Here is a 115,343-nt window from a genome sequence, read left to right on the forward strand (position 1 = left end):
TTAGGGTGTATAACTCAAATAAAAATAAAAATACTGGGTGTATAACCAGATTGAAATTAATTCATTAACCTGTATAGCTATAAACGGATAAGACATGTCTATTCCTAAAATCTGTCTTGCTTCGGCCTGCTGCGTATTTTGCTCGTAGCTTGCGCACACCTGGCCCATAAAAAGGGTGCTTTTTACGAACAAGGTACAACCAAGGTATTGAGCAACTGATAGCAAGGTAGCAGGCAAACCCTTTATTTAGAATAATTAAAAATAATTTGCATTGTAATGTTCCTTTTACATAGATTTGCTGCTGTTTAGAATCAGTCCAAACAATGTAATATGAAAAGAACTCTACACCTCTTAAATTTTTGCGCGCTCTTTTTGCTTTGTTCACTTACAGCCGATGCCCAGCAGACAGCTACAATTAAAGGAAAGATAGTAACTGCTGAAGGAAAACCGGCCGAAGGGATTTCTGTTAAGCTGAAAGGCAGAAAGCTTGGAGATGCCACCAATGGAAAAGGTGAATATAAAATCAGTAATGTGGCACCTGGTGATTACACCATACAAGTGTCGGCAATCGGGCTTTCCTATCAGGAAAAAAGGATCAGTATAGGAGCCGGGGAAGAACTGCAACAGAATTTTTCGCTGAATGAAACCAATGCCCGCCTTAATGAAGTAAACATTTCTGAAGGGCGTAAAAATAAATTTGCAGCCAGAAAAAGTGAAACGGTAGCTAAAATGCCTTTAAGAAACCTGGAGAACCCGCAGGTGTATACCAGTATTTCAAAGGAACTGCTTGCCGATCAGCTGGTGACCAATTTTAACGATGCTTTGAAGAATTCGCCCGGGCTGGATAAATTATGGACCTCAACCGGTCGTGGTGGTGATGGGGCTGCTTATTATTCCTTACGTGGTTTTACCATACAGCCAACTATGGTTAACGGGGTGGCCGGTTTAACCAATGGTGACCTGGACCCTGCTGGTATTGAAAAAATTGAAGTGATCAAAGGTCCTTCGGGGGCACTGTTTGGGGGTACTTTAACCAGTTTTGGTGGTTTGATCAATATCATTACCAAAAAGCCACTCGATACTTTAGGCGGATCAATAAGTTATACAGCTGGTAATTTTGGCCTGAGCCGTCTTACGGCTGATGTATACGGCCCTGTAAATAAAGACAAAACCCTGCTTGCCCGTTTTAATACCGCTTATCATACGCAAAACAGTTTTCAGGATGCAGGTTTCAGAAAGTCGTTTTACTTTGCTCCGGCAATTGAATACCATGCTACAGATAAGCTGACCTTAAACCTGGATGCTGAGTTTTACAGCTATGAAGGCACCAACCCCTTAATGGTGTTTTTGAACAGGGGCAGGCAATTGATTGCACGTACACCGGAGGAGTTGAACTTCGATTGGAACCGCTCTTTTACGGCTAATGACATTACGGTTAAAACACCTGCCGTGAATATCCGTGGAAAGGCAAGCTATAAAATAAATGACCAATGGGTTTCGGAAACGAATTTATCGCGCAGTTACCGCCAGTCTGATGGCTATTATCAATATGTGATGTTTCTGGGTGCTACAGATACTGACCTGAGCAGGCTGGCCGCTTATCAGAACTCAACCAGTACGGCCATTGCCGCACAGCAGAATTTTATCGGTGACTTTAAAATCGGTAACTTAAGGAACCGCCTGGTAATTGGTTTAGACTTTTTGAGCCAGCACAACATCAATAACAATTCTCCTTATGTGACTTATGATGTGCTGCAGACGAATGACCTTACCTCGCTCAATGCCAATTATTCCAAGTTCAACCGTTCGGGGCTGATTACCAAAATAGCAGCCAGTACCGGAGCATCTTCAAAAAGCAGCAATGTGATGAATGTATATAGTGTATATGCATCCGATGTATTGAATATAACCGAACAGTTACTGGCAATGGCCAGCTTAAGGGTAGACCGTTTCCATAACCAGGGGACAGACAATTACGTTGCCGCTACAAATACTGGTGCTTACCTGCAAACAGCGTTTTCACCTAAATTTGGCCTGGTTTACCAGGTTGTGCCTGATCAGGTGTCTGTTTTTGCGAATTATATGAACGGGTTTAAAAATTCCGGGAATGCCATAGTACTGAGGAATGGTGTTTTCGAAGATAGTGCCCTTAAACCGCAACAAGCGAACCAGATTGAGGCTGGTGTAAAATTAGATGTATTCAGCAACAGGTTAAGCCTTACGGCCACCTATTATGATATTGCTGTCGACAATATGCCACTTAGTTTAACTGCTTCAGATAATGGCACATCACGTAATTATACCGTACAGGATGGTACCCAAAAAAGCAAAGGCTATGAATTTGACCTGACCGCCAATCCTGCCGAAGGCTTTAATGTAGTGCTGGGCTATAGCCATAACGATAGTAAAATGACCAAAGCCAGTCCAACTATTGAAGGGAGAAGACCGGTAAGTGCGGGGCCGGAAGACCTGGTTAACTTTTGGTTGAGTTATACAGTGCCTTATGGCGTGCTGAATGGTTTTGGTGCAGGTTTTGGTGGTAACTACGCCGGCAAAAATATAATTACCAGTACCACAACCACAGGCGATTTTACATTGCCTGCCTATACGGTATTGAATGCTTCCTTATTTTATAACATGCAGAAATTCCGTATTGGCTTAAAAATGGACAACCTGACCGATAAGCAATATTTTAAAGGCTGGACAACGGTAGAGGTGCAGCAACCAAGAAGCTTTCTTGCCAATATTTCCTTCAAATTTTAATTGGTGTGCTTGCTGAAAAAAAAAATAAAAAACCAAAAAGCCGGACCAGAAAGGTAGCCGGCTTTTTGCACCTCTGGCTCGGACTGGCTTCGGGGCTTGTGGTTTTTATTCTGGGGGTTACGGGCTGTCTCTATGTTTTTCAGAAAGAGATCTCTGATGTCATATACAGCGATCAGTTGTATGTAAAGCCACCCAAAAATGCCGTTGCCCTGCCGCTTACCCAATTGAAACAGATTGCAGAAAAAGCATTGAATAGTCCGAATGTAACTGCAACCACTTATGCCGACCCCGAAAAAGCTTGGGAGTTTATGTATTATAAAGCAGGGGACGATAAGGCCTTAACTTTTTTTGGTACAGTAGAAGCCTATAAATCAGCTTTCATCAATCCCTATACAGGTCAGGTAACGGGTATCATGGATTATGAGAAGAATTTTTTTGTCATTGTCAAATATCTGCACTGGAGCCTGTTGTTGAATACCCAATACGGACAGCCTGTAGTAGGCTACAGCACCCTTGTTTTTGTAATAATGCTGATTACAGGAATGATTTTATGGTGGCCTAAAAACCTGAAGAGGAACAATCTCAATAAGAGTTTTAAAGTTAAGTGGAAGGCTAAGTTTAAACGACTCAATTACGACCTGCATAATGTGCCTGGTTTTTATGCCATGCTGATTACACTGGTGCTGGCACTTACCGGAATGGTATGGGCCATGAAATGGTTCCAGACCCTAGTCTATGTAGTGGCTTCACAATCTATAACACCTCCAAAACCAAACCGTTTAAGTTCTGATTCTACAGCTGTGGCCATAAAGGAACCTTTAAATATTGCTTTTGAAACCGCAAGGAAACAATTTCCGGATGCAAAAAGAATTGCCCTGTCTGCCCCAGACGGGAAAAGTAAAGCCGCTGTGATCCGTGCTTTTGGCTACCGCGGCAAAGAAAACTATTACGATGTGGATGCCCTGCAGTTTGACCAGTTTACCGGGAAACTGCTTGGCCGTGAAAACTTTAAGGACAAGAACAATGGCGAAAAGCTCATCCGCATGAACTATGACATCCATGTAGGGGTGGTATTGGGCCTGCCAGGGAAAATACTGGCCTTTTTTGCCAGCTTAATTGCCGCCAGTTTACCCATTACCGGCTTTATCATCTGGTGGGGGCGTGGTAAAAAGAAAAAAGCCGCTATTTAGTATTCTTGCGCCAAACCTCGTAAATCTTAGCCCCTTTACTGCTCAGACCGCTATGGTGCCAGTCGCCATTTTCCAGCTTTCCATCAAATACCAGTGCTGCGCCTACACGACTGTTGTCGCGAGAAAAGAATTCAATGTTTTCGGTGTATTTGCCATCCTTAAAGGTATAGGAGCCACCACCGGTACCCGAGAACTGCTTCTTTGCAGGATCAATAGCCACCCATTGAAACTTAGTGCCAGTCAGCATTTTATAGGTCTGCCTGGTGCCTGTTTGGTGGAGAGGGGTAATTTTTCCGTCATCAGCCATGCGGCCCGTAATGCGCCAAAGTCCGGCAAGCGGAGCCTTGCTGTCGTCTACACGGTCAAAACTCACCTGGCCTTCCGGAACATCCAGCGACAGCTCGTTTGCTGTAAGGTTAAAGGGGATATCGGTTATTTTACCCACCTTAGTAGAATCGGCACTGTTAAATAAGGAAGTGCAGACCAGCTTGCTGCCCTTTGTTTCATAGTTGCCGCCCTGGGTCATGATAAACTGTTTTCCCTGGTATACAGTGTGAAAATAAAAGCCGTCGCTAAACAGCAGCTGGTGTGTTTTATTGCCTTCGCTCAGTTGCCAGGCCCCATTAACAGCTGTGGTTTGCGCGTTTAATTTGGAAAATGCAGTGCTACAGATCAGTACAGTAAACAACAATAATTTCATGGTCTTTGGGCCATCGCTTTTAATACTGGGGCAAAAGGCATTATAAATATAACAATTAAGCATCAGGAGCGTGTTAAAATTTGTTAAATTAAGGACTTATGTGTATCTGCTTCTTTATTTTTGATGAATAGTAAATGAAAAAAAGGAGCCTTTGGCTAATTACCGGACTCATGACCGTAGCATTGCTCGGTGTGTTTGTAATGCAATTGTATTACATCAGGCAGGCTTATAACCTAAATTCCCAGCTATTTGAACAGGATGTGAACCAGGCATTAAATGCGGTGGTTACCAAAGTACAAAAACGCAATGCAGCCTTGCACATCAGCAGGAAGGACAGGCAAATGGAGCTGGAAAGGAAGGCCGAGGTGCAGGACCAGGCCAAACAGCTGGTAGAATATAAGGACCGCTTTAAAGAAGAAGCGCAAAAGCGCGTACTGGAACGGCAGCGGCTCATTGTTGCCGACCTGAACCAGACCGATCTTGAGATCAGAAAGTCATACGCCAATCCCATCCTGATCTCTGAAGATGAATTTCGTGCTGCCTCCGATCTGGGTAATCCCAATAAATCGCCGGTGCATGTAGACGTAAATGTTGGGCTTGATGCTTTTGGAAATGTAGTTGCCGGACAGATCAAATCGACCTTTGTACAGGAAAGGCCAAAGCTTTTTAATGTAGCGCAAACTAAACTGCCAGATAGTATCCATTACCTGGCAGTTGATCCCGGTACCGGGAAAAATGTGCTGATCAGTGTAAGAACAGTGAGTGCTGAACTGGAAAGGAAATTTATCCTGGAAGATAACCTGGCCAAAAGGAAGTACGATGAAGGCTTGAAAAGGTTGATGTCCGATACCATTCCAATGAAGCCGGGGGCCGATATCCTGTTGCAGGACGTGGCCAAGGAGATGCGCGATGCCAATGTGCCGCTGAGTAAAATGATTGCTAAAGATGTGCTGGATACCCTCATCAAGAAGGAGCTGCTGAACAGGAACATTACACTCAAATATGATTTCTGGGTTGGTCTGGCACAAAAGGATTCCCTGGTGTATCGGAAAGCGGCCAACACGACCGGAGAATTATTACCTAAAAATACCTATAAAGCAACACTTTTTAATTCTGTAATCCGCGATCCGGGTATGTTATACCTGTATTTTCCAAATAAAAACTCACTCATATTTGCTAATCTAAGTGTAACGATGGCCTCTTCTGCGGGATTGTTGCTGGTGCTGATCTTCATTTTTGCCTATACCATTTACACCATTCTGAGGCAGAAAAAGATTTCTGAAATGAAGACGGACTTTATCAACAACATGACCCATGAATTTAAAACACCCGTAGCCACCATTATGATTGCCAGTGAGGCCCTTAAGGATCCGGAGGTTGTAGCGGATAAAAGCCGCATCAGCAGGCTCGCCGGAATTATCTATGATGAGAATGTACGTTTGGGTAACCATATAGAAAGGGTGCTGAGCATTGCACGACTGGAAAAGAAAGAGTTAAAACTGGAGCATAAGGAAGTGAATATCCACGACCTGATCACGGCGGTGGTAGACAGCATGAACCTGCAGCTGCAAAAGAAAAATGCCCGGGTAACCTTAAACCTGGAAGCCCTTCAGCCAGTTATTTTGGGTGATGAGCTGCACCTGTCCAATGTATTTTATAACCTAGTAGACAATGCCAATAAATACAGTTCGGAAAATCCTAAAATTACCATCACCACCAGGAATACTGACAAAGCATTGCACATTGAAATTGCCGATGAAGGTATTGGCATGACCAAAGAACACAGCAAACGTATTTTTGACCAGTTTTATAGGGTGCCAACCGGTAACCTGCACGATGTAAAAGGTTTTGGCCTTGGGCTTAACTATGTGCAGGACATCATCGAGCAAATGAACGGCTCTATAAAAGTACAGAGTGAAAAAGATAAAGGAACTACCTTTGAAATCAATTTACCGCTAAACCATAACCACAGCAAATGAAAAGAATACTATTGGTAGAAGATGACCCCAATCTTGGATTGCTCTTACAGGATTACCTTCAATTAAAGGGCAAGTTTGATGTGGTGCTATGTGCAGATGGGGAAGAAGGCCTCAAAGCATTTAGCAAACAGGAATTCGACCTTTGCATCCTGGATGTCATGATGCCCAAAAAGGATGGTTTTACCCTGGGCAAAGAAATCAGGAAGATCAATCAGGAGGTGCCCATTATTTTTGCTACGGCCAAGGCCATGATGGAAGATAAGGCATCGGCCTATGATCTGGGCGGTGATGATTACATCACCAAGCCCTTCAGGATTGAGGAGCTGCTGCTGCGGATCAATGCATTGTTAAAAAGGGTAGCTGTAAAAGAACACACTGATCCGGGACCGGCACAAACACAATTTCAGATCGGAGATTATACTTTCGATTATACCACACAGCTGATCCATTATGATGGGCTGCAGCAAAAATTATCTACCAAAGAGGCCGAGCTGCTGCGACTGCTTTGCCTTAAGAAGAATGCAGTGCTTACCCGTGAAGAAGCATTGCTGAGCATTTGGCACGATGACAATTATTTTAACGGGCGCAGCATGGACGTGTTTTTAAGCAAACTGAGGAAATACCTTAGAGAAGATCCCAAAGTCGAGATCTTAAACGTCCACGGCAAAGGCTACAAGCTGTTGGTAAATTAAAGGATCAACGTTTTTAATGCATACCTTCCCCAATTGCCCGATCTTGCTGCAAAAGTGCTTACCGCCTCCTGAAGACCTTTCCGATCTTTGGGCTTCCCTTTAACAGGGGGCTTAAGCTCATTGTCGGTAACCGGCCGGTCTGTTACTTTTGTGGCAAACCAGGTTACATGTTCATGGGGTATAGCCAGGCCAAGTATCATCCCCGGTAAACCGTTAAAAGACTCCGGGCCACCTGAAACCGGGATTTTATCGGTATAAAAAGCAACGATATAGATAGAGTCGGCAACAATTGCATTTGCCCGGCGGCATTCGTAACCTGCAATGTTGCGCATTTCTCCGGTTAATTTCCAGTTGATCTTTCTGACCGTATCTTTCAACAGAAAGGTTTCTTCAAAAATTTTTTTTTGTGAGGTAAACAAACCCGTTGTCAGATCGGTATAGGTAATGTTGTCTTGTGTACCAAAAGGGATCTGGATAAAGTTGCTCCCGGCAGTTTCGTTGGCAATGGGGCTAAAAAGTGTTTGATTCCCGGCGAAATATAAGGTGCTGTTTAGTTTTTTAAACTGTGGCTGGGTTCTTTTGTAATTTTCATAAGCATCGGAAAGGTAGCTGTTGCTTTGGTTTCCTACCATCTTTTTTAAAATGGCATGGGTATTTACAGAACGCTCAAATTCGATTACGCCCTGGTTGGTAAACCTTACGTTTTGTGCCTGTATGGGTCCTATGGCCAGTAACAGGTAAATAATTAGTGCAGGTATGTGTTTCATAATGCTTATTTGTTAACTGATCCGCCCATTTTATTAAAATCCCAGATTACAGAGAACATAAAGTACCGCCGTATAGTGGTATAACTGTTCTGGATGATCCTGTTGCTCCAGGCACTTCTGCTCTGGCCGGTATTCTGGTTCAGCAAATCGTTGCCTTTAATTTCCAGTGTCAGGTTCTCTTCCTTAAAGAATTTTTTGCGGATGGACGCGTTCCAGATGGTGCGTTCAAAATTGTTGTCAAATGAGGCCGTTGCTGCTGTAAACTGATAATCGGCATCGGTGTTCAGCTGAAATTTAGCCGGCAGGAACAGGGTAAACCCGGCCCTGGAGTTTAAGTTCCAGCCATTGTTGTTCACCTGTTGCTGTAAAGAGGACTGGCTGGTATTGTAACCCGGCTCGATCCGGATGTTGAAGCTGTATTTTTTTGCGTCCCATCTGGATACAGAAAAGCTGCCCGAAAAGTTATAGGATTCGGCCTCGTTCAGGGCCTTGTTGATGTAATTATAAGCTGTATTGCCATAGGCGTTTAAACCAAGGCCTATCCTGAGGTCCAGCGATTTGATTTTCCGGTCGCCACCAAAATAAAAATTGAAGTTCTTGGGCGTCTTGCTACTCAGGTTGATGGATTGATAAGTGTTTTTACCAGCCGCATCAGTGGTCATATTGCTTACAATGGCATTGCCGGTAAAACCAAAAGAAGCACCGATATAAAGGCCTTGTTCGCTGAGCACTTTATAAGAATTGTAATTCAGGTTAAAGCGGTTTGAAAATGATGGGTTCAGGTCTTTGTTACCTATGGTAATGTTTAAGGGGTCGGTGTTTACGCGTATGGGCTGTATATCGCTTAGCTGGGGCTGGGTATTGTTGCCGTTGTAGGCGAAACGAAATGTTGCCTGCTGCGAAATCTTGAGCAGGTAGGATGCCTGTGGACTCCAGTTGATGAAATTCCGGTCAAAGTTCCGGTCATGATAAACATCATATTGGTTAAACCGTACTGCAGTTGCCTTTGTGCCAAAGTTGATGGTGGTCTTGTTCTTTTTGTAGTTAAAAACTGCGCCCAGCTGATTGGTAAGCTGGTTAAGCTCGTAATCGTTGCTGTATAAGGTATCCAGGAGGTCATACCTTCCACTGCCTGCCTGGTTAAAAGACTTCCTGTCGGATGTCCCATTATTAAAGCCCAGGCCGTAATTAAACACCAGGGCAAGGCTTTTAGAAAGCGGTTCGGTATAAGTGAGGTTGGTATTTAATACCGAGTTTATCCCATCATTGGTCTTGTACTGGTTGATGTGGCTGACACTGTCCTGCCCGCCTGTTTCATTAAAAAAGGTATTTACAGAATTTAAAAAGCCGGCACTGGAGTTTTTGGTGAGGGAATAGCTCATGTTTGCCGAAAAAGTACGGCGGGGTTTTTTAAATTTTAAGGTATATAAAGCACTCATATTAAAGAGCTGATCTTTCCCATCATTGCTCAGGTTCCTTTCGCTGGTGTTGAGCAGGCCTATGCCTGCTTTTGTGCTGCTGGAATTAAATTCGGAGTTTGTTTCAGAATTTTTGAGTGTGCCATCTACGGATATTTTTAAGGTAGATACAGAATCAAGGTTGGCAAAATAACTGAGGTCCAGCTTTTGCCTGAAAATGTAATTGTCAAAGTTCTGATCGGAATTGCTGTTTAAGATCCCATCAGGCAGGTTGTTCTGGGTAAGCGTATTTTTGGTGCCCTTTACCCCCAGCGATCCTATTTTATAATTGGTGTTGAGGCTTTGTTTGTCCTTATTCCATTTGGTGTCATAATGCAGTCCACCAGTGCGTGCCAGAGGGATACCTTCATTGTTGTAACGTCCGTCATAAGATTCCAGCTCATCACCACGGCCCCCCATTGTAATCATCATGCCGCCATCATCACTAAACTCTACTGTTGTACCCGAATTGTATTTTCTGCTGTCCTGCCAGCTAAGTCCGGTTTTTCCGGTATTGGCCAGCGTACTGTAGACCGAGAATTTTTGTTTGGCCTTAAAAACATTGAACATGCCCTGCAAACCGTAAAAATCATCCGTTCCTGCGCCGGCATCTATTTTTCCAAAGTATCCTTTTTTCTTGTCTTCCTTTAGCTTCAGGTTAATGGTCTTTTCGGTTTTGTCGTCATCTATACCAGTAAATACGGCCTGGTCGCTTTTTTTATCGTAAAGCTGTACTTTATCTACCATATCGGCCCGCAGGTTCTTTGTTACCAGGGTCGGGTCATCCCCAAAAAATTCATCCCCATCCACCAAAACTTTAGTCACCGTTTGTCCCTGGGCCGTAATTTTCCCGTCTTTGTCTACCTGTATGCCGGGCAGTTGCTGTAAAAGGTCTTCTACCCTTGCATTGGGCCGTACGGTAAAACTACCTGCATTAAATTCGGTCGTGTCCCCCTTCATTTTGATGGCGGCTATTTTTCCTTTGATGATCACATCATTCAGCAATGTTGATTTCAGGATCATGTTCAGGCTGCCAAAGTCTTTAACTGCATGCGCGGTATCCAAGGTAAAATCTTCGGCATAGTCGGCATATCCGGGGTAGGTAACCAGTAAAATAAATTTACCGGGACGCAGCGTTGCTAAGGAAAAATTACCTTCAGCATCGGCCCTGCCAAACTTTACCAGGGTAGAATCTTGTTGGTTTAATACCGTAATAGTGGTGTTCACCAGCTTATAGGTGGCCATACTATCTGTAACAGAACCTTTAACAGCATAACCTTGCTGGGCAGAAACTTTCAGAACAAGGCATAAGAATAGGGCAATCAGAGCAATTAATTTCATTTGGCTAGGTGTGGTTTAATCTAAAGTTATAACTAAAACTTTAGTAATAGAAATTTTTATTGTTAATTTTTGTTAATTTTTTTGTAATCCTGTCCTTAGCTTAAATATTGCTACTTTTATAAAGACAATAGTTAACCGCTTTTATCTATTTATCCTCATGAAACTCAAATTGCCTTCTGTACATTCCTTATGGTTAAGTTTCCTTAGGGTCATCTCCCGGTTTCCTTTACAGGTGTTACTTTCTATAACGGCTACACTGGCCTGGTGCATTGTGGTAAACCCTACCGGGGCCGTTAAACCTATAGAAGAGCAGCTGATAGAGTTTATTGCCATGTGCAACCTGGGCCTGACCTTATTGCTGGCTGCCGATCTGTATGCCGAGGTAAACCATTATAGCCGGGCAAAGCAATGGGGATTGCGTTTGCTGATGGTCCTGATTTGTACCGGCCTGTACTTTTTACTGAACCCGTATTTTTACCTGGCCGATACTTACCGTATTGCCCTGCTGGCTTTTGCCTTTCACCTGCTGGTCGCTTTTGCCCCTTTTATCAGGCATGGCAATTTAAATGGTTTCTGGCAGTATAATAAATCACTTTTCCTGAGGTTTCTTACCGCTGCCCTGTATGCAGCCGTACTTTTTGCAGGGCTGGCCATTGCGCTGGTGGCTATCGACGGCCTGTTTAGTGTAAAGATTGGCTGGCAAACTTATATGCGGTTGTTTGCTGTGGTAACCGCCGGATTTATGACCATTTTTTTCCTGGCTGGTGTGCCTGAAAGTTTTGAAGGGCCCGATACTGAAGAAACCTATCCTAAAGGCCTTAAAATATTTACCCAATATGTGCTAATTCCATTAATGACCATTTATCTGGCCATTTTACTGGTATACGAGATCAAGATCATTTTTTTGTGGGAATTGCCTAAAGGCCTGGTCTCTACGCTGATCCTCGGTTATGCCGTATTTGGCATTTTATCATTGCTGCTCATTTATCCCATTAAGGAAAAGGAGGGCAACGGCTGGATGAAATTATTTTCCAGGTTCTTTTACGTGATGATGTTGCCCCTGGTGGTATTGCTTTTACTGGCAGTGTGGAAAAGGGTAGGCAATTATGGCATTACCGAATCCAGGTATATCCTGATCATCCTGGCGGTATGGCTTACTTTTATTACGGCTTATTTCCTGGTCAGCAAAAAGCAGAACATCAAAATTATTCCGGTAAGCCTTTGTATCCTGGCACTGCTAACTACTTACGGGCCACAGAGTGCTTTTTCGGTCTCTGAATATTCTCAGCTGGCCCGCTTAAAAAAGCTGATGGCCTCTAAGGTTAAAAAAGATACAGACCAGCGTGCATCGGTTGTGCGTTACCTGGTAGAGCGGCATGGCCTGAGTGCTTTACAGCCTTTTACCCGGGTAGACTTAAGGGCACTGGAAAGTAAAATGGAACTGAAAGCGGGAAGCCAATCGCGCTATACTTTAAAAAGTGATAAAACGGATACCGCATTTGCACTGCTGAAGATTACAGACAATAGCTACAGCACAAACATAGACAACCGGCATTTTGCACCCGAAACAGAAAACCTGGTACAGGTTAAAGGTTATGATTATGTAATTGCAGTTGAAAATTATACCGACAAACAGACCTTTAAAATAAACAACATCAATCTGGAGCTTGAAAAGGTGAGGCAGTATGGTAACCTGAGGTTGAAGGTAGGGACAGCACCTGCAGTTGAATTTGATGTCAGAAAAATGGCCAAAGCTGCGGTGGCCCAATATAAGGCCGGTAAATTAAAAGGCAAACCCGACGATACGGGCTATGCTTACCTGCCGCAGGACAGCCTTTCTTTAACGCATCAGCTGGGCAATATGGAAATTAAACTTTGCATCACTTCCCTCAACAGTACCCTCAATACAGGTGATGAGGAAGACTTTACAAGATGGCTAAATTACAATGGTTACCTGCTGATTGGGTTAAAGTAGTCAATTCTTGTTAGCTTTGCAGTATGCTGAATTCAGAAAATGCCAACCCTGCGGAGCTTGCGGCCAGATTTGTAAACTATACTTCCAAACACATTTTCCTGACCGGAAAAGCGGGCACAGGTAAAACTACTTTTTTGAGGCGTTTAATTGAACTTACCCATAAAAAAGCGGTAATAGCTGCACCCACAGGTATTGCGGCCATCAATGCAAGCGGGGTAACCATCCATTCTTTATTCCAGCTTCCCTTTGGGGCTTATTTGCCCAAACAACCGGCAGCAGAGGGCAACCATTACAACCAGCAGTACAATACGCCGAAATCTATTGTCAGACATTTAAATATGACAGCTGCCAAGCGTAAGGTGCTGGTAGATATGGAATTGCTCATCATTGATGAGGTGAGCATGCTAAGGGCCGATCTGCTGGATGCGATAGACATGGTGTTGCGCTACATCAGAAGGAACAACAGCGCCAGCTTTGGCGGGGTACAGGTCTTGTTTATTGGCGACCTGCATCAGCTACCACCCGTGGTAAAATCGAGCGAGTGGACCCTGCTTGGGCAGTTTTACAACAGTGCCTATTTTTTTGATGCACATGCCCTGCAGCAGCAGCCACCTGTTTATATAGAGCTGGAAAAGATTTACAGGCAGGCCGACGATGTATTTATCCGTTTGCTGAACAACTTACGTAACAATGAAGTCAGCCCCCAGGATGTTGCCTTACTGGAAAAATATTATAAAGCTGATTTTAAGCCAGCCATTGCCGATAAATACATTACGCTCACCACCCATAACCATAAAGCCGATACCTTAAATAAACAAAGCCTGGAAGAACTGGATAGTCCGTCCTATCTTTATATGGCCAGGGTTGATGATGAATTTAGCGAATATGCTTACCCCGCAGAGCATATCCTGGAACTAAAAAAGGGTGCACAGGTGATGTTCATCAAAAACGACCCTACAGGTGAGCAGCGTTTTTTTAACGGTAAGATAGCTACGGTAATTTCCCTGACGCCTGACAGGATTGAGGTGCAGACGGAAGGTAACAACGAAAAGATTGTAGTTGAAAAATATAAATGGGAGAACATCAGGTATACTACTGATAAGGTGAGCGGCGAGATCAAAGAAGAATTGATCGGTACCTTTACCCAATATCCGCTTAAACTGGCCTGGGCAATTACGGTGCACAAAAGTCAGGGCCTTACTTTCGACAAGGCCATTATCGACATAGGCAATGCCTTTGCACCTGGTCAGATCTATGTGGCCCTGTCGCGGTTACGTTCGCTGAACGGGCTGGTGCTCACTTCCCAGATCTCGGGTTCAGGCATCCGGCAGGACCAGAATGTTTCTTTTTTCTCCAGGCATAAACAGGAGCATTCGGTACTGGAAAACCAGATTGTACAGGAAAGTGAAAACTTTTTAAGATCATATCTGCTGTCTTGCTTTGACCTGACTCCTCTGGATAATTATGTATATGAGCATGTACATTCCTATACCAAAGACATCAACAAATCGGCCAAGCAAAAGCATGTAAAATGGGCTGCACAATTGCTAAAGGACCTGTCTGAAGTAAAGGTACATTCCAGTAAGTTTTTGGCACAGATCCAAAGGCTGTACCAGGATAAATCGGAAAGGGGGCTACAAACCCTGCTGGAAAGGACTACCGCTGCCGAAAATTATTTTAAACCCCTGCTTGCGGCGTTTTCAAAAAGAATATTTGAACGCATGGAACTGGTAAAACAGGACAAGCAGGTGGTGGCTTATTTAACTGAACTGCTTGAAATGGAAGCCCTGTTTTACGAACAGCTCAAAAAGATCCGTAAAGCTACCGCTCTATTGAACGCCACCATTAGCGGTAAAGAATTTACGAAACAGGATGTAAATGCCCTGCTGAGTCAGGCTGAAAGAGCAGCCCAGATGGAAACGGTTTTTGCTATGCCCGGCAAGCTGGACTTTACCGATAAAAAAACAAAGGCTAAATCGGCCGCCAAATCGAAAGCCCCTAAAAAGGAAAAAGAGCCCAAAACAGATACCAAAGAACTGTCGCTCGCGCTGCTAAAGGAGGGAAAGACCATTGCCGAAATTGCCGAAGAACGCAAAATGGTTGCCGGTACCATAGAGGGCCACCTGGCCCATTATGTAGCTAAACAGGAAATATCGGCAAAAGAAATTATAGGGGCCAGAAAGTTGGAAGAGATCCTCGCCGCAATAAAAAAACTGCAAACCATACAGATGAACCCGATTAGGGAGCTGCTGGGCAGGGATTATTCTTTTGGCGAGATCAAGATCGGGATTGCTGCGCACCTGGCTGAAAGGGAATAGCGGGACTGCCTTAAAAGGTCTTACCAGTTCAGCTCGCCTTCAAACACTTTTTCGGCAGGGCCACATAAAAACACATTTGTAAACTGCCGGCCATTGTGATCAAATTCTACACTTAAATCGCCGCCCAGCACCTTAACAGGTGTTTTGAGGTGCCCGCTCTGCTGTTTGTGCAGGGCCATAGATAAAGCTACTGCTGTAACTCCTGTACCGCAGGCATAGGTTTCATCCTCTACACCACGTTCAAAGGTGCGTACAAACAAATGGTCGCCTTTGTCTTCTACAAAGTTTACATTGATGCCCTCTTTTTTATAGGTCTCATTGTTGCGTATAGCCTTGCCTTCATGGTAAACATCATAAGTGGCCAGGTTTTCCATGCGGGCAACATAATGTGGCGATCCGGTGTTCAGCACATAAGCTTCTCCATCCCTGCTGATGGTGTCAATATCTATCATCTGCAGCTCTACCCAGTTGCCTTCAGCTGAAATTTTGGCATAGTGCGGGCCATCTACTGCCAAAAAGTTAGTTTCTTTGTCAATGATACCCAGGTGTTTGGCAAAAGCTACAATGCACCTGCCCCCGTTGCCACACATGCTGCCTGGCCTGCCGTCTGAGTTAAAATAAAGCATCTCAAAATCATAATCAGGATGGCTGGTCAGAAACATCAGCCCGTCTCCGCCGACACCAAAACGTCTGTCGCATATTTTTTTAACCCATTCATAATCAATATCTTTGACTGGACTTGCACTGTGGTCAATCAGAATAAAATCGTTTCCTGCGCCCTGGTATTTGAAGAAATGGATGTTCATTGGAGTGATATACTGGTATTTAACATTTTTTAACAGTATTCATGACTGTTTGCAGATGCAAATATCGGTGATATGGTATTAAATTTGAATAAATCATTGAAAAAAGAATATTAACGATTTTTTAACAGATAAATTTAAACTGATATATAAATGAAAAGGATAGGATTAATAGCGTTGGCTGCATTTATAGGTGGTGCGGCTGCAATTGGTAGCTATAAATTATTAGAGACCAAAAATAGTGAGATGTTATCTTTTGCGGACCAGCAAAAGGTGCTTTTTGCAAATAACCCCAAAATTTCTTCAGCAGGTGCTGTTGATTTTGTAGAAGCTGCAGCAACAGTTTCTCCGGCGGTAGTTCACATTAAAACTTCGTACGGTAGTAATTCTTCCGAAGGGCAGGCACGTTCCTCTTCTCCTTTTGATATGTTTGACGATCTGTTTGGTGGTGGCGGTGGCCGCCGGATGCAGCGTATGCCAAGGGCAGCTTCTGGTTCGGGAGTTATTTTAACCCCTGATGGTTATATTGTAACCAACAACCACGTGGTAGACAATGCAGATAAAATTGAAGTGATCTTGTCCAACAAACGGAAAGTAAGTGCCAAAGTGATCGGTAAAGACCCGAATACGGACCTTGCCCTGATTAAAGTTGAGGCCAATGACCTGCCGGTAGTAAAAATGGGTAACTCTGATAATGTTCAGATCGGTGAATGGGTACTTGCAGTAGGTTTCCCGCTTGATCTGCAAACTACAGTCACTGCAGGTATTGTAAGTGCAAAAGCAAGAAGTATTGGCATTTTGGGCAGACAACAACAAGGCCTGACAGAAGAAGAGTATGAAGAATACCGCAGAACCGGTAAAGCACCGGAAAGGGCAAATACCAGTATAGAATCTTATATCCAGACCGATGCGGCCATTAACCCTGGAAACAGTGGTGGTGCTTTGGTAAATACCAACGGAGAGCTGATCGGGATCAATGCAGCAATTGCTTCGCAAACAGGTACCAATGAAGGATATGGCTTCGCTATTCCAATTAACCTGGCTAAAAAGATCCTTGATGATTTTAGAAAATATGGTAGCGTGAAACGTGGTTATATAGGTGTTTCTTTTGTTCCACTTGATGCAGACAATGCCGACAAACTGAAAGTGAACGATATCAATGGACTTTATGTAAGTGAAGTCCTGCCAAATGGTGGTGGTGCTGCTGCGGGGATTAAAAAAGGAGACATCATTAAAAAAGTTGAGGGCGTGGAAGTTTTTGACTCTCCGGACCTTCAGGAAAGAATAGGCCGTTTGAGTCCTGGCGATAAAGTTCAGTTGACCTTGTTAAGAGACGGTGCCCTAAAAGATGTTAAGGTTACTTTAAAAGGTGATAACAGTGTAGGCCTGAATACTTCAAAACTGGCTGAAAAATCAACCGGTACAAGCCTGAGTAAGTTAGGGGCTTCTTTTGAACCTGCCTCTGCACAACTTAAAGCACGTTATGGGGTAAAAAATGGAGTTGTAGTGAGCGATATCGAAGCAGGTAAACTGTTCGATTCATGGGAAATCCCTAAAGGCGTACTGATCACCGCTGTGAACGGTACACCGGTAAACAGTGCCAAAGATGTAGAAAGCGCCCTGCCAAGATCAAGAAACGGTATGACTACCATTTCAGGGGTTGGTCCTCAGGGTAGGTTTACCTATTCACTGACGAACGGAAGATAATTTAAATTCATTTTTTTGAAGAGCTGCATCGTACATAACGGTGCAGCTCTTTTTTGTATTTAGCTGTATGACAGTTGCCATTATCCAGACTTTTTCTGTAGTTTTTCCTGCCCGAGCAAGAGAATAGCAAGACAATAGCAAGAGGAAAGCAAGACAATTTTATAATGGTGTCTTACTTCAGGAAGGTTTAGGCAGCTCAAAAGACAACAGGAGATTTGCCTGATTTTCAATTATCATTGAATTGTAAAGTTAGAATGTTTCTAAATAGCTGATTTGTGCTTGGAATTAACCGATTAATTCTTTTATTAAATACTTTTGCACATAACAGAAATAAAATAAACAATCTAATGGCAAGTTTCGGAAACGCTTTTTCCTCATCAATAGGAAAAAAATTAATAATGGGCATAACGGGCCTGTTTCTCATTTCATTTCTTTTAGTGCATTGTTTTCTCAATTCGCTGATTTTTGTTAATGATGGTGGCTTAACCTTTAATATGGGTGCACATTTTATGGGCACGAACTGGTTAATCCGGTCGATGGAAGTGGTGTTGTTTGCCGGTTTGCTGGCGCACATTTTCCAGGGATTCAGACTTACTTTTCAAAACCAGGCCGCAAGGCCGGTTAAGTATGCGGTAAACAATGGTGCAGCAAACAGCAAGTGGTATTCCCGTTCTATGGGTTTACTGGGTACTTTATTGCTGATCTTCCTGATCGTCCACATTTCTAAGTTTTGGGTGATGTCCCGTTTTACAGGCATCCCAACTGTAGATGCAAATGGTAACCATGATCTGTTCGCAGTAATGGTAGAGACCTTTAAAAACCCATTGTTGGTGCTGCTTTATGTACTGGCTATGGTTTCACTGGCTTACCACTTGTTACATGGTTTTGCTTCGGCTTTCCAGACACTGGGATGGAACCATAAGAAGTATACCCCAATTATCAAATCATTGGGTGTTTGGTATTCGATTATCATTTCCCTGCTTTTTGCTGCCATGCCGGTAGCAATGTACCTGGGCCTTATTAAATAATTTTAGCATAAAAGACATGTCAGATTTGAATTCAAACATACCAGAGGGAGAATTAACCACAAAGTGGACTAAGTATAAGTCTTCTGTGCCTTTGGTTAACCCGTCAAATAAAAGAACGATAGAGGTGATCATTGTTGGCTCAGGTTTAGCAGGTGCTTCGGCAGCGGCAACACTGGCTGAAATGGGTTATAAAGTGAAGTGTTTCTGCTTCCAGGATTCACCACGCAGAGCACATTCCATTGCAGCACAGGGTGGTATCAATGCAGCAAAGAACTACCAGAACGACGGCGACAGTGTATACCGTTTGTTTTATGATACCATTAAAGGCGGCGATTACCGTGCACGCGAAGCCAACGTACACCGTTTGGCAGAAGTAAGTGCAAACATTATAGATCAGTGTGTGGCACAAGGTGTTCCGTTGGCCAGGGAGTACGGTGGTTTGCTGGACAACCGCTCTTTTGGGGGTACACAGGTGCAAAGAACATTTTATGCAGCCGGACAAACCGGTCAGCAATTGCTGTTGGGTGCATATTCTGCTTTGGAGCGCCAGATCGGTATGGGTAAGGTAGAAATGTTTACCCGTCATGAAATGCTGGAAGTAGTAAAAATTGATGGTAAAGCACGTGGTATCATTGCCAGGAACCTGATCACAGGTGAAATTGAGCGTCATTTCGGCCACGCTGTAGTATTGGGAACGGGTGGTTACGGAAACGTTTTTTACCTGTCTACAAATGCTATGGGCAGTAATGTAACCGCAGCCTGGAAAGCACATAAACAGGGGGCTTATTTTGCCAATCCCTGCTACACACAAATCCACCCTACCTGTATCCCGGTTTCGGGCGACCATCAGAGTAAGCTTACGCTGATGTCTGAATCACTGCGGAATGATGGCAGGATTTGGGTGCCGAAGAAAAAAGATGATCTGCGCAAGGCTTCTGAAATCCCTGAAGATGAAAGGGATTATTACCTGGAGCGCAGATACCCTGCTTTTGGTAACCTGGTACCGCGCGATGTAGCTTCAAGAGCGGCAAAAGAACGCTGCGATGCGGGTTATGGTGTGGGCGCGTCTAAACTGGCTGTATACCTCGATTTTAAAGCCAATACAGAACGTTATGGTCGTATTGAGGCTGCTAAGGCCGGAAACCACAATCCTGATAAGGAAACCTGTATGCGTCTGGGTACTGAGGTGATCAAGGCAAAATATGGTAACCTGTTTGATATGTATGCACAGATCACAGGCGAAAATCCTTACGAAACACCGATGCGGATCTATCCTGCAGTGCATTATACCATGGGCGGACTTTGGGTAGATTATAACCTGATGACCAATGTACCGGGGCTGTATTGCACAGGTGAGGCTAATTTCTCTGACCATGGTGCCAACCGCTTGGGGGCCTCGGCATTGATGCAGGGACTGGCAGATGGTTATTTTGTATTGCCTTATACCATTGGGGCATATTTATCGAAAGAGATCTCTGTGAAGGCCATTCCTACAGATCACCCGGCTTTTGTCGAAGCCGAGGCAAGGGCAAAAGGTATTCTGGATACGCTGATCAACATCAAAGGAACAAAATCGGTAGATCATTTCCATAAACGCCTGGGTCACATCATGTGGGAAAAATGCGGTATGGCCCGTAACGAAAAGGGATTGAAGGAAGCGATTGAAGAGATCAGGGCATTGCGTGCCGAGTTCTGGAGAGATGTTCGCGTGCCGGGATCGGTTGATGAGCTGAATACGGAACTGGAAAAGGCAGGCCGTGTAGCCGATTTTATAGAACTGGGTGAGTTGATGTGCATAGATGCATTAAACCGCAACGAAAGCTGCGGCGGCCATTTCCGCGAAGAATATCAAACGGAAGAAGGCGAGGCACTGCGTGACGATGAGCATTATGCTTACGTTGCCGCCTGGGAATTTAAGGAAGGAGTAAACTTTGAACTGCATAAAGAAGAGTTGAAGTTTGAAAATATTAAAGTAGCACAAAGAAGTTATAAATAGTACAATATCATGAGTACAGGAAATATGAACTTAACGCTGAAAGTTTGGCGTCAGAAAAATAACAAGACCAAAGGTGCTTTGGTGGATTATAAGGTGTCTGATATTTCGCCTGATATGTCTTTTTTAGAGATGTTCGATGTGCTGAACGAGCAGCTGATCAATAAAGGCGAGGAGCCTATTGTATTTGATCACGATTGCCGTGAAGGTATCTGCGGAATGTGTTCGATGTTCATTAACGGCAGGCCGCATGGACCAAAGGACCTGGTAACAACCTGCCAGTTGCACATGCGTTCGTTTAAGGATGGCGATACAATTGTGGTTGAGCCATGGAGGGCGAAGGCTTTCCCGGTAATCAAAGACTTAACGGTAGACAGAACGGCATTTGACAGGGTAATTGCTGCAGGTGGTTTCATCTCGGTAAATACCGGTAATGCACAGGATGCGAATAACCTGCCAATCCCTAAAATTCAGGCTGATGCTGCTTTTGAGGCTGCGGCCTGCATTGGCTGTGGTGCCTGTGTGGCGACCTGCAAAAATGCTTCGGCCATGTTGTTTGTTTCTGCAAAGGTTTCTCAGCTGGCACAATTGCCTCAGGGACAACCGGAACGTTACCGCAGGGTACAAAGTATGGTTGCGCAGATGGATGCCGAAGGTTTTGGTAACTGTACCAATACAGGAGCTTGTGAGGCAGAATGTCCTAAAGGCATATCTTTAGAGAACATTGCGCGTATGAATAGAGATTTTTATTCGGCAAAATTTGTATCTGAGGAAGATATTTAATAGTTTTATACAACGAGACAAGGTATTACACAAAGAAACCCGGCCACATTATGGCCGGGTTTCTTTGTGTAATAGCGCGCTTTTTATTCGCCTGTCTTTTTATTCGTTGCAGGGGTTTTGGTGGCTTTGCCTGCTTTTGTGGTAATGCTAATGACACCGTTTGCAGCTCTGGCACCATATAGTGCTGTTCCTTTTGCATCTTTAAAAACACTGATGGATTCAATATCATCTGGATTCATGTAAGAAAGATCTGATTTGTCCTGTATTTTACCATCTATTACAACAAGTGGTGAATTTGCGGCATTGTCACCAAATTTCATCTGGCCGCCATTGGCATCTTTGAAGATAATGCCGCTATTGTTCCCGATTAAATTGACTGCCGGGACCTGGGTAGCTCCATTGTTTAGCGTGAAGCTGATGGGGATATTGTATTTAACACGTACTGCTTTGCCGTTCTTCATCCCTGGTGTCCATTTCGGCGATTCTTTCAATACCCTTATGGCTTCTTCATCTGTGCCGCTTCCCAGTTTTCTTTCCACTTTAAAGTCACTTAGGGTGCCATCCCTTTCTACAATAAAGGATAAAAACACTTTGCCCTGAATGTTGTTCTTTTGTGCTTCTGCAGGATAGCGGATCGCTTTTTTAAGGTAGGCATAGAAATTCTGCATACCACCCTCGAATCCCGGTTGTTTGTCGATGGACACGAAATCATAGACCTTGTCTTCATTCTCTGTTTCAGAACCGCCATAAGCTACCACCATGATGTCATTTAATGGGGTATAGTCCTTTGGAGCTGCTGTATTTTCATTTATTTTAGGGGTATTGGTATCACTGAGGATATACTTGATCTTTATACTGTAATTTCCATCCATTGTGCTTTTATACATCGGAAACGCGGTGATGGTTCTCATGGCCTCGAGATCACAGCCTCCGCCTAATTTTGCTGCGATACCTATATTTTCGAGCTGGCCATCTGCTATGGTAAATTTAATGATGGTGCTGCCCTGTATTTTTTGTTGCTGGGCAATTGAGGGATAGCGTATAATTGTTTTAATGAACTTGTAAAAATTGTTCCAGTCGGGCGCCGCTGCTGTTTGCACAGGTTTTTCGGCAGCTGGCACAAGGGCAATTTCCTGAGGTGTTTTTTTAGCGGTTTTCACCCTTTCAGTTACAGCCTGTTGCAGTACGGGGGTTACCACTTCTTTAACCACCTCAACCGGATTGTTTAGGGGGATCTCGTTTGCAATTTGCTGGATCTGGACATTGTTGCGGATGGTGGCCGACGACATGATGAGTGCGAGGGCTAGAAGCGGTACAAACATACCATATTTTAAAATGGCTGTTTTTCTGGATCTTTGTTTATGGAGCATAAATATTCTCTTTTTGATCAATGATTTACTAAAAAAACTATTGGTTAGTTTGCTGGCAGGTACGCCGAAGGCACTGCTGAGCAATAACAGGGCATAAGCTTTTTTATCGCCCTGAAAGGTAGCTGCTGCTTCATCGGCCAGGTACTCGTGGATATTCTTTAAGGAACGTTTGTAAAAATAGACGACCGGATTGAACCAGGTAAATATGCCCAGCAGCTCGAAAAACAATACATCGGCACTGTGCAGCTGGCGGATATGTACTTCTTCGTGTTTGTGGATGGTTTGCAGCTGGGGCAAATTGTTATCGATCCTTTTCTGGCCAAAAAAAGAAAATGCTGTACCCGGGCCTGTTTTTTTCAGAAGTTTCCCTACGGTAAGCAATTGCCAGATCAGTTTACCCGTAAAAAACAGGATGCCTGCCAGGTAAAGGATCACGATAAGGTTGCCGGGGCTATAGCTTTCAGGCTTTTGGGGCGCCACAATTACCTGGGTCATCAGACTGTTCAGCTGGTCTACCCCAACGTAGAGCGGTTGGGCAACAGGCTGCGTGGCAAACCATTCGAACCTTAAAAAGGGAATGGCCAGGGAAAGCAAACCGGCAGCGAGCAGGTAAATCCTGTTGAGCAGGAAATAAGTTTCTCTGTCTAACAAAACCTTATAGCAGCCATAAAATACAATTAAGTAGATGTTGACCTGCAGGATGTAATGTGCTGTGCTCATCGTGGTCTGTTTTTAATTTTATTGATCATTTTAAGGATCTCGTCCACATCGCTCAGGTCGAGCTTTTCTTCTTTTACAAAGAAGGAGAACATGCTTTCTACAGAATTTTCGAAATAATTATCGAGCAGCTTTTCAGTAGCGTGGCGTTTGTAATCTTCTCTGCTGATGAGGGGGTAATACTGGTGCGACTTGCCGAAGGCTTCATGCCCGATGAAACCTTTGGTTTCCAGGATCCGGATAATGGTAGATACGGTGTTATAGGCAGGTTTTGGTTCGGGTAAATAATCCATTACATCTTTAACGAAGCCTTTTTCTATTTGCCAGATGATCTGCATGAGCTGTTCTTCGGCTTTGGTGAGGTCCTTGATTTCCATATTAAGTTTTGTTTACACGTTTGTAACCATTAGTTGTTCCGGGTAACGCGTAATTTCCCGTATAACTAAGGATTTAGTATAAACGTATAACTAATATTTTAGTTTTCAAAATTTTTTACAAAAAAAGAATTGGGCGCTGCTTTAACCGCGCAGATCTGCCAGAGAAATTTAAGGGCATAAAAAATGGCGGCATCCGCCGCCAGATTTTATTATTAACTAAACTAAATTGCGATTTTTGGGGTTTGCTTTGAACAGGCAAACAAGTGGAGCGTGAAGGTATACTTTTTCTTATTTAGAGAAAGGGTTCAATATTTTAATAAATGCACCTTTTATAGCCGGCGCCTTAGCTGCCAGGTCTTCATGCTGGCTTTCTGTACTGCCTGCGGCAAATGTCAGTAACATCATGATAAAGACCGGCACAAGCAGGAGTAAGAATGGCGATGTATTTGCTAACTTTTTCATAGTTGTATATTTATTCTTTAAGCCTTTGTTTTAAGCCGGCTTTAATGGCTGTTTGTAATGATGAAACAAATAGAATGATTTTTAAAATGCTGTTAAAATGTTTTAGACCAATTGTATTTTATCTTAGATAAACGGTTAAAATGAATAGTTTTGTGGATGATTGGCTTGTTTGGCCAGTTGGTAGAAGAAAAATGCCCGTTGGTCGAAAGCGAATGTTTTAAAACAATTAGATTGATGTAATTTGAAAGCCGGGTTTGGACGGTGGAAGGTTAAAATGAAATAGAAAAGCGCGTATTAAATGAAAAGCAGGGGCCCCTTAGTTGTACATCTTTTTTTCTGGTTAATTATACTATCCATATTGCTTTGGGATACTTTTAGCGGTCACCAAACACCGTCGAGGTATGAAGTTGCGGTTAAACTGGGGTATTTTGCCATTATCAACCTTTCTATATTTTACATCAACTATACACTGCTTATCCCCATTCTTGTTGAACAGAAAAAGAAGTATGGCCTGTATATCCTTTCTATCTTTTTGCTGATTGCGGTAATGGTGATCATCAAAACGGTGGTGGCCAGTTTAAACAGTGATTTCTTTTTAACCTATTTTAGCCAGGATTCGGGTAAGATCGAATACTACGAGATCACGAAGTATGTCGTGTTCGCTATTTTTGTATCCGGCTTTTTTGTGGTGGTGAGTGCTTTACTGAAGTTTGCGGTCGACTGGTTTGGGAGCGAACGGGTGCAGCGCGACCTGCTTAGCGAAAAACGGGATATGGAACTGCAGTTTTTGAAGTCGCAGTTGAACCCGCACTTTCTGTTCAACTCTTTAAACAACATTTATTCGCTGGCTTATCAGAAATCGGATAAAACAGCAGATGCAATATTGAAACTTTCGGAGATCATGCGCTACATGATCTATGAGAGTAATGACAGCTGGGTATCCTTAAGTAAGGAAATTGCTTATGTGCAAAGTTTTATTGAACTGCAGAAACTGAGGTTTAAAGATGGTGCCGCGGTAGAGTTTACCATAAACGGTGAGATTGATGACCAGCCGGTGGTGCCCCTCATCCTGATCTCTTTTGTGGAGAATGCATTTAAACATGGGGTTGCCAACGACCCCAGCGATCCCATCCGCATCAATATTATCGCCAATCAGAAAATATTGCATTTCAGCATTACCAATAAAAAGAACAAACACAACAAAGACCAGATGGGTGGGGTTGGCCTGAACAATGTTGAGCGACGGTTACAGTTGCTCTATCCTGAACGATATAAATTAAATATCGTAAATTCGGCTACTCATTATACCAGTGAATTAATGTTAGATATATGACAAAGTTAAAGTGTATTGCAGTTGATGACGAGCCTTTGGCATTAGACATTATAGAAGACTACGTTTCTAAAGTGCCTTTTCTGGAGCTGATCAAACGCACGGAAAATGCGATAGAGGCCTTACAGATGGTGCAGGCAGGTGGGGTTGACCTGGTGTTTCTGGATATACAGATGCCGGAGCTGACAGGGATCCAGTTTTTGAAGATCGCAAATGGCAAGTCCAATTATATTTTTACAACGGCTTATTCCCAGTATGCCCTGGAAAGCTACGACCTGAATGTTTCTGATTACCTGTTGAAGCCCATTGCATTCGACCGTTTTTATAAGGCGGTAGAGAAAGTGCACAACCAGCTGAAGGTAGGACAACCAGCTGAAAACACTATTCAGCCACTTTTAACACCTGCAACAGCAGTGGCCCCTGCCAATCCCATACAGGATTTTATTTTTGTAAAAACGGAGCATAAAATCCAAAAGATTGAGCTGGACAATATCCTGTACATAGAAGGGTTGAAAGATTACATTTCTATTTTTACCAAGACGGAGCGCGTAATCACTTTACAGAACATGAAAAAGATGGACGAGACCCTGCCTAAGGGCCAATTTATCAGGGTGCATAAATCGTATATCATTGCCCTGGATAAAATTGAGAGCATTGAACGCAGCAGGATTTCTATAGGTGAAAAGGTAATTCCTATCGGGGATACCTACAGGGATGAGTTTTTCCGGCACATCGACAATAAAAATATCTAAGTAGCTATTCAGCAGGTTTTAACTGGTTCAGATTTGATCTGATCGCGTTTTCAGCTTCCAGCACAATTTCTTCAGGATTTTTATCGGTGATGTCCAGCGGTTTCAATACCGTCCATCGTAGTTTCTCGCCAAAGCTTAGGGGATAGGCGCCATATTGTACCAGTTTCCAGGAGTTTTCGATGGCAACAGGTACGATGATTGCATGGGGCACAACTTTTAAGAGTGTGGCAATGCCGCCAACCTGAAAGTTTTTCATTTGTCCGTCTTTTGCGCGGGTACCCTCGGCAAAGATCATGGCCGACCAGTTATGTTCTTTCATCCTGCGGCCAAGTTTGATCAGTTCCGAAACAGCCTGTTTACTGTCTTTACGGTCGATATTGGCCCCGCCACCATATTTCAGGTTGTAAGAAATGGAGGGGATACCCTTCGTAAGTTCAATTTTTGAGATGAACTTGACATGGTATTTCCTGAGGAACCAGATGAGCCCGGGGATGTCGTACATGCTCTGATGGTTGGCTACAAAGATAATGGGCTGATCTGTGGGCAGCTGCTGTTGGTTTAGGAAGGTAATTGATGAACCCAGCAGCAGATCGCTGTAGGTAAGAAAAAAGTTAAGCAGGTCTACTGCCGCCTTGTGTGCCCTATACCCAAAAAAACGGTAACAGATCCATTGTATGGGATGAAAGATGACCAGCACCAGTCCAAAAAAGATATAAAACAGCGGGCTGAAAATATAGCCTAAAAACTTATTCATAATTATAAATGACCTTCCTGAATCAATATTTTAGTTTTTAAAATAGCGGCTACACTGATACTGTCGGTAATTTCTCCGCTTAGCACCATTTGGTAAGCCTCATCAAAAGGGAGTTTGCGGATGCTCAGCTGTTCAGTCTCTTCTGGGGCCGACTCGCCCTGACTTAGGCCCCTTGCTATGTAAATAATGGCAAGTTCATTGCTTACAGAATTGGAGAGGTGCATGCGCTGGACCTCTATCCAATCGCTGGCCCGCAGGCCGGTTTCCTCTATCAGTTCGCGCTGTGCACTTTCCAGCGGATCTGATTCCAGTGGTCCCCCACCTTCTGGGATTTCCCAGCTGTAAGCTTTCAGTGGAAAACGGTACTGGCCTACCAGCCAGGTATTGTGGTCTTCATCGAGCACCATAATACCGATGGCATAATTTTTAAAATGGACCTCGCCATATATGCCTTTGCCGCCTGAAGGGTTGATCACGTTGTGCTCTGTTAAGCCGATCCAGTTGTTCTCGTAAATCTTGTGGCTGTCTATCGTTACCCAGGGATTGCTGTTTTCCATGGCTGCAATATACAAAATTCTGATTTTAGTGGCCTAATCTGCTTTAGGCGGAGTAGGCACTTTTTTAATTTTTGTAAAGCGGTAATTCAGACTGATGGTAACGTTGCTGGTATTGCTTTCGGAAAAGCTTTGTAACCTGAAATTACTGCCTTCACTAAATAAGGTGTAGTTACGTTTTCCAAAAGGATCGCTAAGGCTGATGCGGGTGCTGAGCCTGTTTTTAAGGAACGTTTTTCGGGCAGCCATGGCAGAGCTTACCGAACCTTTGGCCCGACCCTGGGCGTTTACATTGTTGGCATAGTTTACATTGGCTTCGAAAGCGGTTTTTAGGGGCAGTTGCATAGACAAGCCTACAGCACTGCGTACACTTAAACCCTTCCGGTTTAAGGCCGAATTTAAAGTGGAGGTATAACTGCTTTGTGTAAGTGTTAAATTGGCATTGGCCGAGAGTTTTTTGTTTGGCCGGTAGTTTCCGATCAGGAATAGGCCGAAAATGTTATTGGAGCCTACGTTGTAAAAGGTGGTTTCTGATTTGGCTACCCCATTTACAACACTTACTGCGCGGTAACGTTCGATGACGCCGTTGCTGGTAGAATAAGACAGGCGGGGGGTAAATGACCATTTTTCGCCAAAAGCCCCAAAGCTGATGTCCATCTGGTGGGTATAAGCAGGGATAAGATCAGGGTTGCCATAAGAGACATTTAAGGTGTCGTTGTCGTTGATCTGCGGGTTTAAGGTATTCTCTCTAGGCCGGTTGATCCTGACGCTGTAAGTAGCCCCGATATTGTATCTTTTTTTAAAAAAATGGTTAACAGAAATGGTTGGGAACAGGCTAAGGTAAGGATTGATGTGGTAGCTGCTGCCGGTAGAAAGATCGAAGTTGACATCTGTTAGTTCGGCTCTCAGACCTGTTTTAACGCCAATACCCTTTCCCCTGTAATTGTATGAGGCGTATCCGGCAAGAATACCTTCATTGTATAAAAACTCATTGGTCAGCTTCTCGGCAACCACATATTGCTGCGCATTAAAATCAAAATCCCGGACCAGCATGTCGTTGTTGTTTTTCCTGTAACTGTACATGATCCCGGCTTCCAGCTGATCACGTTTTTTAAAAACAGGGCGGTCGTAATCGAGGTTAATGGTAAGGCCATTATTGCCGATACCAGTGGTATTTTCGCGTAGCGAAGGCTTGGCGGTTACGGGCAGGGTGTAATGCTGGTCCAGCAAACGCAGGTTGTCGTTATCATTGTTGTTAAAGGTTAAGCCCAGGGTCAGCTTTTCACCACTTTCTGTTGCTTTGAGGCTATAATCGGCATTAAAAACAAAATTATGACTGGTTCCGTCACCTGTACTTAGCTGGTTACGTACACGTCTCAGGTCGAGTTCTTCACTTAAAAAATTGAAATCTGTACCGGCCCTGCTGCTGCTGCTGTTGGTATTGAAATTGGTATTTACACGAAGGTTTTGCTGCGGACTAATGTCCCAGTCGAGTGCCGCCCTGAAATTACCGCCATTGCTGTTACTTTTGCTATTGCTATAATTGTCGTAATAAAAAGTAGTGTCTTTAACCAGGTCAAAGTTTTCGCGGTAGCTGTGCGAACTGCTTCGGCCTATATTGCTTCTGTAGGCCGCACCTCCGCTTAAAGAATAGTTTTTACTGCGGTAGGAAGCGTTCGAGTTCATATTGGTATTGCCTTGCAGGCCAGCTGTTATACCGGCATTGCCATTAAAACCAATGGCAAAACCCTTTTTCATCACAATATTGATGATGCCTTCCCCATCGCCTGAGTACCTGGCCGGTGGGTTGGTCATGACTTCTATTTTTTCAATCGCATCAGAAGGCAGCACGTTTAACAGGTCGGCAATATTGGAAGTCATGTAATCCGAAGGTTTGCCATCGATGAAGATGCGGGTAGCGCGTTTTCCGGAAATGCTGGCATTGCCGTCAATATCGACCTGCACCATAGGGACATTTTTGAGGATATCGGTAGCGGTGCTTCCTTCGGCGAGGATAGATTTATCTACGTTATAGGTGATCTGATCTGCCGAAAACTCTATCACCGGCTTTTCGGCGGTAATGGTAACCTCGCTTAAGTTGTTCTGGTCGCTGCCCAGTTTTAAGGTGCCCAGGTTACGTTCAAAATCTTTTTCGGTAAGGATAACCTCGTTTACGGTTAGGCTGGCGAAGCCAACAAAGCTTACCTTTACCTTATAGGTACCGTATTTTAGGGCATTAAATTTAAAAATACCATTTTCGTCTGTTGCGGTGGTTACCAAAGGGTGTTCAGAACCGGTTTCATAAACGGCTATTACGGCCGAAGGTATGGGCAGACCACCCACTTCTTCCACCACCTTTCCGGTAATTACCCCCTTTTCGGTAAAGGCATATCCATTCAGAGAAACAAGGCCGAGAAGGAGGCTGAAAATTAAAAATGCGTATTTTTTCAATGTCTGGTCTGGCTATTGGTGGTTAAAAGGACTCTTCATCCGAACGCATTTCCTGCTGGTCAGATTTTTTGGTCTTTTTAAAGTTAAAATCATTTTTACCAAAACGGTAAGCATAAGTTAAACTGGCCATAGTGCCCTGCATGTAGCGCCTGAAATCGGTAATGGCATTGTTGGCACCTGTGGTCATGCTCCACCGGCGGGTGTTAAATACGTCCCTCACATTCAGGCTTAAAGAGGATTTTTTGTTTTTAAAGTCGTACCGTGCTCCTGCATCTACTGCATACATGGCATTTCTTCTGCCCTGGGCCATGATCTCCCTTGAACGATAATCGCCTTTTACCTGCATGGTGATGTTGTATGGAAGGATAAAATTATTGGTCAGGTTGGCATTCCAGCTAAAACCAGAGTTGTCTACAATCCCAAACTGGGGTACGCCATCAAGCTTGCGCTGGTATAGATTTACGTTTCCGGTAAAGTTCCAGGCTTTGGCAGCATCAACCCTGGCAATAAGTTCCAGGCCGCTCGACAATTCCCGGGTTAAGTTCCGGGGGGTGACGATGGTAATCCCGTTTTCATCAGCCTCTGTCCGTATGCGTTGGATTACATCGTTGGTCTGGCGCATATAGGCAGTAGAAATAAAGGTGATCTTTTTCCAGTATTTACTGTAGCTCAATTCATAAGCATGTACATCTTCAGGTTTCAGGTTGGGATTACCCTGGCGCCAGATCAATGGGTCTGAGACATCCAGAAAAGGATTGGTATCCCATCCCCGGGGCCTGTTTACCCTGCGGCTGTAACTGAGCTGGAGCTGCTGATCGGCATTGAATTTCTGAGTAAGGAAAATACTTGGGTACAGCCTTTTATAAGCTACCTTTCCCGGAACATAACTCAAATTCCCTGCATTGTCGTACCTGCCCAAACGGGTGTCGAGTGTGGCATCTTCGCCCCTTAAACCTATCTGGTAGCCGAAGTTTTTTACCTGGTTCTGGAAATTGACATACAGGGCATGCACCTGGTCTTTGCTGTTAAATTCGTTGGTCAGTGCAAAATTGATGTCATATTCATCGTTAAGGTGGTTAAAGTTAGTAGAAAAGGTATTGTTGTCGGCATATCGGATCTGGCTGCGATAGCCGGCCTCAATTTTTCCTGCTTTACCAACAGGTAGGGTATAATCGGTCTGGATGTTATAACTCCTGTTTGTCCCCTTTCCATCATTGATCTGGATAGCGGGCAGCAAATTGACGTCAGAACCATTGATATTGTAAACATCGGTCTGGTAATTCTGGTAATTGTCGTTGGTCCCGTCCGAAAAGCTGAAGTTAAAGGTAAGCTCTTCCTTGGGTTTCTTAAATTTCTGAACAAAATCCAGGCTAAGGTCGTAGCTCCCACCTGATCCCGAATTGGAATTGTTTCTTCTGCTCAGTTCAAGCGGGTTTTTTGAAGCGTTTAATTTATCGATGTTTAAAAACTCATTCCTGTCGTTGTCACGGATGTTAAACCCGCCGGTAAAGCTGAGGATACTTTTTGGGGCAAGGTAATAATCCAGCCCGGCCTTAAAATTATGGCCTTTATCCAATGATTTTGAATCGGTACTTTGATTGGCAAAAGCAGTGGGAAAGCTTGGGTTTAAATACTGGATATTGCTGTAGCCACCACCCAGGCGGTTTCCGTAACGATAGCTGTAGTTGCCATAAATGTTAACCTTATTGTTCTGAAAGCTGAGACTGGTATTTGCATTGTAATTGTCGCGGTTGCCTGCAGTGAGTGCCACAGAGCCGTTTAGTCCAAGCTTTTTATTTTTCTTTAAAACGATATTGATGATGCCCGATTGTCCTTCTGCATCGTATTTTGCGGAAGGGTTGGTAATCAGCTCTACACTTTCAATGGAACTGGCAGGTATAGATTGCAGGATCTGTGCAACGTTGCCACCGGCAATCATGGAAGGTTTGCCATCTATTAAAACTTTAACGCCCGTTGAACCCCTGAGGCTCACATTTCCATCAATATCCGATTGAACAGAAGGTACGTTCTGCAATAGGTCTGAAGCCGACCCGCCCTCACTTACTAAGCTCTGGTCAACAGAAAAAACCTTTTTATCAATACCCAGCTGCATGGTACTTTTCTGTGCTGTAATGGCCACTTCCTTTAGTGCTGTGCCTTTGGCCGTTTTCATTTTTATGGTGCCCAGGTTAATTTCCCTGTGTGCGTCGGTTATGGCAACAGAATCTCTTACCATGGTCTGATAACCCACATAGCTTACCTTAAATGTGAAAGCGCCTTTAGGCAGTGCGGTCATGTTCAGGTTCCCGTTGGCATCGGTCTGCATGCCCTTTACTACTGCTTTGGTTTTACGGTTGATGATCATTGCCGAGGCAAAAGGGATGGTTTCACCGGTTTGGGCGTCCACAACTTTGGCGGTTATTTTACCATCACTGGCAGACTGGGCATTAAGGGTTATGGTGGCAGAACAAAAGGCAAGCGTTAAAAGCAGAACTTTGTAAAAGTAATTGGTCATTAATTGGTGTTTATTTGTTTGTGTGTTTAGGTAGGACAAATAAACGACTACGAAGTTTAAAAAACGCGGCGTAACTATTTTATTACAGGTCTTTCTGTCTTGTGTTACTGCCAAATGCGCGCGAGGTTAGTCGACCGTTACGGTAAGTCCTTCCTGCTGTAATATTTTCCGGTAAACTTCCATTTCAGTAAAGGAGCCTTCCAGTACCGCACATTTTCCTTTGTTGTGTACTTCCCAGGCAATTTTTTCTGCCTGATGCTCAGAGTAGTCGAGGTATTTCATCATACAGTGGATGACATGATCAAAAGTATTTACGTCATCATTCCAAAGGATTAAACGATGAATGGTTTTTAACGAAGTGAGTATTTCTTCTAACGTAAATGTTTCTTCTTTTGTTTCTGTCGACATCCTGCAAAAATAAGCTAATTTCAAAATAATGTTGCAGTTAAAGTTATTTTTGCTTAAAATTATTCGTAAAGCTAAGGATTATGCAGCGTTCAAAGATTGCGGGGATAGGTTATTATGTACCCAAAAATGTTTATACCAATAAAGATCTATCGCGTTTTATGGATACCAGCGATGAATGGATACAGGAACGTACCGGAATCAAAGAACGCAGGTTTGCCGACCGGCTGGAAGAGACGACCACGACCATGGGTGTGGAAGCCGCCAAAATTGCGATTGATAGGGCAGGTATTACAGCTCAGGATATCGATTTTATCCTGTTTGCCACGCTTACTCCAGATTATTATTTTCCGGGATGCGGCGTATTGCTGCAGCGGGAAATGAAAATGAAAGAAGTTGGGGCGCTGGATATCCGGAACCAGTGTTCGGGCTTTCTGTATGCGCTTTCTGTTGCCGATCAGTTCATTAAAACGGGTATGTACAAAAACATATTGGTGGTAGGCAGCGAAAAGCATTCTTTTGCGATGGATTTTGAAACACGCAGTCGTAATGTGTCAGTGATATTTGGAGATGGCGCAGGTGCAGTGGTTTTGCAGCCCACACAAGAAGAAGGACAGGGTATTTTGAGTACACATTTGCATAGTGATGGTGAAGATGCAGAACTGCTGGCCATGTTTTATCCCGGGGCGAGCGCTAATAAATGGCTGAAGGATAAACCCGGTTATCCAGATCAGGAGCTTGGGGGACTTTTTTTAACCAGGGAACAATTGGAAGGCGGTGCCGCACTGCCTTATATGGACGGGCCGGCGGTATTTAAAAAAGCCGTGGTCAAATTTCCGGAAGTGATCAATGAAGCATTAACTGCAAATCATTTAACAGCGGGGGATATTGACCTGCTGGTGCCGCATCAGGCCAATTTACGCATCAGTCAATATGTACAGCAGCTATTGGGACTGCCGGATGATAAGGTTTTCAATAACATCCAGAAGTATGGCAATACTACTGCGGCATCGGTTCCTATTGCTTTATGTGAAGCCTGGGAAGCCGGAAAAATTAAAGATGGCGACCTGGTTTGTCTGGCTGCATTTGGCTCTGGCTTTACCTGGGCCAGTGCTTTGATCAGGTGGTGAGGATCAGCTCCCTTTAGCCGATCGTGTCATTTGTTCAAAAGCGTCCCACATTTCATTGGGTACTGCCTCCAGACCATTAAACTGACCCGCGCCCTGCAGCCATTCGCCTCCGTCTATGCTGATCACTTCACCATTGATATAGCCGGCAAAGTCGCTGATCAGAAAGGCAGCAAGGTTGGCCAGTTCCTGGTGTTCACCAACCCGTTTCAGGGGCACCCGGTTTTTGAAATCAAACTTTTTGGCCAGATCGCCGGGCAGTAAACGCTCCCAGGCACCTTTTGTAGGGAAGGGGCCTGGTGCTATGGCATTGGTACGGATGCCATATTTACCCCATTCAACAGCCAGCGAACGGGTCATGGCCAGTACGCCCCCTTTTGCACAGGCCGAAGGCACTACGTAAGCCGATCCGGTAAAGGCATAAGTGGTTACAATATTCAGTACACTTGCGGCTTGTTTCTCTTTTATCCAATGTTTGCCAAAAGCAAGGGTACAGTTTACAGAACCTTTAAGTACAATATCGATGATGCTGGAAAAGGCATTTGCCGATAGCCGTTCTGTAGGGGAAATGAAGTTGCCGGCTGCATTATTTAAAAGGCTGTTTACACTGCCAAAAGTTTTAAGTGTTTCTGACAGCACGTTTTCTACCTGGTCGTAATCGCGTACATCACAGGCTACCGCCAGCACTTTGCCCCCGGTTTCCTGTTCCATTTCTGCAGCTGTTTTTTGCAGCACTTCCTGTTTGCGGCTGGTGATGACCAGGTTGGCCCCCAGTTTCAGGAAATAAGTGCCCATGGCCCTGCCTAGGCCTGTGCCGCCGCCCGTGATCACTATGGTTTTACCTTTTAAGGCATCATCTCTTAACATCGGTTCGTTAAACATGCGCTTATTTTTTTTGCAGGTTATCAATAATTGTTTTCAGGATATTTCTTGTAGTAGGTGCCCACCATTGCTTCAGCATCTTTTGCAGGGCTTCCGACTGGTCGGCACCGGTTGATGCAATTAGCCCCTGTCTGATGTTGAGCTTACTCTGTTCCCAGGTATTGCGCTCCATGGCCATATACTTCCTGATCTTCCGCTCTGCCGCGGTTAAAATACCGGCAGGATTGACCAGCTCATCTACCAGGCCAATCTGCAAAGCTTCATCCGGACTAAAGAGTTTCCCCTCCAGTAAGCTCCGCGACGCATTGGCCTGGCCCAGCCAGAACGCGTACAGGTTAAAAATGCTGTTGGGTACAATAATGCCTACAGGCACTTCATTCAGGCCAATGATATAGTTACCCTCTGCCATGATCCTGTAATCACAAGCCAGGGCAATTACACAGCCACCGGCAGGGCTATGGCCGTTAACTGCAGCTACCAAAGGTTTTTTAAAGGCCGTAATGGCTGCAGTGAAATTCAAAAACAAGTGCCAGAAAGATTCGGCCTCTGCTTCATTATAGTTGTAAAGTTCAATCAGGTCCAGGCCTGCAGAAAAGAAATTCTCTTTTCCGGTGATGATTACACCTGCAATATTGGGGTCTCCGGCTATATTGTGCAGCATGTCGCTCAGTTCGGTGATCATTTCCCGGTTAAGGGCATTGGATTTACCTCTGTCTAACGTAATGATGCTTAAATGGTCTTTTATCGTAACTTTTATGGTGTTCATGCGCTTGTTTATTTTACTTCGTAGGTATACACTGCCCTTGCCAGGTGTCCCATCATATCTATTCCCTCTATCACAACGCGGTATGTTCCGGCTTCGTCTGTATTGAAGTAATTAAATGTTGCTTTTCCGTTAACATCTGTTACCACATGAGGGTTCCAGTATACGGTGCTCCTCAGGTCGGGCCTGTTGTCGGGCGTAGCTGCATCATATTTAGGAGAGTAAAATTCCCTGATGAGGTGATAACCCCTGGGTGAATAGGTAATGATACCGGGCGTAAAGGTAGATCCGGTGAAGCCTCCCCCTCTTTTGGTAGTGATGATGAGCACACCACCGCCGCCGCGGGAGCCATATATGGCCGTGTTGCCAATCGATTTTAAAACCTCTACACTTTCCACATCACTTGGCACAATGTTGTCCAGGAAATCGGCCTCTACATTCATGCCATCTAATATAATCTGCATCGGGGCCCTTCCCCCACTTCTGGTGAGGTAAGGAACGCCCATTTCAAAGATCAGTCCGGCTACACGTCCCTGCAGGCACTGGGAAAGTGTGGCACAGTTCTCCAGCATTTTGGCAGTGAACACAAAATCTGCCCTGCCCGAACCGTTCAGGTTGGATGAATTTGGTGCGGGGTTCTTTTTTTCCACAATATTGACCTCATTGAGCATAATGCTTCGTTCCAGTACCCCACGTTTGGTAAGCTCATCAAAGTAACTGTTACTTTTTTGAAGGTAGCCTTGCAGGGCCTCATTTACATTTACTTCAATATCGCCGGTATTTTTATTTTTGGTAACGATCTGTCCGGGAAGAATATCCAGCTTAATGTCTACATCCTTTTTGTTTTTAGCAGTCCGGGCCTGTACAATAAACTTGGTGCTGTCGGTAAAGATCAGCTTGTCAAAGTTGAACCTACCCTGGGCATCTGTTAAAGTATCGATGGCAAAAAAACCTCCGGAAGAAGAGAACAGTGATACCTTACTGTTTGGAATGGGCTTACCCCCATAGCTGGTAATGACCCCACTGATGGCCAGTGATTTTTCGGGATGATAACGGATGATGGGTGGGGTATTGGCGATGATATTTTTCCACAGGATCCTTCGCCAGCCTTGTGTAAGCATTAGGTTGTCCAGGGCCTGTGCGGTTTTTTCGTCACTATTGAGGAAATAATAATTGGGATCTTCAATGTACCCGATCAGGTCGGAAGTAAGTAGTAAACTGCTCAGGATGTTGGTCTCATTTTCAGGGTCAGGTTTTACCGAGGCTGTATTGGTAACGGCAACAGAGAAACTTCCCTGCAAGGGTTTGTCGCTAAATTTACCCAGCAGGTTCAGCGCTACTTTTTCTCTTTTGGCATAAGTTGGTTTTAAATTTTGAAGGGTAGCATTGATCCGGTCTTCTATGTTGTTTACAAACGCAAGTCTTTCGCATACCGGGTTATTGGCCCCATTAAACAGGGTAAACTGCACGATGCCGGAAGGGAGTTCTTTTTTAGGGATGCTGGCCGTAATGATCTGTTTTTGTGTAGGGGTCCTGGTCACAAAATATACATTGCCACTATTCTGGGCCACCAGTTTTAACTCATTTGTACCTACCAGATCAGCTGTCATCAATATTTTTACAGCAATTTTTTCGGGGTTGCTGTTGTTTATAGTCAACACATATCCGCTGGGCAGGGCTTTAGGCAGGTTAAAAATTTGTTCTGAACCGTCTTTGAACTTTACTTTGGCCGTGTATGTTTTGCCAGGCTGCGGATTGACCACAAAGCTGCCCATGCCGAGGTGCAGGCTTTCAAAATGGTTTACTTCAGTACCGTCATTATCAACAATAGCCCCGCTAACCTCTTCTCCAAGGCCGGCAGCATTTACAGCTTTTAGGGCCACCTTATTGGGCAAAGATTCGATCAGGTTGCCTCCTTCAGGGAAAAACTGTACGTCTACAGCATTTGAAGTGGCTTTTATAGGGATACTTTTTGTTATTTTCTGTTTGCCTGGCAGGGTGATGGTTGCCAGGATCTTGCCCGATTTGTACAATGCCGGCTGCGTGTTTAAATAGCTGATGCTTATTTCGCCCTGGTTGTCTGTAGTGGCTTTCCCTTTGGCCAGGTTCCTGAAGTTGAGCTGGATTTCATAGCTTACATCACTGTTGGCATAAGGGAGCCCTTTCTTGTCTGTAAATTTGATGCTGGCACTTACTTTTTCTGCGGTGTTCTCTTTACTGTAAGTATACTGGGTATTGGTAAAAACCCTGTTTGCCCAGGAGTTTCCTATTTTTATGGTTTTGTCAAAGAAGAACTCCGGGCCTGCATTTCTCATCCACTGGGTATAGGCCCTTATCCTGTAATTGCCTTCGGTAAGGGTGTCCGGCAGTTTAAAATCCCCCCAGGTGATTCCGCCGTCCATAGGCAGTTTTAGCTGGCTCTTTATGGAATCCTTTTCGTTGATCAGTTCAACATACAGGGCCTTGCTGATATTGGAAGGGGCTGAGGTTTGGGTATTGATGACATAAGCCTTAAACCAGATGTCATCACCAATGGCATAATAAGGTTTATCCAAATGCAGATGTACCTTTTCCTGTGCATACTGTTTGTTGTAATCCTGTAATCTTTTAAGTAGGTCGTTAAAAGGATCCTCGGCCAGTTTATAGGCAAAAGAAAGGCAGGTTCCAAGGATGAATATCCCTGGCAGGATGAATTTGAATTTCATAATGTGAGCATATATAACAAAGCCTCAATATACAAATATTGAGGCTAATTTTAATAATTTAAAAACAGCGGTCAGCAGGCTAAAATTTATTCTTCCACATCATACTTTCTACAGGTTTGGTGGTTTTATTGTTGTATTTAGCATTGCTTTTGGTGTTGTACAGTGTTCCTATGCTCCCCTCAACCATAAAATAAATGAGCTGGCCTATGGGCATGCCTGCATATATGCGTACGGGCTGGGCACAGGAAATTTCCAGCGTCCAGGTGTTGCAAAAGCCTACATCGCCTTTTCCGGCAGTGGCATGGATGTCTATCCCTAAACGTCCGGTACTCGATTTGCCTTCTAAAAAAGGGATATGGGCATGTGTTTCGGTATATTCGAGTGTTACACCCAGGTATAAAGTGCCGGGCTGAAGTACGTATCCTTCTTTGGGGATTTCAAAATGTTCGACCTTGTTGTGTGCTTTTGCATCGAGTACCCTGTCTTTATATGTAGCAAGATATTTACCTAAATGTACGTCATAAGAGTTGGTACCAAGGCAGTCCGGATTAAAAGGCTCGATGATTATGGTGCCTTTATCTATTTCTTCAAGAATTCGTTTGTCAGACAGGATCATTATTATATAGTATTTGGACGAAATTATGATTAATTTAAGATACTTTTGCATTGTTTTCTAAAATAGAGATGCCTGTAGTTTTTAATAAAAATATTGACGAGGATACCATACTTGCTGTATGGAAAATTGAGGAAAGTGAAGAACAGCTGCGATCGGGCTTACAACTGAAACAGCATGAGCTGGATTTTATTTCTTCATTAAATAATGGCAAACGCCTGTTGCACTGGTTAAGTACGCGTGTGTTGTTAAGGACAATGCTCAATACCGCAGAATATATTGACTGCAGGATGGACGACCACGGTAAGCCTTATTTGCCCGATTTTAATTATCATATTTCTTTAAGTCATTCTTACGATTATGCGGCGGTAATTATCGGCAAGACCAAAAAGGTTGGTGTAGATATTGAGCTGATCAAACATAAAATCAGGAGTATCAGGCATAAATTCCTGTCCGATGTGGAACTTGCACAAAAACAGATCGGGGACAATATCAATGGTTTATATGTTTGCTGGTGCGCCAAGGAAGCCATTTATAAGTGGAACGGCAGGAGAGGCCTGGAGTTTAAGCAGGACATCCATATTAAACCATTCAGGTTAAAAAATGAGGGGAAATTAAATGCGCTGGTTGATTTACCGGAAGGCAGTGCCGAACTTACGGTTCATTATTTAAAAATGGGTGATGGGTATATGCTGGGCTATGTAGTAGCGTAATTTTCGCAAATGAACAAGAAAGTTGAATTTACAGACTGGGGCCTTATAGATTATCAGGAGGCCTGGAACAGACAGGAAGCTGTTTTTGAGGCTACTGTTGCTTTAAAAACACAGAACCGGACCAACCATACCCAGCTGGAGACACCCAATTACCTTATTTTTTGTGAGCATCCGCATGTGTATACCCTGGGTAAAAGCGGGCACCAGGAAAATCTGTTGCTGGATGAGCAGGGACTGGCCGGGAAAAATGCTACTTATTATAAGATTAACCGGGGTGGCGATATTACCTATCATGGGCCCGGACAAATAGTGGGTTACCCGATTCTTGACCTCGATAACTTTTTTACCGATATACACCTGTACCTGCGGATGCTTGAAGAAGCGGTGATATTGACACTGGCCGATTTTGGTATTGCAGCCGGGCGCTATGCCGGTTTTACCGGGGTATGGCTGGATGCTGATAAGGATAAGGCACGTAAGATCTGTGCAATGGGAGTAAGGTGCAGCCGCTGGGTAACCATGCATGGCTTTGCCTTTAATGTAAATGCCGACCTGGACTACTTTAAAAATATCGTTCCCTGTGGTATTGACGACAAGGATGTGACCTCTATGCAGCGCGAGTTGGGGTATGTGCTTGATATGGAGTTGGTTAAAGACAGGTTAAAACTTCATATCGCCAGCCTGTTTAAAATGGAAATGAAATAGGATTATTCAAAAAAACATTCTTCCGCTGTTCTTGTTTTTTGTAATTAGTACTATATTTATAATAAACTACTAAAAAACAAACTATGGATTACAACTCAGAGTACGCGGCAGCTGGTGCCGGAATTGGAGCCGGCATGATTATTTTTTGGCTGGCAGTTATGGTGCTGGTATATGCATCGTTATGGAAAATCTTTGTAAAAGCCGGAAAACCTGGCTGGGCAGCCATTATTCCAATTTATAATGCCATTATTTTAATTGAAATTGTAGGCAAGCCTACCATCTGGATACTTTGGCTGCTCATACCATGCGTAAATATCGTATTTGGCATTTGGCTGACGAACTTATTGAGCAAAAGCTTTGGCAAAACTGAAGGTTATACAGTAGGCCTCATTTTGCTGCCTATTGTGTTTTATCCTTTGCTTGGTTTTGGTGATGCCAGGTATTTAGGCCCATCGGCAGCCGAAGCACAACAAGGCTTCAATAATCCGAACAACCCTTTTGGCGTAAACAACCCGTTTAACGATCCTAAAGATCCGTTCAATCAGCCACCAACCACACCAAACGCTTAATTGCTGGTGATTAAAATATACATCATTTCCGTCTGGTCTTATTTATTGGATCAGGCGGATGTTTTTTTTCTGCCCTGTCCGTTTAAAGCACTTACCGGGTTTGATTGCCCGGGCTGCGGTTTCCAGCGTGCTGTTCTGGAGCTTTTAAAAGGTAACCTGCCGGAGAGCTTTCAGTTGTACCCGCCCGCCATTCCCATATTGATTACCCTTGCAGTGGCCTTATCTGCGCGGTACCTGAGCAAAAAAAACAATCCACTGCTTATTAAAACCTTGTTTTTAATTACCGGCAGTATCATTATAGGAAGTTATTTGTTTAAAATTCTCTATCCGCATATGCATTATCCTACTTAACAGCCTGCATGTAAAACGTATGCAGCTTAGCTATTGTACCAATGAGGTCTGATAGTTGTAATCTTTAACCACCGTTTTTAAGAAAGTCATTTCATTCATACCTTCAGGACGTTCTACCGACAGAAGCGATGCTACTTTTGCCGACATGGCGTAGATCAGATCGGCATTAAAGGTTTTGTAATAGGTGTCTATGACCTCATGGATCAGTTCAACGTCCCTGTCGTTCAGCTGGCTGGTGTTGTTGAACACGGGTGTATATTCTTCTTCAACAGGATGGAACGCAATGTGGTTAAAGTTTGTGTGCGGCACAGTTTTGATGACTGTAGTACCTGCTACCATATCTCCTATTCTTTGTTTGTTCTGCGATACTGCAATACAGATTAAGCCGGCCATTTGTGCGGTAAGGGTAAAATCGACCAGTCTGAACAACCAGCGGATAAAGTACTGGCCTATACTGGCCTGACTGCCATCCAGACTGATCACTTTAATTTTCATCAGCCTCTTTCCGATGCTTTGTCCGTTCATAAAGATCTCGCAGATCAGGTCGTAAAATACATAAGCACCGAAGTAAATGCCAATCAGTATAAAAAATATATATGGTGAACCGCCTATGGCACCAGAAAGACCACCAACAAGTGCAAGCAGTACAAATATCAGATATAAACCAATAAACAGGCCCAAATCTATCAGCGCTGCGGCTATTCTTTCTCCTAAACCGGCAACGGGGTAATCGATATCGACATGCTGGCTGGTATTTACTTTAATGGTATCCATAAGTTCAAATATAATACTGATGTTCAATTAATTCTTGTAAAATTGTTTTTTGTGGTTATTTTAACAGAAAATTACATTCTTACCAAAATTTATGAGAGAGGCGTTGTTTGTTAAGCAGAATTCAGGAAAATGGAGATCCTATGAGCAGCAGCAGACCGCCGGTCCGGATGAACTTGCAGAACGTTTTATCGACATTACGAACGATCTGGCCTATGCCAAAACATTTTATCCCCAATCTAAAACCACGGCCTACCTTAATGGCCTGGCCTCAGTTTTACATCAATCCATTTATAAAAATAAAAAAGAAGATACCAACCGGTTCCTCACCTTCTGGAAGTTTGAACTGCCCTTATTGTTCCATACTTACCGGAGACAACTTCTTTATTCGCTGATCTTTTTTCTGGTCTTCTGTGCTATTGGTGTGCTTTCGGCAAAGTATGACGATACTTTTGTAAGACTTATACTTGGTGATGGGTACGTGAACATGACCAATGAAAATATTGCAAAAGGAGATCCCTTTGGCGTATATAAACAACAGGGGCCTGTAGAGATGTTTTTTAGGATAGCAGCCAATAATACGTATGTTGCATTGCTGATGTTTGTAAGCGGCATATTTTTTTGTATCGGCCCTGTTTTCTTTATGCTGAAGAATGGCATCATGATCGGTTCATTTGAATATTATTTTTTCAGCAAGGGCCTGGGAATAGAATCTATACTGGTGATCTGGATCCATGGCACTTTGGAAATCTCGGCCATCATTATAGCAGGGGGGGCAGGCCTGGTACTTGGGCATGGCTTGTTGTTCCCTAAAACCTATACCCGCTTTGAAGCCTTTAAAAACAGTGCAAAGGATGGTACCAAGATCGCTTTAGGCCTGGTACCTATTATTCTCGTAGCTGCTTTTTTTGAAGGTTTTGTTACCCGTTATACCAATATGCCCGTATGGTTAAGCATCAGTATCTTAGCTGGGTCGCTGTTGTTTATCGTCTGGTACGTAATTATATATCCATCAAAAATTTTTAAACGCAATCAATTCAGCCAAGCATGACAGAAAAACTGGAATTTAAGAAACTAAGAGAATTTGGAGAGATCATTAATGATACCTTTCTGTTTATAAAACAGAATTTTAAACCCTTGTTAAAAGTGTTTGTTTACTTCTGTGGATTCTTTATCATTGCCGGTACTGTTACTGCGGTCATGCAGCAAATGGAGGTAAAACAGGTGGCGTTTGGAAATGCCGGGGGGGGCAATCCATTTGGTGTTAGCAGGGTTACGCAATTGTTTACCATTAATTATCTGCTGGTATTTGTATTTTCAATGGCCAGTTACACGTCCATTTATGTTGCGGTATTGAGTTATATTGCTTTATATATGCAAAAAGGGAAAGTAGCCCCCACACCCGATGAGGTATGGGCTTACTTTAAGTATTACTTTTTCCGTGTTTTTTTTAGCAGTATAGGAATCACTTTCTTTTTTGTCTTTTGTTTCCTGCTCTGCCTGGTACCTGGTATTTATGTATTCCCGGCGATGTCGCTCTTCTTTCCTGTCATGGTACTTGAAAACAAGGGTTTCACCGATTCTTTCAGCCGTTCGTTTCAGTTGCTGAAAGAACAGTGGTGGGTAACTGCCGGAGCCATTCTGATCATTTATGTGATCACTTATGCCAGCATGTCGCTGGCCTCCATGCCGGCCATCCTTTTAACCATGGTCAGTGTATTTACCAAGGGGGCGAATGGATTGAGCAATACGGTTATCATTCTTTCATCTGTGATACAGCACCTGTGTTATGTATTTTTGATCGTGCCGGTAATTGGCTGTACACTGTGTTATTTTAACCTGGCTGAAAGGCAGGAGAGTGCAGGCCTGATGGACCGCATTAACCAGCTGGGCGAAAAGAAAGATGATTTTAAAGGCTTAGAAGAGTACTGACCATGCGAAAGGCGCTTTTTGTACTTTTACTTTGCTGTTTAACTTTGCCGGTCTTTGCCAGTGTTCCGGCTGTAAAAGGTCCGGTACAACCTGCAAGGCTTATAAACGACAGCACCAACTTAAAGGTTAGGCGCTTCGACCTGCAGCAGATGGATGCCTACAGGGCACAAAAAGCCTTCAGGTACGATGATGTTGCGCCGTTACATGAAGGTTTGTGGGAAAAGTTCTGGAGATGGGTGTGGCGACAGATCAACGACCTGATCAGCAATAAATATTCGGGTGGGTTTTTAAAATACCTGCTCATTGCTGGAGTGGTGGCCATCTTTGTTTTTGTAATTGTAAAAATGCTGGGGCTCGACCTCAGGATATTTGCCGGTAAACCTAAAGTTGTTGAAGTGCCTTATACGGAATCGGCCGATAACATTCATGAGATCAATTTTAATGAAGAAATAGAAAGGGCAATTGCGGCTGCCAATTACCGGCTGGCAGTGCGCCTGTTTTACCTGTATTCTTTAAAACGGCTGGATGAAAGTGCACTGATCAGCTGGCTGCCTGAAAAAACAAACCAAACCTATATTGCTGAACTTGCCGACCCCGAAAAAAGGCAACAATTTAGCCGGCTTACCACGCAGTTTGAATACATCTGGTACGGAGAGTTTTTTATAGATAAGGAAACCTTTGGCTATGTTAAAGGAGATTTTGACCGGTTTAATGGTAAGGGCACATGAAAGGATTAAAGTTATATCTGATTGGCGGTGCCCTGATAATGGTATTGTACCTGCTTGCACAATATTATAAGCCTAAGCCAACAGACTGGACCCCCAGCTATTTAAAAGAAGATAAAATCCCCTTTGGTCTTTATATTTTGTTTCATGAAGTGGAACGGTTGTTCCCTGATACGAAAGTAAAGACCACAAGATTGCCGGCCTATAATACATTAAAAGGGAAGCATTTTAAAAATACGGCTTACCTGTTTATCGCTGGCGAGGTAAAATTTACCAGTTACGACTACCGGGAACTTGTGCAGTACATGAAGGATGGGAATGACGTATTTATTGCTGCTTTTAATTTAAACAGGGCATTGAGCGACAGGCTGAAGATCAGGATCAGTTCTTCATTGAATTATACCAAAGAAAAAAGCACCCCGGTAAATTTTGTAAACCCTGTACTGAAAGGTCATCCAGACTATGTGTTTGATAAAGGCCTGGGCGACCAGTATTTTAGCAAAATAGATACCTTGAAAGCTACTGTACTGGGAAGGAATGCCAGGGGGGAGGTTAATTTTGTAAAATATACCTTTGGTAAAGGTGGACTCTATTTATTGCCGAACCCGCAACTGCTGAGCAATTACAATTTGCTGAACCTGCGGGGCGCGGAATATGCGGCCAGGGCATTGTCTTATCTGCCTGCCCCGGAAACCCTGATCTGGGATGAGAACAATACCCGCGGCAGTACCGATGATAGTGATATCCTACGTGTACTGTTTAAACACACTCCTTTGCGCTGGGCGTATTACCTGGCCTTAACAGGTTTGCTGGTATTTGTTTTTTTTGAAATGAAACGCAGGCAACGCATCATCCCGATAGTAAGCCCTTTAAAGAACAGCTCGGTCGACTTTGTCCGCGTGGTGGGCAAGGTATATTACCAGCAGCGTGACAACAGGGACATTGCCCGTAAAAAGATCAGCTATTTCCTGGAACACATCAGGGCAGCTTACCGGTTAAAAACAACGGTGCTGGATAAAGAATTTGTAAATGCATTGGCGGTTAAATCGGGGCTTACTGAAATTGCCGTTCAGGAGCTGTTTATCCTTATTAAAAGCCTTGAAAATGCCCCTATGGTGAATGATCAGCAGCTCATTGAGCTCAACAAATCAATAGAAAAATTTTATAAACAAGCCCAATAAATTATGGAAGCGGAAATGTTTAACCAAAGAACCGATCTTAGCGAGCTGAATACAGCAGTAGAACAAATCAGAACAACGCTGGGCAATATTATTGTGGGTCAGAAAGACACCATAGATTTTTTAATTGCCGCCTTACTGGCCGATGGGCATGTATTGCTGGAGGGTGTACCGGGCGTGGCCAAGACTTTAAGTGCCAAACTGATTGCTAAAAGTATTGATGCCTCTTTTTCCCGTATCCAGTTTACGCCCGACCTGATGCCCTCGGATGTGCTTGGGACTTCGGTGTTTGACCCCCGGTCGGCCACCTTCGAATACAGAAAAGGCCCTGTTTTTGGTCATATTGTATTGGTTGATGAGATTAACCGTGCCCCGGCAAAAACACAATCGGCCTTGTTTGAGGTGATGGAAGAGCGACAGGTGACAGTAGACGGGCATACTTATCTGATGGATGAGCCTTTTATAGTACTGGCCACCCAGAACCCTATAGAGCAGGAAGGAACTTACCGCCTGCCAGAAGCGCAGCTTGACCGTTTTTTGTTTAAAATAGAAGTAAAGTATCCGAGCCTGGAAGAAGAAACGGCTATTTTATTGAACCAGCACCAGCGTAAACTGGAGGATGAGCTGGCAGCAGTTAAAGCTGTGCTAAGCATAGACCGGATCAAATCCTGCCGGGCGCTGATCAAAGCGCTGCATGTTGAACCTAAGCTGATAGAATACATAGCAAAGATCACCCATGAAACGCGGAACAACAAATCGCTTTACCTGGGGGCCTCTCCGCGGGCCTCTCTGGCCATGGTAAATGGGGCCAAAGCTTTTGCGGCCATGCAGGGCCGTGATTTTGTGACCCCCGAGGATGTGATAAAAGTGGCTGCACCGGTGCTTGCGCACCGCATTATGCTTACGCCGGATAAAGAGATGGAGGGGCTTACCACTAGTGATGTAGTTGCCCAGATCATTCAAAAAATAGAAGTACCCAGGTAAAACATCAGGATCTTGAGAAACCTTTTAAAAAAATGCTATACAGACCTGTTTCTGAGCAAAAGATTTTTTGCCGGCATTGGCCTGTGCGTAAGCCTGTTCCTGTTTTCGTTTTTTCTGCCCTGGCTGGCTGATCTCGCCTACCTGTGTTTTTGGATATTTGCAGCACTGGTACTGGTAGATGGCCTGCTGCTGTACCAGCCTAAAAAGACGGTGTTTGTGCGGAGGGACCTTCCGGAAAGGTTAAGCAACGGGGATGACAATGAGCTGCACATTTATCTGGAGAATTTCTATGCTTTTGGTATCCGGGCCGGACTTATTGACGAAATCCCTTATCAGTTCCAAAAAAGGGACCTGTGGTTTAAAAGCTATCTTAAATCGGGCACACAGAAAACCATCACCTATACTTTAAGGCCAACAAAAAGGGGTGAGTATATTTTTGGGCAGCTAAGGCTGTATGTTCAATCGCCTGTTGGCCTTGTGGTACGCAGGTTCAATATCGGATCGGAAGTTACCGTTCCGGTTTATCCTTCTTTTTTACAGCTGCGCAAATACGAACTGATGGCTATATCGCACCGGTTAAATGAAATTGGGATCAAAAAGATCAGGCGTATAGGGCATAGCATGGAATTTGACCAGGTAAAGAATTATGTGCAGGGCGACGATTACCGTACAGTGAACTGGAAGGCAACAGCCAGGAAGGGCGAGCTGATGGTGAACACTTTTACCGATGAAAAATCGCAGCATGTATATTGTATCATCGATAAATCGAGATCCATGAAAATGCCTTTTGAAGGATTGAGCCTGCTGGATTATGCGATTAATGCAAGCCTTATCCTTTCCAATGTGGCCCTGGTAAAGGAAGACAAGGCAGGCCTGATCACGATAGCGGAAAAAACAGGAAGTGTGGTACCTGCAGATCGCAGACCGGCGCAGCTTGGTAAAATAATGGCTGTTTTATACAAAGAAAAAACGCGGTACCTGGAAATGAATATGGAAGCGTTATATACCACGGTGCGCAGCGTATTGAGGCAGCGTAGCCTGGTTGTTTTTTTTACCAATTTCGAAAGTATGTCTGCCTTGAACCGGCAGCTTCCCTATTTAAAGCGTGTGGCAAAATTTCACCTGCTGCTCATTGTATTTTTTGAAAATACAGAACTTAAAACCCTAACAGAAAAACCTGTGCAGGATGTAGAGGACATATACATTCAAACTATAGCAGCTAAATTTGCTTACGAAAAAAAGCTGATGGTTAAGGAACTGGCCAAACATGGGATACTGAGTATCCTTACCCCGCCAGAAAAATTAACCATAAATGTAGTGAACCGTTACCTGTCTATTAAGGCGCAGCAAAAAATCTAGCATTCCGGTAAACTGATAGGGATGTTTGTCGCCAAGCCTCCATCAGATGTTTCCTTGTATTTGGAGTTCATGTCCAATGCCGTTTCCCACATGGTGTTTACTACAGCATCAAGACTAACCTTGGCTTTATCCGGGTTGCTTTGTAAAGCCAGCTGACTGGCTGTTATAGCTTTAATGGCACCCATGGTATTTCTTTCAATACATGGGATCTGTACCAGCCCGCCTATAGGGTCGCAGGTTAGGCCCAGGTGGTGTTCCATAGCAATCTCGGCAGCCATCAATACCTGTCGTTGTGAGCCACCCAAACACTCTGTTAAAGCTGCTGCCGCCATGGCCGAAGATACGCCGATCTCTGCCTGGCAGCCACCCATCGCTGCCGATATGGTGGCGCCTTTTTTAAAGATGCTGCCTATTTCTGAAGCGCAGGTTATAAACTGGATAATCTTCTCCTCTGTAAAACCATCACAAAAGGTAATGTAATATTGAAGCACGGCAGGTATAACCCCGGCAGCACCATTGGTTGGGGCTGTTACCACCCGGCCAAAAGAAGCATTTTCTTCATTTACCGCCAGCGCAAAACAGCTTACCCAATCTAAAGTATAATTAAAACCATTGCCCCCGGCCCTGATGGCCATTACCCAGCTGGTATAATTGGTATAGGCACTGTCGCCCATCAGTCTTTTATTTAAAGCAGCAGCCCTTCTGGCTACATTTAATCCGCCGGGCAAAAAGCCTGAGGTATGGCAGCCCCTGTAAATACAGTCTTTCATCACAGTGTAATGCTGCATAATGCCCTTGCGTGTTTCCTCTTCCCTGCGCCAGGCCAGCTCATTTTCCATCACAATTTCTGATACCTTTAAGCCGGTAGACAGGCACCAGTGTAGCAATTCGCTCGCCTTTTCTATCGGAAAGGGCAGGTCTACCTGTTCCTTTTCATTACCTGTATCACCTTCTTTTACCACAAAGCCACCGCCTATCGAATAATAGGTTTCCGAAAAAGCTTTGTCATCCTTTAGGAAGGCCTGGAAAGTAACCGCATTGGGATGGAAAGGCAGACTTTCGGAGAAAAGAAAGATCATGTCTTCGTTGTAATCAAAGCTGATCGGCTTTTCTCCGGCAAGGGACAATAACTGATCTTTTTTAATTGCTGCAATGGCAGGGCCGATGGCATTTACATCATAGGTAACCGGATCGGCACCGGTAAGTCCAAGTAATGTAGCTATATCGGTACCATGGCCTATTCCGGTCTTGGCCAGGGAGCCATATAAAAGCACTTTTACCTGCAGTACCTGTGCCAGCAGCTCTTTTTGTTTAAGTGATGCCGTAAATTGCTGTGCTGCCCTCCAGGGTCCCAGCGTATGTGAACTTGATGGGCCTATGCCAATTTTAAAAATGTCGAATACCGAGATCTGTTCCCTTTGCATACTACAAAGCTAATACAGTTTCATGATATTGTTTATATGTTGCTTAAGTGGTGCCGACTAAAAATCAAAAGCAATGATGTTTTTGTCCTGCAGCATGCGGTCTACAAAGGTTTTATGGTTTTTGGGACTGCCAATGGCGATCCATGTACCGCTAATGATGCCGTTTGCGAGTTCTTGTTTTCCCCGGGATAGCTTTAGCTTAGAGGTCTTGATGTCTTCTTCATACTTTTCCAGACTTTCGCCTTCATAGCGTTTTACAATGCGGTATATCCTTTTGGTGAAGCGGCGTTCGGCCATTTCTTCCAGAAAAGGGAAGATGAGTAAAGCGAGCAGTACAACCAGTGTTACGCCTACGGCCTGTTCATAAAAGCCCGAACCTATGGCCATACCAATGGCGGCAACTATCCAGATGACGCAGGCGGTAGTAAGGCCTTTGACCTGGTTGTCCTCTTTAAAGATAACACCGGCACCCAGAAAACCAATTCCGGTAACAATATTGGAAGCGATGCGGTCGTGACTGCTTAAACCTATTTTAATGGACAGGATGGTAAAAAGAGTAGAACCCAGGCCAATCATGATCATGGTTTTTAACCCCGCCTGTTTGCTTCGGAATTCCCGTTCTGCGCCAATAAGGCCACAAAGCAGGGTAGCCATTAAAAACTTGTTTACCTCACTTTGTGTAAGGAAGTGGTTGCTGTCAAGAATGTTCTCCATAACTGTTTAAATGATCTAATATAACAAAGATTTCCTTTGGATTGTTATTCGGTCATCAATAGAAATCGTAACACCTGAGGCCGTTAAATTTGTTATAACCGGAACTGTTGGGGAAATATTTTTCGTAGCCAATGCTGGCTTCAGTAGTACCACTGGTATTGGTATAGTTGATTTTTGAGGTAGTGGCATCATGGCTTATGCCCAATCTTAGCTTTTCGCCGTTCCTGTTGCCTTTAAAGAGGTCGAATATGAGGGAAACCACAATGGCATCCGGCCCACCCTGGCTGGCACTACGGTACCAAAGGCCGGTATTTAAGCCTCTGTATTTGAACTGGGCGCCTGCGCTGATAGAGCTGGAACTGGCCTGTTTATAATAAACCACAGAAGGGATAAGAGAAGCACCTTCATCCTGGTTATAATCGTAATAGGGACTTAGGGGAATCTTATAACTGGCATTTGCAGTGATCCGCATGGGTAGTTTGGCCACTGTACCGCTAAAAGACTCATCGGGCTTGTTGATGTGGTGAACGGCAAGGCCGACCATTAAATTCCTGAATACGATATTGGTACCAGCGGCGGCATCAAAAAAGAATTTACTGTCCTGATCAGGGGGCTGTGCTGCGGATACACTTCCGGGAATATAGCCCAGGCGCATGTCAATCTGGTCGGCAAATACGAGCTTGCTCCAATCGATCTGCCTGTTGGTAAAGCCGGCCTGTATGCCAAATGAGGCTACGAAATCGTCGCCGCCTACGCTGTAGGAATAGGTAGCGGCAGCATTATTTTTAACCAGATAAGCGGTTCCCTCGCTGCTGCGGGTAAACATGAGGCCTACACCGCCTGCAAACTTAGAGATGTTGAGGTCGGCCGAAGCGGTAATGTACGACAGATCGCCACTCAGTCCCGTCCACTGGTTCCTGTAAATGAGGTTCATCCTGATATCGCCTTCAAACTGCCCGGTTAATGAGGGGTTCAGGTAAATAGGCGCATTAAAAAACTGGGAATAGATGTGATCCTGTCCTAAAGCCCTAAGGCTTACCAACATGATTAACAACACAATTATAGGTCTTTTTCTCCCGCGCATAGCTATCTGATTAAATGTATTGGTCCCGTTCGTTTAGGTACAGATTTGTCGTAGGTCATGCCTTTCCATTCTGTTCCATTGATCATTTGCACATCTATTTTCCAGAAGTAAACTCCCTGAGGCATAGGTTGCCCTTTAAATGTGCCATCCCAGCCTTCGGCAGGCCGGCCTTCTTCCAGCTTGGTTGTTTCCCATAACAGTTGCCCCCATTTGTTAAAGATGCTGAAGCGCCAGTTAGCGATTCCCGATCCTTTGGCGCGGAACTCCCGCAGCTCCGGACGTGTATCGCCCGGTATAAAAGAATTAGGTACAAATAAATAGCCCGGAACACCTTTAATGGTTACATTTTTAAAAGTAGTGGTAAAGCAGCCCTGCTGGTTGGTTACCTTGAGTGTCACTTTATAGGTGCCTGTATCCAGGTAGGTATGGCTCGGGTTTCTTAGTGCCGAACTGGTGCCATCGCCAAAATCCCATTCCCAGATGGTAGGGGTATTGGTACTCTGATCTTCGAAATTAAAGGTATAATCGGGAATGCTGATCAGGGTAGAAGGGTTGACATTAAAGGCGGCAACAGGAGGTAGTACAATGTGGATGAAGTTGGTTTTGGTAACCGTCATTGGGCAGCCCAGGTTGTTTACTGCTGTAAGCGTCACGGTATAGTATTCCTGGCTGCCGGTATAGACATGGGTTGGTTCAACTTCTGTAGAAGTTGGAGAACCGTCTCCAAAATCCCATAGATAGCTAACCCCGTTTTGAGTGTTGTTTGTAAATTTAACGGCAAGGCCGGTACAACCTAATTTGTTTACTGCATCGAAATCAGCAATTGGCTGGGGCAGAACAGTAACGGTTTCTGTAGTAGAGATTTCTGAGCAACTGTTGTAGGCGGTCATTGTGATGGTGAATGTGCCTGGCATAGTATACACATGGGGAACCCTGCCGGTGGTTAGCACAGTCTGGATTGGACTGCCATCGCCAAAATCAAATGTAAACCGGGATGCACCAATAGAGTTGTTGTCAAAATTGACGGTATGTGGTGCGCAGCCTTCTTTTTCATTGGCATCAACTACCAGTTCAGGCGTAATGTTTTGCGGAGCAACACGGATATTGTACGCACGGATATCGGTACCACATTCGTTTACAACTGTTAACGTGGCCCTGAAGGTAGTGGTTACCGTGGTATTGTAGGTATGTTGTACAGGAGATTTATCCGGTCGCTGTATAACAGGGCTGCCATCGCCGAAATCATAAAAATAAGTAGTACCTGCACCACCCGGAGAAGTATTAGTAAAGTTGACAAGCATAGGTGAACAACCATCTGTTCTGCTTGGTGAAAATATGGCTACGGGCTTTGCTTTTACAAGTACGGTTGAAGTAACGGAATTACTTCCGCAAGAAGTAGTAGCGGTTAAGGTTACCACATAAGTCGTGTCTTTTCCGGTTGCTTCAGCCTGGTAGGTTACAGTGCCCGGATTGGCTTGCGTTGAGCTCGTGCCATTGCCAAAATCCCATGAAAATGTTGCTCCTGCAGTAAGGTCAGAAGTGTTTACAAAATTTACAGGTAATGGTCCGCAGCCTTCGGTGGTGTTTTGTGTAAATGATGCCGGTACAGCCTGGTTGGTACTGAATACATGGCTGAATTCATCCTGAGAACAACCCAGGCTACTGGTTACCACCAGTCTGATCGTCACTGATTCATTACTGTTCTGAATGGTGTAAACAGGGGATGTTGTGCCGGTTCCAATAACTGTAGTATTCGCGTACCAGGTGTAAGTCGCATTCCTATCTGCATAAGGCACTACTGTGAGAGGGAGGGTAAAAGGAACACAACCCTTGTCGTTTGTCCAGGTAAATTCGGCTTTTGCATTCGGGTTAACGGTTATTTTAACTGCATTACTAGGAACTTGCAGGGACCCGCAGGCAAGGGTACTGGCATTACGCCTGTAAAAAGTGGTTGTGGTAAGGGCTGTTGGCTGATAATCTATGTCATTGGCACCCCCAATGTTTGTCCATACCGTTCCATCCGGACTGGATTGCCACTGATAGGTAAATGTTCCGCCGCCACCTGTTGGTGCAGGGCCAGTAAGTAATGCAGGCGTAGTGCCACTACAGATAATTTGGTCTGCGGAGATGTTATTGCCTGTTATTGCGGGTTGAACAACAATGGAATATTCATTGCTGGTAGAAGTACAACCCCCGCTAGTTACGGTTCTCCTGAAGCTGACCGTTCCAGGCGTAGTGAGGGTAATGATCAGGTCTTTGTCGGTTGCATTATTTATGAGATTCCAAGGCCCTGTATCTACTTTAATTTCCCAGGAATAGGTGTAATTCGTTCCATCGCCGCCCGTTGGTGCACTGCCATTAAGGAGTACTTCCTGGCCGTTACAAACCACAGCACTGGTACTGCTAATGTTCTGGACAATTGGTGGATTGTTTCTTATGGTAACGTCGTCAAAAGTTGGCCCGCATGGCGCATTGCCTGTTATAGTCCATACGAAGCGATAAGTTTGACCTGGTGTTAATCCAGTTACAGTGGTTTTGGGATTAGCAGGATCGGTTATGACTGCATTTGGACTGCCAGAGGCAAGGGTCCATACTCCCGTTTCACCTGCAGCAGGTGTATTTCCATCCAATGTAGCAATCAGCTCATTACACAGCACCTGGTCTGCACCTGCAGTTGCAATGGTGGATGCGGGAGATACTGTGATGGTTGTTCCGGTAGAATTTTCTACTGTACAACCGCCATTTTGAACAACAGCCCTAAATTGTGTAGAAACGGTAAGGTTATTAAAGGTATAGGTCGTAGTAGTATTATTTCCTGCAATCGGGATCCAGGTATTGCCATCCAGACTGCTTTCCCATCTGATCACATTGCCAATATTTCCACTCAGGGTAATGGTTCCGGTATTGTTATTGGCACAAACTATCGTTGGAGTTCCTGCTGTAGTGCCTGGTATGGTGGGTTCGTTAACAGTAATAGTCACTTCATCAAATGTAGGGTTGCAGGCACTTGCAGCATCAATTGTCCATCTGAAGGTATAGCTATTTCCAGGGCTTAGGCCGTTAACCACTGTAGTAGGGCTATTGGGATTAGCAAAGGTAACACCTGAGGCATTGGCTGATACGGGTGTCCATGTTCCTGTGCCAACATTAGCCGTATTTCCTTCCATCGTATAGCTGGTAGTAGCACAAATACTTTTATCGGCCCCTGCATTGGCAACTGTTAATGCGGGATCTACATTTACGGTAACAGAAACCGGTGTGCCTGGGCATCCCGTAGCGGAGAATGGTGTGATGGTATAAGTTACTGAACCTTGGGTGGTACTGTTATTAATTAGTATATCATCGATTATACTGTTTGCTGTTTGCGTATTTACACTGTTATTTCCTGTAATATTACCAGTAACGGAACTTGTCCAGGTATATCTGGTATTTAGTAAATTAGAGCTTAATGTGATAGCTGAAGATTCATTACTGCAAATTGTTGACTTGGCAGCTATTGCTGTCAGAACAGGCCTTGGAGTTATCGTAACAGTGAAAGTATATGGCACACCGGAGCAGCCGTTACTAAGTGGAGTAATAGTATAGATTACAACTGCATTCGCTGTAGCACTATTGTTGATAATGACATCCGTAATTGCAGTTCCGGATCCAGGAAGTTGACCCGTGGCATTTCCATCTGGATTACTCACTGTCCAACTATATGTACTGCCGACGACAGTTGAAGCAGGGGTGTGGGAAACAGCATTGCCTGTACAGATCTGTTGAGTTGCATTTGTACCGGTGTTGTTCGGCCGGATGTTGACCACTAGTGGGAATTCAACCCTTGCACATGCACCTTGCAAACCAGTATTTACTCTTAATATTATTGTTGTTGTACCAGCATTTCTTTCGGCAATGCTAGGCGTATAAGTCGTTGTCAAATTCCCCGTTGCAGGTGAAAAACTGCCGCCGTTACCTACCCATTCAAATGAAGCATATGCCCCACCAGTAATGCTTCCCTGCAGATTAATTACCCCATCATAACAGATAGGATTTGCATTGGCGACAACATTAGGGACTGGTGAAGGAGAGAAAGTGATAAGTTGGAAATCATCAGTTTGTCCACAGCTATTAACGTGTACGACCTTTATTCTGTAGGTTTTAAACTGGTTGAATTTAATAATTGGAAATTTGGTGTGCAAATCAGTACCGCCCTCAAAACTAAAGTCTCCAGGCGCAAGAGCGCTACCATCGCTTTCCGTAACAGACCAGGTATATGTAGTAGCCAAGTCCTGTTGTGTTCCTGCAAGAATGGTTCTTGTAGGACCGGTATTATTGTCAAAGGTAAAAGTGTTTAAGGCACATAATGTTACATTATCGGATAATGTGGCAACCGGAGCTCCGTCTGCCAATACAATTTGCTGTGGTATCTGTGTTCTTACAGTTCCACAAGATGCAGTCTGAATTTCCAGAATGATGGTATAGGTTCCCGGATTATTAAACTTGAAAATAGGATTTTTATCTCCTTGATTTGTAATTTGTACACCTGCTGGGCCATTTACAATCCAGTTGTAAGCGTTGTTTGCATTACAAATGTTATCTATAACAGAGAGGTCCCTTGCCTGAATGGTAAATGGTGCACATCCTGTTTGTGGAGCCCCATTGAAATCAAACGCTGGCTGTGGAGGATCCTGAATACAGATTTGCTGCGTTATGGCGGCACCTTCACAAGAGCCACTTGTTACCGACTCCAATTTTACATCATGAACTCCATGGGTAGGAAAAGTATGAACTAAATTGGTAGATCTTGGTACGCCTGCCAGAACAATTTGTCCGTCAACATACCAGTTGTAAGTCACATTATTATTGCTGCAGACCTGTGAATTGGATCCGGGGTCTTGTCCCAATATCGAGTTGTTCACAAAAGTTACTGGCCTGCCCGTACAAGCAGCAGCGGGGTGGGAAAATTTATTTACGGGTTTATCAACAACTCTAACATAAGTTGATATGGCTCCGCCAACTTGTCCGCAAGGACTTACAACAGAGATGTTAATGCCAAAGACGTTATAAACTGTCCCCCCTCCTGTACTATAGGGGGGATTTCCACAAGAAGATCTCAAATATTCATGTTGAACTGATCCCGATTTTAAATCGCAAAATGTATAAGTATCTGTAACGCCATCTCCCCACATTATTTGGTAGGTGTTACCAGGGTAGTTATTTTGGATGCCGGTTGGACCGTTTACATCTACACCATACTGGAGAAAACCTCCAGGTAAACAAACAAATGCATTTGATCCTGAAGTGGAAAAGTTGTTAAATACATTATTATTTATAACCATGTAAGCTCTTGTCCCAATAGTGCCATCGGGCATTTGAGCCTTTATACTTACTGTATAATGAGCGAATGAAGCAGTAAAGGATTGTATGGCGGTAGTGAAAGTTAGATTTGCATCAATTGAACCACTCAGTTCATTCTTAATCGTACCAGTTACCGTACTCGTAGCTGTGGATTGGTTCGTGAAGTTAAAAACAGCATTGGGCCTGCCCGGACAATAACCAAATATGTAAGGGGCGGTTATCACTGGTGCTGAACTTACCGCGGCAGTAATAGCTGTACCTGTCTTAATTTCAAAAGTATTTGATTCAGCAATAGGTGTTAGAACGGGACTAGTCGTTTTAATTCTAAGCTTGTAACCTGTTCCTGGTAATGTTCCTTGAGGTATTGTCCCATTTATAAATGTAGTATAAAAACCAGTATAACTTCCAATTGTACTAAGTTCTACTCCTGCAGGTGATACTAACACCAAATCAAACTGATTGTCACGATTGATACAGGTTGCCGGATTTATACTAAAAGTCGCCGCAATACTCGATCCTGGTGTATAAGGTCCAGCGTCAACCGTTCCAATCGTTATCTGAGAAAAAGCCTCAGATATTTGAAGAAATAGGAGAGCAAATGTAAAAAAGAGTAAACGTTTTACCATATATACAGGATGCTGTATAAAAGTAAATAATTTTTTGCTCTAATTAATTATATTGTAGTAAAACGGATGAAATAAAAAAAGCCCCGGGAATATTCCCGGGGCTTCTATATGATTATGGACTAATGAATTACATCATACCACCCATACCGCCACCACCCATTGGAGGCATACCAGCACCACCCGCAGGAGCTTCTTCTGGATCGTCAGCCAATACAACTTCAGTTGTTAACAGCATAGCTGCAATTGAAGCTGCATTTTCAAGTGCTACACGACCAACTTTAGTCGGATCGATTACACCAGCTGCAATTAAGTTTTCATAAACGTCGGTACGTGCATTGTAGCCAAAGTCGGCTTTACCTTCTTTAACTTTTTGCACTACGATAGATCCTTCGATACCAGCATTCTGGCAGATCTGACGTAAAGGCTCTTCGATAGCACGACGAATGATCTGGATACCAGTAGTTTCATCATCGTTAGATCCTTTCATGCCTTCCAATGCCTCAATAGCACGGATGAAAGCCACACCACCACCTGCTACAATACCTTCTTCAACCGCTGCGCGGGTTGCATGTAAAGCATCATCAACACGGTCTTTTTTCTCTTTCATCTCTACTTCAGAAGCAGCACCAACATAAAGAACAGCAACACCACCAGCTAATTTAGCCAAACGCTCCTGTAACTTTTCTTTGTCGTAATCAGATGTAGTGGTCTCAATCTGAGCCTTGATCTGGTTCACACGGGCTTTAATGTCTTCTGACTGACCAGCACCGTTGATTACAGTAGTATTGTCTTTATCAACAACAACTTTCTCAGCAGTACCTAAGTAAGTAAGGTCAGCATTTTCTAATTTATAACCTCTTTCTTCAGAAATAACAGTACCACCAGTTAAGATAGCAATGTCTTCCAGCATAGCTTTTCTGCGGTCACCAAAACCTGGAGCTTTAACAGCAACAACTTTCAGTGAGCCACGGATTTTGTTTACTACCAATGTAGCAAGGGCCTCACCGTCTAAATCTTCAGCAATGATCAATAAAGGCTTACCAGTCTGAACTTGTTTTTCCAGAACAGGCAGCAATTCTTTCATGTTGCTGATCTTTTTGTCATAGATCAAAATGTAAGGGTTTTCTAATTCCGCTTCCATTTTATCGGCATTGGTTACAAAGTAAGGAGATAAGTAACCACGGTCAAACTGCATACCTTCAACTGTTTTAACTTCAGTTTCAGTACCTTTTGCTTCTTCAACAGTAATTACACCATCTTTACCAACTTTGCCCATTGCTTCTGCAATTAAAGCACCAATAACCTCATCATTGTTAGCCGAAATAGAAGCTACCTGTTTGATCTTGTTGTTGTCTTCACCTACAGTTTGCGACTGGGCTTTCAGGTTTTCAACAATGGCAGTAACTGCTTTGTCGATACCACGTTTCAAATCCATTGGATTTGCACCGGCAGCCACGTTTTTAATACCAGCAGTAACAATTGCCTGTGCCAATACAGTTGCCGTAGTTGTTCCGTCACCTGCAATGTCCGCAGTTTTAGAAGCTACTTCTTTAACCATCTGGGCACCCATATTTTCAATCGGGTCTTTCAACTCAATTTCTTTTGCTACAGTTACACCATCTTTAGTAATTGCAGGTGAACCAAATTTTTTATCGATAATTACGTTGCGGCCTTTAGGACCTAAAGTTACTTTTACTGCATTGGCCAACGTATCAACACCTCTTTTCAGGGCATCGCGGGCTTCTACATTATATTTTACTTGTTTTGCCATTTCTTAAATGTGATTAAGTTTTAATGTTTAAATGTTACTCCAATTATCCTACGATAGCGTAGATGTCGCTTTCGCGCATGATCAAATAGTCTTTACCGTCAATAGGAAGTTCTGTGCCGCCATATTTGCCATAAAGCACTACATCGCCCACTTTAACTGCTGGTTTCTTACCTTCTGAATCTTCTTCCGAAACCGAAACAACAGTTCCTTTTGATGGTTTTTCTTTTGCAGTGTCAGGGATATAGATTCCTGAAGCTGTTTTTTCTTCTGCCGCAGCAGGTTCAACAATAACTCTGTTTGCTGTACCTGAAATTGGTTTAAGGTTTAAAGCCATAACTTGATATTAATTTATTTTTTAAGTTAAAATTTAAATTCGTATTGTACGTCAGTAATTACATCAGTTTTTATGCCAATGCAATTAAGGTTGACAAATTTGCACTGCATTGTCAGCTAACAGATTTTGTTAAAGTGTTTTTGTGTCAGAGTGGCAGAACATAAAAAAGCCCGGTACACTGTACCGGGCTTTTCTCTATAACCTTTAAGGTCTATTTCTTTGTGGTATCTGTAGCAACAGGAGCAGCAGCTGGTGCCGTTCTGTTTCCTATCGGAGATGGTGTTGGGGTTTTGTCCAGGTGTTCCTGGATTTTTGATGCGCCGCCAGTAGATGAACCTCCCGATTTTGCAATTGTGGTAATAGATAAGGTGATCACAACAATTAAAGTTAATAAAACCCAGGTGCCTTTTTCCAGTACATCACCTGTACGTTGAACACCAAACATATTGCTGCCCGCACCACCGGTAGCCAGACCTCCACCTTTAGGATTTTGTACCAAAACAAACAGCCCTAAAGCAACACAAACAATGATCAGTAAAATAATTAAAAAAAGCATAATATGTTATGTTGTTAAATTTTCTTTTCTATAGATTGGATAAGGTCGGCAAAGTAACGGCTTTTTTCTGGAAACTTCAAACTTAATTTTTCGTAGGTCTCAATTGCCTTGTCATAAAGCATCTGCTCGATATAAATTTTAGCTAAGGTTTCAGATACCAGATCGTTATGGTCTTCTGCACTTTTCTTGGCCTTGTTCTCATTGTCGATCTGCTCCGGTTTTGGCGGGCTGATCTGCGGATCATTTTTAATAAAGCTTTCTATAATTTCAGCGCCCTTGGTTGGCTTCCTGAAACCTTCGGTGGTATAGCCTTCTTCTTCCTCAAAAGGACTTTGTATATGAAATATATGTTCTACATACTGATGTTGCAGTTCACTGGGCCTGTGTTGCCTGTTATGTTGCTCAGGCTCCTCAGTTTCCTTTTTTTTTGGCGAGGCATAAGGCTGGAAGATCTGCTGATGCTCTTTCCTGGTCTTGGCCAGCCACCATAAAAAAGTATAAGGCAGCTGATCATCATCATATTTGCTGATCACCACAGGCTCTTCCTGTTTTAACGGTGCGGTCTGCTGTTCCGTCACAGGTGTCGGGCTTTCTTCTTCAGAGGCTTCTACAGTGAAATTATCCTGGAAAGCAAAGAAATCAGATGATACAATGTTTTCGATCACAAAATCATCTTCCGGCTTTAAAGGGGTATCATTTTGCCCAAATTCTTTAATGTTTACCTCTCCGATTTCTTCAAAAACCTCCTGTTCATCCGCATTGCTCAATTTATTTTCTGATTCAGCAGGCACCTCATCAATCACATCCACATCAATCGGCTCCGGCTGTATACCTGCCAGGTCAACAAAAGGTACCGGCTGAAGATCGGTTTGCAGCAATTCTTCGGGGGCATAAAGCAGATTATAGAGCAGCTGCCCATTGGTGTATAAGGCTGCGGTGGCCAGGTTGTTGTTTTGTTCCGGACCTTCAAGTGTTGCTTTGGCCAGCAACAAATGCAGCGGCTGGAAATAAGGGTAGCGCGAGGTTAAATCTTTTAACAGCCCCACATCTTCCCCACTTACCTTTTCGGGCATCGCAAGCCATACTGCCAGTTGTTGTTTGATATCTAATTGCTGATCCACGTTGCTAAGTTAATCATTGAAACGCCAAATTAGTTCCAATTGGCAAATGCCCGGTTAAAAATATCCTCAGTAAGCTGTGCAGTAACATCTTTGATCAATCCCTGTTCAATACTCTGTAAGCTTTGCCCCTGCAGTTTAAAATCTTTGAAGCGTTCAAAAGACTCCTCAAAACTTAGTTTAGGGTTCTGGTTATTGGTGTATTTTACATTTACCCGGATGCTGAGCCTGTTCGCGCCTGCTGTTGGTGCGTTGTTGTCCTGTATGGCAACCGGGCTTATGGAGTAACCCGAAATGTTGCCCGAAAAAACGGCATGGGCATCATTCTGGGTAATGCTCAGGCTGGTCTGGTTTCTGATCCTTGTTTTCAGCTCTTCTGTAAACTGTGAACTTAAATAAGGGACAACCAAAGGTGCATTGTTTTCAAAAACAAGCACATTAACTGTTTTCATTTCAGCCGGAATGGAAGCGCCGTTCAAAGATATTTTACATCCAGCCAGAACGAAAGGCAATAGCATAAGTATCAATAATTTCTTCATCACTAGTTCAAGTTCAGTTCCTTAATTTTTCTATATAAAGTGCGTTCAGAAATGCCAAGTTCCTGTGCAGCAAATTTTCGCTTGCCTTTGTGCTTTTTTAAAGCTTTTTTGATCAGGTCAGATTCTTTGTCAATCAGCGACAATGATTCTTCAACTTCCTCTGCATCCTGCGTATAGTTATATTCTGAGGGGGAGTTTTGTAAAGGGTTTTTAATGGTCAGGGTCGCCTCATGGTTCATTGTCTGGTCCACATCCTGGTAAAGCTGATTGATGTAATGTGGATTGTCGGCAATCACATGAGAGGTATTGCCCCCGCTTTGTATAATTTCAGCAACCAGCTTTTTCAGTTCCATCATGTCCTTTTTCATGTCAAAAAGCACCTTGTAAAGAATATCCCGTTCAGAAAAATCATCTTTACTGCCACCATTGCTGATCGCCATTGGCAGATTGCTCCCGCTTTCATTAGGGATATAGTTCAGCAGGGCCGCTGCGGTTACGTTCCGGTCTTTTTCAAGCACGCAGATCTGTTCGGCTATATTTTTCAGCTGCCTTACGTTTCCGGGCCAGCTGTAATTGCTCAGCATCTGTATGGCATCCGGCTCCAGCTGTATACCCGGACTTCTATACTTATCGCTAAAGTCGGCCGAGAATTTTCTGAACAGTAGGTAAATGTCTTCTTTACGTTCATGCAGTGCAGGGATCCGCAAAGGAACTGTGTTTAGCCTGTAGTAAAGGTCTTCACGGAACTTACCCGATTTTACCCTGTTGTATACATCCACGTTGGTGGCTGCAATGATCCGTACATCTGTTTTTTGTACTTTTGACGATCCTACCCTCAGGTATTCGCCACTTTCTAATATCCTGAGTAAACGCGCCTGGGTGCCTAATGGCAATTCTGCCACTTCATCTAAAAAGATCGTACCTCCATTGGCCACCTCAAAATAACCCTTACGGGCTTCATGAGCACCGGTAAAAGAACCTTTTTCATGACCAAACAATTCCGAGTCTATGGTTCCTTCCGGTATGGCACCGCAGTTTACGGCAATAAATGCCCCATGTTTCCGGGTGCTCATCTGATGGATAATATGAGAGAAAACCTCTTTACCACTACCACTTTCGCCCGTAATCAATACAGACATATCGGTTGGTGCAACCTGTCTGGCTATATCTATTGCCCGGTTCAGCAGCGGAGAGCCTCCTATAATCCCGAAACGGTTTTTAATGTCCTGTATATCCATTTATTATATACTTTCTTCCTTGTTTTTTGTTCCGTCATTGCGGTAAGCTTCAGCAACGAAGCAATGACGGAGGTTAATTAAACTGCTGCCTCTTCTTGTACCACTACAGTTCCAAGAAGTGTTGCAGATGTACAACGGTCAATATGCACATTTACATATTGCCCGGCTTCAATTCCTGCAGTAGCAGGGAAAACAACCATTGCATTCTGATCATTTCTGCCACAGAAATCCCTGTCAGATTTTTTAGAGGTGCCTTCTACCAAAATCTTAACAGTTTTTCCAACAAATTGTTGCAAACGGAACAAAGAAGTTTCCTGTTGTTTAGCTAAAATTTCTGCCAGCCTGCGTTTTTTTACTTCTTCAGGAACGTCGTCCTCCAGTTTTCTGGCGGCCAGTGTTCCTGGTCTTTCCGAATAGCTGAAAGTAAAGGCAAAATCATAGCCCACATAGTCCATGATACTGAGTGTTTCCTGGTGTTCTTCTTCTGTTTCCGTACAGAATCCGGCAATGATATCCGAAGAAATGGCACAATCAGGTATAATCTGTCTGATGGCATCTATCCTGTTGATGTACCATTCGCGTGTATAAGTCCGGTTCATCAGTTCCAGTACCCGTGTACTGCCCGATTGTACCGGCAGGTGGATATAGTTACAAATGTTTTCGTATTTGGCAATGGTGTATAACACCTCGTCTGTAATGTCTTTAGGGTGTGAGGTAGAAAACCTGACCCGGAGTTCAGGACTGATCAGTGCAACTTTTTCCAGCAGCTGGGCAAAGTTCACTTCAATTTCCTGCGCTTCCCTGTTTTCATCAGTAGCGGCACCCTTCCATTTGTAAGAGTCTACATTCTGTCCCAGCAGGGTCACTTCTTTATAACCACGGTCAAATAAGTCCTTCGCTTCGGCAAGTATAGAGTGTGGGTCACGGCTTCTTTCACGGCCCCTTGTAAAAGGCACCACGCAAAAGGAACACATGTTGTCGCAACCCCGCATAATTGAAATAAAGGCCGTAATGCCATTTCCGTTCAAGCGAACCGGACTGATGTCTGCATAAGTTTCCTCACGTGATAAAAGGACATTAATGGCCTTATGACCGCTTTCAACTTCATTCAGCAATTGCGGAAGTTCGCGGTAAGCATCAGGGCCAACCACCACATCCACCAGTTTTTCTTCTTCCAGAAATTTAGATTTCAGGCGTTCGGCCATACAGCCCAGTACCCCAACAATAAGCTTTGGGTTTCTGCGCTTCTCTGCGCCAAACTGCGACAGCCTGTTGCGTACCCTTTGTTCTGCGTTTTCCCGGATTGAGCAGGTATTAATGAACACCACATCCGCTTCTTTATAGTCGCCCGTAGTTTCAAATCCCTGGTCTAATAAAATCGACGCAACAATTTCACTGTCCGCAAAATTCATCTGGCAACCGTAACTTTCAATATACAGCTTCCTGCCATTGCGCACTAAAGGTGCCGCTGTAACCAAAGCCTCTCCTTGTCGTGCTTCATCGTGTTTCTTATCTGTCAGCTGTAAATCAATCATAAATATTAAACTTTTATGGGGCTTCAAAAATACGGAATAATATTTATAAATGACAAATTGGCAGAAATATTAATTACAATAGAATTGAGCTGGTCCTTTAAAAATTCTGAATCGTATAGGACTTTTTTAATAAAGCATTGTCTTGTAGCAAAAGGAATAATTAAAAAGGGTTTTTACTTGGTTAATTTATTGGTGTATGCTTAAATTTTGCACTTTATTTAATTCTGCTTATTTATCACGTGGTCTGGCCATGTACAATTCACTGGAGCAGCATTGCGACGATTTTCACCTGTATATTGTTGCGTTTGATGAAGATTGTTATGATGCACTTCTGGCACTTCAGCTAAGTCATGCAAGTGTTATCGCGCTAAAGGACTTCGAAAATGAAGCACTGCTGGCTGTAAAAATGGGCAGGACACCAACAGAATACTGCTGGACCTGTTCTTCATCTGCCATCAAGTATTGTATAGAAACCTACCAGCTTGACCATTGCACTTATGTAGATGCAGACCTGTTGTTTTTTAACAATCCCAAGGTTTTATATGATGAAATGGGGGATAAATCAGTCCTGATTACAAAACACAGGTTTACCCCATGCTTTGACCAGTCGGCAACCAGCGGGGTCTATTGTGTACAATACCTTACTTTTAAGAACACCCTGGATGGCATGACCGCGCTGAACTGGTGGGTTGATGCCTGCCTGGAATGGTGTTTTTGCAGAATGGAAGACAATAAATTTGGTGATCAGAAATACCTGGACGACTGGACAGCAAGATTTAAGGGGGTGCATGAACTGAAACACCTTGGTGGTGGAGTAGCGCCATGGAATGTGCAGCAGTATGCCTTTAAGCGTGTAGCAGGCAAAATACGCGGGACAGAGTTTTTTAGCAACAATAATTTTGACCTCGTTTTTTACCATTATCACGCCTTTGCCTATACCTGGAACAACAGTTACAGGTTAACCAATGAGATCTATCCCCTGAACAGAAATCAGATCAGGCACATTTACAAACCTTATGTGCTGGCACTCCTAAAGGCAGAAAAGACAATCGGAGCATTGGGTGAACATATAAGGGCATACAAAAGAACTGAAGAAGGAATATGGATCAACCGGGTGATTGGCCGCTGGGCGGTATTCTTCCTCAAAGGTTTTTACAAACAGTATTATTCTAAACGCTTTTTTCAATATGGCATCTTTAATTAACTTAAAAACATTTACGGATAAGCGTGGCAACCTTACCGTTATCGAAAGGGCTGTGCCTTTTGATATCAAAAGGATCTTTTACATTTACGGGGTGGATGATTCTGAACGCGGTGGCCACCGCCATCATAAAACGATACAGGCCGCCATTTGTATTCGTGGTAATTGTACCATTTATAACGACAATGGCCGGGATGAATGCACTTTTGTGCTAGATTCGCCCGACAAATGTCTGCTCATCCGGCCGGAAGACTGGCATACCATGTACGATTTCAGTGAAGATGCCATTTTAATGGTATTGGCTTCAGAATATTTTGACGCAAATGATTACATCAGCACACCTTATGTTTATCAATACAGCAGAGTATGAATACGATCATCATCATTAAAGACCAGGCTAAAAGGGGGCCTTACCCATATCAGTGCACATTCTGGGTAAAGGTTTAACCAGTCTGTTTTAACTAGGCATAAAAAAAGCTTAGAATTTAGTATTTTAGTCCTGGTTAAAATACTAAGATGAGCAAAAATATAACAGGTGGACTTGAATGGAAAGTTATAGCGGTGTGTATACTGTTGTGTGGACTGGGTTGTAAAAAAATAGACGGTATAGCGGATACGAAGATCAAACCCCCTGTCAGAACTTATGTAGTAACAGCAAGAATTGATAAAAAAGGCACCAATAGCAATTCTGAAGGTACAGCAGTACTTAAAGGTACTTATGATGAAGGTACGAAAGCGTTAAGCTATACCTTGGAATACAAAGATCTGGTGCCGCAGCTCATCACCCTTAGAAGCGGAGCTAAAGGGTCGGTTGGAACTTTGATACAGGAAATTTATAAAAAAAGCACTGAAAAAGAGGCTTCATTGCCTATAAAGGGGGGCTTTACATTGAGTCCTTTACAGGAACGTAATTTATTAAAAGGGCAATGGTTTGTTGCTATAGGCACTTTAACGTTAAATCCTGAAATTTCGGGCATACTTACACTAAAGCAAAAATAAGAGCAATAATGGAAAGGGAGTATGCGCGTCTTAATGAAGAAGATCAAAAGCTGGTTAACGCAATTGTGCAGCGCGATAAAAAGCTGTTTGAAGTACTCTATAAAAAATATTATCAGCAGTTATTTGCTGTGGCCTACCGCTATGTAGGCCAGGCAGAAATTGCAGAAGAGATTGTTCATGATGTGTTTATAACTATATGGAATAAAGCAGATCAGTTAAATATTCAACATTCAATGAAAAGTTATTTGTTTAAATCGATCGTAAATTCATCCCTGAACTTTATTAAAAAAGAGAAGGTCCAGGCAGAAAAGCAGCAGGTATATATGGCCATAGTAGATAAAGAAACTGCTGATGAACCGGATACGGATAGGGAGGAAGCACTGCTTAAAGACCTTGCACAGGCACTGGAACTGCTGCCCGATAAATGCAGACAAGTGATGTACCTGAGCCGTTTCGGGAAACTGAAACAACAGGAGATTGCCACACAGATGAACATCTCCATTAAAACAGTGAAAAATCACCTCACTTACGGTTTTCAAAAGTTAAGGGAACAGCTTGAGAAACGAAAACATATTGCAATTGTGCTGTTCCTGCTTTTAAACATTTTAACGCCTTAAAACTCTCCTTATGAAGCAATTTGAAACTAATGAAGAATTGATATACGCCCTGATCATTGATGATCTGGATGGATCAATTACAGCCGAAAATAAGCTGCTCCTGGAACAATGGAGAACCGCTGATGTGGACCATGAAAAAACTTATCAGGATTTTCTAGATGTACAGACAGGTATGGATAAACTGTACAAAAAAAACGGATATGACCCACAGGAATCCTGGAAATCGCTGGATAAAAAAATAACCCTGCTGGAGGATGACCGTTTTGCAGCGGTTAAACCCTTGCGCCATAAGAGTATATGGTATAAAGTTGCGGCCGCTGTGCTGCTTATTTGTGGATTGGGGTATTATTTTATAGTACAAAACGGGTATGTGGTGATCTCGACCGCCGGCAATGCGGCAATAACCCGTATTGTTTTGCCCGATGGCACAGAAGTAAACCTCAATGCAGCAACAAAAATAAGGTACAATAAAAATAATTTTGCAGGCGACAGAAAGCTCGAACTGTTAACCGGAGAAGTATTTATTCATGTGGTAAGCCATACTTCATCCCGTTTCAGGGTTGATTTAGGGGACATTGAGGCCGAAGATATTGGCACAAGTTTTAATGTGATCAGAAATGATGATAAAATAGCTGTAGTTGTTGAAGAAGGAAAAGTGGCTTTAAAGCACCTGGATTTAAACCGGGAAATCCTGTTAACTGCCGGAAAACTTGGTGTATATGATACAAAAAGAAAAATGCTGGTTGCGGCCGATAATTTAAATGTAAACTATAAAGCCTGGGTAGATAAGGATTTTGTTTTTCAGGAAGTTCCGGTGGATCAGGTTGCAGAGCAGCTGGAAAGGGTATATCAGATCCCTATCGATATCAAAGGAGCGCTGAAAGATAGAAAGTTAACAGCAAGGTTACATTATCAAACTTTAGATAGTGCACTTGCCGTAATTTCCGCATCTTTGCAATGCAAAGTAATAAAGGAAAAGGACACTTATGTTTTATCGGATAATTAAACAGCAATCTTTTTTACCTGTTCTTTTTTTATTTGTATTATCCGGACAAAGCCTGTTTGCACAACAAAAGAACCTGCTTGCAAGTAAGGTAACGATAAGTTTACCAGCAGATTCGCTGATTAAAAACCTGCTGAGGCTGGAGCTCAAAACCAGGAACAACTTTGCCTTCGACCCGGATCAGCTGCGATCCATAAAAATACCTGAACAGCTTTTTGTACAAACAGCCTTAAGCACTGTCCTTGAAAAAATATTATCAGGTACCAACCTGGTTTTTAGCCAGATTGGGAACGATATTGTAATTGCCCCAAAAAAAGGGGTAATATGGACGATTCACGGACATGTACGCGATAAATCAAGCGGGGAAGAACTGATGGGGGCAACCCTGCAGATCCAGGCCCTGGAGGTCGGGGTAAACACCAATCAATATGGGTTCTATTCTATTTCGGTTCCCGAAGGTGATTACCTGATAAAGGTTTCCAATCCCGGGTACCTGGATTTTGAAAAACGCGTTAAATTAAATGGAAACCGGCAGGAAGAGATAGAATTGCTGCTTAAAGAACGTCAGCTGGAAGAAGTGGTTATCCGGCAATCCATCATTACCCCCAATCCAATATTGCGGAATGAACTGAACTTTGCCGCAAAACAACTGAACAATACACCTTATTATGCCGGTGAGACCGACGTAATGAAACGGCTGCAAATGGAAAATGGTATCAAAGCACTAACGGAAGGCAGCTCGGGCTTGTTTGTTAGGGGTGGCAATGCCGACCAGAACCTGATCCTGCTGGATGAAGCCATTGTGTATAATCCTTCCCATTTGTATGGACTGGTTTCTGTTTTTAATGCCGATGCAGTTAATAATTTACAGGTTTACAGAGATTATATGCCAGCCAACTATGGGGGACGGCTTTCATCAGTAATTGTAAACAGGATGGCCGAAGGAAACAGTAAGGAATTTCATTTAAATGGGGGCATTAACCTGATGTCGGCCAGGTTGGCTGTTGAAGGACCAATTGTAAAGGACAAAGGCTCATTCATTGTAGCCTACCGCCGCAGCTTGCTGGATGTTTTTCACAGTAAGTTTAAACTGTTTAACCCAAACTCTGTTTATTACGACATCAATGCCAAGGCAAATTATAAGCTAAACAGAGACAACAGCGTATTTTATTCAGTATACCTGGGTAAGGATCACCTGCTTTCAGAGAATTCATATACAAACGACTGGGGAAATTTAACTTCTACACTGCGCTGGAACCATGTTTTTAGTTCAAGAGTATTTTTAAATGTTTCTGCCATTTACAGCAATTACAGCAACCTCCTGGATTTGAACGCCGATACCCTGTCGCAGAAAAGCCAGTGGAGTACCGGTGTAAAAGACCTTACCCTGAAAGCCGATTATACTTATTACAGAACGCCCTCAAATCAGATCAAGTTTGGACTCTCGGGTATTTATCATCAGTTCTCGCCCGGCGAAATGTTCAATCAGGAAGCTTTTGAGTTTAATATATCCCGAGACAAATCGTTTGAATCCGCACTTTATTATTCCCAGCAGATTTCTCTGAGCAAGTTGTTCGAGCTGAATTATGGCCTCCGCCTTGGCTTTTTCAGGAATTCGGAAGAAAAGCGGAATATTTTTGATGGGGAGGGAAACAGGCTGAAGAAGTATGACCATAAATTTTTTGTTAAGCCAGAGCCAAGGATCAATATCAGTTATCTCCCCACAGCAAACCAGCGTTTTTTTGTAACTTATAACCTCAATTATCAATACCTGCAACTGATCCAGAACAGTACACTGGCCTTTTCTTCACTTGAACCATGGGTGCCGGCATCGGCAAATATCAAGCCGCAACGCTCCAATCATTTTGCACTGGGCTATCGCTACTCTCCGGCCAATTATCTCTTTTCCACCAGTGTTTACTATAAGAAACTGGACAATCAGCTGGACCTGATAGGTCATGCGCAGATCATCAGGAATCCTGAAGTGAGAGATCAGCTCAGGGCAGGTACATCCAACGCTTATGGAGTAGAAGTGGAGATGAATAAAACTGCAGGTAAATTTTCAGGGACTGTAGCTTACAGCTATTCCAGGGTATACCGGAAAATCTCCGATATTAATTTCGGAGAACGGTTTGTAGCCAATTATGATATCCCCCATGAACTAAAACTAACGGCTAGGTACGAGTTTAACAACAGCCTCTCCGTCCAGTCGTTCTTTACCTATTCTACCGGCAGACCGCTTACCCTGCCCGTGGGCTATTATCAGCATGATGGCTTAAATGTGCCGATTTTTGAAGGAAGAAATACTTCCCGTTTCCCCGATTTTAGCCGCCTGGATGTTTCGGCCCAGTATCGCTTACAAAGCCACTTATCGGGGCGCCGCTCCCTGCAGCATACCATTTCAATAGGCGCATATAATTTATATAACCGAAAAAATCCCTTATATTACCATTTAAACTCCTCTTCGTTTGAGTCGAAGGGAAGTACAATTGAATATGGGTTCGGTTTTTATCCCTGGGTTGCCTATAGCTTTAAAATTTAATATGAAGGGTTTCGGGAATTATTTGGCTGTGCTGCTGTGTTTGCTGGTTCTTGCCGGTTGCAAAAAGATTGCGATGGATGATTCGTTCTTAAAACCCCGCAGGGTTTACGACCTGGCAGTTGAAGGAGGTTTTAATACCCTTGGCACAGCGCAGTACATCAGGCTGACCAAGCCGGCCTTGCATCCGGATTCTATACCAAAACCTATCGTAAAAGCCTCTGTGGTGGTGAATGATGGAAAAACAGATATTGTGTTCAGGGAAACTACTACACCCGGGGTTTATCAGGGCACCAACAGAAATGACCCTAACTATAACAATGCCTATACTTTAACCATTAAATACAACGGTAAAACCTATACAGCCGTAGATACACTAAGGCAGGTGGTGAATATTGTAGACGATTTTTTACCATTGTCTACCCACCTGCAAGCCGATAAGACCATACAGGGAACTATTCCTAAACATACATTTGGGTACCTTAATCCCAACAAATGGTTCATTGCTTACCAGGATATCCCTTTGTGGAACCCTGCAAAATTTGATCAGACCAAATACTATAGCTATACGCATCTTCTGGGCTCACCAAATTCGCTGTATCCGCTGAATAACCTCAAAAGGACCTTCACAGTAGGCCAGGAAGATTTTATCACCATTTATAAGATCTCACTTTCAGAAAATTATGCCCGGTATCTATATTCTGTATTTATGGAAACCGACTGGAGCGGGTTATTTTCCAGTGTACCGGTTAATGTGGAAGGTAATATATCGGGCAATGCACAGGGATATTTTTCTGTAAGTGATGTGGATGCCAGGCGATACAAGGCCAAAGAACTGTAGATTTAAACTTTGTGGCCCTGGTGTTGTTATTATTTTATAATTTAATCGCATGACAGATCATAAATCCGGAAAAAATAAAGTTTGGAAATGGATAGCAGGTATTTTAGCTGTACTCATTATTGCAGGAACAGGAACTGCTTTGTACCTGAATGCAAAATGGAAACCCATCCTATCACAGAAATTAAAAGATGCGGTCGTTAACCGTAGTTATAAACTGTATAAGCTTGATTTTAATGACATCAGCTTTAACCTGCTTACAGGAAGTGCTGCACTGCATGAAGTGTCGCTAAGCCCCGACACGGCCGTTTATCGTCAACTGCAAGCCTTGGGCCTTGCCCCGGCAAATATTTTTCAGGTAAAGCTGAAAAAACTGCAGTTAAACAGGATTGCCCTTTTAACAGCCTACTTTAAAAGAAAGATCGAAATGAATGCGGTAATACTGGAAAAGCCCTCTATCAATATGATCCATTACCAGGTAAAAAAAAGGCCGGAACTGGAAAAGGAAGCGCCAACACTGTATGAAATGATTTCCAACCGTGTCCGGTCTGTTGATGTGAAAGCCATCAGGATTATTGATGCTGATTTTGACTACATCAATGGGGAAAGTTCAAAAAAGATGCATTCTGTTAAACATTTAAGTATTCAGGTAAAGCATTTTCTGCTCGATTCCCTGTCGCAATTTGATACTACCCGCTATTGTTATGCAAAGGACATCGGTTTTGAACTAACCGGTTACCGGGCTTTAAGCAAAGATAAAATGTATACCATGAAGGTAGATACCGTGAAGGGCTCCACGGCAGATCAATCCATCTCGGTTACCGGTTTTCAAATGATCCCTATGTATACGGATCTTCAATTCTCCCGTAAATATACTTACGGCAAAGATCGTTACGACCTTAAATTTAATAAGATCAGTCTTGAAGGGGTAGATCTTGTCCGACTGAATACTGAGGGCAGCATCCGGGCAAAATCTTTGAAGATTGGCCCCGCAAAAGTAAATATCTTTGTAAACAGGGAGATGCCACCGCCACCAGGCTTGGATAAAGTGAGAAATTTCCCACATATGGCGCTAAAACGTCTTTCGGTACCTGCAAGTATAGACACAGTGCAGTTAACCAATATCGACGTGGCTTATACAGAATATAATCCCATCAGTCAGAAAAGAGGGACTGTTTATTTTCAAAACCTGGCTGGCAATATCCGGAACCTTACGAACGATTCCCTGCAGCTGGTTAAAAATAACCATGCGATAGCCAACCTGGAGGCCTTAGTCATGAAGACCAGTAAAATAGCGGTTCAGATAGACTTTAACCTGACTGATAAAAATGCTGCCTTTCATTACAAAGGAAATGTAGGCCCGATGGATATGAAGGTGTTAAACCCGATGGCCAAAGATATGGGCCTGGTCGAGATTGAAAGCGGGCAGATGCAAAGCGCTGCTTTTGATATATATGCAAATGCAAAAGGTTCTTCCGGTAAGGTAAATTTCCTTTACAAGGATTTGAAGATCAAACTGCTTAAGGAAGGTGAAGATGGCGAGCCTGCCAAGAAAAAAGGCCTGCTTTCCTTCCTGGCCAATAGCTTATTGATAAAAAATGACAATCCTTCAAAGGGCGAAGCGCCCCGGACAGCAAAGGTCACTTTTCAAAGAACGCCGGCAGCTTCTTTTTTTAACCTGATGTGGAAAAGCTTTTTTATAGGTATGCGCGAAATTGTGGGCATTGGGGCCGTTCCGGTAAAAACGCCTGAACAGGCGATGGAAAAAGTAAAAGACAAGAAAAAAGAACGCCGGGAAAAAAAAGCAAAAAGAAACTGATAAAAATGTATATTAGGCTAAACTACCTTATTGTCTATGGTCTTGAAAGTCAGCAAGAAATACATGATACTAAAATGGTTTGCCGCGGCAATACTTTTTAGTGCCTTAATGTTAGGGGCAATAACCTGGTACCTTAGTATCAAGCTTAAGCCCATTCTTACTGCAGAAATTCAGGAACTGGTGGTAAAATCAACAGATAGCCTGTACCACATAGAGTTCTCTTCTATCAGTACCAATGTTTTAACCGGTATATCTGCCCTGGAGGATGTAAAGATCAGTCCGGATACCAATATCTACCATAAGCTTATTAATCTAAAGCGTGCACCCAATAACCTGTATAAAATAAAGCTTAAAAAGCTTGCGGTAAGAAATTTTCACGCTTACCGGATGTGGCGCCATAAGAAGCTGAACATCGACCTTTTGCTGTTTGATAATCCTTGTGTAGTGATGACCAACAGGCAGTTCGACTTTAATGAAGATAAGCTCCCTCAACCAAAAAAATCACCTTATGATTATATCTCCAAATACCTTAAAGAGCTCCGCATCCAGACAGTGGAATTTAAAAATGCGAGTTTTAAATATGTAGATAACAATGCTGCCAGGCCGGTAATAGATTCTGTTGCCAATCTGAACGTAACCCTGAAAGACTGGCTGATAGACGCCCATTCTGCTACAGATAAAAGCCGGCTTTATCTGCTGAAAGATGTACTGATCAATTTAAACAATTACAATTTTGCTACACCAGATAGCTTATACTACCTGAACCTCAACCATCTCGATTTTTCTGCCTCTTCAGGCAAGCTAAACATTAAAAGCTTTAACCTCAGCCCGCGTTATGAAGAAATGAAATTTGCTGATACAGCCGGCAATGCAAAAGAGCGGTATAGCATCCAGATGAGCAATATTAATTTAACAGGTATTGATTTGCCCCTGTATATCTTAAAACAGGAACTTTTTGCAAAAGAAATGAATATTGCAAATGGAACGCTGTCGGTGCTGAGCAACAACGCTTTCCCTAAAAAGCTGACAGTGAAAACAGGGCAGGACCCGCATCAGCTGTTACAAAAATTAAACGGACAGCTCTGCATAGAAAAATTAAACCTAAGCAATGTGGATATCAGTTATGCCGAGTTTAACCCGAACAGCGGACATAAAGGGGTCATCACATTTGAACAAACCTCCGGTACGGTTACCAATGTAACCAATGTTGAAAAGACAAAGGCCAAAAATCCGCTGATGGTGGCCGACTTAACTTCTTATTTAATGGGATCAGGTAAACTGGAAGTGAACTTTAAGTTTAACCTGAATGCTACAGACGGGGCTTTCTCTTATTCTGGCGTACTTTCTAATATGGATGGCAGGACACTGAACCGCATGACCAAACCACTGGGGATGGTAAGGGTGAACAGTGGTGACATTAAAAAGCTTGAATTTAATATCGATGCAAACGATGAGCAGGCAAAAGGTAAGGTAAGATTTGCGTATAATGATTTATCAGTGGCTTTGCTTAAACGCGTAAAAGGGGAAGACCGATTGGTAAAACAGGGACTGATGTCTTTCCTGGCCAATGCGCTGATTATGAATTCAGATAATCCCAATGCTGCAGGTGTATTTGTGAGTGCCCCGGTAAGTTATACCCGTGTTAAAACGGCTTCTTTTTTCAACTTTATCTGGAAAACTCTTTTTCAGGGTGTCAAATACAGTGTAGGGCTTACACCTGAAAAAGAAAAAAAAGTAAAGGATCAGATCGCTAAATTCGGAAAGATGAAGATGGACAGGGAAGAGCGGATCAAAAGAAGAGCGGCACGCTTAAAAGGAAATAAATAAAGGATACCCGATAGGGTACCCTTTATTTATTTATTTTTTGCGATGCCAATTACACTACCCAGTTCCAGCCAAACTCATCCGGAGCCAGACCATAACGGATATCGTTTAACGTTTTGGCGATACCTGCAGAAATGGTACGGGTTGCAGGATCAGATAACTTATAAGTTTTACCCTGGTAGCCAATTTCACCTATTGGGGTAACTGTTGCGGCAGTACCTGCTGCAAAAGCATCAGTCAGGCTTCCGTTTTCAATTCCTGCAATTACTTCTTTTACACTTACCCGTCTTTCTTCTACTTCAATACCGGCTTTTTTGGCCAGCTGAATAATAGTATCCCGGGTTACCCCGTCTAAAACTGTACTCCTTACAGATGGGGTAACCAGTTTACCATTGATCACAAAGATCAGGTTTGCTGTTCCGGCCTCTTCAATAAATTCATGTGTAGCTGCATCTGTCCAGATCAGTTGGTCAAATCCCTCTTTCTGTGCCTCGGCAAAAGGGTATAAAGAACGGGCATAGTTTCCGGCAGTTTTGGCATAACCAACACCACCATCATCTGCACGGGTATATTCAGTTTCAATCTTTACTTTTAAAGCCTTGCTGTAATACGCCCCTGTTGGGGTAGTTAATAACGCGAAAATATATTTATCTGATGGTTTAACGCCCAAATAGGGGTCGGTAGCAAACATTACCGGACGGATGTATAAAGAGTAGCCATCCTGTGCAGGGATCCATTTTTCATCAATATCAATTAAAGCAGCAATCCCCTGCATGAAAATCTCTTTAGGAATCTCGGGCATAGACATACGTACTGCCGATTTATTAAAGCGTTCAAAGTTTTTCTCCGGTCTGAAGACACTGATTTTGCCATTGGCCTGACGATAAGCTTTCATCCCTTCAAAAATCGCCTGTCCGTAATGCAGCGCAGAAATTGCCGGGCTCATTGGAATAGGACCGTAAGGAACGACCTGCAGATTACCCCAGGTTCCGTTATCAAATTCCGCAATAAACATATGGTCAGAAAATACCTTCCCAAATGGCAACTGAGAAAAATCAGTTACCGTAAGCCTGCTCTGTTCGGCCTTAGTGATCGTCATATCAAGTGTATCATTCATTGTAATAGTAATTACCTGCTGCAAATTTACGATAAATATCTATGTTGTAGGTAAGGCAAAGGCAAATATTTAAGTGTTAACCCTTTAATTCTTTTAGTACAGCAAGTACCCAGCCCTTGCCCCATTCTTCCATTTGTTCAGTCGTCCACAAAAAGGGGTAGAAAATCCTTTTCTGAAAACGCGGCGGCAAGTATTGTTGCCAGTTGGTCCCACCGGTTGCGGCAATATCCACAGGATCACGTTCCAGGTACCTCACTGCCGATTTGTAATGCGATAAGGGCCATTCTACATTTACATAAAGGTCCAGTTTCCTCAGTTCGGCAGCAAGTGCGGCAAGTGCGGTCGCATCTGCGTCCGGAGCCGCCAGCTGATGGTATAGGGCTGAGAAATTGCTTTCCTTCCGGTCTTTGATCAGGTGTAAAAACTGAGCAGCATATTTGCTGATAAACTGTTTCAGCGTAAGCGTCTGTTTTCCGCTGGCCAGTTCAGTTGCCCCAAACTTCCAGTAAATGTATTCAAACTGTTCTTCAATGCTGGCATTTGCCAGTTCTGTTCTTTTGCTTTTATCAATCAGGCGGTTAAAATCTGTGGCGCAGATCTCGATCATGCGGTACTGGGCCGACTGAAAGCCACTGGCGGGTAAAAGCGACATGCGGAATTTCAAAAACTGGTCCTTTTCCATACCGTTTACCATCACGTCGAATGAGGTTGTCAGGGCATGGAAATACGCATTGATGCGTTTTACCCTTTGAGTAAAGAAATCAAGGGTTAAAGCAGGATGTGCTGCAATTTGTTTACACTCGTGCAGGGAAAGCTTAAAATACAGCTCTGTGATCTGGTGGTACATGATGAAGATCTCTTCGTCCGGAAAAGGGGTTTTCGGGCTTTGTAAACTCAGCAAAGTATCCAGATGGATGTAATCCCAATAGGTCAGGAAATCTGCATACAACAGTCCGTCCAGATAGGCGGACATATCCTGGCCCATAGCCGCATACTTTTCCTGCAGCCGGTCTAATTTCTCCTTTATTTGTGGTGTAAGTTCCAATTTAATAAGTTAGTTTAACTCAAAGGTAAACAAAGGAACATTACCGCTGTTAATAAAGTACCCGGAATTTTATGGTATGCTCAATCTTTTTGAGCGATTTAAACAACTGCTTGTCGTATTGCGCATTGATGTCGGTAATCACATAGCCAATGCTTGGATTGGTCATCAGGAACTGCCCCACAATATTGATGTCATGTTTCGCAAAAATGGTATTTACCTTGGCCATAATGCCCGGTACATTTTTGTGGATGTGTATCAAACGGTGCGATTTATCAATCCTTGGCAACTGTAAATTAGGGAAATTGCTGCTCAGGTATGTAGTGCCGGTATTCATGAAATCAATCATCCTTTTAGGGATGAAGTTCAGGTTACGCGGGTTGTGCTTCACATCATCAAATACAACAATGCCCTGTTCGGTACAGGTACTGATGTCCACTTTTCCTTTTGCATTGCCCAGATAGCCCAGGGTTTTCAGCTTTACCGCCCTTTTTAATTGTTCCAGCCCCAGTTTTTCTCCGTCTGCAAGCAGCATCATGTGTACATCAGCTACATATTTTTCTTCAAAAGTAGTCTTGTGGCGGATAGAAAAGCCGTCCTTTTTCAACAGATCGATACTCTGCGGGTCCACATCCCCGATCACCAGGCATAAAATCCTGTTTTTTGGATAAGAGATTGCCCTTGGCAGGTTATTTACATATAAAAACTCATCAAAGCTCGGTGTAACATGGTCGGCTTTTTTGACAATGCTTTCTCTTGAAATATTTTCTGTAAAGGCATAAAATTTCTTGATCAGACCACTTTCACGCAGCTGAAAATCCGAATACCCATCGCCAATACCATAAAGGTCGCCCTCCAGGTTCATTTGCTGCATCAGTTTAACCTTTCCACCTTCTTCACTTAAAGGGTTCGAATGGTCGTAATCTATAATTTTGCCGTCTCCTGTAGTTACAAAAGTGTTGGCATAAATGTTCTCTTTTTTGATGTGGTACTGGCTCACCACAGGGGTGATAAATTCTTTAAAGCCACCGGAAACGATCAATACCTCATCGGCATGTTTCTTAAAAAATGCGGCATTACGTGAAAATGAAGCCGATACTTTTTTCTTCAATACTTTGATCAGCTGTTTTAAATGGTCTTCCGTGGCTTCCAGCAGTTTTACCCTTTGGGCCAGGCTCTCCCCAAAAGAAAGCTTACCTTCCATAGCCAGGTTGGTATAATCTTCAATTTTCTGGAAAATGACCTCTTTTTCAGGGTGTTTTTTCAGGGAAATACGGGCCAGCTCATCTAAAGCTTCAACTTGTGTAAAGGTGCTGTCAAAATCAATGATGTAAAAATTCTTTTGCTTCATCCTTGTAGGAGTAATGGTATTTTTAGGTGGTTTCAGGTTGTCAATAACCGGTCAAAGATATAAAATTCAATACTGCTGTTTACAGATTTCTTCAATACTTTGTTGCAATGGCTTAAAGTTGATGCCAATTGCCTTTTTTATCTTTTCGTTGCTGTATAAACTTTCATTTAAACTGCTGCGGGCAGCATCACTGGTTAAAGAAGCTGGTTTCCCGGTAAAGAGCGAGGCCAGCCAGGCTGCCCGCCAGGCAATACCCAGCATCCAGGGCCTGGCTTCTTTTGCGGGGGCTTTAATGCCATAAGCCTTGGCGATTTCAGCAAACAGCTGTTTATAATGGTAATTTTCTGATGAGATCGTGAACCGTTCGGCAGTTTCGCTGCTGTTCATCAGGGCAATCATGCTTTTTGCCACGTCTTCCACATCAACAAGTCCGGTAGCACCTCTGGTATAAAAGGATAAGCCATCCTTTACCAGTTTAAAAATGGCACCGCTACCCTTAAAACCCGCTCCCGCACCAATAATTACCGATGGGTTTACAATTACCGCATCCAGCCCTTCTGCAATACCCCGCCATACTTCCATTTCTCCTTCGTATTTAGAAATGGCATACGTGTGCGACTTTGCATCATAGGCCCAGAAATCTTTTTCGGTAATCAGGGCCCCCTTTTTAGCTTCACCCAATGCGGCCACCGAACTCACATGCAGCAGTCTTGCCCCATAAGCAGCACAAAGGTTTACCACATTGCTGGTCCCTTCAATGTTAACGTGTAAAAGTTTTTGTTTGTCTTTAGGATTAAATGAAACCAGGGCTGCACAATGATATACCTGCTTAATCCCTGCATAAGCATCTTCCAGATCAGAAATGTTGTTGACGTCGGCAATAACCCATTCAACAAGGTCATTCTGCCTGATTAAATCAGGGATAACGGAACCCTCCCGTTTCAATGCCCTGACCTTTATGCCCTGCCTGCACAGCTGGCTTATCAATTCTGAACCTAAAAAACCAGTGGCACCGGTAACCAATATCATTTCATTTTTTTTAGGATGTTCATTAAAATATGCGCTCAAAAATAGATATTTGATGCCATACATTTATACTAAGATATGTCTTTATCAGATTTTTTTTCTCCGGTCAGTCCTGACAAATTTACGCCAAAACAGGGATTTTATACCAGTCAGATAGGTTTAAAGGCAGGGTTTTTTACCGATAAATTTCCAGACCTGGAAGACAAACAATATGACATTGCAATTTTTGGGGTGCAGGACGACCGCGCTGCGGTAAACAATGAGGGCTGTGCACTTGCGCCTGATTATTTCAGGAGCCAATTTTACGCCTTAAACGAAGGACCGTTTACGTCCAGGATCATTGATCTTGGAAATATCAGGGCCGGGGCTTCCATTTCAGATACCTACGTGGCGGTAAAGACTGTAGTAGCTGAGCTGATTAAACTTGACATTCTGCCGGTAATTATCGGCGGGGGGCAAGACCTTACGTACGCCCAGTACCTGGCTTATGAGCACCTGGAACAAAAGGTAGATCTGGTGGTGGTAGATAGCAAATTCGACCTGGATGAGGAAGATCAGGAAGGATTAACTGCCAAATCAGATACTTATTTAAACAAAATCCTGTTGCATCAGCCCAATTACCTTTTCAATTTCAGCAATATTGGTTACCAAACCTATTTTGTAAACCAGGATAGCCTGAAGGTGATGAGCAAACTTTATTTTGATGCCCATCGTTTGGGTGAGTTTGCCAGTGACATCACTTTAACCGAGCCGATCATCCGCAATGCCAGCATGATCAGTTTTGACATCGGTGCCATCCGCTCTTCAGATGCCGGCGCAAATGCCAATGCCAGCCCAAATGGTTTTTACGGCGAACAGGCCTGCGCCATTAGTCGTTATGCGGGCATGAGCGATAAGCTGACTTCAATCGGTTTCTATGAATTTAATCCGGCATTTGATCAGAACGGACAAACGGCCATGCTCCTGGCTCAAATGGTCTGGTATTTTGTAGATGGCTATTATAACCGTAAAAAGGATTTTCCGCTGAGCCCGAAATCACAATACCTGATTTACAGGGCCAGCTTAAACGATGGCTCTGCAGAAATGCTCTTTGTGAAAAGCAAAAAATCAGACCGCTGGTGGATGCAGGTGCCCTATCCTGCCGGAATTTCCAAAAATGAACGTTACCACCTGGTGCCTTGCCGTTACGACGACTATACTACGGCTGTGAATGGGGAAATGCCCGATCTGTGGTGGCGGACCTTTCAAAAGCTACTATAATATTACATTCATCCTTACGTTATAATTTTGGTCTATTAGTACATTTGGCCCGGAATAACCAAACTTTAACTTATTTTTTAATAAAAACTAAAATTATGAAGAAGATCGTTCTGATCGCAGCCTGCCTGTTGCCAGTAGCTGTTATGGCGCAGGAAAAGTTTACAATAAATGGCAAGGTAGGTAATCTGGGAGCCCCTGCAAAAGCCTATTTATATTATGGCCCCCGTGCTAACCCTGTTGTAGATTCTGCAGCAATTGTTGGCGGTAAATTTATGTTTACCGGCCCAATATCCGGAATAACGCAGGCTACTGTGGTCATCAGACACGACCTGGCAGCGCCCTCGCGTACCGTCGCCCCTGATGGTTATGCTTTGTTTCTTGAACCTAAAGTACTGGAGCTGGTATCGGCTACCGATTCAATAAAACACGCTGTGGTTAAAGGCTCAAAAGTAAATGATGACAATGCAAAGTTTAAAGCGCTGACCAAATCCGTAAACGAAAAGAACGCTGCTTTGATGGCCGAATACCGTAGTAAAACGGAAACCGAGCGTAATGATGAAGCCTATATGAAAACAGTGATGAGCCGTGACGAGGCCAACAGAAAAGAGATGGAAACGCTGAGCAAGCAATTCTACACTGCAAACCGGGATTCTTATATTGGTCTGCTTGCTTTTCAGGGGACTGTTAATGTGGATAAGGACCTTAGCGGGGCAGAAGCAGAGCTCAATAAATTTTCTCCTGCTATAAAAGCTACAGAGCTTGGTAAAAGTATAGCAAAGACTATCCAGTCGGCAAAAAGTACGGGTGTTGGACAAATGGCAATGGATTTTACACAGAATGATGTGAATGATAAGCCGGTTAAATTGTCTGATTTCCGTGGAAAATATGTATTGGTAGATTTCTGGGCTTCATGGTGCGGACCATGCCGTGCGGAAAATCCTAACGTGGTAAAAGCTTATACAACTTATAAAGACAAGAATTTTACAGTTTTGGGTGTTTCCTTAGATCAGCCTGGTAAAAAGGATGCCTGGCTGCAAGCGATTGAGAAAGATGGCTTAAACTGGACTCAGTTGTCAGATTTAAAAGGATGGAGCAATGAGGTCGCTGTTCAATATGGTGTTCGGTCTATCCCTGCAAATTACCTGATTGACCCTAGCGGGAAGATCATTGCTAAGAATGTAAGGGGTGAAGAGCTACAGAAAAAACTTGCAGAGGTATTGTAAATAAGCTGATTTACTTTTTAGTCAAAAAAAAGCGGTTATGGCACAGTGCTTAACCGCTTTTTTTTGTCGGCATTGACCCCCTAAAATGGCGTTATAACACCCTGTTTGTTAGCATATATGTAGTTAACTTTAATTGTTCATTATTAAAACAAAAGATTATGGAAACTAAAACAGTTAGCAGCAAAATGCATGCGCTGGTGATCTTGTATGACATGCATACAGATTTTTTTATCAGGGCTTTGGACGGTATTTCTGATGAAGATGCACACAGCCGCTTAAATACAAAAGCCAACCACATTGCCTGGCTTACGGGAAGTTTGGTACAGCAGCGGTATGAAATGGCCAAAGACTTTGGTATTAAGCAGCAGCAAAGTGCGGATGAATTGTTTAAGAACCATAAAGGCATTCAGGATGATGTGACCTATCCTCCGCTGGAAGTATTCAAAAAAGACTGGAAAAGCATTAGCCCACTTTTGAGGGATGCGCTGGTCGGTGCTACCGAAGAAAAGCTGGCCACTATGGTCGAAATGCCTGGGATGGAATACAGTTTATATGAATTTCTTACTTTTTTGATCTACAGAGAGGCAAATTGTATAGGACAGATAGCATTGTGGAGGCGTTTATTGGGGTATGAGGCCTTGAAATATGAGTAAATAGTGCATTTGGTATATTTTTTGTTAATATTTTGATGGGTTAGATAAGGTACAACATTTACTAATTCTCTCTATGGCAACAAAATCTACCGATTTGAAAAAAGAGCTTTATCCTTCCCAGGATGAATGCTGCCCCGTATTTATTAAATACTTTGAAGGCTACAATTACAGGGAAATTGCAGAAGCCTTAAATTTGCCACTCACTACGGTAAAGGAAAGGCTTAAAACGAATAAAAGAAGGTTGAGGGTCAATTTAAAATTGTTTGCCCGGCATTTCAGGGCTGCTATGCAGGAACTATAAATACAAAGAGGGCCAATTTATACCGGCCCTCTTTGTATTTATATTCCAAAATAAATCCTGTTTTCGGAGAGAACTTAGGAGATCAGGTCAAATCCTATATCTTCCCTGAAATATTTGCCATCAAAATAAATGCGTGCCGCATCAGCAGTTGCTGACTGCAAAGCTTCAAACTGACTGTCCTGCAAACTGGAAACGGCGAGTACGCGGCCCCCATTGGTTTTGATCACACCACCTTCCAGGGCAGTTCCGGCATGGAACACCAGCGACTGGCGTACATTTTCGATGCCAGTGATGGTTTTGCCCTTTTCATATTCGCCAGGATAACCCCCGGCAACAATCATTACAGTAGCGGCATTTTTATCACTGATGTTTAATTTATAATCTTTTAATTTTTTCTTTGAGGCCGCAATAAAAAGATCTACCAGGTCATTTTCTATCCTTGGGATCACACTTTCCGTTTCAGGGTCGCCCATGCGGCAGTTGTACTCTATTACCAGTGGTTTTTCGTTTACCTTGATCAATCCGAAAAAGATGAAACCGGTATAATCAATTTGGTCTTTCTTTAAGCCATTGATGGTTGGGATGATGATGTCGCGTTCTATTTCGGCTAAAAAAGCTTTGCTGGCAAAAGGTACCGGAGATACAGAACCCATGCCGCCCGTATTCAGGCCGGTATCCCCCTGTCCGATGCGTTTGTAATCTTTCGCCTCCGGCAGGATCACATAATTGTCCCCATCAGTAAGTACAAACACCGAAAGCTCTATGCCGCTTAAAAATTCTTCTATTACAACGGTCGTCCCTGCGTCGCCAAACTTGCCGCTCAGCATCAGTTTCAGTTCCTCCTGGGCTTCGGCAGTATTGTCTAAAATCACTACCCCTTTGCCGGCTGCAAGTCCGTCTGCCTTTAAAACAACAGGCAGGGCATGCGATTGCAAATAGACCAGTCCTTCCTCCAGTGTTTCCTTTGTAAAAGAGCGTGAAGCGGCAGTAGGAATTCCATGACGGGCCATAAACTGCTTTGAGAAATCTTTACTGCCCTCAAGGATCGCACCTTCTTTTTTAGGACCGATAACCGGGATGCCGGCCAGTTCCTCATCTGCTATAAAAAAATCGTGGATTCCATTTACAAGCGGCTCTTCAGGGCCAACTACCACCAGGCTTATATTTTCTTTAAGTACCAGTGCCTTAACAGCCTCAAAGTTATTGGGGTTAATGTTTACATTTTTACCGTAAGCATTGGTGCCGCCATTACCTGGCGCGATAAACAGTTGTGAGCATTGCGAAGATTGACTGATCTTCCAGGCAAAAGCACTTTCTCTGCCACCGGAACCTAATAGTAAAATGTTCATCTATGTTTGATTTGTTGTTTTAATTGTAGGATGGAATCTCCATCCCCGGCAAATATACCGCTTTAGCTAAATATACACAGTGAAAAATGACCATTCTCTTCACAAGCTGTGATAAGCTGCCATGAAGAAGGACAATAAAAATAAAAGCCTGTATCTCTGTTCCTTTTCCCTGGTAATTTTTTGAATTTAACCTGCCTGAGCAAGAGGATAGCAAGACAATAGCAAGAGGAAAGCAAGAGAAAAGCAAGACAATTTTATAGTGGACCGGCTGCTGATCAGGCTAATGTTAGGATTGCATAAAGACTCACAATTGATATGATTATCCATAAGGCAGCTCCCTGGACCAGCGGACTAAGACCTACACTTTTCAGGGTTTTAAAAGAAAGCCCCGAACCAATGAGGAATAGTGTTAAGCTTAATCCTGCCTTAGCTAAGGTAATCAGGTAGTGACTGTTTTTTGCGATAAATGGAATGTAAGTGCTGGCTATTACGGCTAGTACAAACAATCCGATAAAATAGGGTATCTGCACTTTACTTTTTTCTGTTTTAAAAAGATAGGCCGTTACAATGGATACTGGGATGATCCATAATGCACGGGCAAGTTTAACGGTTGTCGCAATTTCCAGGGCCTGATCGCCATATTTGCTGGCTGCCCCTACAACAGAGCTGGTGTCGTGTATGGCTATAGCACACCAAAGACCAAATTGCTGCTGCGATAGCTGAAACCAGTGGCCTATGGCCGGAAAAAGGAACAAGGCCAGGGAATTGAGGATAAATACCGTACCCAGTGCCACAGAAATCTGTTTTTCACTGGCTTTTATTACCGGAGATAATGCGGCAATGGCACTTCCTCCGCAGATGGCTGTGCCTGCTGAAATGAGTGAGGATGTTTTAAGGTCTATGTTGAGCCGCCTGCCTATAAAATAACCTAAGGTTAAAACGCCGAATATAGACGCGATGGTAAATAGCAGACCTTCTTTGCCTGCCCGAACGGCGCTAAAGGCATTCATGCCAAAACCAAGACCAATAACAGATATTTTAAGCAGGATATGGGTCGCCTTTTGGCTGGTTTGAGGGTAAGGGTGTTCCAGCACCTGCGCCAGTACAAGGCCAATTAACAGGGCTGCGGGTGCCGAAGTGGTTAAGGCTACCGCCGCTGCAATAAAAAAGATGACTTTAGGGAGTAAAAGGTTAGGTTGCTGACTTTCCATGGATAATTGTTGTATTTCTACTACAAAACTAGTTGGTAGTCTGCCCGGATGCTTATTCCCGTTATTTATCTATCATTACTTCAGGTTATAATGATTTTGGCAAAGCGCATTAATTTCTCTGCCAGAGGATCTGGCTGGCCTTGTAAATGAATAAAGTAGAAACTCCTGGTTATATTGAGGCCTTTAACCTCTATCAATCTAAGTTCTCCGTTTAACAGTTCCTTTCCAATGGAATGTATCGATAAAAAAGCCAGGGCAGTGGAATGCATCAGGTAAGATTTAATACTTTCTGTATTGCCAAGTTGGATTTCAACCGGAAGATCGGCAATTTTAAGACCAACCGCCCTTAAGGCATGGTCAATTACCTGTCGTGTACCGGAACCTTGTTCGCGTACTACAAAGCGATAGTCGGTAAGCATGGCCGGGTCAATTTCTGCTGTTTTGGCCAGCGGATGGCTTTTGTTGCAGACCAGTACAATTTCATCCTTAATAAAATCAGAATAACTGATCTTCTGGTTTTTTGAACGTCCTTCTACCAGGCCGAGTTCGATTTCCTTGTCAATCAAGGCTTTTTCAATCTGTTCCGTGTTTCCTGTAACCAGTTGTATTTCTATGTCATTGAATTTCTTTTTGAAACCTGCAAGAATGGGTGCAATCAGGTATTGCGATATGGTGGTGCTGGCGCCAAGGTGCAGTGCTCCGGTATGCTTCTGCAGCAGGGCATTCATGTCAAAATCTATAGCCCTGTAAACGGACAAAAGTGTTTCAGTGTGGTTCAATAAGATCAGTCCGGCTGGGGTAAGCTGTATTTTGTTTCCATTACGGTCAAAAAGCTTGCTGTTGTACTGTTGTTCCAGTTCGCGGATATGTTTGGTAACCGCTGGCTGGCTAATGTACAGTTCCTCGGCAGCTTTGGTAAAACTGAGTCTTTTGGCTACGGTATAAAAAACATTTAAGCGAAAATCGGCCATAGGCATTTTGGTATTTACAGCAATTTGAAGGCAATATCTGCAATATTTATGCTAATTTTAAGGTTTGTCAGGAGAATTTAACAGCGGGAGATTTCTTTATGTAAAAGATTAAATTTAGCTTTGGACCCTGAAGTATTGCATGTTAAAAGATTTTTGCTGCTGTAAATGAGACATATTGTTACTTTATCGTTAGTGTTTTTTAGTCTGACCCACCTTGCAAAGGCGGAGCGGATGGAGAGCCTGCGTGTGGTTACAAGGTATTGCAATAGCCAGCAGTCAGACAAGAAAACAGCTGCAATAAGGTTAGCCCAGCCAGACGATCAGCACCATCCTTTCTTTTTATCTTACAGCGCCTTAACGGCTATAGGTTTATTACCCGAAAGGCATATAGAGAAACATAGGATGAACAGCTATGTGATCGTTGACCTTACTATAAAGGAACAGACCAAAAACAATAGCCCCTAAGCCCTGATCTTTAAAATACACCCCGGCTTTCATCAAAATACGCCCGTATTTTATAGGGTTAGCCATCTGCAACTGCCATTGTGGCTTATTGAACTATATGGCCTGGTTGTTGTAATTTGATCATTTTAAAAAAAATATAAACACAAAAACATTATATGTTAGGATTTTTAACCAAGGTATTTGGAAGCAAATCAGAAAGAGATATCAAGGCTTTACAGCCTATAGTTGTCAAGATAAACCAGGAATACGAGAAACTGTCGGCATTGAGCAATGACGAACTGCGTAATAAAACAGTATATTTTAAAGATGTTATTGCCAAAGCTTTAGCAGAAATTGATGGCAAGATCGGTGGCCTGAAGGCAGATGCCGAGAGCCAGGATTTATCTTTACCGGAAAAAACGGCTTTATATGATCAGATTGATGCTTTGATCAAAGACCGTGACAAGGAACTGGAAGTGGTTTTACAGGAGATCTTACCGCAGGCATTTGCTGTGGTGAAGGAAACTTCGAGACGTTTTTCTGAAAATGATACGCTGGAGGTTACGGCTACACAGTTTGACCGTGATTACGCGGCACGTAAGAAAAATGTAGAGATCAAAGGCGATAAGGCCTATTGGGCCAACCGCTGGGAAGCTGCCGGTGTGGAAGTATTGTGGAACATGGTGCATTACGATGTACAGCTGATAGGTGGTATGGTTTTGCACAGCGGTAAAATTGCCGAGATGGCAACTGGTGAGGGTAAAACTTTGGTAAGTACTTTACCTGCTTACCTGAATGCTTTGGCCGGACAAGGGGTGCACATTGTAACGGTGAACGATTACCTTGCCCGTCGTGACTCGGAGTGGAATGGTCCGCTGTTTGAGTTCCATGGCATTTCTGTAGATTGCATTGATAAGCATGAACCCAATTCGCAGGAGCGCAGGGATGCCTACCTGGCCGATATTACTTATGGCACGAATAACGAGTTTGGGTTCGATTATCTGCGTGATAACATGTCGCAAACCCCTGACCAGCTGGTACAGCGCAAGCTGCATTTTGCAATGGTGGATGAGGTCGATTCCGTTTTAATTGATGATGCCCGTACGCCTTTGATCATTTCGGGTCCCGTTCCTTTTGGTGACCAGCATGAGTTTCATGAGCTGAAACCAAGAATAGAACGTTTGGTTACTGCACAGAAGGAATATGTGACGCGTGCCCTGAACGAGGCGAAGAAACTGATCAATGAAGGTAAAGCCGGAACCGAAGAAGGTGAAGGTGGTTTGGCCTTATTGCGTGCACATCGTGGCTTACCTAAAAATAAAGCATTGATCAAGTTTTTAAGTGAGGGCAGCGTGAAGCAGACCTTATTGAAAACGGAAAACCATTATATGGCCGATCAGTCTAAAAACATGCCTAAGGTTGATGCCGAGCTGTTTTTCTATATTGATGAGAAAAACAACCAGGTGGAGCTGACCGAGAAAGGTATTGAGCTGATTACCAAATCGGGTGAAGACCCGCATTTCTTTGTTTTACCTGATGTGGGTACAGAGATTGCAGATATTGAAAAATCGGCTTTGAGCAGTGAAGAAAAAATTGCACAGAAAGATGCTTTGATGCGCGATTATTCGATTAAAGCAGAGCGCATCCACTCTGTGAACCAGTTGCTGAAAGCCTATACCTTATTTGAGATTGATGTGGAATACATCATTGATGAAGGAAAGATCAAGATTGTAGATGAGCAGACCGGCCGTATTATGGATGGCCGCCGTTATTCGGATGGCTTACACCAGGCGATTGAGGCGAAAGAGAACGTGAAGGTAGAAGATGCTTCACAGACTTATGCTACGGTTACTTTGCAGAACTTTTTCAGGATGTACCACAAGCTTTGTGGTATGACGGGTACTGCCACTACTGAAGCGGGGGAGTTCTGGTCGATCTATAAACTGGATGTGGTAGAGATCCCTACGAACAGGGTGATCTCGAGAAAAGACCATCAGGATTATGTATACCGTACCATCCGTGAAAAATACAATGCAGTAGCAGAAGAAATTGTTTCGCTTACCCAGGCGGGCAGACCGGTACTGGTAGGTACTACTTCGGTAGAGATTTCGGAATTACTGAGCCGGATGCTGAAGCTGCGCGGCATTAAGCACAATGTACTGAATGCGAAGATGCACCAGAAAGAAGCCGATATTGTGGCCGAAGCCGGACAGGCGGGCCAGGTAACGATTGCCACCAACATGGCTGGTCGTGGTACGGATATTAAATTAGGCCCGGGTGTTAAAGAAGCCGGTGGTTTGGCCATCGTGGGTACAGAAAGGCATGAGTCGCGACGTGTAGACAGACAGTTGCGTGGCCGTGCCGGTCGCCAGGGAGATCCGGGTTCGTCCCAGTTCTTCGTATCGCTTGAAGATAACCTGATGCGTTTATTCGGATCGGAAAGGATTTCTAACATCATGGTGAAAATGGGCATTGAGGATGGAGAAGTGATCCAGCATTCGATGATTACCAAATCTATTGAGCGGGCACAGAAAAAAGTGGAAGAGAATAACTTTGGTATCCGTAAGCGTTTGCTGGAATATGACGATGTGATGAACTCACAGCGTTCGGTGATTTATGCGAAACGGAGAAATGCCTTGTTTGGCGACCGTTTGGATGTAGACATGAGCAATATGACTTTTGATGTTGCCGAGGATATTGTGACCGAATACAAAGAAGAAGGCAATTATGAAGGCTTTAAGCTGGAGGTGATCAAAAACTTTTCGGCCGATACAGCTATAGATGAGGCGGAGTTTACTTCGAAAGGCATCCATCATTTAACCGATAAGCTGTTTGAAGAAGTGACTGCATTTTATGCCAGGAAATCGGATGCCATCATTGCCCAGGCGATGCCGGTACTGAACCAGGTTTATGCAGAGCGTGGTGAGCAGATTGAACAGATTGTTGTACCATTTACGGATGGTTTGCGCAGCATACAGGTTCCTGTTGGCTTGAAAAAGGCAATAGATAACGGTGGGCGTGAGATCAATAAATCATTTGAGAAAACAATAGTGCTGGCGCTGATCGACGAATCGTGGAAAGAGCACCTTCGTGAGATGGATGAATTGAAGCAATCGGTACAGAATGCGGTTTACGAGCAGAAAGATCCCCTGATCATTTACAAGATGGAAGCCTTTAACCTGTTCAAAAACATGCTGAATGCAGTGAACAAAGAGGTGGTAAGCTTCTTGTATAAAGGGGGCATCCCGGTGCAGACAGATCCTAATGATGTGCGGGAAGCGCAGGCACCAAGACCTGCACCAAGCAGGTTAAAAATGTCTAAACCAGAATTCGGACAGCAAGGCAGCAGTGCAGATGTGATGGAAGATACACGTGAGCTTGCTCCGCAGCAGCCTATCCGTAAGGAAGTTACTGTGGGCAGGAACGAGCCTTGTCCGTGTGGCAGTGGCAAGAAATTCAAAAACTGTCACGGTGCAGGATTGTAATTTGTAATAAACATATAGAATGCCGAGTTTTGTAAAAAAAATTCGGCATTCTTTTTTTATCCTCATGAAGAAATTATTTACTGGCCTGTTGTGTTGTTTTTCTGTTGCGGTATTTGCCCAGACAAAGGGTGTTGTTGCAGTAGTTAAAGACCCTATGATAGACAGTTTAATTGCCAAACGTATTGAACTCAATACAAAAGCGGCCGTTGCCACACCGGCAGCAAGTACGGGAAAAGTGGGAACTGCCATTGTTTCGCAAATGGGCTACCGGGTGCAGGTTTTTTACGGATCTGACAGACGGGAAGTTTTTAATGAACAGAGCAGGTTCAATTCAGATTTTCCGGAATACAATACCTACATTACATATAAGCAACCCAATTATTATTTACGGGTGGGCGATTTTAGAACACGGTTGGAGGCCCAGCACTTTATGAACGAGCTGAAACCCATGTACCCTACTTTATTTATTTTCAGGGAAAAGATCAATGCACCTAATTTAGAACCACATCAATGATAACCAAAGACAAGATACAGGCACTTTCAGGTAATATATTTGAACAGGTTGTTGGCTACCGCCAGCATTTACATGCCAATCCGGAACTTTCTTTTAAAGAATACCAGACTTCAGCTTTTGTGAAAGGCATTTTGACGGACTGGGGCATTCCATTTACAGAAATGGCTGATACGGGGGTTGTGGGGTTGATCAAAGGTGAACTGGCTTCGGATAAGATCATTGCCCTGCGTGCTGATATGGATGCATTGCCGATAACGGAGGCAAACGATAAACCTTATGCGTCTAAGAACGCAGGTGTGATGCATGCCTGCGGACATGATGTGCACACCTCTTCTTTGCTGGGAACGGCGCATATTTTAAATCAGTTAAAGTCGGAATTTGGGGGTACAGTAAAACTGATCTTCCAGCCTGCTGAAGAGATTTTACCGGGTGGTGCAAGCATTATGATCAAGGAGGGCGTGTTGGAAAACCCTAAGCCGCAGCATATTATCGGCCAGCATGTGATGCCACTGATTGATGCCGGTAAGGTAGGTTTCCGTTCGGGCATTTATATGGCCTCTACAGATGAGCTGTATGTAACGGTACGAGGCAAAGGCGGACATGGTGCGCAGCCACATCAGAATATAGATCCTGTACTGATCGCTTCGCATATTATTGTGGCTTTGCAGCAGATTGTAAGCAGAAATGCAGATCCACGTTTGCCTTCGGTACTTTCCTTTGGGAAGGTAATTGCCAATGGGGCAACGAACATCATCCCGAATGAGGTAAAACTGGAAGGGACTTTCAGGACATTGAATGAGGACTGGCGCAAGGAAGCGAAGCGCCTGATGAAAAAGATGGCTGAAGGTATTGCGGAAAGCATGGGCGGGAGCTGTGAGTTTACCATTATGGATGGCTACCCCTACCTGATCAATGAAGAAAAGGTAACGGCCAATACGCGCGCTTTTGCAGAAGATTACCTGGGCAAAGAGAATGTACTTGACCTGGACATCTGGATGGCGGCAGAGGATTTTGCCTATTATTCGCAGGTTACAGATGCCTGCTTTTACCGTTTGGGTACAGGGAACAAAGAAAAGGATACCTGTTATTCGGTGCATACGCCGAATTTTGATATAGACGAGGATGCACTGAAGGTATCTACTGGTCTGATGGCTTATGTAGCCCTGAAACAACTGGGCAATTAATTTAAATCGTTGCTATGAAGAAAATACTCTTGCTGATCCTGTTTATGGGGCCCTTTTTGAAGGGCTTTACGCAAGAGATCCCACGTTTTAATCCCGATACGATCAGGACCATCCAGCTAGATTCGGCAGTAAATATTACTACGCAGAAATTTGGTGTGGAGACCTTTATCAATGCGATCATTACAGATAAAAGTTTTTATCAGGCTTTCAGGAACATGAAACGCTATAACTTTATTGCTGAAAACCGTATTTATACCTACGATAAAAAAAATAAGGTAGAGGGCCGTATTTACCGCAAGATCAGACACAATGGCGAAGGGCCCGATAAAATGGTATTTCTGGCCAGACAGGATACGGGAAAGGTGTATAAAAAGAATGGCAAATACCAGCTGTATACCATTGAAATGTTTGATTACATTTTTATGAACGCTTATCAAACCGACTTTGTAGCAGAACCGGAGATGGGCGAAGGAAAAGCCGGTGATAAAAATGAGAGTTATAAGGATAAACTGAAAACCTTGATTTTTGCGCCGGGAAGGCCGATTAAAGGCCTGCCCTTTATTGGCAGCAAAACCCAGATATTTACAGCCAATATGCGCCAGTATTACGATTATACTTATCATAGTGGTACTTACCTGGACTCGATACCTGTTTACCGTTTTAAAGTTACCCTGAAGAAGGATCTGAGTAACAGCACCAAAGATGGCCTGATGATCAAAGAGCTGACCACCATTTTTGACAAACGTAATTTTGAGATCCTGGGCCGGTATGTGGATATGAAATACAGCAATATGCTGTTCGATTTTGATGTGCAGATGAATATTGAGACCAGCTATTTTGGGGAAGATAAGCTGCCTACCAAAATTGCTTATCAGGGCAACTGGGACTATCCCTTTAAGAAAGAAGAACGGGCAAGCTTCCTGATTGTACAGAAAGACTATACACTTGGAAAGGGCAGGTAATTTTTTAACTTAGTTGTGCTAAATACAAACATACAAATAGGATGAAAAGAATTAAATTGTTATTGCTGCTGCCGGTTCTGGTGATGGTACTGCTGTTTTCTGCCATGAATTACAAACCCAAAAAGGTGATCTTTTTTGGGGATTCCATTACTCAGGCAGGTGTGAAGCCCGGTGGCTACGTTGATCTGATAAAAAAGGATCTGGACCCGGCAAAGTACGAAGTAATTGGAGCGGGCATTGGCGGAAATAAGGTGTACGACCTGTACCTGAGGATGGAAGAGGACGTGTTGAATAAAAAACCAGACCTGGTGGTGATCTATATAGGGGTAAACGATGTATGGCATAAGCTGCAGCATAGAACGGGAACTGACTATCCAAAGTTCATTCAGTTTTACCAGGCCCTGATCAATAAGATGCAGGCTAAGGGAATAAAAGTTGTGCTTTGTACGCCAGCGGTAATTGGAGAGAAAAAAGCAGGGGCCAACGAAATGGATGCGGAACTAGATAAATATGCTTGTGCAATAAGGGAGCTGGCAGCTAAAAACAACCTGCCAATGGCTGATCTGAGGAAAATATTTACAGGTTATGACCAGGAAAACAATCCGGAAAATGCAGAGAAAGGCATTTTAACAACAGATGGGGTGCATTTAAATGAAAAAGGCAACCGTACACTGGCAGACACTTTGCTGCCACTTATAAAATAATAAATTAAAATTGCTGAAGGCAAGGTAAAGCAGGATAGGGAAAAGTAGAAATGATTAACCAGGATACCATAAACAAGATAATGGACACCGCCAGGATTGAAGAGGTGGTGGGCGATTTTGTTGCGTTAAAAAAGAGGGGTACCAGTTTAATCGGGAATTGTCCGTTCCACAATGAGAAAACCCCATCTTTTAATGTTTCGGTAACTAAAGGGATTTATAAGTGTTTCGGTTGTGGTAAGGGTGGAGATGCGGTCCATTTTATTATGGACCATGAGAAGTATTCCTATCCGGAAGCACTGAAATACCTGGCCCAGAAGTACAATATTGAAGTTGAGGAGACGGTACAGTCGCCCCAGAACATTGAGGCCCAGAATGCCCGTGAAAGTCTGTACATTGTATCAGAATACGCGGCTGGTTATTTTGCGAACGAACTTTGGACCGGCAATGATGGCCGTGCCATAGGCTTAAGTTATTTTAAGGAGCGGGGCTTCAGGGAAGATATCCTAAAGAAATTTCAGCTGGGTTACTCGCCCGATGTATGGGATGCGCTGATCCAGAATGCAGTAGGCGCCGGGCATAAAGAAGAATACCTGGAAAAAACCGGGCTTGCGATCAGGAATGATAAGGGTAAGTTGTACGACCGTTTCAGAGGGCGTGTGATGTTTCCGATCCACAACTTTACCGGCAGGGTAATCGGTTTTGGTGGAAGGACATTAAAGACGGATAAAAATGTTCCTAAATATGTAAACTCTCCGGAGAGTGACATTTACCATAAGTCCAACGTGCTTTATGGTTTGTACCATGCCAAAAAAGCGATCAGGGATCAGGATAACTGCTATCTGGTAGAAGGTTATGCAGATGTGCTGGCCGTGCACCAGGCAGGAATTGAGAATGTGGTGGCTTCTTCCGGTACTTCTTTAACCACGGAACAGATCCGGCTGATCGGACGGTTTACAGAAAATGTAACGATTTTGTATGATGGGGATGCTGCCGGCATCAAAGCTTCGCTGCGCGGACTGGATATGATCCTGGAAGAGGGGCTGAACGTGAAAGTGGTACTTTTTCCGGATGGGCACGATCCGGACTCGTACATGCACCATGTAGGCTCCGGAGAATTTAAGCAGTATATAGAAGGTAACCGCAGGGACTTTATTTTATATAAAGCTACGATTTTACTGAAAGAAGCCGGTACCGACCCCATAAAAAGGGCTGGGATTATCAGGGACATTATAGAGAGTATTGCGAAGATACCAGATGACATTAAGGCCGCTGTATTTATACGTGAATGCAGTAGCTTATTGCAGGTTGAAGAAAGGATCTTGCTTTCAGAGCTCAATAAAATGAGAGCGGCAAAGCTTAAGAAAGCTTCAGGAGGCAGCTCAAGTCCGCAATCACAATCTTTTCAGCAGCACCAGCAGGCACAGCAGCATGCAGAGGGGCCACCTGATAATCTTTTTGAAAATCCGGGCCCTTATGAAGATCCGGGTCCGGAAACTGCAGCAAGCAATGATCTCATTCAGGAACAGGAAATCGTTCGACTGCTGCTGGCTTATGGACATGAACTGGTAAACTGGGACGGCATAGACAATATGTACATTGGTTCGTTCATTATACAGAACCTGACAGACGTGGTATTTGAAGACCAGCTTTGCAGCGGCATCATAGAGAATTACAGGGAAGAAATCGAGAACGGGCATTTGCCTGTTGCCAGCCAGTTTATCAAAAGTCCGGACCGTAATATTGCTGAACTGGCGATTACACTATCCACATCCCCTTATATATTAAGTGAGAACTGGGAAAATAAGCATAACATTTATGTAAGGGACGAGACCGTAAACCTGAAGGCAACGATTTTGGGCGGCTTGTTTCACCTGAAAAAAACGAAAATTGCCGGTATCCTTTCGGCAATTTCCAAAGAAATAAAAATAGAAACAGATCCGGTGAACCTGGAAATCCTGATGCAAAGGTTTGTATTGATGAAGGGCGTTGAGCGTGAGATTTCCAAGCACCTGGGCATCACAATTTTAAAATAGATGGCTACACATAACGACCTGGGCTGGCGTGGAGAACAAATTGCCGTTGAATACCTGGAAAACCTGGGTTACCATATTTTAAACAGAAACTGGAAATGTGCCAGAGCGGAGGTAGATGTGATTGCAGATCAGGAAGGAAAGCTCATTTTTGTAGAAGTAAAGACCCGGAGCTCTACAGATTATGGCCAGCCTGAAGAATTTGTAAGTTATAAGAAGGAACGGCAGCTGGAGTTTGCTTCATCAGCTTATATTGAAATGAGGAACCATCAGGGAGAGATTCGTTTTGATATTATTGCAATTGTTTTTGAAAATAAAGACATTTATAAAATTAATCATATAGAAGATGCATTTTGGCCAAGTTAAAAATACCATAGGCAGGGCGGCACTGCCGTTTTGTTTGCTGTTTAGTTTATTGTTTGTGATCGCCTGTAAGGACAGCGCAACTGTACCGGGAATTGCGTTTAAATTTCCTGAGCAGGGCCAGTCGTTCGGACTTGGCGAGGACGTAAAGATTGGACTGGATGTTCCTGAAGGGACAACTATCACCTCTGCTACCTATTTGCTGGACGGCAAAGCAGTGGCCACAAAGCCCAATGGCGAAGCGGTTTCTGTAAATACCAAGGGGCTTTCATTAGGCTACAAGCTGATTACAGCAGTAGTGGACAATGGCAGTAAAAAAGATACGCTGACGATTAATATAGAACTTAAATCGGCCCTGAAGCCTGAACTGTATGGCTACCAGGTGGTAAAGACCTTGCCGCATGATACTTCGGCCTATACCCAGGGCCTGGAATATCATAATGGCCGGTTTCTGGAAAGTACAGGTCAGGAGCAGCATTCGACCTTACGCTGGGTTGATGTTGCATCAGGAAAAGTATTACAGCAGATCAAACTGGAAGACCAGTACTTTGGTGAAGGCTCGAGTCTGGTTGGGGATAAAGTGGTCATGCTGACCTGGCAAAATAAGCTGGGTTTGATATTTGATGCAAAATCATTTAAACAATTGTCTACTTTCCCTTATCAGTCCAGCATGGAGGGGTGGGGCTTGTGTTTTGATGGAATTCAGCTGATCAAATCAGATGGCACGAATAGACTCTGGTTCCTGAATAAAGATACCTATAAGGAAGAACGTTCGATAGAAGTTTATGACAACAATGGCCCTGTAGATTCGTTGAACGAGCTGGAATACATAGATGGTAAGATCTATGCGAACGTGTATACCAAGAATATCATTGTAGTGATTGATCCTGAATCAGGAGTAATTGAAAAACAGATTGATTTTTCAGGTCTGCTGCCTGCAGATTATTTTAAAACCGATGAAGAGCGGGGGAACAATGTGCTGAACGGAATTGCCTGGGACAAGGCAGGTAAACGTTTGTTTGTGACGGGGAAAAAATGGCCACATCTGTTTGAGGTGAAGCTTGTTCCTAAGAAATAGGTATAAAAAAAGCCTTGCCAACCGGCAAGGCTTTTTTTATACCTATTTCTTTTTCTCTTTAGGCTCAGTAAGGTAGCCGTTAAAAGATATGGGCTGCCTGTTGTTGCTGTTTACGCTCAGGGTTGCATAACCGTTCTGGGAGACATTCAGGACCACTGACTGTGTGTCTTTAGCGTCTTTTGGAGTAATGGTAATGACCCAGGATCCTTTTTTCTTCTTGTCGGCCTTATATTTAAAATCTTTGGATTTAAATTTAATGCCCGAATCGTCGGGGTTCATGGATGCGGTATAAGCTCTGCCATAGTAAGGCAGGTAAGCTTCTATACTGTCTTTGGTTACAACCAGCTGGTATTGTGAGCCGGTAAGCTGTATCATCCCCGAGCCATTTCCGCCGGGCATTCTGCTCATTACCCTGTTCACATCGGCATTGGCCATTGGCATGGCAGAACTTGCGTTAAATACATAGTGCTGCGCATTGATGATCTTAATCGTTGTTTCCTTATCGGTTTGTGCATATAGCTGCGTTGTAATCAGTAGGGCGGCAAATGCCAGCATGTTTTTAATTGTTTTCATCAGCGTATCATTTTAGTTTTTTAACTATTTTAATGTTATGATGCGAACATCAGCTGTTTTCCATAAACAACATACCTAAAGATAAGAAAATCAAGGGATAATTTCTTTACCTCCAGCTTTTATATTGATTGATCAGTCCGTTTGTTGAGCCATCATGTGAGGCTACTTCATTATCATTGTCCAGTTCAGGCAATATGCTCTTGGCCAGTTGTTTGCCCAATTCTACACCCCACTGGTCGAAGCTAAAGATATTCCAGATGATACCCTGTACAAATATCTTGTGTTCGTATAGGGCAATGAGGCTACCCAGACTAAAAGGTGTAACCTTTTTCAGCAGAATAGAGTTGGTTGGCCTGTTTCCTTCAAACACTTTAAAGGGAGCCAGTTTTTCAATTTCTTCGGCTGTTTTACCTTCTTTTTTAAGCTCTGCAACAACTTCCTCCTTGGTTTTACCATTCATTAAAGCTTCGGTTTGTGCGAAGAAATTGGATAAAAGAATTGGATGGTGGTTGCCAATGGGGTTTAAGCTTTGTGCCGGTGCAATAAAGTCGCATGGGATAATTCGGGTACCCTGGTGGATGAGCTGGTAAAATGCATGCTGGCCGTTGGTGCCGGGTTCGCCCCAGATGACCGGACCTGTTTCGTAGGTCACATCATGACCGTTACGGTCTACATGTTTGCCATTGCTTTCCATATCGCCCTGCTGGAAATAAGCCGCAAAGCGGTGCATATACTGGTCGTAAGGCAAAATGGCCTGGGTTTCTGCATCAAAGAAATTGATGTACCATATCCCTATTAAAGCCAGTATAACAGGAATGTTGATCTCGAATTCAGCATTTTCGAAATGTTCATCGGCTGCATGCGCACCTGCCAGGAGCTGTTTAAAATTGTCGTAACCCACACTCAGTGCGATAGGGAGTCCGATGGCGCTCCATAAAGAGTACCTGCCGCCTACCCAGTCCCAAAACTCAAACATGTTATCGGTGTCGATACCGAAAGCAGAAACGTCTTTGGCGTTGGTAGATAAGGCGGCGAAGTGTTTGGCAATGTCTTCTTTTTTAGCACCATTTGCCAGAAACCAGTCGCGCGCTGTATTGGCATTGGTCATGGTTTCCTGGGTAGTAAAAGTTTTGGAGGCGATGAGGAACAATGTAGTTTCCGGATCAACCTTTTTAAGTGTTTCTGCAATGTGAGTGCCGTCGATATTGGAAACGAAATGCATGTTCAGGTGGTTCTTGTAGGCGCGCAGTGCTTCTGTAACCATTACCGGCCCAAGGTCTGAACCGCCTATGCCAATATTGACCACATCGGTAATGGCCTTTCCGGTATATCCTTTCCAGCTACCTGAAATAATCTGGTTGCTGAATTTTTCCATTTTATCGAGCACAGCATAGACTTCAGGCATCACATCTTTGCCATTTACCAGGATCTCTTTGTTGCGCTGATTGCGCAAAGCAATGTGGAGTACCGGCCGGCCTTCTGTCTGGTTGATCTCTTCACCGCTGAACATGGCCTTAATGGCTTCATCAAGTTTACATTCGCGGGCCAGCTGGATGAGCAGCGCAAGGGTGGTGTCATCAATCCTGTTTTTGGAATAATCGACAAGGATCTCCTCAAATAAAAGAGAAAACTTCTCAAAGCGGGATTCATCTTCAGCAAAAAGTTCTTTCAGGTTTTTTTTATTGATGTCGATGAAGTGATCGGCAAGGTATTTATACGCAGTGGTTTCGGTAAAATTTATTGTAGGAAGCATAATAATAATGTTATATTTATTCAGCGATACAAGATAGTAAAACCTTTAAAAAAACACCTATGTTAGAAAATTTAAATCAACTCGTAAAAGAAAACGTTCAGGACGCTATTGTGAACAATAGTGCAGTGCCTGACGAACAAAATGAAGCCGCTATCAGTGCAGCTTCGGGGTCCATAATTGATGCACTTAAACAACAATTATCTTCAGGGAATATTGGCAGTTTGGTGGATGCATTTAAGGGGGGGAATGCAGAGGGGAGTGCTGTTGCCCAGGAGGCTACATCTGGCTTTTCTGATAAACTGGCTGCAATGGGCATCAATATGGATACAGCAAAAAGCATAGCCGCATCTGTTATTCCTTCAATTGTAGGTAAATTTGTGAACAAGACAAATGATCCGGGCGATAGTTCTTTCAATATCCAGGATGTAATTTCGAAGGTCTCAGGGCCGGATGGGAAATTTGACCTTTCGGATGTGACCAGAATGTTTACAGAAAAGACAGATGTAAACGGAGATGGTAAGGATGATGGTATTATTGATAAATTAAAGGGACTTTTTAGCTAGGGTAACAGCATATTTTTTTTAAAAAGGCTATTTAATGTTATTAAGTGGCCTTTTGTATTTTGTACTTATGGATACTTGTATAAAATAATTAAGTTTGTGCTTATGACAAAAGAACAAATTCAGGATTTAAGGGACAGAGTAGCGTCGCTGAGGAGGTACCTTTGACGTCGAGAACCGATTAGAAGATATACGTATTGAGCAGGAGCTTACCCTGCAGCCAAATTTTTGGGATGACCCGAAAAAGGCGGAGCAGCATATAGCAGAAATCAATTCAAAAAAGGTATGGACTGATGCCTGGCAGCAGGCAAACAGTTTGCTGGAGGATACACTGGTGCTTTTTGACTTTTTGCAGAGCGGAGACGCAACGGAGGAGGAAATGCAGGAACAGTACGATGCTTGTTTGAAAGCGATAGAAGATCTGGAGCTCAAAAATATGCTGAAGAGCAAGGAGGACCAGTTGCCTGCGGTGATGCAGATCACTGCCGGAGCAGGCGGAACGGAGAGTTGCGACTGGGCTTACATGCTGATGCGGATGTACATGATGTGGGGCGAAAAGAACGGCTATAAAATTACGGAACAGGATTACCAGGAAGGTGAGATTGCCGGTGTCAAATCGGTTACGCTACAGTTTTCGGGCGATTTTGCCTATGGCTATTTAAAAGGAGAGAATGGTGTACACCGGCTGGTGAGGATTTCCCCATTTGATTCGAATGCCAGGAGACATACTTCTTTTGCTTCGGTGTATGTTTATCCTTTAGTGGATGATACGATAGAAATAGAAGTGAAAGACTCGGAGATTGAGTTTGAGACCTTCAGGTCTGGTGGGGCAGGTGGACAGAACGTAAACAAAGTGGAGACTGCTGTACGGCTGTACCATAAGCCATCGGGGATCATCATAAAAAACCAGGAGTCCAGGTCACAGTTACAAAACAAGGAAAATGCTATCCGTTTATTGAAATCGCAGCTTTACGAAGCGGAAATGCGTAAGCGGATGGAAGCGACAGCGTTAATAGAGGGAAATAAGAAGAAAATAGAATGGGGATCGCAGATCAGGAGCTATGTGCTGGATGACAGGAGGGTAAAAGATCACCGGACAAATTTCCAGTCTTCCAATCCTCAGGCAGTTTTGGACGGGGAGCTGAACGACTTTTTGAAAGCATATTTAATGGAATTTTAAAATGAAATATTTAAGTGGATTATTCATGACAGTATTGATGTCGGCCGGAAGCCTGATGGCCCAGGAAGTATTACCAGTTTATCCGGGCGCTGTTCCTGGTGCAAAACCTACACCTGCTACTTACCAGGAAACTACGGTAATGCGTGAAGGGCGGGGCGCAAGCATTACAAAAGTTTCGGTACCTACGCTTACGGTATACCGGGCGGCTAAAGAAAAAGCAAATGGCACGGCGGTGATTATTTGTCCGGGTGGTGGATATTCGGGACTGGCCATAGGCCATGAGGGTTATCCGGTTGCAGAACGGTTTGCGGCAATTGGCGTAACGGCTTTTGTGCTGAAATACCGTTTGCCAAGCGATGAGATTATGACTGACCGCTCTGTTGGACCTTTGCAGGATGTAGAGCAGGCGATATACCATGTAAGGAAGGATGCTGCAAAATGGGGGATTAACCCGGCGAAGATAGGCGTTATGGGCTTTTCGGCAGGTGGGCACCTGGCCTCGAGCTTAACGGTACATTATAAAGACCTGAAAATTGAAAATAAAGAAGGGTTGAGCTTACGTCCGGACTTTTCTGTTTTAATATATCCGGTAATTTCATTTACAGAATCGGAGCATAAAGGTTCTGCCCAGAACCTGGCAGGTACTGATGCGAAGCTGCGTGAGTATTTTTCTAATGACAAATATGTAAATGCAGAAACCCCGCCTACATTTTTAATCCATGCCAACGACGATAAGACGGTTCCGGTGCAGAACAGCATTTTGTTTAACCAGGCTTTGGTGAAGGCCAATGTAAAAGCGGAAATGCATATTTATCAGGCAGGCGGACATGGTTTTGGCCTGAACAACAAGACTACGGCAGAAGATTGGTTTAAAACCCTTGAAAACTGGATGCGGGGCAATAAGTTTTTATAGGTTATCGCTGCTCAGGATATTCTGCAGTTGTTTTAATTCTTCTACTTTTTCTGCAGAACCAAGGTTTTCGTAGGCAGATACCAGGTTGCGTATAATCCGCCTGATGATCTCTACATTGCTGCAGGGGGCGTAAAAGCCGGGCAAGGGCTCAAGATTAAGCTGACGCAGGAACTGGTCTACATCATGCTTGCCAAAAATGGCACCCTTATTAAAGGCATTGATATAAAAAAGCACGCCAAATTCATGTTCTTCGCGTTTGCTTTCGTCGATATAACCCAATATAAAGTGTTGGGGCAGGTTTACACCATAAACCGGGATGTCGAGTTTTTGGGCAAGTGTGGCATAAATAATAGCCAGCGAGATCTGGTTGCCTTTTTTGCTTTCGAGTACCTGGCTGATATAGGAGTTTTGAGGGTCGTGATGGTTTTTGGTATTTCCGCTGAAGCCATATACACTGTAAAACACATGGTTAATAAGTTTGATCTTTTCAATTGAACTCATTTCATATTGGAGGCCCAGCCAGATTTCCCTTTTGATCTCTTCTATCTGCAGAATAACTTTTTGATCGTCCAGATCAGGATACTGGTAGCGGTTAATGACCATTGCACCCTGTAAAAGATCGAAAGCCCCGCTCTGGTACCATAGGTTAAGGTCTTCTTTTACACTGCGAAACTGGATTTTGTGTACAATGTTTTCTATGCGTTCCTGTAGGAGGGTATCTAAAGAATGTTCCCATTCGTTTTCCAAATAATCGACTACCTCGGTTCCATACTCCAGCAGGCGTTTTTCAACATGCTCGTAAATTTCCAGATCAGGATCATCCAGTAATTTGACCAGTGCGCTTATTTCTTTACTATTTTCCATTAAACATGCAAATTTGAATGCCTATTTTTGCGGCTATGGTTTTTAATTTTATCAGTGATTATTTAAAGCACCGTTTTACTGCCAAAAGCAGACATGGTACCCATTCCCCATTTGTATACAAACTTACTGATGAGGTAATTTACGATTTTAAGTCCAAAACTGATTACAAAAGTATTGAAGCGCAGCGAAAAAAACTTTTCAATGACGGTTCATTGATCACAGTGACCGATTTGGGGGCGGGTTCCCATCTGAACAAGAACAGGACGAAGAAGGTAAAACAGATTGCTAAAAATGCATTGAAGCGTCCGCGGCTGGCCCAGCTGATCTATCGTTTGGCTAAAGACGTTAAGCCTGCCAGCGTTATAGAATTGGGTACCTGCCTGGGTATAACCACTGCATATTTAAGTAGGGCTTGTCCCGATGCAGCGCTGATCACGATTGAAGGTTGCCCGGAGACAGCTAAAGTAGCCTATCGTAATTTTCAGGAACTGGGACTGGATAATGTAGAACTGCAGGTAGGGAATTTTGATACTTTACTGCCAGGTGTAATTGCCGGGCAGCAAAAGCTGGATTTCGTTTACATAGACGGCAACCATAGAAAAGAGGCTACATTAAATTATTTCAGCTGGTGTTTGCCTAAAGTTCATGAAGGTTCGTTGCTTATCTTTGACGACATCTATTGGAGCAAGGGTATGAAGGAAGCCTGGGAAGAGATAAAAAACCATCCCGATGTTACAGTAACTATAGATTTGTTTTGGATAGGATTGGTTTACTTTAGGAAGGGCCAGGTTAAAGAGCATTTTAAAATTAAGTTTTAAAATGCAGCTATCCGGACGAAGCCTTAAAAGGCCTCTGCCAGGCTGATGTAAAATCCGGTCTGGCGTTTTTCGTTAGGGCGTTTCTCACCGATTCCATAATCAAGGCGCACACTAAGGCCTTTTTCGGGGTCAAAGAAATAGCGGCCACCTGCACCATAGGAAGGTTTAAAGTTTCTGACTTCGAAACCCCCGTTTTCAAATACCTGTCCGCCGCCACCAAAAACTACTGCACCAAAGCGGTTGTTGTACCGGTACCTGAGTTCGGCCTGTGCGGCCAGGAGGTTCCTGTCGCGGTAACGGCCGGTATAATAACCCCGCATCATTTCGTCGTTGCCCATTTGTGGCAATAAGTAGAAAGGCGTGTTTTTACCCTGGATGGTATGAAAAAGTCCGTTTACACCGATCACAAATTTTGGGGAGAGCGACCAGAAACTGCGGACATTAGCTTTAATGAGGCTGCCGGTAAAATTTTCTTTGCCCCAAAAATCCGGTGCGTATTGAAAAGAAACTTTTGCCATCATCCCTTTTGTGGTGTAATTGTTAGAATTCCTGGTATCATAGGTTTGGGAAATGCCTGCATAAACTACAGAGCCGCCTGTTTTATGCAGGATAGCCTGATCGGTGGTAAATATACCGCCGACCTCTTTATCGGTAAAATGATAATTTTCAAAGCCGAGGGAAAAGCCGGTATACATTGCCGGCCAAAACCTTTTTTCGGCTTCCAGAACCACCTTTACAAAACCCTGTACCAGCCTGTCTTTATTTGCTTCATCTGTTTCGTTACCTATGCCATAAAAATTAAAGGGCATCTGTTTGAAGCGGATTTCTGAAATGTAATGATGTGTATTATTTTTGGTCCAGATATCGCCTTTTAAGGATACATTATATTGGCCTTTGGTAGATGCTGACACTACACCTGAGAAATTGGAGCTGCGATTGCTGAGGTCCTTTCTGTCTAAATAAGTAGAGTAAAGGAGGCCGGCACCAAATTCAACACCTATTTCCTGGCTGTACCTGAAAATTGGTACAGGCATAAAGCTGGGCCTTCTTGAAGAGTCTGTTTTATTGGATAAATAACGTTCTATCAGTTTTTTTTGTGCGAATGCATTTGCAGTGATCAGTACAAAAAGGGTACAAATTGAAAGTTTCTTCATCGGCCTAAAATAGGGGAAAGGATTTAATTACCGGTGTCTTTATCAACTTTAAGGCCAAATGGCTTTAAATAATAATATTTATCTATTTTTGCGGCTACAAAATTAGATCAAGATGAGTACAACAAGAGGACCGATATCTCAGTTTATGGAGCGCAATTATCTCCATTTTAATGCGGCAGCCATGATGGATGCAGCAAAAGGATATGAAACACATTTGGATGAGGGTGGTAAAATGATGATTACTCTTGCAGGGGCGATGAGCACGGCGGAGCTGGGTATTTCGCTGGCAGAAATGATCCGTCAGGATAAAGTTTCGATCATTTCATGCACCGGGGCCAACCTTGAAGAGGACATCATGAACCTTGTTGCACATTCACATTATAAGCGCGTGCCGAATTACCGCGACCTGAGTCCGCAGGACGAGTGGGACCTGTTGGAAAACCATTACAACCGGGTTACGGATACCTGTATTCCTGAAGAAGAAGCTTTCCGCAGGCTACAAAAACACATTTATAAGATCTGGAAAGATGCAGATGCTGCCGGTGAACGGTACTTTCCCCATGAGTTTATGTATAAAATGTTGTTGAGCGGCGACCTGGAGCAATATTATGAAATTGATCCTAAAAATTCATGGATGCTGGCTGCAGCAGAAAAAAACCTGCCTATTGTAGTACCGGGTTGGGAAGATTCGACGATGGGGAATATTTTTGCTTCGTACACCATGAAAGGGGAAATTAAGGCGACCACAATGAAAAGTGGTATTGAATATATGGGCTGGCTGGCCAACTGGTATATTGCGAACAGTGCGGGTAAAGGAATAGGCTTTTTTCAGATTGGTGGTGGTATAGCAGGTGATTTTCCGATCTGTGTTGTGCCTATGCTTTATCAGGATATGGAAATGGAGAACATTCCTTTCTGGAGTTATTTCTGCCAGATCTCGGATTCGACTACTTCTTATGGATCTTATTCAGGAGCAGTGCCGAACGAGAAGATTACCTGGGGTAAGCTGGACATCCACACCCCTAAATTTATTGTAGAATCGGATGCTACAATAGTGGCACCACTGATATTTGCATGGATATTAAAAATGTAATTTAAAATAACAAATCAGGCGGAAAGATGTTGCCGGGAGAAGGTCACTAATTTTTATAAAAAATTGGTGATTTTCTTTGTTTAAAGCATTAAAATGACATTATTTAGATTGATTATAAATTGTATTTACTGTCATTTCTTTGTCATTGGTACGTTAATAAATTTTACTTTTGTGGACGTTTTGGTGAAGGACTCAAGTTTAAACATCAATTACGTTTATAAAGTTTTTTAAAAAATAGCATAAAATACTCATTATGAGGGATATCTCATTGATCATTAGAAGAGTTTGGAAGTCGGCGTTCATGTTTACGGCTCTATCTGTTTTAATCGTTTCTGCAACACAAGCGCAAGATGTAGTGGAGGGAAGAAAAATATTTAAAGATAAATGTGCTTCTTGTCACCAATTAGACCGCAACAGTACAGGCCCTGCTTTAACACCTAAGCTGAATGAGCTGGATGAAGCCTTTGCCATTAAATGGATCAGGAACTGGAAAGCCCTGGTTGACGCTGGTGATAAAACTGCGATTGAGGCTGCGAAGTTCTCTCCGGCAGAAATGACCACTTTCCCAACTTTGACTGATGAGCAGATCAAAAGTGTGATTGCCTATGCAAAAGCGGGCGAGCCTAAAAAAGCAGAAGATCCAAATGCAGCTAAGGCCAGTGCGGGTTCCGATGAGGTTTCTAACTTCTCTATTGCAGGTATTGCTTTAATTATCCTGATCTCTATAGCCGTATTGGTTGTTTTAGGCCGTGCAGTGAAAATGCTGGAGCGTTTAATTCTTCAGAAACAAGGTGTTGAAATTGTTGAAGAAGACAATGTTTCCTTCAGCGTGGGTGTCCGCAGGTTGTTTAAAAACAAAAAATTCATTTTGTTCTTTATCCTGTGCATTGTTATTGCCTTAGGTTCATTTGGATGGATGGGGATGTGGAATACCGGTGTGCATACCGGGTACCAGCCGGTTCAGCCGATCAAGTTCTCTCATGAGCTGCATGCCGGGGTGAACCAGATTGACTGTCAGTATTGTCACGCAGGTGCATTTAAATCTAAGAATGCAACAATTCCTTCGGTGAATGTTTGTATGAACTGTCACAAATCAGTACAGGCTACTGAAAAATATAACGGGGAGATCTCTCCTGAGATCCAAAAGATCTATACAGCTATTGGTTATGACCCAAGTACACTGACTTACGACAAATCGAAAGAAAAACCAGTAGAGTGGGTTCGTGTACACAACTTGCCTGACTTTGCTTATTTCAACCACTCACAACACGTTGTGGTTGGTGAGGAAGCGATCAGAAAAGAAAAAGGTTTACAGCCAAATGAGCCGGTATGTTTTGCTTGTCACGGACCGGTTGACACGATGGAAGAGATTTACCAGTATTCTCCGCTGACGATGAAATGGTGTATCAACTGCCATAAAGATGCTGAGATCTCGGGTAAAGACAATGCTTTCTATACCAAAGTGATTGAAGCCCATGAGAAAATCAAAAAAGGGGAAAAAATTACGCCTGCATTGTTAGGTGGATTAGAGTGTGGTAAGTGCCACTATTAATAGAGTTTAATAACAAAGAACGTTCGATAACAGTAATATAGCTTAAATGGAAAGCAATAAAAAATACTGGAAAGGCTTAGAAGAGTATAACAACACTCCGGATTTTGTTGAAAACAACAAAAACGAATTTGCTGAGCCCCTTCCAATAGAAGATGTTTTAAATGAAGCAGGGTTAAGTACAGTAACTCCACGCCGCGACTTTTTAAAGGCTTTAGGCTTTGGGTTAGGTGCGGTAACACTTGCAGCTTGTCAGACCGCCCCTGTTCATAAGGCAATTCCTTATGTGATTAAACCTGAAGAGGTTGTGCCGGGTATCCCTAATTATTATGTGTCAAGTTTTAACGGGCAGCCTGTACTGGTAAAAACCAGGGAAGGAAGACCTATTAAAATAGAGGCAAATCCTAATGCAGGTGTATTTAACTGTGGAACTGATGCACAGGCACAGGCTTCTGTACTGGATCTGTATGATGTATCTAAACTAAAATCGCCTTTATTAAAAGAGAACGAAACTACCTGGGCAAAAGTAGATGAGTTTGTAAAAGGAGAATTAAATAAAGCACAGGCTTCGGGTAAAAAGATCAGGATTGTTTCTTCTTCTGTAAACAGTCCGTCTACCAAGGCTGTTATTGCTGATTTTGCTGCTGCTTATCCGAATACGAAACATGTACAGTACGATGCAGTTTCTTATACAGGTATCATTAAAGCGAATGAAAGTACTTTTGGTAAAGCAGTTGTTCCAAAATATAAATTTGATAAAGCTGATCTGATCGTAAGTTTTGGGGCAGACTTTTTAGGTACCTGGATCAGTGGAGAGGAATTTACGGCCCAGTATGTATCCAACAGGAACCATACTTCGTTGAAAAACGGTAAAATGTCGCGCCACTTCCAGTTTGAGGCAGGGATGAGCTTGACAGGTACCAATGCAGATACCAGGGTTCCGGTAAAATTATCGGAAGAGGGACCTGCACTGATTACCTTATACAATGCAATTACAGGGAGTAATTTAGCAGGAGCAGCGCTTCCTAACAATGTTACTGCCGATAAGGCGCTTAAATTAGTTGCGAAAGAATTACTACAAAATAAAGGAAAAGCACTGGTTGTTTCCGGTTCGAATGATATATCTACCCAGATTCTGGTAAATGCGATCAATTCGGCAATCGGCAGCTACGGTACCACTATCGATCTGGATAATCCGAATAAGCGTTATGCAGGTAATGATGCCGAATTTGCTGAGTTCATTAATGAAATGAATAAGGGCGAGATTGCTGCGGTATTTTTCCTGGACAGCAATCCTGTTTATGATGTAGCAAATAGCAAAGCGTTTACTGAGGCTTTGGCTAAGGTTGCTTTAAAAGTATCTTTCTCTGACCGTAAAGATGAGACTTCAACTTTATGTGATGTGATTGCGATCAATCATAATTACCTGGAAGCATGGGGTGATGCCAATATATACGAAGGATACTATTCTATCGTACAGCCTACAATTAACCCGGTATTTAACTCGCGCCAGGCAGAAGAAAGCTTGTTAACCTGGTCTGATGCCCCTGTTAAAGAATACTATCAATATGTACGCAATAACTGGGAAAAAAACATACTGCCTACTTTTGGTAAAGGATGGAAAGAGGTATTGCAAGCAGGTGTGTTTGCTGCTGCAGAGAAACCTGCAGGTGCTTATAGCGTAGGTTTATCGCTTGATGCAGCCGCTGCAGCTATCGTAAATAACAGTAAGGCACTGGCTAAGAACAAAGTAGAGTTACAGGTATACGAAAGTATCCCGATGCGTGACGGTAAACATGCAAATAATGCATTTTTACAGGAATTGCCAGATCCGGTTTCTAAAGTAACCTGGGACAATTACATTGCCCTGGCACCTAAATATGCTGAAAAGCTGGGTTATAAAGAGTTTGACATTGTTGCTGTAAAAGGCGAAAATGGTTATACAATTGAATTGCCTGTGCTGATCCAGCCCGGACAAGCTATGGGTACTGCATCTATTGCTTTAGGCTATGGACGTACTAAGGTGGGTAAGGCTGGTGATAACGTTGGAAAAAATGCTTTCCCGTTTGTAAGCCTGGTTAACGGGACTTCAAAGTACACGACCTCGGTAGAGCTTTCGGGAACGGGAAGAAGAGAAGAGCTTGCACAAACACAAACGCACTATTCTTTTGAAGGCAGGAATGTAATCCGCGAGGCTACATTTGCAGAATATAAAAAGAATCCGGCAGCTGGTTCAGGTAATGACCACGCTAAGCATAAAACTTACGATTTATGGGATAAATACGAGAAACCAGGCAACAACTGGGTGATGGCAATCGATCTGAATGCTTGTACAGGTTGTGGTTCTTGTATTGTTGCCTGTAACGTAGAAAATAACATTCCGGTTGTAGGTAAAGACGAAGTACGCAGACGCAGGGAAATGCACTGGATCCGTATTGACCGTTACTACAGCTTCAACCAGGAAGGTGATGCCCATGCGGAGCATGCAGCACCTGGTCATGGTAATGGTATTAATGCCGTAACTAAAGAAAAAGAGATTGCGCACCTGGACGAGAACCAGATGAACAATGTTTCTGTTGTACATCAGCCGATGCTTTGTCAGCATTGCGACCATGCACCATGTGAAACAGTTTGTCCGGTACTGGCAACGGTACACTCATCGGATGGTTTGAACCACATGGCTTATAACCGTTGCGTAGGTACCCGTTACTGTGCAAACAACTGTCCATATAAAGTACGTCGTTTCAACTGGTTCAACTACTGGAACGATTCACGTTTTGACAATTACCTGAACAATGAATTTACACAGCTGGTGCTTAACCCTGATGTAACTACGCGTTCAAGAGGTGTGATGGAAAAATGTTCGATGTGTATCCAGCGTATCCAGGCTGGTAAACTGCAGGCCAAAATTGAAAAACGTCCGTTGAAAGATGGTGATATCAAAATGGCATGTCAGCAGGCTTGTTCGGCAAATGCCATCATATTTGGTGATTCCAATGATCCGGAATCGGAAGTTTCCAAAGCATTACGTAGTGAGCGCATTTACTATGTTTTAGAGGAGATCAACGTTCAGCCGGGAATCGGTTATATGACGAAAATTAGAAATACAGATACAACAGTACAAGCGTGAGAGCGCGTAAGCTGATATTAAAAGAAATATAAATTATGTCAGGACATAACGAATCAATATTAAGAGAACCATTAATCACCGGCAAGGATATCACGTATGCAAAGATTACGGATGATATTTTAATGCCGGTTGAGAACACGCCAAACAGGGCATGGTGGATAGGATTTACCGTAGCACTTTGCGGAGCCTTACTATGGGTGGTAGCTGTGAGCTATACCTTCTGGTTTGGTATAGGTGCCTGGGGATTAAATAAAACAGTTGGATGGGCATGGGACATTACCGGCTTCGTATGGTGGGTAGGTATTGGTCACGCAGGAACGCTGATCTCTGCGGTACTGTTGCTTTTCCGTCAGAACTGGCGTAACTCCATTAACCGTTCGGCAGAGGCGATGACGATCTTCGCCGTTATTTGTGCCGCAACCTATGTAGTTTCCCACATGGGAAGGCCATGGCTGGCTTACTGGGTATTGCCATTACCAAATCAGTTCGGTTCATTATGGGTTAACTTTAACTCTCCGCTCGTTTGGGATATGTTTGCGATCTCTACTTACTTCTCGGTATCACTGTTGTTCTGGTATACAGGTTTACTGCCTGATATCGCGACGATCCGTGACCGTGCAACAGGCGTAAAGAGAAAAGTTTATTCTATATTGTCATTTGGATGGGCAGGAAACGTAAAGACATGGCAACGCTTTGAGGCTGTATCTTTGATTCTGGCCGGTATTTCTACACCACTGGTACTTTCGGTACACACGATTGTATCGATGGACTTTGCAACCTCGGTAATCCCGGGATGGCATACTACGATCTTCCCTCCATATTTTGTGGCCGGGGCGATCTTCTCCGGATTTGCTATGGTACTGACGCTGTTACTGGTAGCACGTAAAGTATTGGGCCTGGAGAACTACATCACCATGTTCCACATTGAGTCGATGAACAAGATCATCATCTTAACGGGATCTATTGTAGGTGTGGCTTATTTAACAGAGTTCTTTATTGCCTGGTATTCAGGTTCAGAATATGAACAATATGCATTCATCAACCGTTCGACCGGTCCTTACTGGTGGGCATACTGGATGATGATGACCTGTAACGTGATCTCTCCGCAGTTGTTATGGTTTAAAAAGATCCGTACCAGCATCCCGGCTACCTGGATTTTGTCTATTGTAGTAAACATCGGTATGTGGTTTGAGCGTTTTGTAATTATCGTGACTTCATTACACCGTGATTATATCCCTTCAAGCTGGGCCATGTTCTATCCGTCGTGGGTAGATGTGAGTGTCTTTGTAGGATCGATAGGAGTATTCTTTACCTTGTTCTTATTGTTCCTGCGTGTTTTACCTTCAATTGCAATTGCAGAGGTTAAATTGCTGCTGAAGAGTGCAAGTGAGCAGGCTAAACTGGAGCAGATTAAAGGTGGACATTTAGATAAAGAACATGTATCGGAATACGTGGAATCTTTAGAAAAATTTGATAGTGTTAAACAAGAAGAATACGCAAAAATATAACAATGAATAATATCAAATATATTTTAGGCAGTTTTGGTGATCCTGATGAAATGATGCATGGCATCGAAAAGCTGCAGGAAAACAACATTAAGATACATGATGTTTATACACCAATGCCTATACACGGCATAGAAGCTAAATTAGGGGTTAAACGTTCAAGGTTAGATATTGCTGCATTCTTTTTTGGAATAACAGGAACCTGTACCATGCTTACGTTTGTATATTTTGCAGCTGCTTACGACTGGCCGATCAATATTGGTGGTAAGCCACATTTTGCCCTGCCGGATTTTATTCCGATTACATTTGAGCTAACCATATTATTTTGTGCTTTTGGTTTGGTAGGCTCTTACTACGCATCCACACATTTATTTCCTGGAAGAGCACCGAGGGTGATGGATTTAAGGGCAACTGATGACAGGTTCATCATTGCGATTGATGCAAAAGAAAATACCGAGCACAGTAAGATAGATGATTTATTAAAGCAAGCGGGTGCTTTGGAAGTAAAGCATAATGAAAGGAAGTATGTTAGCTATGAATAAGAATAAAGTAGTTTTAGCCTCATTTTGTATTCTTGCAGGTGCTGTTATGTTCACAGCATGTAAGGATAAAAGAAGTACAGGTTTAGAATACGCCAGAAACATGTATGATCCGATTGCGCTTAATCCGGACCAGCCAGTTTCTACTACGAATGACTATTTAAAAAGTTTTAAAGGTCAGACTGCCCAGACGCCACCGGCAAATACTACTCCGGTAGGGTTTGATCGGTATGATGACTACCCGAATACCAAGGAAGGTTATGAAGCGGCCGGAGCCAATCTGGTTAATCCTCTTCCTGCGACAGCAGCAAATCTGGAATCAGGTAAACACTATTTCAAAGTATTTTGTTCTCCATGTCATGGTGAGCAGGGCGATGGACAAGGTCACCTGGTTAAAATTGAAAAGTTCAATGGTGTTCCTTCTTATCATGGTGATGCAGCTTCTTCACGTGGCGGTCTGATGAAAGATTTAACAGCAGGAAAAATTTATCATACAATTGAGTATGGTTTAAATAATATGGGATCACATGCCTCTCAGCTATCTCCTGAAGAAAGGTGGAAAGTAGTGATGTATGTTCAACAATTACAAAAAATACAATAGAAAAGCACAATATAAATGGGAACTCACAATTATAATTTAACTGAGCAGTTTGAGTTTACAGGTAAAGCCAAAACTTTAAGCATCGTTGCTATTGTAATAGGTATAGCAGCTATAGGTTATGGTTTTTCGGCAGAGGCGCTTCATGAGCGTACTTTTGCCAACTTGTTGCTGATGGCTTATTACTTTGCATGTGTATGCATGTCGGGAGCATTTTTCCTGGCTGTTCAATTTGTAGCACAGGCGGGTTGGTCTGCTTCTATACTACGTGTACCTCAGGCCATGGCCAGAGTTTTACCTATAGCCGTAATCATCTTATTGGTGGTAATGGGCTTAGGTTTATATACACATAATTTGTACCATCACTGGCATGCTGATGGATTAACAGATGTCAATAGTCCGAACTATGATAAACTGATTGACGGTAAGTCGGCTTTCTTAAACGTGCCTTTCTTTATGGCGCGCCAGGTGATCTTCCTGGGGGTTTATTCGATATTTGCCATGTTGCTATCCAAGTTATCTGCAAACGAAGATCTGGAAGGCGGTTTGAATTCTTACAGAAAAAGCTTCAAATATTCATGTATTTTCCTGGTAATTTATGGATTTACTACACCAATATTTGCTTTTGATACCGTAATGTCTTTAGAGGCACACTGGTTCTCGACCATGTTTGGCTGGTACAATTTTGCTGCCATGTGGGTAAGCAGTCTGGCTACCATAGCGATCATTATCATCCTGTTGAGAAAAGCAGGTTATATGAGCTGGGTAAACAACAGTCACCTGCACAATTTAGGACAGTTTATATTCGGTTTCTCTATTTTCTGGACCTATGTATGGTTTGCACAGTTCCTGTTGATTTACTATGCCAACATGCCTGAAGAGACTGTGTATTTTTACAAAAGGTTTGAGCACTATGAGTTCTGGTTTTACCTGAACCTGATCCTGAACTTTTTAGCGCCTGTATTGCTGTTGATGGATAGGGACAATAAAAGACAGGAGAATATTTTACTTACCGTATCGATAGTTGTTTTATGCGGTCACTGGGTTGATTATTATCAGATGATTATGCCAGGAACAGTGGAAGAACACCATGGGTTTGGTATAATAGAAGTGGGTACTGCAATAGGTTTTGTAGGTTTGTTTACTTTTACTGTTTTAAATGCGTTG

Annotated in this window: 95 protein-coding genes (1 of these 95 running past the window's edge); 56 read left to right on the forward strand and 39 right to left on the reverse strand. The window is 43.3% G+C overall.

Going from position 1 to position 115,343, the window contains the following annotated elements:
• The first annotated feature begins 330 nt into the window (after positions 1–330).
• Together HDC92_RS18625 and HDC92_RS18630 are read left to right on the forward strand one after the other, a co-directional pair.
• Positions 331–2,763, forward strand: coding sequence for a TonB-dependent receptor (locus HDC92_RS18625; RefSeq protein ID WP_012780378.1), 2,433 nt, complete (start codon positions 331–333; stop codon positions 2,761–2,763).
• A gap of 5 nt (positions 2,764–2,768) precedes the next feature.
• Positions 2,769–3,953, forward strand: a complete 1,185-nt coding sequence (locus HDC92_RS18630; RefSeq protein ID WP_183876639.1) for a PepSY-associated TM helix domain-containing protein — start codon at positions 2,769–2,771, stop codon at positions 3,951–3,953.
• On the opposite strand, the gene HDC92_RS18635 is transcribed toward HDC92_RS18630, so the two are convergent.
• Entirely contained in the window at positions 3,946–4,653 is a 708-nt protein-coding gene (locus HDC92_RS18635; protein ID WP_036675069.1) for a hypothetical protein, read from the reverse strand. The two genes, HDC92_RS18630 and HDC92_RS18635, sit on opposite strands and share 8 nt — an antisense overlap.
• Before the next feature lie 134 nt (positions 4,654–4,787).
• Here HDC92_RS18635 and HDC92_RS18640 point away from each other — a divergent pair, with 134 nt between their 5' ends.
• Positions 4,788–6,632, forward strand: a complete 1,845-nt coding sequence (locus HDC92_RS18640; RefSeq protein WP_183876640.1) for a sensor histidine kinase — start codon at positions 4,788–4,790, stop codon at positions 6,630–6,632.
• On the forward strand, positions 6,629–7,324 hold the full coding sequence (locus HDC92_RS18645) for a response regulator transcription factor (RefSeq protein ID WP_012780382.1): 696 nt from the start codon (positions 6,629–6,631) through the stop codon (positions 7,322–7,324). The genes HDC92_RS18640 and HDC92_RS18645 overlap by 4 nt, the downstream gene beginning before the upstream one ends.
• Here the strand turns inward: HDC92_RS18645 and HDC92_RS18650 are convergent.
• Positions 7,321–8,091, reverse strand: a complete 771-nt coding sequence (locus tag HDC92_RS18650) for a GLPGLI family protein (protein ID WP_183876641.1) — start codon at positions 8,089–8,091, stop codon at positions 7,321–7,323. The two genes, HDC92_RS18645 and HDC92_RS18650, sit on opposite strands and share 4 nt — an antisense overlap.
• Positions 8,092–8,096: 5 nt before the next feature.
• Positions 8,097–10,889 (reverse strand): outer membrane beta-barrel family protein, encoded by a 2,793-nt coding sequence (locus HDC92_RS18655; protein ID WP_183876642.1) that lies wholly within the window; start codon positions 10,887–10,889, stop codon positions 8,097–8,099.
• Positions 10,890–11,046: 157 nt separating this feature from the next.
• Between HDC92_RS18655 and HDC92_RS18660 the strand changes: the two genes are divergently transcribed.
• The gene (locus tag HDC92_RS18660; protein WP_183876643.1) at positions 11,047–12,864 is read left to right on the forward strand and encodes a DUF4153 domain-containing protein; all 1,818 of its coding nucleotides are present in this window, start codon (positions 11,047–11,049) and stop codon (positions 12,862–12,864) included.
• Positions 12,865–12,887: 23 nt separating this feature from the next.
• Positions 12,888–15,182 carry a helix-turn-helix domain-containing protein gene (locus tag HDC92_RS18665; RefSeq protein ID WP_183876644.1) on the forward strand — a complete coding sequence of 765 codons (2,295 nt, stop codon included), beginning with the start codon at positions 12,888–12,890 and terminating at the stop codon, positions 15,180–15,182.
• A 20-nt stretch (positions 15,183–15,202) separates the two neighbouring features.
• Here HDC92_RS18665 and dapF read toward each other — a convergent pair whose 3' ends face one another.
• On the reverse strand, positions 15,203–15,988 hold the full coding sequence (dapF, locus tag HDC92_RS18670; RefSeq protein ID WP_183876645.1) for a diaminopimelate epimerase: 786 nt from the start codon (positions 15,986–15,988) through the stop codon (positions 15,203–15,205).
• A gap of 150 nt (positions 15,989–16,138) precedes the next feature.
• On the opposite strand from dapF, the gene HDC92_RS18675 reads away from it, so the two are divergent.
• From HDC92_RS18675 to HDC92_RS18690, 4 genes are all read left to right on the forward strand, one after another.
• On the forward strand, positions 16,139–17,692 hold the full coding sequence (locus HDC92_RS18675; protein WP_183876646.1) for a trypsin-like peptidase domain-containing protein: 1,554 nt from the start codon (positions 16,139–16,141) through the stop codon (positions 17,690–17,692).
• Between the two features lie 347 nt (positions 17,693–18,039).
• Positions 18,040–18,720: a succinate dehydrogenase cytochrome b subunit gene (locus tag HDC92_RS18680; protein WP_036675072.1), complete on the forward strand. Its 681-nt coding sequence runs from the start codon at positions 18,040–18,042 to the stop codon at positions 18,718–18,720.
• 16 nt (positions 18,721–18,736) lie between these two features.
• Positions 18,737–20,716 (forward strand): fumarate reductase/succinate dehydrogenase flavoprotein subunit, encoded by a 1,980-nt coding sequence (locus HDC92_RS18685; protein WP_012780390.1) that lies wholly within the window; start codon positions 18,737–18,739, stop codon positions 20,714–20,716.
• Between the two features lie 9 nt (positions 20,717–20,725).
• On the forward strand, positions 20,726–21,496 hold the full coding sequence (locus HDC92_RS18690; RefSeq protein WP_012780391.1) for a succinate dehydrogenase/fumarate reductase iron-sulfur subunit: 771 nt from the start codon (positions 20,726–20,728) through the stop codon (positions 21,494–21,496).
• Positions 21,497–21,579: 83 nt separating this feature from the next.
• On the opposite strand, the gene HDC92_RS18695 is transcribed toward HDC92_RS18690, so the two are convergent.
• The 3 genes from HDC92_RS18695 to HDC92_RS18705 all read right to left on the reverse strand — a co-directional run bounded on the left by HDC92_RS18695 (position 21,580) and on the right by HDC92_RS18705 (position 24,422).
• Positions 21,580–23,586: a TonB family protein gene (locus HDC92_RS18695; RefSeq protein ID WP_183876647.1), complete on the reverse strand. Its 2,007-nt coding sequence runs from the start codon at positions 23,584–23,586 to the stop codon at positions 21,580–21,582.
• Positions 23,583–23,960 carry a BlaI/MecI/CopY family transcriptional regulator gene (locus HDC92_RS18700; RefSeq protein WP_012780393.1) on the reverse strand — a complete coding sequence of 126 codons (378 nt, stop codon included), beginning with the start codon at positions 23,958–23,960 and terminating at the stop codon, positions 23,583–23,585. The genes HDC92_RS18695 and HDC92_RS18700 overlap by 4 nt, the downstream gene beginning before the upstream one ends.
• A gap of 288 nt (positions 23,961–24,248) precedes the next feature.
• A complete protein-coding gene (locus HDC92_RS18705; protein ID WP_012780394.1) occupies positions 24,249–24,422 on the reverse strand; it encodes a hypothetical protein in 174 nt (57 codons plus the stop codon).
• A gap of 298 nt (positions 24,423–24,720) precedes the next feature.
• Here HDC92_RS18705 and HDC92_RS18710 point away from each other — a divergent pair, with 298 nt between their 5' ends.
• Both HDC92_RS18710 and HDC92_RS18715 read left to right on the forward strand, forming a co-directional pair.
• Positions 24,721–25,755 carry a sensor histidine kinase gene (locus HDC92_RS18710; protein ID WP_012780395.1) on the forward strand — a complete coding sequence of 345 codons (1,035 nt, stop codon included), beginning with the start codon at positions 24,721–24,723 and terminating at the stop codon, positions 25,753–25,755.
• On the forward strand, positions 25,752–26,504 hold the full coding sequence (locus HDC92_RS18715; RefSeq protein ID WP_183876648.1) for a LytR/AlgR family response regulator transcription factor: 753 nt from the start codon (positions 25,752–25,754) through the stop codon (positions 26,502–26,504). The genes HDC92_RS18710 and HDC92_RS18715 overlap by 4 nt, the downstream gene beginning before the upstream one ends.
• Before the next feature lie 4 nt (positions 26,505–26,508).
• Here the strand turns inward: HDC92_RS18715 and HDC92_RS18720 are convergent, their stop codons facing one another.
• From HDC92_RS18720 to HDC92_RS18740, 5 genes are all read right to left on the reverse strand, one after another.
• Entirely contained in the window at positions 26,509–27,258 is a 750-nt protein-coding gene (locus HDC92_RS18720; protein WP_183876649.1) for a lysophospholipid acyltransferase family protein, read from the reverse strand.
• Positions 27,259–27,260: 2 nt separating this feature from the next.
• Complete coding sequence (locus HDC92_RS18725; RefSeq protein WP_183876706.1) at positions 27,261–27,815, reverse strand: NUDIX domain-containing protein; 555 nt, start codon at positions 27,813–27,815, stop codon at positions 27,261–27,263.
• Positions 27,816–27,848: 33 nt separating this feature from the next.
• Positions 27,849–30,263 (reverse strand): outer membrane beta-barrel protein, encoded by a 2,415-nt coding sequence (locus HDC92_RS18730; protein ID WP_183876650.1) that lies wholly within the window; start codon positions 30,261–30,263, stop codon positions 27,849–27,851.
• Positions 30,264–30,285: 22 nt separating this feature from the next.
• Entirely contained in the window at positions 30,286–32,778 is a 2,493-nt protein-coding gene (locus HDC92_RS18735; protein ID WP_012780400.1) for a TonB-dependent receptor domain-containing protein, read from the reverse strand.
• Positions 32,779–32,904: 126 nt separating this feature from the next.
• Positions 32,905–33,186: an ATP-dependent Clp protease adaptor ClpS gene (locus tag HDC92_RS18740; protein WP_012780401.1), complete on the reverse strand. Its 282-nt coding sequence runs from the start codon at positions 33,184–33,186 to the stop codon at positions 32,905–32,907.
• Positions 33,187–33,266: 80 nt separating this feature from the next.
• Here HDC92_RS18740 and HDC92_RS18745 point away from each other — a divergent pair, with 80 nt between their 5' ends.
• Positions 33,267–34,313, forward strand: coding sequence for a 3-oxoacyl-ACP synthase III family protein (locus tag HDC92_RS18745; protein ID WP_183876651.1), 1,047 nt, complete (start codon positions 33,267–33,269; stop codon positions 34,311–34,313).
• Between the two features lie 3 nt (positions 34,314–34,316).
• Here HDC92_RS18745 and HDC92_RS18750 read toward each other — a convergent pair whose 3' ends face one another.
• The 4 genes from HDC92_RS18750 to dcd form a co-directional block, all read right to left on the reverse strand.
• Positions 34,317–35,192 (reverse strand): SDR family oxidoreductase, encoded by an 876-nt coding sequence (locus HDC92_RS18750; protein WP_012780403.1) that lies wholly within the window; start codon positions 35,190–35,192, stop codon positions 34,317–34,319.
• 4 nt (positions 35,193–35,196) lie between these two features.
• Positions 35,197–35,958, reverse strand: coding sequence for an enoyl-CoA hydratase/isomerase family protein (locus HDC92_RS18755; protein WP_012780404.1), 762 nt, complete (start codon positions 35,956–35,958; stop codon positions 35,197–35,199).
• 8 nt (positions 35,959–35,966) lie between these two features.
• Positions 35,967–38,660, reverse strand: coding sequence for a TonB-dependent receptor plug domain-containing protein (locus tag HDC92_RS18760; protein ID WP_183876652.1), 2,694 nt, complete (start codon positions 38,658–38,660; stop codon positions 35,967–35,969).
• A gap of 79 nt (positions 38,661–38,739) precedes the next feature.
• Complete coding sequence (gene dcd / locus HDC92_RS18765; RefSeq protein ID WP_036675075.1) at positions 38,740–39,276, reverse strand: dCTP deaminase; 537 nt, start codon at positions 39,274–39,276, stop codon at positions 38,740–38,742.
• A gap of 68 nt (positions 39,277–39,344) precedes the next feature.
• On the opposite strand from dcd, the gene HDC92_RS18770 reads away from it, so the two are divergent.
• From HDC92_RS18770 to HDC92_RS18785, 4 genes are all read left to right on the forward strand, one after another.
• Positions 39,345–39,986, forward strand: coding sequence for a 4'-phosphopantetheinyl transferase family protein (locus HDC92_RS18770; protein ID WP_012780407.1), 642 nt, complete (start codon positions 39,345–39,347; stop codon positions 39,984–39,986).
• 9 nt (positions 39,987–39,995) lie between these two features.
• Positions 39,996–40,691 (forward strand): lipoyl(octanoyl) transferase LipB, encoded by a 696-nt coding sequence (lipB, locus tag HDC92_RS18775; protein ID WP_183876653.1) that lies wholly within the window; start codon positions 39,996–39,998, stop codon positions 40,689–40,691.
• A gap of 83 nt (positions 40,692–40,774) precedes the next feature.
• Positions 40,775–41,260 (forward strand): DUF5684 domain-containing protein, encoded by a 486-nt coding sequence (locus tag HDC92_RS18780; protein WP_012780409.1) that lies wholly within the window; start codon positions 40,775–40,777, stop codon positions 41,258–41,260.
• Positions 41,261–41,266: 6 nt separating this feature from the next.
• A complete protein-coding gene (locus HDC92_RS18785) occupies positions 41,267–41,611 on the forward strand; it encodes a DUF2752 domain-containing protein (RefSeq protein WP_183876654.1) in 345 nt (114 codons plus the stop codon).
• A gap of 30 nt (positions 41,612–41,641) precedes the next feature.
• Here HDC92_RS18785 and HDC92_RS18790 read toward each other — a convergent pair whose 3' ends face one another.
• Positions 41,642–42,385, reverse strand: a complete 744-nt coding sequence (locus tag HDC92_RS18790; protein ID WP_183876655.1) for an RDD family protein — start codon at positions 42,383–42,385, stop codon at positions 41,642–41,644.
• Between the two features lie 91 nt (positions 42,386–42,476).
• On the opposite strand from HDC92_RS18790, the gene HDC92_RS18795 reads away from it, so the two are divergent.
• The 6 genes from HDC92_RS18795 to HDC92_RS18820 are packed head-to-tail and all read left to right on the forward strand — an operon-like array spanning position 42,477 to position 48,560.
• Positions 42,477–43,433: a stage II sporulation protein M gene (locus HDC92_RS18795; protein ID WP_183876656.1), complete on the forward strand. Its 957-nt coding sequence runs from the start codon at positions 42,477–42,479 to the stop codon at positions 43,431–43,433.
• On the forward strand, positions 43,430–44,314 hold the full coding sequence (locus HDC92_RS18800; RefSeq protein WP_012780413.1) for a glycerophosphoryl diester phosphodiesterase membrane domain-containing protein: 885 nt from the start codon (positions 43,430–43,432) through the stop codon (positions 44,312–44,314). Before HDC92_RS18795 ends, HDC92_RS18800 begins: the two co-directional genes overlap by 4 nt.
• 2 nt (positions 44,315–44,316) lie before the next feature.
• On the forward strand, positions 44,317–45,042 hold the full coding sequence (locus HDC92_RS18805; protein ID WP_183876657.1) for a DUF4129 domain-containing protein: 726 nt from the start codon (positions 44,317–44,319) through the stop codon (positions 45,040–45,042).
• Positions 45,039–46,220: a DUF4350 domain-containing protein gene (locus tag HDC92_RS18810; RefSeq protein ID WP_183876658.1), complete on the forward strand. Its 1,182-nt coding sequence runs from the start codon at positions 45,039–45,041 to the stop codon at positions 46,218–46,220. Before HDC92_RS18805 ends, HDC92_RS18810 begins: the two co-directional genes overlap by 4 nt.
• A gap of 3 nt (positions 46,221–46,223) precedes the next feature.
• Positions 46,224–47,201, forward strand: coding sequence for an AAA family ATPase (locus HDC92_RS18815; RefSeq protein WP_012780416.1), 978 nt, complete (start codon positions 46,224–46,226; stop codon positions 47,199–47,201).
• 12 nt (positions 47,202–47,213) lie between these two features.
• The gene (locus HDC92_RS18820; protein ID WP_183876659.1) at positions 47,214–48,560 is read left to right on the forward strand and encodes a DUF58 domain-containing protein; all 1,347 of its coding nucleotides are present in this window, start codon (positions 47,214–47,216) and stop codon (positions 48,558–48,560) included.
• On the opposite strand, the gene HDC92_RS18825 is transcribed toward HDC92_RS18820, so the two are convergent.
• From HDC92_RS18825 to miaB, 11 genes are all read right to left on the reverse strand, one after another.
• On the reverse strand, positions 48,557–49,984 hold the full coding sequence (locus HDC92_RS18825) for an L-serine ammonia-lyase (protein WP_183876660.1): 1,428 nt from the start codon (positions 49,982–49,984) through the stop codon (positions 48,557–48,559). The two genes, HDC92_RS18820 and HDC92_RS18825, sit on opposite strands and share 4 nt — an antisense overlap.
• 57 nt (positions 49,985–50,041) lie before the next feature.
• Positions 50,042–50,698 carry an MgtC/SapB family protein gene (locus tag HDC92_RS18830; protein WP_012780419.1) on the reverse strand — a complete coding sequence of 219 codons (657 nt, stop codon included), beginning with the start codon at positions 50,696–50,698 and terminating at the stop codon, positions 50,042–50,044.
• A gap of 55 nt (positions 50,699–50,753) precedes the next feature.
• Positions 50,754–51,782 carry a PorP/SprF family type IX secretion system membrane protein gene (locus HDC92_RS18835; protein ID WP_183876661.1) on the reverse strand — a complete coding sequence of 343 codons (1,029 nt, stop codon included), beginning with the start codon at positions 51,780–51,782 and terminating at the stop codon, positions 50,754–50,756.
• Between the two features lie 2 nt (positions 51,783–51,784).
• A complete protein-coding gene (locus HDC92_RS18840) occupies positions 51,785–57,568 on the reverse strand; it encodes a PKD domain-containing protein (protein WP_317618105.1) in 5,784 nt (1,927 codons plus the stop codon).
• Between the two features lie 307 nt (positions 57,569–57,875).
• Positions 57,876–59,519, reverse strand: a complete 1,644-nt coding sequence (gene groL / locus HDC92_RS18845; protein WP_012780422.1) for a chaperonin GroEL — start codon at positions 59,517–59,519, stop codon at positions 57,876–57,878.
• Positions 59,520–59,562: 43 nt separating this feature from the next.
• Entirely contained in the window at positions 59,563–59,853 is a 291-nt protein-coding gene (gene groES, locus HDC92_RS18850; RefSeq protein ID WP_012780423.1) for a co-chaperone GroES, read from the reverse strand.
• Positions 59,854–60,064: 211 nt separating this feature from the next.
• Positions 60,065–60,409 carry a preprotein translocase subunit SecG gene (gene secG / locus HDC92_RS18855; RefSeq protein WP_012780424.1) on the reverse strand — a complete coding sequence of 115 codons (345 nt, stop codon included), beginning with the start codon at positions 60,407–60,409 and terminating at the stop codon, positions 60,065–60,067.
• A 14-nt stretch (positions 60,410–60,423) separates the two neighbouring features.
• Entirely contained in the window at positions 60,424–61,530 is a 1,107-nt protein-coding gene (locus HDC92_RS18860; RefSeq protein WP_183876663.1) for a hypothetical protein, read from the reverse strand.
• A 29-nt stretch (positions 61,531–61,559) separates the two neighbouring features.
• Complete coding sequence (locus HDC92_RS18865) at positions 61,560–62,066, reverse strand: LptE family protein (protein ID WP_183876664.1); 507 nt, start codon at positions 62,064–62,066, stop codon at positions 61,560–61,562.
• A gap of 2 nt (positions 62,067–62,068) precedes the next feature.
• The gene (locus HDC92_RS18870; RefSeq protein WP_183876665.1) at positions 62,069–63,304 is read right to left on the reverse strand and encodes a sigma-54 interaction domain-containing protein; all 1,236 of its coding nucleotides are present in this window, start codon (positions 63,302–63,304) and stop codon (positions 62,069–62,071) included.
• A gap of 77 nt (positions 63,305–63,381) precedes the next feature.
• Positions 63,382–64,839 (reverse strand): tRNA (N6-isopentenyl adenosine(37)-C2)-methylthiotransferase MiaB, encoded by a 1,458-nt coding sequence (gene miaB, locus HDC92_RS18875; RefSeq protein ID WP_183876666.1) that lies wholly within the window; start codon positions 64,837–64,839, stop codon positions 63,382–63,384.
• Between the two features lie 196 nt (positions 64,840–65,035).
• Here miaB and HDC92_RS18880 point away from each other — a divergent pair, with 196 nt between their 5' ends.
• From HDC92_RS18880 to HDC92_RS18920, 9 genes are all read left to right on the forward strand, one after another.
• Positions 65,036–66,043, forward strand: coding sequence for a glycosyl transferase (locus tag HDC92_RS18880; protein WP_183876667.1), 1,008 nt, complete (start codon positions 65,036–65,038; stop codon positions 66,041–66,043).
• The gene (locus HDC92_RS18885; RefSeq protein ID WP_012780430.1) at positions 66,027–66,410 is read left to right on the forward strand and encodes a sugar 3,4-ketoisomerase; all 384 of its coding nucleotides are present in this window, start codon (positions 66,027–66,029) and stop codon (positions 66,408–66,410) included. Before HDC92_RS18880 ends, HDC92_RS18885 begins: the two co-directional genes overlap by 17 nt.
• A 146-nt stretch (positions 66,411–66,556) precedes the next feature.
• Positions 66,557–67,039, forward strand: coding sequence for a CHRD domain-containing protein (locus HDC92_RS18890; RefSeq protein ID WP_183876668.1), 483 nt, complete (start codon positions 66,557–66,559; stop codon positions 67,037–67,039).
• A gap of 8 nt (positions 67,040–67,047) precedes the next feature.
• Entirely contained in the window at positions 67,048–67,656 is a 609-nt protein-coding gene (locus tag HDC92_RS18895) for an RNA polymerase sigma factor (protein WP_012780432.1), read from the forward strand.
• 10 nt (positions 67,657–67,666) lie between these two features.
• The gene (locus tag HDC92_RS18900; RefSeq protein WP_183876669.1) at positions 67,667–68,662 is read left to right on the forward strand and encodes a FecR family protein; all 996 of its coding nucleotides are present in this window, start codon (positions 67,667–67,669) and stop codon (positions 68,660–68,662) included.
• Positions 68,643–71,201, forward strand: coding sequence for a TonB-dependent receptor (locus tag HDC92_RS18905; RefSeq protein ID WP_183876670.1), 2,559 nt, complete (start codon positions 68,643–68,645; stop codon positions 71,199–71,201). Before HDC92_RS18900 ends, HDC92_RS18905 begins: the two co-directional genes overlap by 20 nt.
• 73 nt (positions 71,202–71,274) lie before the next feature.
• Complete coding sequence (locus tag HDC92_RS18910) at positions 71,275–72,039, forward strand: DUF4249 family protein (protein WP_255484595.1); 765 nt, start codon at positions 71,275–71,277, stop codon at positions 72,037–72,039.
• 49 nt (positions 72,040–72,088) lie between these two features.
• Positions 72,089–73,855, forward strand: a complete 1,767-nt coding sequence (locus HDC92_RS18915) for a hypothetical protein (RefSeq protein ID WP_183876672.1) — start codon at positions 72,089–72,091, stop codon at positions 73,853–73,855.
• 36 nt (positions 73,856–73,891) lie between these two features.
• Positions 73,892–75,682: a hypothetical protein gene (locus HDC92_RS18920; protein ID WP_183876673.1), complete on the forward strand. Its 1,791-nt coding sequence runs from the start codon at positions 73,892–73,894 to the stop codon at positions 75,680–75,682.
• 49 nt (positions 75,683–75,731) lie between these two features.
• Here the strand turns inward: HDC92_RS18920 and HDC92_RS18925 are convergent, their stop codons facing one another.
• The 4 genes from HDC92_RS18925 to HDC92_RS18940 form a co-directional block, all read right to left on the reverse strand.
• Positions 75,732–76,796, reverse strand: coding sequence for a branched-chain amino acid aminotransferase (locus tag HDC92_RS18925; RefSeq protein ID WP_012780438.1), 1,065 nt, complete (start codon positions 76,794–76,796; stop codon positions 75,732–75,734).
• A 76-nt stretch (positions 76,797–76,872) separates the two neighbouring features.
• Complete coding sequence (locus HDC92_RS18930) at positions 76,873–77,841, reverse strand: tryptophan 2,3-dioxygenase family protein (protein ID WP_183876674.1); 969 nt, start codon at positions 77,839–77,841, stop codon at positions 76,873–76,875.
• A 49-nt stretch (positions 77,842–77,890) separates the two neighbouring features.
• Positions 77,891–79,189, reverse strand: coding sequence for an HAD-IB family phosphatase (locus tag HDC92_RS18935; protein WP_012780440.1), 1,299 nt, complete (start codon positions 79,187–79,189; stop codon positions 77,891–77,893).
• 66 nt (positions 79,190–79,255) lie between these two features.
• On the reverse strand, positions 79,256–80,257 hold the full coding sequence (locus HDC92_RS18940) for an NAD-dependent epimerase/dehydratase family protein (RefSeq protein WP_317618104.1): 1,002 nt from the start codon (positions 80,255–80,257) through the stop codon (positions 79,256–79,258).
• A 36-nt stretch (positions 80,258–80,293) separates the two neighbouring features.
• On the opposite strand from HDC92_RS18940, the gene HDC92_RS18945 reads away from it, so the two are divergent.
• The 4 genes from HDC92_RS18945 (at position 80,294) to HDC92_RS18960 (ending at position 83,652) form a co-directional block, all read left to right on the forward strand.
• Positions 80,294–81,475, forward strand: coding sequence for a formimidoylglutamase (locus HDC92_RS18945; RefSeq protein ID WP_183876675.1), 1,182 nt, complete (start codon positions 80,294–80,296; stop codon positions 81,473–81,475).
• A gap of 95 nt (positions 81,476–81,570) precedes the next feature.
• The gene (locus tag HDC92_RS18950; RefSeq protein ID WP_012780443.1) at positions 81,571–82,698 is read left to right on the forward strand and encodes a TlpA disulfide reductase family protein; all 1,128 of its coding nucleotides are present in this window, start codon (positions 81,571–81,573) and stop codon (positions 82,696–82,698) included.
• A 158-nt stretch (positions 82,699–82,856) separates the two neighbouring features.
• Positions 82,857–83,351 carry a hypothetical protein gene (locus HDC92_RS18955; RefSeq protein WP_012780444.1) on the forward strand — a complete coding sequence of 165 codons (495 nt, stop codon included), beginning with the start codon at positions 82,857–82,859 and terminating at the stop codon, positions 83,349–83,351.
• Positions 83,352–83,424: 73 nt separating this feature from the next.
• Positions 83,425–83,652 (forward strand): sigma factor-like helix-turn-helix DNA-binding protein, encoded by a 228-nt coding sequence (locus HDC92_RS18960; RefSeq protein WP_183876676.1) that lies wholly within the window; start codon positions 83,425–83,427, stop codon positions 83,650–83,652.
• 74 nt (positions 83,653–83,726) lie between these two features.
• Here the strand turns inward: HDC92_RS18960 and purD are convergent, their stop codons facing one another.
• The 3 genes from purD to HDC92_RS18975 form a co-directional block, all read right to left on the reverse strand.
• Positions 83,727–85,001, reverse strand: coding sequence for a phosphoribosylamine--glycine ligase (gene purD / locus HDC92_RS18965; protein WP_183876677.1), 1,275 nt, complete (start codon positions 84,999–85,001; stop codon positions 83,727–83,729).
• A gap of 275 nt (positions 85,002–85,276) precedes the next feature.
• The gene (locus HDC92_RS18970) at positions 85,277–86,212 is read right to left on the reverse strand and encodes a YeiH family protein (RefSeq protein ID WP_012780446.1); all 936 of its coding nucleotides are present in this window, start codon (positions 86,210–86,212) and stop codon (positions 85,277–85,279) included.
• An 80-nt stretch (positions 86,213–86,292) separates the two neighbouring features.
• Positions 86,293–87,183, reverse strand: coding sequence for a LysR family transcriptional regulator (locus tag HDC92_RS18975; protein ID WP_036675382.1), 891 nt, complete (start codon positions 87,181–87,183; stop codon positions 86,293–86,295).
• Between the two features lie 165 nt (positions 87,184–87,348).
• On the opposite strand from HDC92_RS18975, the gene HDC92_RS18980 reads away from it, so the two are divergent.
• The 9 genes from HDC92_RS18980 to HDC92_RS19020 all read left to right on the forward strand — a co-directional run bounded on the left by HDC92_RS18980 (position 87,349) and on the right by HDC92_RS19020 (position 97,947).
• On the forward strand, positions 87,349–87,648 hold the full coding sequence (locus tag HDC92_RS18980; protein WP_012780448.1) for a hypothetical protein: 300 nt from the start codon (positions 87,349–87,351) through the stop codon (positions 87,646–87,648).
• Positions 87,649–87,803: 155 nt separating this feature from the next.
• A complete protein-coding gene (gene secA / locus HDC92_RS18985; protein ID WP_183876678.1) occupies positions 87,804–91,112 on the forward strand; it encodes a preprotein translocase subunit SecA in 3,309 nt (1,102 codons plus the stop codon).
• Between the two features lie 64 nt (positions 91,113–91,176).
• Complete coding sequence (locus tag HDC92_RS18990) at positions 91,177–91,626, forward strand: SPOR domain-containing protein (protein WP_238326526.1); 450 nt, start codon at positions 91,177–91,179, stop codon at positions 91,624–91,626.
• Positions 91,623–92,810 (forward strand): M20 family metallopeptidase, encoded by a 1,188-nt coding sequence (locus tag HDC92_RS18995; protein WP_183876679.1) that lies wholly within the window; start codon positions 91,623–91,625, stop codon positions 92,808–92,810. Before HDC92_RS18990 ends, HDC92_RS18995 begins: the two co-directional genes overlap by 4 nt.
• 14 nt (positions 92,811–92,824) lie before the next feature.
• A complete protein-coding gene (locus HDC92_RS19000; protein WP_012780452.1) occupies positions 92,825–93,772 on the forward strand; it encodes a hypothetical protein in 948 nt (315 codons plus the stop codon).
• 41 nt (positions 93,773–93,813) lie between these two features.
• The gene (locus tag HDC92_RS19005) at positions 93,814–94,476 is read left to right on the forward strand and encodes an SGNH/GDSL hydrolase family protein (protein WP_183876680.1); all 663 of its coding nucleotides are present in this window, start codon (positions 93,814–93,816) and stop codon (positions 94,474–94,476) included.
• 50 nt (positions 94,477–94,526) lie between these two features.
• A complete protein-coding gene (gene dnaG, locus HDC92_RS19010) occupies positions 94,527–96,509 on the forward strand; it encodes a DNA primase (RefSeq protein WP_183876681.1) in 1,983 nt (660 codons plus the stop codon).
• The gene (locus HDC92_RS19015) at positions 96,510–96,872 is read left to right on the forward strand and encodes a YraN family protein (protein ID WP_183876682.1); all 363 of its coding nucleotides are present in this window, start codon (positions 96,510–96,512) and stop codon (positions 96,870–96,872) included.
• Positions 96,853–97,947 carry a glutaminyl-peptide cyclotransferase gene (locus tag HDC92_RS19020; protein ID WP_183876683.1) on the forward strand — a complete coding sequence of 365 codons (1,095 nt, stop codon included), beginning with the start codon at positions 96,853–96,855 and terminating at the stop codon, positions 97,945–97,947. Before HDC92_RS19015 ends, HDC92_RS19020 begins: the two co-directional genes overlap by 20 nt.
• Before the next feature lie 42 nt (positions 97,948–97,989).
• On the opposite strand, the gene HDC92_RS19025 is transcribed toward HDC92_RS19020, so the two are convergent.
• The gene (locus HDC92_RS19025) at positions 97,990–98,520 is read right to left on the reverse strand and encodes a DUF4251 domain-containing protein (protein ID WP_183876684.1); all 531 of its coding nucleotides are present in this window, start codon (positions 98,518–98,520) and stop codon (positions 97,990–97,992) included.
• 106 nt (positions 98,521–98,626) lie between these two features.
• A complete protein-coding gene (gene pgi / locus HDC92_RS19030) occupies positions 98,627–100,273 on the reverse strand; it encodes a glucose-6-phosphate isomerase (RefSeq protein WP_183876685.1) in 1,647 nt (548 codons plus the stop codon).
• A gap of 59 nt (positions 100,274–100,332) precedes the next feature.
• Here pgi and HDC92_RS19035 point away from each other — a divergent pair, with 59 nt between their 5' ends.
• The 3 genes from HDC92_RS19035 to HDC92_RS19045 all read left to right on the forward strand — a co-directional run bounded on the left by HDC92_RS19035 (position 100,333) and on the right by HDC92_RS19045 (position 102,926).
• Positions 100,333–100,836, forward strand: coding sequence for a hypothetical protein (locus tag HDC92_RS19035; protein WP_012780459.1), 504 nt, complete (start codon positions 100,333–100,335; stop codon positions 100,834–100,836).
• Between the two features lie 102 nt (positions 100,837–100,938).
• A protein-coding gene (gene prfB, locus HDC92_RS19040; protein WP_012780460.1) for a peptide chain release factor 2 occupies positions 100,939–102,013 on the forward strand; the annotation gives its coding sequence in 2 pieces (ribosomal slippage) (positions 100,939–100,998 and positions 101,000–102,013; 1,074 coding nt in all).
• A gap of 1 nt (position 102,014) precedes the next feature.
• Positions 102,015–102,926 (forward strand): alpha/beta hydrolase, encoded by a 912-nt coding sequence (locus tag HDC92_RS19045; RefSeq protein ID WP_012780461.1) that lies wholly within the window; start codon positions 102,015–102,017, stop codon positions 102,924–102,926.
• Here the strand turns inward: HDC92_RS19045 and HDC92_RS19050 are convergent.
• Positions 102,921–103,790: a transglutaminase-like domain-containing protein gene (locus HDC92_RS19050; RefSeq protein ID WP_183876686.1), complete on the reverse strand. Its 870-nt coding sequence runs from the start codon at positions 103,788–103,790 to the stop codon at positions 102,921–102,923. The two genes, HDC92_RS19045 and HDC92_RS19050, sit on opposite strands and share 6 nt — an antisense overlap.
• 17 nt (positions 103,791–103,807) lie before the next feature.
• On the opposite strand from HDC92_RS19050, the gene HDC92_RS19055 reads away from it, so the two are divergent.
• Positions 103,808–104,608, forward strand: coding sequence for an O-methyltransferase (locus tag HDC92_RS19055; RefSeq protein ID WP_255484596.1), 801 nt, complete (start codon positions 103,808–103,810; stop codon positions 104,606–104,608).
• Between the two features lie 23 nt (positions 104,609–104,631).
• On the opposite strand, the gene HDC92_RS19060 is transcribed toward HDC92_RS19055, so the two are convergent.
• The gene (locus HDC92_RS19060) at positions 104,632–105,762 is read right to left on the reverse strand and encodes a polymerase (protein ID WP_183876687.1); all 1,131 of its coding nucleotides are present in this window, start codon (positions 105,760–105,762) and stop codon (positions 104,632–104,634) included.
• Positions 105,763–105,874: 112 nt separating this feature from the next.
• On the opposite strand from HDC92_RS19060, the gene HDC92_RS19065 reads away from it, so the two are divergent.
• The 7 genes from HDC92_RS19065 to HDC92_RS19095 form a co-directional block, all read left to right on the forward strand.
• Complete coding sequence (locus HDC92_RS19065) at positions 105,875–106,855, forward strand: deoxyhypusine synthase family protein (RefSeq protein WP_012780465.1); 981 nt, start codon at positions 105,875–105,877, stop codon at positions 106,853–106,855.
• A gap of 253 nt (positions 106,856–107,108) precedes the next feature.
• Complete coding sequence (locus HDC92_RS19070; RefSeq protein ID WP_036675085.1) at positions 107,109–108,407, forward strand: c-type cytochrome; 1,299 nt, start codon at positions 107,109–107,111, stop codon at positions 108,405–108,407.
• A gap of 46 nt (positions 108,408–108,453) precedes the next feature.
• Complete coding sequence (locus HDC92_RS19075) at positions 108,454–111,534, forward strand: TAT-variant-translocated molybdopterin oxidoreductase (RefSeq protein WP_183876688.1); 3,081 nt, start codon at positions 108,454–108,456, stop codon at positions 111,532–111,534.
• Positions 111,535–111,569: 35 nt separating this feature from the next.
• A complete protein-coding gene (gene nrfD, locus HDC92_RS19080; RefSeq protein ID WP_183876689.1) occupies positions 111,570–113,042 on the forward strand; it encodes an NrfD/PsrC family molybdoenzyme membrane anchor subunit in 1,473 nt (490 codons plus the stop codon).
• Positions 113,043–113,044: 2 nt separating this feature from the next.
• On the forward strand, positions 113,045–113,581 hold the full coding sequence (locus tag HDC92_RS19085) for a DUF3341 domain-containing protein (protein ID WP_012780469.1): 537 nt from the start codon (positions 113,045–113,047) through the stop codon (positions 113,579–113,581).
• On the forward strand, positions 113,565–114,179 hold the full coding sequence (locus HDC92_RS19090) for a c-type cytochrome (RefSeq protein WP_012780470.1): 615 nt from the start codon (positions 113,565–113,567) through the stop codon (positions 114,177–114,179). Before HDC92_RS19085 ends, HDC92_RS19090 begins: the two co-directional genes overlap by 17 nt.
• Positions 114,180–114,194: 15 nt before the next feature.
• Positions 114,195–115,343, forward strand: the 5' portion of a protein-coding gene (locus HDC92_RS19095) for a quinol:cytochrome C oxidoreductase (protein ID WP_183876690.1). The gene runs 66 nt beyond the window's last position; 1,149 of the gene's 1,215 nt are visible here — the first part of the coding sequence; the start codon lies at positions 114,195–114,197; its stop codon lies beyond the right edge, outside the window.

Origin of the sequence: Pedobacter sp. AK017, assembly GCF_014200825.1 — a bacterium.
GTDB classification, from domain to species: domain Bacteria; phylum Bacteroidota; class Bacteroidia; order Sphingobacteriales; family Sphingobacteriaceae; genus Pedobacter; species Pedobacter heparinus.

Excerpts from the sequence above, each read along its gene's own strand:
- HDC92_RS18625 (WP_012780378.1), top strand. The coding sequence starts at position 331 with ATGAAAAGAACTCTACACCTCTTAAATTTTTGCGCGCTCTTTTTGCTT.
- HDC92_RS18635 (WP_036675069.1), bottom strand. The coding sequence starts at position 4,653 with ATGAAATTATTGTTGTTTACTGTACTGATCTGTAGCACTGCATTTTCC.
- HDC92_RS18640 (WP_183876640.1), top strand. The coding sequence starts at position 4,788 with ATGAAAAAAAGGAGCCTTTGGCTAATTACCGGACTCATGACCGTAGCA.
- HDC92_RS18645 (WP_012780382.1), top strand. The coding sequence starts at position 6,629 with ATGAAAAGAATACTATTGGTAGAAGATGACCCCAATCTTGGATTGCTC.
- HDC92_RS18650 (WP_183876641.1), bottom strand. The coding sequence starts at position 8,091 with ATGAAACACATACCTGCACTAATTATTTACCTGTTACTGGCCATAGGA.
- HDC92_RS18655 (WP_183876642.1), bottom strand. The coding sequence starts at position 10,889 with ATGAAATTAATTGCTCTGATTGCCCTATTCTTATGCCTTGTTCTGAAA.
- HDC92_RS18660 (WP_183876643.1), top strand. The coding sequence starts at position 11,047 with ATGAAACTCAAATTGCCTTCTGTACATTCCTTATGGTTAAGTTTCCTT.
- HDC92_RS18665 (WP_183876644.1), top strand. The coding sequence starts at position 12,888 with ATGCTGAATTCAGAAAATGCCAACCCTGCGGAGCTTGCGGCCAGATTT.
- dapF (WP_183876645.1), bottom strand. The coding sequence starts at position 15,988 with ATGAACATCCATTTCTTCAAATACCAGGGCGCAGGAAACGATTTTATT.
- HDC92_RS18675 (WP_183876646.1), top strand. The coding sequence starts at position 16,139 with ATGAAAAGGATAGGATTAATAGCGTTGGCTGCATTTATAGGTGGTGCG.
- HDC92_RS18680 (WP_036675072.1), top strand. The coding sequence starts at position 18,040 with ATGGCAAGTTTCGGAAACGCTTTTTCCTCATCAATAGGAAAAAAATTA.
- HDC92_RS18685 (WP_012780390.1), top strand. The coding sequence starts at position 18,737 with ATGTCAGATTTGAATTCAAACATACCAGAGGGAGAATTAACCACAAAG.
- HDC92_RS18690 (WP_012780391.1), top strand. The coding sequence starts at position 20,726 with ATGAGTACAGGAAATATGAACTTAACGCTGAAAGTTTGGCGTCAGAAA.
- HDC92_RS18695 (WP_183876647.1), bottom strand. The coding sequence starts at position 23,586 with ATGAGCACAGCACATTACATCCTGCAGGTCAACATCTACTTAATTGTA.
- HDC92_RS18700 (WP_012780393.1), bottom strand. The coding sequence starts at position 23,960 with ATGGAAATCAAGGACCTCACCAAAGCCGAAGAACAGCTCATGCAGATC.
- HDC92_RS18705 (WP_012780394.1), bottom strand. The coding sequence starts at position 24,422 with ATGAAAAAGTTAGCAAATACATCGCCATTCTTACTCCTGCTTGTGCCG.
- HDC92_RS18710 (WP_012780395.1), top strand. The coding sequence starts at position 24,721 with ATGAAAAGCAGGGGCCCCTTAGTTGTACATCTTTTTTTCTGGTTAATT.
- HDC92_RS18715 (WP_183876648.1), top strand. The coding sequence starts at position 25,752 with ATGACAAAGTTAAAGTGTATTGCAGTTGATGACGAGCCTTTGGCATTA.
- HDC92_RS18720 (WP_183876649.1), bottom strand. The coding sequence starts at position 27,258 with ATGAATAAGTTTTTAGGCTATATTTTCAGCCCGCTGTTTTATATCTTT.
- HDC92_RS18725 (WP_183876706.1), bottom strand. The coding sequence starts at position 27,815 with ATGGAAAACAGCAATCCCTGGGTAACGATAGACAGCCACAAGATTTAC.
- HDC92_RS18735 (WP_012780400.1), bottom strand. The coding sequence starts at position 32,778 with ATGACCAATTACTTTTACAAAGTTCTGCTTTTAACGCTTGCCTTTTGT.
- HDC92_RS18740 (WP_012780401.1), bottom strand. The coding sequence starts at position 33,186 with ATGTCGACAGAAACAAAAGAAGAAACATTTACGTTAGAAGAAATACTC.
- HDC92_RS18745 (WP_183876651.1), top strand. The coding sequence starts at position 33,267 with ATGCAGCGTTCAAAGATTGCGGGGATAGGTTATTATGTACCCAAAAAT.
- HDC92_RS18750 (WP_012780403.1), bottom strand. The coding sequence starts at position 35,192 with ATGTTTAACGAACCGATGTTAAGAGATGATGCCTTAAAAGGTAAAACC.
- HDC92_RS18755 (WP_012780404.1), bottom strand. The coding sequence starts at position 35,958 with ATGAACACCATAAAAGTTACGATAAAAGACCATTTAAGCATCATTACG.
- HDC92_RS18760 (WP_183876652.1), bottom strand. The coding sequence starts at position 38,660 with ATGAAATTCAAATTCATCCTGCCAGGGATATTCATCCTTGGAACCTGC.
- dcd (WP_036675075.1), bottom strand. The coding sequence starts at position 39,276 with ATGATCCTGTCTGACAAACGAATTCTTGAAGAAATAGATAAAGGCACC.
- HDC92_RS18770 (WP_012780407.1), top strand. The coding sequence starts at position 39,345 with ATGCCTGTAGTTTTTAATAAAAATATTGACGAGGATACCATACTTGCT.
- lipB (WP_183876653.1), top strand. The coding sequence starts at position 39,996 with ATGAACAAGAAAGTTGAATTTACAGACTGGGGCCTTATAGATTATCAG.
- HDC92_RS18780 (WP_012780409.1), top strand. The coding sequence starts at position 40,775 with ATGGATTACAACTCAGAGTACGCGGCAGCTGGTGCCGGAATTGGAGCC.
- HDC92_RS18790 (WP_183876655.1), bottom strand. The coding sequence starts at position 42,385 with ATGGATACCATTAAAGTAAATACCAGCCAGCATGTCGATATCGATTAC.
- HDC92_RS18795 (WP_183876656.1), top strand. The coding sequence starts at position 42,477 with ATGAGAGAGGCGTTGTTTGTTAAGCAGAATTCAGGAAAATGGAGATCC.
- HDC92_RS18800 (WP_012780413.1), top strand. The coding sequence starts at position 43,430 with ATGACAGAAAAACTGGAATTTAAGAAACTAAGAGAATTTGGAGAGATC.
- HDC92_RS18805 (WP_183876657.1), top strand. The coding sequence starts at position 44,317 with ATGCGAAAGGCGCTTTTTGTACTTTTACTTTGCTGTTTAACTTTGCCG.
- HDC92_RS18810 (WP_183876658.1), top strand. The coding sequence starts at position 45,039 with ATGAAAGGATTAAAGTTATATCTGATTGGCGGTGCCCTGATAATGGTA.
- HDC92_RS18815 (WP_012780416.1), top strand. The coding sequence starts at position 46,224 with ATGGAAGCGGAAATGTTTAACCAAAGAACCGATCTTAGCGAGCTGAAT.
- HDC92_RS18825 (WP_183876660.1), bottom strand. The coding sequence starts at position 49,984 with ATGCAAAGGGAACAGATCTCGGTATTCGACATTTTTAAAATTGGCATA.
- HDC92_RS18830 (WP_012780419.1), bottom strand. The coding sequence starts at position 50,698 with ATGGAGAACATTCTTGACAGCAACCACTTCCTTACACAAAGTGAGGTA.
- HDC92_RS18835 (WP_183876661.1), bottom strand. The coding sequence starts at position 51,782 with ATGCGCGGGAGAAAAAGACCTATAATTGTGTTGTTAATCATGTTGGTA.
- groL (WP_012780422.1), bottom strand. The coding sequence starts at position 59,519 with ATGGCAAAACAAGTAAAATATAATGTAGAAGCCCGCGATGCCCTGAAA.
- groES (WP_012780423.1), bottom strand. The coding sequence starts at position 59,853 with ATGGCTTTAAACCTTAAACCAATTTCAGGTACAGCAAACAGAGTTATT.
- secG (WP_012780424.1), bottom strand. The coding sequence starts at position 60,409 with ATGCTTTTTTTAATTATTTTACTGATCATTGTTTGTGTTGCTTTAGGG.
- HDC92_RS18865 (WP_183876664.1), bottom strand. The coding sequence starts at position 62,066 with ATGAAGAAATTATTGATACTTATGCTATTGCCTTTCGTTCTGGCTGGA.
- HDC92_RS18870 (WP_183876665.1), bottom strand. The coding sequence starts at position 63,304 with ATGGATATACAGGACATTAAAAACCGTTTCGGGATTATAGGAGGCTCT.
- miaB (WP_183876666.1), bottom strand. The coding sequence starts at position 64,839 with ATGATTGATTTACAGCTGACAGATAAGAAACACGATGAAGCACGACAA.
- HDC92_RS18880 (WP_183876667.1), top strand. The coding sequence starts at position 65,036 with ATGCTTAAATTTTGCACTTTATTTAATTCTGCTTATTTATCACGTGGT.
- HDC92_RS18885 (WP_012780430.1), top strand. The coding sequence starts at position 66,027 with ATGGCATCTTTAATTAACTTAAAAACATTTACGGATAAGCGTGGCAAC.
- HDC92_RS18890 (WP_183876668.1), top strand. The coding sequence starts at position 66,557 with ATGAGCAAAAATATAACAGGTGGACTTGAATGGAAAGTTATAGCGGTG.
- HDC92_RS18895 (WP_012780432.1), top strand. The coding sequence starts at position 67,048 with ATGGAAAGGGAGTATGCGCGTCTTAATGAAGAAGATCAAAAGCTGGTT.
- HDC92_RS18900 (WP_183876669.1), top strand. The coding sequence starts at position 67,667 with ATGAAGCAATTTGAAACTAATGAAGAATTGATATACGCCCTGATCATT.
- HDC92_RS18905 (WP_183876670.1), top strand. The coding sequence starts at position 68,643 with ATGTTTTATCGGATAATTAAACAGCAATCTTTTTTACCTGTTCTTTTT.
- HDC92_RS18910 (WP_255484595.1), top strand. The coding sequence starts at position 71,275 with ATGGATGATTCGTTCTTAAAACCCCGCAGGGTTTACGACCTGGCAGTT.
- HDC92_RS18915 (WP_183876672.1), top strand. The coding sequence starts at position 72,089 with ATGACAGATCATAAATCCGGAAAAAATAAAGTTTGGAAATGGATAGCA.
- HDC92_RS18920 (WP_183876673.1), top strand. The coding sequence starts at position 73,892 with ATGGTCTTGAAAGTCAGCAAGAAATACATGATACTAAAATGGTTTGCC.
- HDC92_RS18925 (WP_012780438.1), bottom strand. The coding sequence starts at position 76,796 with ATGAATGATACACTTGATATGACGATCACTAAGGCCGAACAGAGCAGG.
- HDC92_RS18935 (WP_012780440.1), bottom strand. The coding sequence starts at position 79,189 with ATGAAGCAAAAGAATTTTTACATCATTGATTTTGACAGCACCTTTACA.
- HDC92_RS18945 (WP_183876675.1), top strand. The coding sequence starts at position 80,294 with ATGTCTTTATCAGATTTTTTTTCTCCGGTCAGTCCTGACAAATTTACG.
- HDC92_RS18950 (WP_012780443.1), top strand. The coding sequence starts at position 81,571 with ATGAAGAAGATCGTTCTGATCGCAGCCTGCCTGTTGCCAGTAGCTGTT.
- HDC92_RS18955 (WP_012780444.1), top strand. The coding sequence starts at position 82,857 with ATGGAAACTAAAACAGTTAGCAGCAAAATGCATGCGCTGGTGATCTTG.
- HDC92_RS18960 (WP_183876676.1), top strand. The coding sequence starts at position 83,425 with ATGGCAACAAAATCTACCGATTTGAAAAAAGAGCTTTATCCTTCCCAG.
- purD (WP_183876677.1), bottom strand. The coding sequence starts at position 85,001 with ATGAACATTTTACTATTAGGTTCCGGTGGCAGAGAAAGTGCTTTTGCC.
- HDC92_RS18970 (WP_012780446.1), bottom strand. The coding sequence starts at position 86,212 with ATGGAAAGTCAGCAACCTAACCTTTTACTCCCTAAAGTCATCTTTTTT.
- HDC92_RS18975 (WP_036675382.1), bottom strand. The coding sequence starts at position 87,183 with ATGGCCGATTTTCGCTTAAATGTTTTTTATACCGTAGCCAAAAGACTC.
- HDC92_RS18980 (WP_012780448.1), top strand. The coding sequence starts at position 87,349 with ATGAGACATATTGTTACTTTATCGTTAGTGTTTTTTAGTCTGACCCAC.
- secA (WP_183876678.1), top strand. The coding sequence starts at position 87,804 with ATGTTAGGATTTTTAACCAAGGTATTTGGAAGCAAATCAGAAAGAGAT.
- HDC92_RS18990 (WP_238326526.1), top strand. The coding sequence starts at position 91,177 with ATGAAGAAATTATTTACTGGCCTGTTGTGTTGTTTTTCTGTTGCGGTA.
- HDC92_RS18995 (WP_183876679.1), top strand. The coding sequence starts at position 91,623 with ATGATAACCAAAGACAAGATACAGGCACTTTCAGGTAATATATTTGAA.
- HDC92_RS19000 (WP_012780452.1), top strand. The coding sequence starts at position 92,825 with ATGAAGAAAATACTCTTGCTGATCCTGTTTATGGGGCCCTTTTTGAAG.
- HDC92_RS19005 (WP_183876680.1), top strand. The coding sequence starts at position 93,814 with ATGAAAAGAATTAAATTGTTATTGCTGCTGCCGGTTCTGGTGATGGTA.
- dnaG (WP_183876681.1), top strand. The coding sequence starts at position 94,527 with ATGATTAACCAGGATACCATAAACAAGATAATGGACACCGCCAGGATT.
- HDC92_RS19015 (WP_183876682.1), top strand. The coding sequence starts at position 96,510 with ATGGCTACACATAACGACCTGGGCTGGCGTGGAGAACAAATTGCCGTT.
- HDC92_RS19020 (WP_183876683.1), top strand. The coding sequence starts at position 96,853 with ATGCATTTTGGCCAAGTTAAAAATACCATAGGCAGGGCGGCACTGCCG.
- HDC92_RS19025 (WP_183876684.1), bottom strand. The coding sequence starts at position 98,520 with ATGAAAACAATTAAAAACATGCTGGCATTTGCCGCCCTACTGATTACA.
- pgi (WP_183876685.1), bottom strand. The coding sequence starts at position 100,273 with ATGCTTCCTACAATAAATTTTACCGAAACCACTGCGTATAAATACCTT.
- HDC92_RS19035 (WP_012780459.1), top strand. The coding sequence starts at position 100,333 with ATGTTAGAAAATTTAAATCAACTCGTAAAAGAAAACGTTCAGGACGCT.
- HDC92_RS19045 (WP_012780461.1), top strand. The coding sequence starts at position 102,015 with ATGAAATATTTAAGTGGATTATTCATGACAGTATTGATGTCGGCCGGA.
- HDC92_RS19050 (WP_183876686.1), bottom strand. The coding sequence starts at position 103,790 with ATGGAAAATAGTAAAGAAATAAGCGCACTGGTCAAATTACTGGATGAT.
- HDC92_RS19055 (WP_255484596.1), top strand. The coding sequence starts at position 103,808 with ATGCCTATTTTTGCGGCTATGGTTTTTAATTTTATCAGTGATTATTTA.
- HDC92_RS19060 (WP_183876687.1), bottom strand. The coding sequence starts at position 105,762 with ATGAAGAAACTTTCAATTTGTACCCTTTTTGTACTGATCACTGCAAAT.
- HDC92_RS19065 (WP_012780465.1), top strand. The coding sequence starts at position 105,875 with ATGAGTACAACAAGAGGACCGATATCTCAGTTTATGGAGCGCAATTAT.
- HDC92_RS19070 (WP_036675085.1), top strand. The coding sequence starts at position 107,109 with ATGAGGGATATCTCATTGATCATTAGAAGAGTTTGGAAGTCGGCGTTC.
- HDC92_RS19075 (WP_183876688.1), top strand. The coding sequence starts at position 108,454 with ATGGAAAGCAATAAAAAATACTGGAAAGGCTTAGAAGAGTATAACAAC.
- nrfD (WP_183876689.1), top strand. The coding sequence starts at position 111,570 with ATGTCAGGACATAACGAATCAATATTAAGAGAACCATTAATCACCGGC.
- HDC92_RS19085 (WP_012780469.1), top strand. The coding sequence starts at position 113,045 with ATGAATAATATCAAATATATTTTAGGCAGTTTTGGTGATCCTGATGAA.
- HDC92_RS19090 (WP_012780470.1), top strand. The coding sequence starts at position 113,565 with ATGTTAGCTATGAATAAGAATAAAGTAGTTTTAGCCTCATTTTGTATT.